Below are 113,051 nucleotides of genomic sequence, written 5' to 3'. Positions count from 1 at the left end.
CGCCGCCCCCGCCTACAGCCTCGCCGCGACGCTCGCGTTCATCGTCGCCTTCGTCGGATTCCAGGCGCCGTCGATCGTCGTGCTCGCATTCGTCCCGATCCTGTTCGTCTCCTTCGGCTACGCCGCCCTCAACCGCCAGGAGCCGGACTGCGGAACCATCTTCACCTGGGCCACCCGCGTCCTCGGACCGCGCGTCGGCTTCATGGGCGGCTGGGCCATCATCACCTCGTTCACCCTCGTGATGGCCAGCCTGGCCCAGGTCGCCGGCCAGTACGTGTTCATCCTCTTCGGCGCGAAAGGCATCGGGTCCGACCCGTCCAGCCCCTGGGTCCTCCTGGTAGGACTCGGCTGGATCGCCCTCATGACGGCGGTCTGCTACCGCGGCATCGAGGTGGCCGCCGCCGTCCAACGCGCCCTGCTCTTCCTCGAGTTCGCCATGCTCGCGGCCTTCTCGGTGGTCGCCCTCGTACGCGTCTACACCGGGAACGCCGGCGCCGGCGCACGGCATCCGCACTGGTCCTGGCTCAACCCGTTCGAGATCTCCTCACCGAGCGCATTCGTCAGCGGCCTCGTCCTCATGTTGTTCATCTACTGGGGCTGGGAGACCGCGCTCACCGTCAACGAAGAGACCACCGACCGGCACCGGACACCCGGCGTCGCCGCCGTCTCCTCCACGGTCATGCTGCTCGTCCTCTACCTCGTCGCCACCGTGGCGACCCTGGCCTTCGCCGGCATCGGCACGACCGGCGCGGGGCTCGGCAACCCCGACAACTTCGGTGACGTCTTCTCCGCCATCGGCAAGGCCGTCTTCGGCGACAGCGGCCTCGGCTCCTTCCTGTGGCATCTACTCGTCCTGATGGTGCTGTCCTCCGCCGCCGCGTCCACCGAGACGACCGTGCTCTCCCTGGGGCGCACGCTCCTGGCCATGGGCGGCCGCGGAGCCGCGCCGCGCATCTTCGCCAAGGTCCACCCGCGCTACTCGATCCCGCAGTTCAGCACCATCGCCACCGGAGCCGCCGGAGCGGTCTGCTACGTCGTCATGAACTTCCTGAGCCACGGCCAGGTCATCGGCGACGCCGTCTCCTCCTGCGGGCTCATGATCGCGTTCTACTACGGCCTCACGGGTCTCACCTCGGCCTGGGCCCACCGCACCGAGTGGCGACACAGCGCCGCCGACTTCTGGCTGCGCCTCACCCTGCCCGCGATCGGCGGCCTGACCCTTGTCGCGGCCGGGCTGTGGAGCCTGAAGAACGACTGGGACCCGGCGAACAGCTACACGTCCTGGACCCTCCCCTTCGCGCCCCACTGGCGCATCGGCGGAGTCTTCGTCATCGGAGTCGGGACGCTCCTCCTCGGCTACCTGCTGATGCTGGCGTACGGGCGCATCGCACCACGGTTCTTCACCGGCACACCCCAGGAGACCGAGGCCGTCGCCGGACAACGGCCCCCGCACGAGCGCATCCCTCAGTGAACGTCACAGCCCCTCAGTAACCCTCCCACCACGGAGTTCGCCATGCCCTACCCCGTACGCGACGCGCTCGGCCTGTCCGCCGAGCAGCACGACTTCATCCGGCTCGCCCGCGACTTCGCCGCCGCCGAGATCCGTCCCCGCGCCCGCGCCGTGGACGACGCCCAGACCGAGTCGCCGCTGGACCTGTGGGACAAGGCCGCCAGGACGGGCCTGGCCGCTTTCATGATCCCCGCGGAGTTCGGCGGCGGCGGAGTGACCGACATGGTCACCCAGGTGCTCGTCCAGCAGGAGCTGTGCCACGGCGACATCGGCATCGGGAACCTGCTGACCTCCAGCGGCTTCTTCGCCGATCCCGTCCTCGAACTCGGCACACAGGCGCAGAAGGAGCGGTGGCTGCGGCCGCTCACCACCGACACACCCCCGTTGACCGCGCTCGCCGTCACCGAACCCGACCACGGCTCGGACGCCGCCGGCATCCGCACCCGCGGGGTGCGCGACGGCGATCACTACGTGCTCAGCGGCCAGAAGGCGTGGATCTCCAACGCCCCCTACGCACAGCGGTTCGTCGTGTTCGCCACGGTCGACCCGTCGCTCCGCGCGCGCGGCGTGACCGCGTTCGTCGTCGACCGGGACACGCCCGGACTGACCGTGGGCAGGCCGATGCGCAAGATGGGGCAGCGCGCCATCGTCAACGCCGAGGTGTTCCTCGACGACGTACGCGTCCCCGCCGCAGACCGGCTCGGCGCCGAGGGCCAGGGATTCTCCGGGCTGATGCGCACCTTCGACGCCTCCCGGATCCTGATCGGCGCGTCCTGCGCGGGCCTGTGCCGGGCCGCTCTCGACCTGGCCGTGGAGTACGCCCAGGAACGCGTGCAGTTCGGCGTGCCCATCATCGAGCACCAGGCGGTCGCGTTCCGGCTCGCCGACATGGCGACCCGCGCCGACACCGCCCATCTGGTGACGATGCGCGCGGCACGCCTCTTCGACCAGGGCGAGAAGGTCACCGCCGAGTCGGCGATGGCGAAGCTGACCGGCTCGGAGAACGCCATGTTCAACACGTGGGCCGCCGTGCAGACACTGGGCGGCTGGGGCTACTCGCAGGAGTTTCTCGCCGAGAAGTGGATGCGGGACGCGAAGCTGGAGGAGATCGAGGAAGGCACCTCCGACATCCAGCGGCTGGTCATCTCCCGGGCGCTCGCGAAGTCATGACCACTCTCGACGTCTTCCGCGCCCCGGAGTCGGTCGCCGTCGTCGGCGCCACCGACAACCCGGCCAAGTGGGGCCACTGGCTCGCCCGGGGCGCCGTCGCGGGCGCGCACCGGCGCCGCGTGCACCTCGTCAACACGCGTGGCGGCCAGGTCCTCGACCACCCCGCCCTCCCTGACCTCGACGCGCTGCCCGAGGTTCCCGATCTCGTCGCCTTTGCCGTACCTGCCGCCGCCCTGGCCGGCGGTGTCTCCCAAGCCGTCGCGCTCGGTGTGCCCGGGCTGCTCGCGATCACCGCGGGCGTCGAGGACGAGGCCGCGATCGGTGATGTCATCGCCGCGAGCGGGACCCGGCTGCTCGGGCCGAACTGCCTCGGTCTCTACGACGCGTCGAGCGAACTGGCACTGGCCTGGGGCCGGTTCACGCCCGGCAGCCTCGCGATCGTGTCGCAGAGCGGACAGCTGGGCCTGGAGATCGCAGGGATGGCCGCGAGCGCCGGCATCGGTGTCTCCAGATTCGTCTCCGTCGGCAGTCAGCTCGACGTGAGCGCCGCCGAACTGCTCGCCGACCTGGCCCACCACGAAGCCACCCGCATCGTCGCCGTCTATCTGGAGAGCTTCGGCGACGGCGAGCGGCTTCTGGACGCCCTGGACCACCTGCGTGAGGCGGGCAAGCCGGTGCTCCTTCTGACGGTCGGCGCCAGCAGGGCCGCACAGCAGGCGGCCCGTTCGCACACCGGATCCATGACGTCGGGCATCGACGTCGTGGACGCCGCCTGCCGCACGGTCGGCGCAGTCCGCGTCGACACACCGGCCCAACTCGTGGACACAGCACAGCTGTTGAGCAGATGCGCGCCGGTTCGGGGGCGTCGGGTCGCGATCGTGGCCGACAGCGGCGGACAGGGGGCCCTCGCCGCGGACACCGCGTCGCGGCTCGGTCTGACCGTCGCCGAGTTCCCCCCGGCGGTCCAGGAGCGCCTCGCGGACCGGCTGCCGCCGCACGCAGCGGTCGCCAACCCTGTCGACCTCGCCGGCGCGGGCGAGGACGACATCTCCACGTACGCGTCGACACCGGCGGTCCTCGCCGACAGCTCGGTCACCGACGCCGTCGTACTCAGTGGCTACTTCGGCAGCTACGGTCGCGACATCCCCGAGCACCAGGCGGCCGAGTCGCAGGTCGCACGGGCCATCGGCTCCCTGGCAGCCGAGCGGGCGATTCCGGTCGTGGTCCACTCGATGGCTGAACACACCGAAACAGTGCAGGAGTTGCACGCGGCCGGGGTGCCGACCTTCGCCGACGTCGAGGCGGCGCTACGGGCGGTGGCGACGGCGCACCGCTTCACTCAGACACCCCGACCGCGCGCAGGCCGTGGGCCCGCGCGTGAGCGTCAAGTGCTTCCAGGCAGTGGGTATCTGGCCGCCCGACGGCTGCTGGCCGGCGCGGGAGTGCCGTTCCCGCCCGCGGTCGGGATTGCGCCGGGTGCGCCGGATCCTGGCGGCGCGATGCGGTCACTCTCGGCTCCGGTCGTACTCAAGGCCGACTGGCTGGAACACAAGACGGAGCACCGCGGTGTCGCGACCGGGCTGGTCGATACCGCCGCGCTCGGCGCCGCCTACGACGACATGGTGGCGCGGCTCGGGTCCCACGGGTACGTGGTCGAGGAGATGGACCGGCGCACCGACGTGGTAGAAGTGATCGTCGCCGCGCGACGCGACCCGTCGTTCGGTCCCGTCGTCGTGGTCGGCGCCGGCGGAGTCCAGGCCGAGCTCAGTCAGGACCTCGCGCTCGAACTCGCCCCCTGCTCCCACGACACCGCGCGCGAGGTGATCCGCCGGCTCCGGTCCTGGCCGCTGCTGGCCGGCTGGCGCGGCAAACGGCCGGTCGATGTCGACGCGCTGGCGGCGGTCGTCGTCGCGGTCTCCGAGCTGATCGCCGACCGTGGCGACATCGGCGAGATCGAGCTCAACCCGGTCCGCGTCTCACCGGACGGAGCCCTCGCGGTCGACGCCCTCGTCATAGCGGTACCGACGCCCGACGGCCCTTCCACTGCCTGACCGGGTTCCGGCCGGCGACCACCGGCCGGAACCCGGTGTTCACAAACTCGACCGTGTAGAGGTCTAGCCGCAGACCATTGAATGTCGGCACTCTTGCGCCCGTTGTGTCAGAACGTACGCGTGAGACAAGGGTGAACCGATGACACCGATCAGCCGCAGGGGTTTTGTCGCGCTGGGCGCCGGGATCGCGGCCGGCGCCGCGCTGCCCGCCACCAGAGCGGACGCAGCCACCACGGGCACCGTCAAGGACGTCAAGCACGTGGTGATCCTCATGCAGGAGAACCGCAGTTTCGACCACTACTTCGGCCGCCTCAAGGGCGTCCGCGGGTTCGGCGACCGCAGCGGCATCACGCTCTCCGGCGGGCAGCCCGTCTTCAACCAGCCGAACGGGCTGGGCCGCCAGTACCCATGGAAACTCAGCTCCACCCCGGCCGCGGGCGGCGTGGACGGCGAGACGCTCGCCCAGTGCAACGGCGACCTGCCGCACAGCTGGTCCTCTCAGCACTCCGCGTGGAACAAGGGCCGGCTCGACCACTGGGTCGCCGGCGTCGGCAACGTGCGCAGCCTCGGCTACCTGGACCGCGGCGACATACCGTTCCACTACGCGCTGGCCGACAACTACACCGTCTGCGACGCCTACTTCAGCTCCACCCTCAGCGCGACCGGGCCCAACCGCACCTACCTGTGGAGCGGCAAGGTCGACAGCTCCAGCCACGACGGCGGCGACGAGTCGGGGCTGACCTGGGAGACGTACGCCGAGGCGCTCCAGCGGGCCGGTGTCAGCTGGAAGGTCTACCAGAATGCCAATGACAACTACGGCGACAACGGCCTCGCCTACTTCTCGAAGATCGCCGGCGCCGAGCCCGGCGACCCGCTGCACGACCGCGGCATGGCCTCCGTCCCCGCGGTGACCGGTTCCACGCCCGACGACATCGCCGCCGCGATCAAGGCGGACGCGCTGGCCGGCAAGCTCCCCCAGGTCTCCTGGGTCGTCGCCAACCAGGCGTTCTCCGAGCACCCCTACGCCCCGCCCGGCGACGGAGCCCACTTCGTGGACCTCGTCCACCGCGCCCTGGCCGCGTCCCCCGAGGTGTTCGACTCCACCGTCCTCTTCCTCAACTACGACGAGAACGACGGCTTCTTCGACCACGTGCCCCCGCCGTCACCTCCCGCCGACACCGCCGGCGAGTTCCTCGACGGAACCCCCTTCGGCCTCGGCTTCCGTGTCCCGATGGTCGTCATGTCCCCCTGGACCAAGGGCGGTTGGGTCTCCTCGGAGGTCTTCGACCACACATCCGTCCTGCGGTTCATGGAGACCTGGACGACCGCCCTCGGCACCCCGGCGACCTGCCCCAACATCAGCGCGTGGCGCCGCAAGGTCACCGGCGACCTGACCGGCGTGTTCGACTTCACCCGGCCCGTGTACGGAATGCCGTCCGGCCTGCCCGCCACCAAGGTCATCGGGTACGACACCTGCGGCCCCCTGCCCAACCCCGCGCCGCAGACGAACGCCCTGCCCACCCAGGAACCCGGAACCCGCCCCGCGCGCGCCCTCCCGTACCAGCCGAACGGCAACCTCGACCACTTCGAGTTCGGCGCCGCCGGCAAGATCCTCGCGTGGTTCTCCATGGCGAACCAGGGCTCCCCCGCGCGCAGCGCCGCCCACCTCTCCATCCACCCGAACGCCTACCGCGACACGACGCCGTGGCAGTACACAGTCGACGCCGGCGGCACGGCCACGGACTTCTTCAACATCGGCACGGGCTCCGGGGCGGGCGCGTACGACATCACGATGGCAGGGCCGAACCGCTTCCTGCGCCGCTTCACGGGCGATGCCACGAAGGTGGGCAAGGCGCTCGAGGTCGCCGCCCGGTACGCCGTGGAGTCCGGCACCGGCAAGATGGCCATCTGGTTCAGGATGACCAACTCGGGCTCCGTGTCGGCCCAGTTCACCATCACGTCGAACAACTACCGCACGGACGGGCCGTGGAACTACACGGTCCCCGCCGGCGGCTCGACGGAGGACTTCTTCAACGCCGTGGCGAACCAGAACGGCTGGTACGACTTCACGATCACATCCAGCACGGACACGACGTGGTCCCGCCGCTACACGGGCCACATCGAGACCGGCGCGGCGTCCGTCAGCGGCTGATTCCCCGGGCGCGCCCGCCGCGTGCGATCCGGCGGGTCGGCCTGTCGGTCGGAGGGTCGGTCGGAGGGTCGGTCGGTCGGTCAACGGTCGGCCGGGAGCGGCCGGACCGGCCGACCCGGCACCGGGCCCTTGACCGGCCGACCGGTCGCCGGTTGAGACCGAACCGACGACGGTCAGTTCGCTGTCGCGGCCGAACGTCCGCGCCGAGGGGGCCCCGGCGCAGACGGACCGGGCGTCCGCCCCACCTCGACGACGATCTGGGGACCGCACCCGGCCTCGACCTGCTGACCGGTGCCGGCGCGGACCAGGACAACGGCGTCGAAGCCGCCCACGCCTACCGGCGCATGCTCGGTCACCCGAACCGTCGCCCCCCGGGAGCGCTCGGAGATCCGCGACCAGTGGGAGCAGCAGGCCCGGAAGGCGGCCGGTGACAGGGCGTGCGACACGTACGACACGGCGTACCACCGCTCCCTGACGGACGACGCCGAACACGGGCTCGCGCACGCGCTCCAGGGGCGCGCCGGTCCCTGAACCCCGCCTCACGAGACAGAGCCCGTCTCCCCGGATCGTAGGACCATTTGTGTACCCCGGCCCGCCGACACGTCCGCACGCTCGAACGGTGGCACGGTCCGCCATACGCTCACGCAGTGTTCAACGTGCCCGCTCTGGTCAAACGCCTGGTGATCGGCCGCGCCATGCGCAGCGAGGAACTGGGCGAGACCCTGCTGCCCAAGCGCCTCGCCCTGCCGATCTTCGCCTCCGACCCGCTCTCGTCGGTGGCCTACGCGACCCAGGAGATCCTGCTCGTCCTCACCCTGGGCGGACTCGCGTATCTGCACTTCACGCCATGGATCGCCGCGGCCGTGGTGGCGCTGATGGCGGTGGTCGTGCTCTCGTACCGGCAGGTCGTGTACGCGTATCCGAGCGGCGGTGGCTCCTACGAGGTCGCGTCCACCAACCTGGGGTCCTCGGCCGGTCTCGTGGTCGCTGCCTCGCTGCTGGTCGACTACGTGATGACGGTGGCGGTGTCCGTCGCCTCCGGCGTGGACAACATCATCTCGGCGCTCCCGGCACTGAACGACTACCGCGTCCTGCTGGCCGTCGGTTTCGTCGCCCTCCTCACCGCGATCAATCTGCGGGGCGTCCGCGAGTCGGGCAAGGCCTTCGCGGCACCCACATACCTCTTCATCGGCGGCGTACTGATCATGGTGATCACCGGCCTGATCCGGTATGCCCTGGGGGACGCGCCGGTCTCCGAGACCGCCGCGTACGGCATCACGCCCCAGAAGTCCGACACACATCTCGCGGGCCTGGCCCTGGTGATGCTCGTGCTGCGCGCCTTCTCCTCGGGGTGTACGGCACTGACCGGCGTGGAGGCGATCTCCAACGGCGTACCGGCCTTCCGCAAGCCCAAATCCAGGAACGCCGCAGCCACTTTGGCGGCCATGGGCCTCATCGCCGTCGTCATGTTCGTCGGTGTGACGACGCTCGCGCTGATCAGCAAGGTGCACATCACGGACGACGCGTGCCGATTGACGGGCCTCGACGGGGACTGCGGGAGCTACACGCAGCGCACGGTCATCGCGCAGGTGGCGGCCGCCGTGTTCGGCGGTGAGCACAGCGTCGGGTTCTTCTTCATCCAGGCCGCCACGGCTCTCGTCCTGATCCTGGCCGCGAACACCGCTTTCAACGGCTTCCCGATGCTGGCCTCGATCCTCGCCAAGGACCGTTTCCTGCCGCACCAGTTGCACAACCGGGGCGACCGGCTGGCGTTCTCCAACGGCATCCTCGCGCTGGCCGTCGTCGCCGCCGCGCTGCTCTGGGGCTTCAAGGCCAACGTCACCAGCCTCATCCACCTCTACATCCTGGGTGTGTTCACCTCGTTCACCCTGTCCCAGCTGGGCATGGTGCGGCACTGGAACCAGGAGCTGGCGACCGAGCACGACCCCGCGGTCCGCCGCCGTCACCACTCCGCCCGCGTCATCAACACCCTCGGCGCGTGCGTCACCGGCCTCGTCCTGCTGATCGTGCTCGTCACCAAGTTCACCGAGGGCGCCTGGCTGGCCGTTCTCGCCGCTACGGTGCTGTGGCTGATGATGCGCGGCATCCGCCGCCACTACGACACGACGTCCGAGGAGCTGGCCGTCGAGGACCCGCACGCCGAACTCGTGTCCCCCTCAAGGGTCTTGGCCATCGTCCTGGTCTCCAGACTCCACAAGCCCACGATGCGCGCCCTGGCATACGCGCGAGCCTCCCACCCCGACCGGCTGGAGGCGCTGACCGTGTCCGTCGACCGCGACGAGGTCTCCGCCCTGCGCGAGAGCTGGGACGACTACGGCATCGACGTACCGCTGAAGGTCATCGACTCCCCGTACCGCGAGGTGACGAGGCCCGTCGTCGAGTACGTGCGCGCCATCCGCCGGGACAGCCCCCGCGACATCGTCGCCGTCTTCATCCCGGAGTACGTGGTCGGCCACTGGTGGGAGAACCTGCTCCACAACCAGTCGGCACTCTGGCTCAAAAGCCGTCTTCTGTTCACGCCCGGGGTGATGGTGACGAGCGTTCCCTGGCAGCTCACCTCGTCCGCGCACGCCAACCACCCGGCCCGCCGGGCGCCCGGTTCCGTGCGCCGGGGCGAACCTCAGCGCCGGGCCGGTGCGGGCCGGTCGCGCGGCACCGGGCACGGCTGACGAACCGGGTACGACATCGATTCTGTGTCGCGCGGCGCCCCAGGGACTACATCCCGCCAAAACTGACGCAAACGAGCGTTGGGTCGGCACGAATGAGCGGGTAAGCAGGGGTCATGTACCTTCTGCCGATGAAATTTGGCCCACTCAACGCAAAAATCGACGTGCTGATAGTCGCTCTGGTCCTTTTCGCCGTCGTCTTCCTCTGGTTCAAGCGCTTCCTGCCCCGCATCAACGAGGTGCTGGCGGAGCGCGCCGACCGTACCGAAGGCGCCCTGGAACGCGCCGAGGCGATCCGGGCGGAGGCCTCCGCCGAGCACGCCGGCGCCCAGGCCCTGCTCGCCGAGGCCCGTCGTGACGCCGCCAGGGTCACGCAGGCGGCGCGCGAGGAAGGTGCGGCGCTGATAGCCGCCGCCCGCGAGGACGGACTGCGCGAACGCGAGGCGCTCCTCGCCGACGGCCAGGCCCTGATCGAGGCCGAACGGGCCGCGGCGGAGGCCGAACTGCGCCTCACCGTCCCCGAACTGGCCGCCGAACTGGCGAGCCGCATCATCGGGGAGCCCGTTTCGGCGGCAGCTCCCACGAACCCCTGAAACGCACGCCGCACGGGGCCACAACGCACCAGGGCCCGGATCCATTGGATCCGGGCCCTGGTCGGCAGTAGCGGGGACAGGATTTGAACCTGCGACCTCTGGGTTATGAGCCCAGCGAGCTACCGAGCTGCTCCACCCCGCGTCGGTAGACACCACCGTACGCCATCGGAGCAGCTACTCCTGACCACCTCCTGCCGGGACGGCAGGAACCGCTGCGGTCGGGGGCTACGCGCCGCTCGCCTTGAGCATGTCCTCACGCTCGACGATCTTCACGCGCTCACGGCCCTCGGGCTCGCCCAGCGCCTTCTCCGCGGCGTCCAGCCGGTACCAGCCGTCCCACGTCGTGTAGCGCACGTTCCGCTCGTCGAGGAAGGCGTCCACGGCCTCCGGGTCGGGCGCGGAGGGCGTGCTCAGACGGCCGTTCTCGCGGTCGTCCAGGAGGCTGGCGACCGTCTCGTTGGCGTCGCCCTTGGTGTGGCCGATCAGACCCACGGGACCGCGCCGGATCCAGCCGGTGACGTACGTCGACTGCAGGTGCTCGCCCGACTCCTCGATCACCCGGCCGCCCTTGTCCGGAACGGTGCCCGACGCCAAGTCCCAAGGCAGCTTGGGAAGTTCGTCGGACAGGTAACCCACGGCGCGGTAGACGCCCTGGACGTCCCAGTCCTTGAACTCGCCGGTTCCCTTGACGTTGCCGGTGCCGTCGAGGGCGGTCCGCTCGGTGCGCAGACCGGTCACTTCGCCGTTCTCGCCGAGGATCTCGGTCGGGGACTCGAAGAAGTGCAGGAACAGCTTGTGCGGCCGGGTACCGACGTCGCGGATGGCCCAGTTCTCGAGCGTCTTGGCGACCATGTCGGCCTGCTTGTTGCCGCGCCGCGTCGCGATCGAGCCGTCGTCGTAGTCGATGTCCTCGGGGTCGACGATGACCTCGATGTTCGGGGAGTGGTCGAGCTCCCGCAGCTCCATCGGGCTGAACTTCGCCTGCGCCGGACCGCGGCGGCCGAAGACGTGGACCTCCAGGGCCTTGTTCGCCTTGAGGCCGTCGTAGACGTTCGCCGGGATCTCGGTCGGCAGCAGCTCGTCCGCGGTCTTGGCCAGGATGCGGGCCACGTCGAGCGCGACATTGCCGACGCCCAGGACCGCGACCTTCTCCGCTTCGAGCGACCAGGTCCGCGGCACATCGGGGTGACCGTCGTACCAGGACACGAAGTCGGCGGCGCCGTACGAGCCGTCGAGGTCGATGCCCGGTATGTCGAGCGCGCGGTCGGCCGTCGCGCCCGTGGAGAAGATCACGGCGTCGTAGAACGAGCGCAGGTCGTCCAGGCTGATGTCGCCCGGGTAGTCGACGTTGCCGAAGAGACGGATCTGCGGCTTGTCGAGGACCTGGTGCAGGGCCGTGATGATGCCCTTGATCCGCGGATGGTCCGGCGCGACGCCGTACCGGATCAGACCGAACGGGGCCGGCATCCGCTCGAAGAGGTCGATGGACACACCAGGGTCTTCGGCCACCGCGGATTTCAGCAGCGCGTCAGCGGCGTAGATACCGGCAGGGCCGGCTCCCACAACGGCTACCCGCAGAGGGCGAGGCATGATCAGGTTCCCTTCGTGGCATGGGCACTCAACGGGAATCCTAAACTAAGGCAAACCTTAGTTAGTAGTCGGGCTGGGTCTATGACCCCATAAGGCGGCCTTATGGGTTCCTGCGGGTGGGCCTTATGGTCAGCCTCGGCCCTGCGCAGCCCGGGAGGCGGGACCGCCCGAAGCAGCGCAGGTGGGACGCGGGACCCGTCGCCGGGTGGCTGGCGGTGGACCGGCCGAGGCGCCGACGGGACGCGCGGCGAACCCGGCAGCGACTCCTCGGACGCCAAGAAGGAAGAGGCCGCGGCTCACGCGGGCGCGTACCCGAAGGAGCACACCGTCGACAGAGAATAGGGCGTGCCCCGCCCGGTCCAGTGCCCCTCCGTCAGATGACGCCGCGCCACCGCCGCCCCCGGCCGCCCGGCCCGGGATTCCGTTCCCGCAGAGCGCGGCTCGACGACGCGGACCGGTTCGTGACGACCACGGCGGACTTCTTGGGGTAGGCGGAGAGGCGCGTCCGGGACTTCCGTGATCCTGCGGCCTACGAACGCGTGACGCGAACGCACCCCTCCGCAGGTCAGTGGTCGGAGTAGCTGAAGTCGCCGACGGTCCAGGCGCTCACGTCCTGGATCGCGACGCGGTACATGCCGCCCGTTTCGGGGATGCCGACGGTGCCCTGAAGGATCCGGGCCACGTGGAAGTGCAGATGAGTGGGGGCGAGGCCGTCATCGGTCTCGCCCCGCAGCTGTTCATCGGGCTTCTCGTCGGCGGTGAAGATCTCCGAGAAGGAACCGAGGTGGTCCGAGTCCGTCAGGACCTCCGAGACGCGCTGCCTCCACACGGCCTCGGGGGCGAGGCGTCCGGTGATCACAGCACCACTGGTCACCACAGTCAGGGACATCTGATTGCTCTGCTCGGACTCCACCATGCCGGCGATATCGACGAGCAGTTCGTCAGGGTTCGACATGAGAGCGGATTCTAACGGCAGACACCTCCGGGGAGGGCCCCGACGCCCCAACTTCCCCAGGGGCACAGCCCCAGCGGTTCGGGCGCGCCCGCTCCGCCTCACGCGCTCCGGCTCGCCGGCGCACGCCTCACGGCCGGGGCCACGGCCGGCCGCCCAGGCGCTCGATGTCCATGTTGAAGCGCCTCAGGTAGGTGGTGAAGGCCGCGATGTCCTCGTCCGCCCAGTCGGTCATGACGCGGTCCAGGCTGCCCACGATGTGATCGCGTTCCTCGTCGAGGACGCGCGCGCCCTTGTCCGTGATGCGGAACTTGCGGGCCATGCCGCCCTCGGGATCGGGGATGCGCTCCACCAGTCCGGCGCGCATCGCGGCGGCGGTCTGCCGGTTCAGGGTGGAGGCGTCGAGCCCGAACGCGTCGCTGAGCTCGCCGATGGACATGGGCCCCTGCACCCGAATGCGGCTCAGCAGGATGTAGGCGCTGCGCTCAAGGGTGCCGTTCTCGGGGCGCCCGCCTTTGTGGTGGACGAGTCCGTGTCGGCTGAGCAGCATCTGCTCGTATTCGAGCTCGTACGTGGGCCTGGCCATGCGTCCGCTGCCTCCTGCTGTCGTTCCGCGGCGTCGCACCGCGCGTTCGTGACACCCCCGCCCCCATCGTCGCACAGCCGAATGTAGCCACCACACAATGTGCCCCATGCATTCGATGTGTACGATGCACATCGGTACATCGATCCGCACAGGCATTCCACACGGGGCATTCCGCACGCCACCCCGACGGACATACCGACCGGCCATGCGACCGGCCTCGCCGCCGGCGCCCCACAGAAGACCCGAATCCCGCAGACACGCAAGGAGCCCCTTGATGGACGCCCCCCAGCCGACGGCACGCGCCGGCGGCGTGGTCGCCACTCTGGCTTTCGCCGGCACCACAGCCGCGATCATGCAGACCCTGGTCACCCCGCTCATCGCGGAGCTGCCCAAGATCCTTCACACCACGTCGTCGAACGCCGCCTGGGTCATCACCGTGACCCTGCTGGTGGGAGCCGTGTGCGTGCCGGTCACCGGACGTCTCGGCGACCTGCTCGGCAAGCGCCGCATGCTGCTCGCGTGCTCGGTGCCGCTCGTGGCGGGCTCCGTGGTGTGCGCACTGTCGTCCTCCGTCGTGCCGATGATCGTCGGACGCGGCCTGCAAGGCATGGGGATGGGCATGGTGCCGCTGGGCATCGCCCTCCTGCGGGACGTGGTGGCGAAGGAGAAGCTCAGCTCCTCGATCGCCCTGGTCAGCGCGTCCATGGGCATCGGCGGCGGCCTCGGCCTGCCCATCGCCGCCGCAGTGGCCCAGTACGCCGACTGGCGGGTGCTGTTCTGGGGTTCGGCCGTCCTTGCCGTGCTGATCGCCGCCCTGATCTGGTTCCTCATTCCGGACGTCCCGGCGAGCGCCAAGGGTCAGCGCTTCGACACACCCGGCGCGCTCGGCCTCGGTGTCGGCCTGGTCTGCCTCCTCCTCGCGGTCTCCAAGGGCGCCGAATGGGGCTGGGGCTCGGCGACGACGCTCGCGCTCTTCGCCGCGGCCGTCCTCGTCCTGCTGGCCTGGGGCCGGTGGGAGACACGCACCCGGGACCCGCTGGTCGACCTGCGCACGACCGCCCGGCCCCGCGTGCTGTTCACGAACGTCGCCTCGATCTTCGTCGGCTTCGGCATGTACGCGAGCATGCTCGTGATCCCGCAGCTGCTGCAGTTCCCCGAGGCGACCGGCTACGGCCTGGGTCAGTCGATGCTCGCGGCGGGCCTGTGGATGGCGCCCGGCGGCATCATGATGATGATCGTCTCCCCGCTCGGCGGGAAGCTCACCGACGCCCGGGGCCCGAAGTTCACGCTCATCTGCGGTGTCCTGGTGATCGCCGCCGGATACGGTCTGTCGCTCGCGCTGATGGGCTCCGGCCCGGGTCTCATGGTGGTCTGCATGGTCATCAACAGCGGCGTCGGACTCGCCTACGGCGCCATGCCCGCGCTCATCATGAGTTCGGTGCCGCTCTCCGAGACCGCCGCCGCCAACGGCTTCAACACGCTGATGCGCTCCCTCGGCACCTCGGTCGGCGCCGCAGTGATCGGCGTGATCCTCTCCCAGATGACGACCACCATGGGCGGCTACAGCTTCAGCTCCGAGGCCGGTTTCCGTACGGCTCTGATGGTCGGCGGAGGCGTCGCGCTCGTCGCCGCGCTGATCGCCGCGGTCATCCCGGCCGTACGCGCCACCCCTGTCGAAACGGGCACCGAAGCGGCTGCCGCACCGACCGAGGTCAAGGCGTAGGCAGGGCTCCAGAAACTGGACTTGCGGGTCCAATTTCATCGGAGCACAGTCGGCCTCACGGTCCGGACGAACGGACCGCCGGGCCGGTTCGGGCGGTGTTCCCGACCGGCTCGGCACGCGGGAGAACCGAGACTGAGGAGAGCCGGCCATGGGTGGACGTCTGCAGGACAAGACCGCACTCGTCACGGGGTCAACCAGCAACATCGGAAAGGCGATCGCCGAGGCGTTCGCCGCCGAGGGGGCCCACGTCGTCGTATCGGGGCGCAATCGGGCACGCGGCGCGCACGTCGTCGAGGGCATCCGCGCGGCCGGAGGGCGGGCCGACTTCGTCGAGGCCGACCTCGACGGCAGCGCGGACGCCTCCCGCCGCCTCGCGGAGCAGGCCCGTGAGGCGCTGGGCGGGCGCCTCGACGTGCTGGTGAACAACGCGGGCATCTACCCGCCCGGGAGCACCACCACGACGGACGAGAAGACCTTCGACCACGTCTACGCGGTGAATGTGAAGGCACCCTTCTTCCTGACGGCGGATGTCGCCCCGCAGATGGCACGCGACGGTGGCGGAGTCATCGTCAATCTCGGCTCCTGGATCGCCCGCCTCGGCGTCCCGGTGGGGTCGCTCTACAGCTCCACCAAGGGAGCCATGGAGACGCTCACGCGCGCGTGGTCGGCGGAGTTCGGCCCGCAGGGGGTGCGGGTGAACGCGATCTCGCCCGGTGTGATCGTCCCCCGCGCGGCCGAGGGCGGCGAGCCGCATCCGGGCGAAATCATGATGAAGGGCACGCCGTTCGGCACGATCGGCACTCCCGAGGCCATCGCGCACGCCGCGGTCTGGCTGGCCTCGGACGAGTCGGCGTTCGTCCACGGTACGGTCGTGGACGTCGACGGCGGCCGCGCCGGCGCCGCCGTGATCGCCGCGTAGCACCGGCCGGCACCTGTTCCTGGCGGAACCGTCGCGTCCGCGGATCGTCAATGGCCTAGCGTGGCCCCACAGTTCGAGTGGGCGCCACGCTCGCTCGTTGTCCACCCCCGGCGATTGAGACGTGATCACGGCATGCCCCTCCGCCCCCACACCCCCCACCCCGTGCCCTCCCAGGGCGAACGCGCCCTGCAGGCCCACCTGGGTACGAGCGAGCGCGCCGATGACTTCTACGACCGTCAGGTCCAGCCCCGTCTGACGCCGGCGATGAATGAGTTCATCGCCCGGCAGACCATGGTGTTCCTGTCCACGGCAGACGCACGTGGTCACTGCGACGCGAGTTTCCGCGCCGGGCCGCCCGGGTTCGTCGCCGTCCTCGACGACCTCCACCTGGCCTACCCGGAGTACCGGGGCAACGGAGTGATGGCCAGCGCGGGCAACATCACCGAGAACCCCCACATGGGTCTGCTCTTCATCGACTTCACCCATGACCACATAGGGCTGCATGTGAACGGATCGGCCCAACTGGTCAGCGATCGTGAGCTACGCGCCATCTGCCCCACCCTGCCCAGGGATTCCGCCCCGGGACGGCAGGCCGAGATGTGGATACACATCACCGTGCAGGAGGCGTACGTCCACTGCTCCAAGCACATTCCCCACCTGGAACCCGCACACCAGCCGAACCGAAGGGCCCCCGGACGCCCCAAGGACGGCGACTACTTCACCGAGCAGATGTCCCACGCCTACCTGGGACAGGGATAGGTCAGGTTTCGGCCGGTCCACGCCGCTTCCCCCGACGGGGGGCATAACCGGAGCGGACGAGGGCACACGCTCTGCACGTGACCGACACGAAAGGCAGGGACATGACGGCAAGTTCGGTGCACGCTCATGACGATGCGCGAACGCAGGCCACGACGACGCACGACGCCGACGCGACCGTCGGCGCGGCTGGGCTTCCGTGGGTCGAAGACGCCGGCAAGGTCGCGCCCAAGGACGCACGGGATCTCTCCAAGGTGTTCTTCGAGCAGCTCCAGGTACTCGAAGAGGGCACCGAGGACTACCAGTACGCCCGTAACACGCTGATCGAGATGAACCTCTCCCTCGTCCACTTCGCGGCGTCCCGCTTCCGCCACCGTGGCAGTGGTGAGATGGAGGACATCGTGCAGGTCGGGACCATCGGCCTGATCAAGGCGATCGACCGGTTCGACCTGTCGCGCGAGGTCCAGTTCACCTCCTTCGCCGTCCCGTACATCGTCGGCGAGATCAAGCGCTTCTTCCGCGACACCAGCTGGGCCGTCCATGTGCCGCGCCGCCTCCAGGAGTTGCGCGTCGACCTGGCCAAGGGCAAGGACGAGCTGTCCACCGTCCTGGACCACGAACCGACTCCCAAGGAGCTCGCCGAACACCTGGAGCTCAGCGAGGACGAGGTCATCGAGGGCCTCGTCGCCTCGAACGGCTACACCGCGGGGTCCATCGACATGCCGAGTGATCCCGGCGAGCACCCGACCGACGCCTCCAGGACGTTCGCCGACGTGCTCGGCGAGCCGGATCCGGCCATGGAGACGGTGGAGGACCTCCACACGCTGGCACCGCTCCTGGAACAGCTCGACGGCCGTGAGCGCCGCATCCTCGAGATGCGGTTCGGCCAGGAGATGACCCAGTCGGAGATCGGCGCCGAGATCGGCGTGTCCCAGATGCACGTCTCCCGGCTCCTGAACCGCACCCTCACCAAGCTCAGAACAGGCATGTTCGCCTGACACGGAGGGGCTCCACGATGATCCAGGTCGCGGATATCCGTGAGTGGCGCTCCTACGACGTCGTCGACCCGGACGGCCGCAGGATCGGCGCGCTCGAGGCGGTCTACGTGAACACCCGGACAGACGAGCCGGCCATGGCCACCGTCCTGATCGGCCTCCCCACGCGGCACAGGCTGGTCTTCGTACCGCTGGACGGCACGGTCGTCGGGCCGACCTACGTCAAGGTCGACTACGCGAAGGCGCTGGTCAAGGAGTGCCCGTCGATCGGCACGGACGACGTGCTGCCCGCCGAGGACGAGGAACCTCTGTTCCGGCACTACGGACTGCCGTACGAGCCCGGGACGAAGGGGGAGCGGCAGCTCGCCCGTCGCTGACGCGCGCCGCCCCACACCCATCCGTTGGGCCTGCGGCTACGGATTCGTCATGATGGCCTCGCAGCGCCGGGCCGCGTGGCCGGGTCACGACGAAGGGGAGACAGCGTGCTCGTATGGGACGACGATCCGCGATCGGCACTCGTGGCACCCGTGACCGTCGGACCGCCGCGGGCCGCGGTGCTCCTCCTGCACGGCGGCAGCTCCGAAGGGACGGAAGCGGTGCCGTGGCTGAGTCTCGCGGGTGCGCGCATGCGTCCGTTCGCCCGGGCCGTCGAGCGGGCGTGCGAGGGCCAGGGGCTGTTGGTGGGGAGCGTCCGCTATCGCTGCCGGGGCTGGAACGGTGAGCGCGAGGATCCGCTGAGGGACGCGCTGCGGGCGCTCGACGAACTGGCCGTACGCGCCGGGGACGTGCCGACCGTGCTGGTCGGTCATTCCATGGGCGGACGTGCGGCGCTGCGCGCCGGCGGGCACCGGCTCGTCCACGGCGTGGTGGGACTCGCTCCATGGTGTCCGGAGAGTGAGCCGGTGACACAGTTGCGCGGCCGGCGCGTGGTGCTGCTCCACGGCGACCGGGACCGCACGACGGATCCCGCGGCCTCCGTCGACTACGCCGACCGGGCCTCCGCCGCGGGCGCCGAGGCCTGCACGCTGCTGATGCCGGGCGGCGACCACGCGATGCTGCGGCAGGCCGGTTCCTGGCACCGCCAGACCGGCCGGATCGTGAGCGGCCTGCTCGGGTTCGCGCCGCTCCCCACCGACGTCGCCGACCGTCTGGCCCTCAACGGCCTTACGCCGTAGGTGTTCTCCCACGCATGACGTGACAGGTGCGCCTCCGGGCGCTCCGCCGAACGGGCGACAGCGAATCCTTTCGGCTTCTGTCGCCGGCGTGACGGGAGGGCCCATGGGCGAAGCTGCCATGGACCTCCCCCGAGCACCGAATGATGAGGCTGTCCATGCGCCGTCGCTCCACCGTTGCCGCTTCCCTCGCCGCGTTCGCTCTCGCGCTGGCCCTTCCGGCCTCCGCCCAGGCCGCCACCGGGGACTTCTCGTACAAGTTCGTCGGGCTCAACGGCCGACCGCAGTCGGTCACCCTTCACGAGCTGCCGACCCGTCAGTGCGTCACCCTCCCCGAGGTCGCGGACCCGAGCTCCTCCGAACCGGCGTTCGCCCCGCACAACGACACGGACGAGTGGGCCCTGGTCTTCACCGGGCCCGACTGCGAGGGCGACTCCTGGACACTGCGTCCGCACGGCAGGCCGACCACCGACGCCCTCAAGCTCCGCTCGGTGTTCCTCACCACCCCGGTACAGGACTGACCGACCGTACGGCGGCGAGGGGCGCCCCGGCCCCTCTCCCTGCTGGTCCACGCGGACTTCCTCAGCACCAGTTCGGGCTCGAAGATCAGGGACGTTCGAAACACGACCTGGTCGCGCACAAGAACCTGACGATCCGCACCATGCTCCGCGCCGCCGGACCCAAGCCCGCCCCTGACAAGCCAGGCAGCTTCCTGCCTAACGGGGCCGCAGCGAAGAGTGGACTCAACCGCTCGATCTTGGATGTCGGATGGGGGTGTTCCTGACGATCCTGGCCGCCGAGGTTGAAAGCGCCGGACGGGAAGTGATCGCCGTGGACCCCCGTAACACCTCCCGGCGGTGTCCCGCATGCGGGCACACCACCAAGGGGAACCGGCCCACGCAGGGAAAGTTCCGCTGCGTCTCGTGCGGCCACACAGCGCACACGCCGACACGGTGGACGCCCTGAACGTTCTACGAGCCGGGCTGGTCCGTCAGACGCCCAACCGGCATAGCGAGAAACCCCTCGTTCACGAGAGGCGCTCTTCGAGTCCGAGTGTTGCGGCAGTGACGCGAGACTTCAAGGGACGGTCAACGTCGCTTCGTTTAAAGGGTGTTGGCCCTTGGAGGCCGGCTGGGTGGGTCGACTCGAGCCCCAACAGCCTCACGCCCGCCACTAATTTCAATGATTCTGGATTTAAGTCTTGACGCACCGTTCACACAGATGAAGCATTCGACCGCAAGAGAGCGCTCCCACCCCCCTCATTCGTTCATTTACTGAACCAGGAGAGTCGCCCTATGCTCACGCCCCCCACGAACCCCTCGACCACGTCCAGTTCATCCACAGCCGGTGCCGTCGCCCCCTCGCGCCGGACCGTTCTCGGCGTCATGGCGGCGACCGCGGCCACCGTTCCCGGCCTCCTCGCACTCGGATCCCCCGCCTCCGCGGCACCCGCCGCCGACCCGCTGCCCGGCGGCGGTGACCTGGGCCCCAACGTGATCGTGTTCGACCCCTCCACCTCTGGCATCCAGGCCAAACTGGACGAGATCTTCAAGCAGCAGGAGTCCGCACAGTTCGGCTCCGGCCGCTACGCGTTCCTGTTCAAGCCAGGCACCTACAGCGGCCTCAACGCCCAACTCGGCTTCTACACCTCGATCGCCGGTCTCGGCCTCTCACCCGACGACACCTCGATCAACGGCGATGTCACGGTCGACGCCGGCTGGTTCAACGGCAACGCCACCCAGAACTTCTGGCGCTCCGCCGAGAACCTCGCCCTCACCCCCGTCAACGGCACCAACCGGTGGGCCGTCGCCCAGGCCGCGCCGTTCCGTCGCATGCACGTCAGAGGCGGCCTCAACCTCGCCCCCGACGGCTACGGGTGGGCCAGCGGCGGCTACATCGCCGACAGCCGCATCGACGGCACCGTCGCGCCGTACTCGCAGCAGCAGTGGTACACCCGCGACAGTTCCGTCGGCGGCTGGACCAACGCCGTCTGGAACATGGTGTTCTCCGGCGTCGAGGGCGCCCCCGCCCAGAGCTTCCCGGACCCGCCGTACACCACGCTCGACACCACGCCGGTGTCCCGCGAGAAGCCCTTCCTGTACCTCGACGGCGCCGACTACAAGGTCTTCCTGCCCGAGAAGCGCACCGACGCGCGCGGCACGACCTGGGGCGGCGGCACACCCCGGGGCACCTCGCTCGCGCTCACCCAGTTCTACGTGGCGAAGCCCGGTGTCACCGCCGCCACCCTCAACGCGGCGCTCGACCAGGGCCTCAACGTCCTTCTCACGCCCGGGATCTACCACCTCGACGCGGCGATAGAGGTGAAGCGCGCCAACGCCGTGGTCCTCGGCCTCGGTTACGCCACCCTCATCCCTGACAACGGTGTCACGGCGGTGAAGGTCGCCGACGTCGACGGGGTGCGCCTCGCCGGGTTCCTGATCGACGCGGGCGCGGTCAACTCGCAGACGCTGCTGGAAGTCGGGCCCTCCGGAGCGTCCGCCGACCACTCGGCCAACCCCGTCACCGTCCAGGACGTCTTCGTGCGGATCGGCGGCGCGGGCCCCGGCAAGGCAACCACCAGCATCGTCGTCAACAGCCGGCACACGATCATCGACCACACCTGGGTCTGGCGCGCCGACCACGGTGACGGCGTCGGCTGGGAGACCAACCGCGCCGACTACGGCGTGCGCGTCAACGGCGACGACGTGCTGGCCACCGGCCTGTTCGTCGAGCACTTCAACAAGTACGACGTGTACTGGGCCGGCCAGCGCGGCCGCACGATCTTCTTCCAGAACGAGAAGGCGTACGACGCCCCGAACCAGGCCGCCGTCCAGGACGGCAACGTCAAGGGTTTCGCCGCGTACAAGGTCGCCGACTCCGTGACCACGCACGAGGGCTGGGGACTCGGCAGCTACTGCAACTACACGTCGGACAACACCATCCGCCAGGACCACGGCTTCGCCGCGCCCAACACGTCGGGGGTGAAGTTCCACGACCTGCTCGTCGTGTCCCTGGGTGGCCAGGGCCAGTACGAGCACGTCATCAACGACATCGGCGCTGCCACGTCCGGCACGTCCACCGTGCCCTCGACCGTGGTCGCGTACCCCTGACCTCACCCGTGAGGGGCGACGGACCGCGGCCCGTCGCCCTTCACCGGCGTCAGCCGATCTCCACCCGGATCGAGTGGTAGCCGCTCGCACCGTCCGGTAGGGGGTCGGCGTGCTTCGCCGTCTGCGTCCGGCCGGTGCCGTCGGTCGCGCGGACGGTGAGGCGGTGTCCTCCGGAGGTCGCCTGCCACGGGTAGGACCACTGGCGCCAGGTGTCGCGGGTGTCCTTGGCCGCGAGGGTCGCCTGCTCCCACGGCCCGTCGTCGACGCGGACCTCAACCTTCTCGATCCCGCGGTGCTGCGCCCAGGCCACGCCCGCGACCATGACCGTGCCGGCCTTGCGGCTCACGGAGGGCTTGGGGGTGTCGATGCGGGACTCCGTCTTGACGGGCGCCTGCTGGGCCCAGTCCCGCTTCACCCAGTACGCGTCGTAGTCGGCGAAGGTGGTGAGCTCGATGTCCTCGATCCACTTGCAGGCCGACACGTAGCCGTACAGGCCGGGGACGAGCATGCGCACGGGAAAGCCGTGCGCGAACGGCAGGGGCTGACCGTTCATCCCCAGCGCCAGCATCGAGTCGCGCCCGTCCATGATGTCCTCGACGGGGCTGCCGATCGTCATGCCGTCGACGGAGCGCGCGACCAGCTGGTCCGCGGGGCCGCCCTTCGACGGGGGCCTGACGCCGCTCTCGGCGAGCACGTCCGCGAGACGTACGCCGATCCAGCGGGCGTTGCCGATCAGCGGGCCGCCGACCTCGTTCGACACGCAGGTGAGGGTGAGGGCGCGTTCGATGAGCGGCCTTCGCAGCAGGTCGTCGAAGGTCAGGGTGACGGGGCGGGTGACGCCCTTGCCGTGGATCCGCAGCCGCCATTTCATGGCGTCCACCATCGGCACCACCAGAGCGGTGTCGACCCGGTAGAAGTCCTTGTTCGACGTGGTGAACGCGCCGATGCCGGGGATCGCCAACTGGGCGTTCGCCGGGGTGGGTTTACCCGGAGACGCCGGAGCGGGCAGTCTGACGCCGTTGCGTGAGGACACGGCGTTCACGTCCTGCGTGCCGCGCGAGGACCGGGCCAGCAGCCCGGCTCCGGTCGAGACGGCGGCGGCGGCCGTCGCGAGCGTGATGAACCCGCGCCGGTCCCATCCGGGGTCGGTGCTGCGCTCGGGTGGCTCCTCGGTCGGTGTGGAGCGCGCGCGTCCGCTCAGCGCGTACAGGAGCCAGGCACCCACCAGCGCGCCGACCACCGACGGCACGGCGTCGGCGATGCCCGTCGAGTCGGGGCGCGTGGTGGCCGCCAGCGCGCCGATCACGCCGAACAGCAGGACGCCGGCCGAGCCGACGCGGCGGTGGCGGACCGCGACGAGGCCCAGAACCACCGCGAGAAGGGCCAGCACGGCGACGATGCCGAGCTGCAGAACGAGCTTGTCGTTCGTTGCGAAGTTCCGGATCGCCCACTCCTTGAGGGCGGTCGGTGTGCGGTCGACGGCCGCGCCCCCGACGGCCACCACGGGGCTCGCCTGGGGACGGACGACGGCCGCCGCCAGCTCGGCGGCGGCCAGGGCCGCGTATCCGGCCAGCAGTCCGCTCAGCGCTCCGAGGCCATCGCGCCGTCGCGCACCGCGCCGCCCCCGGGAATTCCGGTCCTCGCCCGCTCCAGAAATGGGGAAACCTTCCTCGCGGCATGCCGCCGCACCCTCGAGCTTCGTCAGCCCGACCATGCTGAAGGCGATCCCGCACGCATTCAAGCGGACATGCGCGAGCGTACAGGCGCAAAAGCCGCGGGAGCGCGTCAGGCCGCGTTGCCCCTGAGTCCCCTCCCCTGCCGGTGCCTGCCGACGATGTCCGCGTACCGGTGGCCGCTGCCCTTGATGGTGCGGCGCTGCGTCTTGTAGTCGACGTGGACGAGACCGAAGCGCTTGTCGTAGCCGTAGGCCCACTCGAAGTTGTCGAGGAGGGACCAGGCGTAGTACCCGGCGAGCGGTGCTCCCTTGCGGGCGGCGGAGGCGCAGGCAGCGAGGTGGTCTTCCAGGTACTCGATGCGCCCGGGGTCGTCGACGGATCCGTCGGGCCGTACGACGTCGGGGAAGGCGGAGCCGTTCTCGGTGACGTAGAGCTTGCGGGCGCCGTACTCGTGGGTGAGGCGCAGGAGCAGGGTCTCGATGCCGCTCGCGTCGATCTCCCAGTCCATGCCGGTGCGCGGGACGCCGAGGCGGCGCACCTCGCGGGCGTACGGGGCGGGGCCCGTGGGGTCGTCGGCGACGACGGCCGGCATGTAGTAGTTCAGGCCGAGCCAGTCGAGCGGGGCGGCGATCGTCTCCAAGTCCCCTGCCTGCTCGGGCAGTTCGACGCCGTAGACGTCGCGCATGTCGGCGGGGAAGCCGCGGCCGTGGACGGGGTCGAGCCACCAGCGGTTGGTGTGGCCGTCCATGCGGTGGGCCGCCGCGAGGTCCTCGGGCCGGTCGGTGGCCGCCTGGACGGTGGAGAGGTTGTTGACGATGCCGATGCGCGCGTCGGGTGCCGCGGCGCGGATCGCCCGGGTGGCGAGGCCGTGGCCGAGCAGCAGGTGGTACGAGGCGCGGACGGCGGCGGTCAGGTCGGTGAGACCGGGGGCCATGCGGCCTTCGAGGTGGCCGATCCAGGCCGAGCACAGGGGTTCGTTGAGGGTGGCCCACTGGGTGACGCGGTCGCCGAGGCGTTCGGCGACGACGGTGGCGTAGTCGGCGAAGTGGTGCGCCGTGTCCCGTTCGGGCCAGCCGCCGCGGTCCTGGAGGGTCTGCGGGAGGTCCCAGTGGTAGAGGGTGACGGACGGCTCGATGCCGGCTTCGAGCAGGCCGTCGATCAACTGGTCGTAGAAGTCGAGGCCCTTGGCGTTGACCGGGCCGTCGCCGCCGGGCACGATCCGCGGCCAGGCGAGCGAGAGCCGGTAGGCGTTGGTGCCGAGCTGCTTCATCAGCGCGATGTCATCGCGCCAGCGGTGGTAGTGGTCGCAGGCGACGTCCCCGTGGTCGTCGCCTGCCACCTTGCCCGGGGTGTGCGAGAACGTGTCCCAGATGGAGGGGGCACGGCCGTCCTCGGCGACGGCTCCCTCGATCTGGTAGGCGGAGGTGGCCGTGCCCCAGGCGAAGTCCTTCGGGAGAGCGGCGAAGTCGATGGGCTTGGACACTGACGTCCTTTCGGGCGAGGGGTCGGCGGCACGGTCCGGTGTACTGCTCACTTCACGGCCCCGGCGGTCAGGCCGGCGACGAGGTAGCGCTGGAGCAGCAGGAATCCGGCGACCACGGGGATGCTCACGACGAGTGAGGCGGCCATGATCTGGTTCCAGTACACGTCGTTCTGGGTGGAGTAGTTCTGGAGGCCGACGGCCAGGGTGCGGGTGGCGTCGGTCGTCAGGACGGACGCGAAGAGGACTTCTCCCCAGGCGGTCATGAAGGCGTACACGGCGACCGCGACGATGCCGGGGATCGCGGCGGGGACGACGACACGGAACAGTGCCTTGAGGGGTCCGCAGCCGTCCACCATCGCGGCCTCGTCGAGGTCCTTGGGGACGGACTCGAAGTACCCGATGAGCATCCAGATCGAGAAGGGCAGGGAGAACGTGAGGTAGGTGAGGATCAGTCCGCCGCGTGAGCCGAACAGGGCGATCCCGGTGGACTGGCCGATGTTGACGTAGATGAGGAACAGCGGCAGCAGGAAGAGGATGCCGGGGAACATCTGGGTCGACAGGACCGTCACGGTGAAGACGCGCTTGCCGCGGAACTGGTAGCGGCTGACCGCGTACGCGGCGAAGACGGCGATCACGACGGAGCAGACCGTCGCGGCGCCGGCCACGATCAGCGAGTTCCAGAAGTACTTCGCCAGCGGGACGGTCTTCCAGATGTCGAAGTAGGGCTGGATGGTGAGCCCGCTGGGCATCCAGTGGAACTTGCCCGACACGTCCTCCAGCGGCTTGAGCGAGCTGGAGATCATGACGTAGACGGGCAGCAGGACGAAGCCCGTGAGCAGGATCAGGAAGATCCGGCGGGACCAGATGAAGGAGCGCGGGGACGCCATCGGCGAGCGCGGAGCGCCGCGGGGGACGGTGGGGCTAGCCACGGGAGACCTTCCTCCCTCGTGAGGTGAGCACCAGGTAGATCCCCGTCACCAGGAGCAGGAACAGGAGCAGGAGTACGGACATGGCCGCGCCGGTGCCGAAGTTCCAGGTGGCGAAGGACGACTGGTAGATGTGCACGGAGATGAGATCGGCCGCCTCGGGCGCCGCCCGCCCGAACAGCACGAACGGTGTGTTGAAGTCGTTGAACGTCCACAGGAACAGGACGAGTACGAGCACCTGGTTGACCGGGCGCAGCGAGGGAATGGTGATGCGCCGGATCTGCTGCCAGATGCCGGCGCCGTCCATGGCGGCGGCCTCGTAGAGCTCCTTGGGGATGTTCTGGAGCCCGGCCATCACGATCAGGAAGGCGAACGGCCAGCCCTTCCACACCGAGACGGTCAGCAGCGCGAAGAAGCTGTTGTCGCCGATGAGCCAGAAGGGATGCCCGTCGGCGAGTCCGAGCTGGTCGTGGAGTACGTGGTTGACCAGGCCGTTGTCCCTTTGGAACATGAACGCCCAGGTGATCACTGCCGCGTAGACGGGCAGCGCGTACGGCACCAGGAACAGGGTCCGCAGGAAGCCGCGGCCGGTGAACGTCTCCTGCATGAAGACGGCCGCCGCCGTGCCGAGGAGCCAGCACAGGCCGACCGACATGAGCGTGAAGACGCAGGTGATCCAGAACGAGTGGAGCAGGGCCTTGCCGACGGGTTCGTTGAAGTCGACGGCCACGTCGAAGTTGTGGAGGCCGGCCCAGGGAGCTTCCCCCCAGTCCCGCAGGTAGAGCTGGGTCAGCTCCTTGAACGCCATGAAGAACCCGATGGCGATCGGCAGCAGGTGGACGAGGATCTCGAGCAGCAGCGCGGGGAGCAGCAGCAGGTACGGCAGTCCCAGGCGGCGGATGCGCCCGGGGCGGCGCGGCTTGCGCGTCGCCCCGGGGGTGTCCTCACGCACCGCCGGATCCCCCTTCGGGGAGTTCACGATGGTGGTCATGGGCACATCGCTCACTGACTGTCCATCTGCTGCTGCGCCTTGGTCAGCTCGGCCTTGACGTCAGCCGTGGAGGGCCGCTTGCCGCTCGCCGACTGGGCGAAGAGGTTCTTGACGGCGGTACCGACCGAGGTCTCGAACTGGGACTCGTTGGACACCTGGGGCAGCGCGGTGGCGCTGGTCGCGAGGGTCTCGCGCAGCACCTTGAGCTCCGGCCGGTCGAAGGCCGGGTCGCTCTGGGCGGCCTTGACCGGCGGGATGGAGCCGTAGGTCTTGCAGAGCAGCTTCTGCTCGGCGTCGCTGGTCATGAACTTCACGAACTTCAGCGATCCGTCGATGTTCTTGGTGTTCTTGAAGACGGCGAGGTTGATGCCCGCCACCATCGAGTTCGTGGCCTTGCCCGCGCCGGGCGCACCCGACTGGACCGGCACCGGGGCGACGCCCCACTCGTCGTCCTGCATGCCCTGCGACTTGAACGTGGTGGCGGCGGCCTGCCACAGGACCATGGCGGTCTTGCCCTTGGAGAAGTCGCTGAGGGACTGGTTCTTCGCGTACTCGGCGTTGCCGGGCGCGATGATCTTGTTCGTGGCCATCATGTCGACGTACTGCTTGACGGCCGCGACCGCGGCGTCGTTGGTGAAGTCGGCCTTGCCGTCCGCGGTGAAGAAGTCGCCGCCGTGCTGCTTGGCGAGAACGAACACCTGGTGGATGTTGTTGGACAGGTTGGAGCCCTCGGCGCCGAGTCCCCACTTGCCGCCCTTGGATATCTTCGCGCCGTCCGCGGTGAGTTCGTCCCAGGTCTTCGGCGCTTCGGTGATGCCGGCTTCCTTGAACATCGCCTTGTTGTAGTAGAGCGCGTAGGCCATCGAGTAGAGCGGTACGGCGGCCGGGTCCTTGCCCTGCGCGCCCGTCGAGCCGAGCGCCGACTCGACGAAGCGGTCCTTGCCGCCGACCTTGTCGAAGTTCTTCTGGTCCCACGGGAGGAGGGCGCCGGTCGCCTGGAGCGAGGACGACCAGGTGTTGCCGATGTTGAGGACGTCGGGGCCCTCACCCGAGGTGGTCGCCGTGAGGATGCGGGTGAGCAGGTCCGACCAGGGGACGACCTCCAGCTTGACCTTGATGCCGGTCTGCTTCTCGAACTTGTCGAGTTCGGGCTGGAGGATCTTCTTGTCGGCCTCGACGTTCGGCCCCTGGTTGGACGCCCAGTAGGTCAGGGTCTTGGGCGACTCGTTCGATCCCTCACTGGATGAACCCCCGCCGCAGGCGGTCGCCGCGGCCAGCAGGGAGACGACGACCGCGCTACTGGCGAGTGCTCGAATTCTTTGCATGGCTCCAGGTGTCCCTTCCTCAGGAGCGTCCAAGCCGGGGCGCGGGTCTGCAGGCCGAAGCGCTCGGCGTTCAGTTCCTGAAGTCACCCACGACTTAATTTAGGCTGTGAGTTAAACCGCGCGGAAAGGTCGCGTCAAGGGTTTCTGCAGGGGTACCTTGCGTCTGTCGCAGGTCAGGGAGGAGCCCAGATGGATCGGCGGAGCAGACGCACGGTGAGTGACCTGCGCAGAGCCAACCGCGCGGTGATACTGCAACAGTTGTATTTCGACGGCCCGACGAGCCGCCAGGCACTCGGCCCTCTCACGGGTCTGAGTTCAGGATCCGTCAGCAACGTCGTGGGCGAACTCGCCGCCGACGGGCTTGTGGAAGAGGCCGGCAGCCTGGACTCCGACGGCGGCCGGCCGCGCATCCTGCTCCGCGTCAGCCCGCGCAGCGGCAACCTGATCGGCATCGACGTCGGCGAGACCCGCGTCCGCGTGGAGGTCTTCGACGTGACCCTCACCGAACTCGCCCGCGCCGACATCCCGTTGACGGGCGACGGGTACGACGTCGCCGTCATCGTGGAACACATCCGCAGCGGCATCGAGCGGGTACTCGCCGAGGCCGGCGTGCCGGCGGACGACCTTCTCGGGATCGGGATAGGCGTTCCCGGCGTCGTCGAGCGGGTGCCCGAGTCCGGGGCCGTGGTCCACTGCCAGACCATCGGCTGGGACGCGGTCCCCCTGGAGGCCCTGCTGCGAGCGTCCTCCCAGCTCCCGTCCGCAGTGCCGTACTTCATCGACAACGGCGCGAAGACGCTCGGGCAGGCGGAGATGTGGTTCGGCGCCGGACGCGGGGCGCGCAGCGCCGCGATCGTCCTCTTCGGCACCGGGGTCGGCGCCTGCCTCTTCGCGGACGGCAAGGGGCGGGCCCTGGAGTGGGGCCACCTGACGGTCCAGGCCGGCGGGCGGACGTGCCGCTGCGGGGCGCCGGGCTGCCTGGAGGCGTACGCGGGGGCCGAGTCCGTACTGGAGCGGTGGCGCGAGGCGGGTGGACAGCCGCCCCGGCACGTCGACGAGGAGACCCAGCTGACGGCGCTGCTCGCCGCCGCGTGCCCGACGGACGGGTCGGATCCCGACCCGGTGGCCTACGAGGTGATGGCGAAGACGGCCGAATACCTGGGCGCCGGGCTGTCCGACCTGATCAACCTCTTCCAGCCGGAGCGCATCCTGATCGGCGGCTGGGCAGGGCTCCAGTTCGGCTCCCGTTTCCTCGACGACGTCCGGAAGCACACCACGAAGTACGCCCTGTCCTACCCGGCCGGAAAGGCCACCATCGCGCTGGGCAAGCTGGGCCCCGACGCGGTCACGGTCGGTGCGGCGACCCTTCCCCTGGAGGACTTCTTCGCCCGCGGCGGCCGCCGCGACACCCCGGCCCAGGAACCGACACCGCCCGCCTGGCGCACGGCGCTTGAGGGCCGCGTGCTCGGGTGACCCGCGCCCGGCTCCGTCACGTGGCGGCCGACCGGTGCGCGAGGTCTTCCAGCAGCGCCACCGCCTCTTGCGCCCGCCCGTGCGGGACGAACAGGTGGTCGTGGTGGAACCCCGCCACGACGTTGCAGCTCAGGCCCGCGGTGGCGAGCTCCTGGGCGACGGCCGCGGTCAGACCCACGGCCTCCAGCGCCGAGTGGACGCGCAGGGTGATCCACCCCGCCACGTAGTCGTGGGCGAGACCCGCCGCGTCGGCCTCCTCCAGCGGGACCACCAGCGTCAGGGCCTCCCGCTCGGCGACGGTCACCACGGGCGTGACGCCGGGCTGGATCGCACCGTCGACGGTGGTGAAGACGTAGCGCCCGGGATTCAGCTCCGGCCGCATGCCGCTCAGCAGTGCCCGCAGGTCTCTCTCGCCACTCATGATCACCAGAGTAGGCGGCGCGCACGATCGCGCACGCCGCACGGCCGCGGACGCCCGCATCCCTAGCATCTTCTCGCCTGCTGATGCGGCTCACCTTCGCCGCCGACACCGGGTGGCCCGCCGCGTAGCTCTCCGAACGGGAGGCGTACACAGGTCAATGACGCGGGAGGCCCAGGGCCGGCCCCACCGCGGCGAAGTCAGCCCGCCGGTGGGTCCGGCAGGGGCCGGTTGGGCGCCATGGCCCAGCGCACCAACGAAGTGACGCCGCGGCCGAGCGGACGGACGGCCACGGTGTCGACCAACGGAAGTCGCGGCAGACGCAGTTCCGCCGCCGCCCAACTGGGCAGCAGGGATACGGCGTTCGCGGCGAGAACCCCGTACGGAAGCCGGGCGACCAGCGGCACCGGTGGGTCGAGGAGGAGGAAGCGGGCGGCGCCGCGCGCTTCCGGTGTCGCACGCAGCTCACGCCGGTACGCCGTGAACCGCTCGGCGAGCTCCTTCCGGTTCGTGGGCGGGTCCAGGACCCCCAGCGCGGTGGCCACGCGCGCCGCGTCGGCGACGTACCCGTCGTACTCGTCGCCCGTCAGCGGGTGGGCACCGTACCGCTGATGAGCGCGCAGGAAGCTGTCGACCTCCGCGATGTGGACCCAGCCGAGCAGATGCGGGTCCCCCGCGTGGTAGGCCGCGCCGTCAGCGGTCACCCCGCGCACCCGGGCGTGGACAGCCCGCACCCGGTCGCAGGCCTCTTGGGCACCTTCGGCGGGGCCGTATGTCGTCATCGCCAGGAAGGTGCTCGTGCGCTGGAGCCTGCCCCAGGGATCGCCGCGGAAGCCCGAGTGGGCGGACACGGCGGCCATGGCGAGGGGGTGGAGCGACTGGAGCAGCAGGGCCGAGATCCCGCCGATGAACATGGACGCGTCCCCGTGCACCGTGCGGATGGGGCGGTCCGGGCCGAACCAGCGCGGTCCGGGGGTCTGGTGGATACGGACGCGGTTCTTCGGCCCCTCGGGGCCCGCGACACGGGCGAAGAGGTTCTTTCCCAGCCGCTCCCGCACTCCGCGGCCGTCCGGTCCGGTCAGTCTCATGGTGACGTGACGTCCCTTCGGATGCGCGTATCCAGCCTACTTTGTCCGGTTGGGGCAGGCCGGGGGTGTCCGTCCGGGCCACCCGGGGAGACTTCGCGGCGGTGGTGCGGCCAGGATGGGGCCAGGATGCAGCATTCCGGCGGCCAGGAGGAACGACCTTGAGCGCAACGATCCGCACCGTGTCCTATCCCACCGGCGGGGAGCACAAGTCTCTCGACATCCACAACTCACCCCAGGCCGAGGGTCCTTGTGTCCTTCTGTGGCACGGCATCGGGACCGACGAGCGCGACGTGATGGTCCCGCTGGCCCAGGACATCGCCGAACTGGGCCTCACCGTCCTCGTCCCCGACTGGCGTTCGGACACCTCCGACGAGGGCCGCGCGCATCTCACCGATTCGCTGCGGTTCGCCCGCGACTTCGCCGGGGACTCCCGGCAGCTGGTCGTCGCCGGCTGGTCGGCGGGTGCGGGCGCCGCACTGGGGGTGGCCCTGGACCCGGAACTGCTCGACGGCCGGCCACCCGCCGCGGTCGTCGGCATCGCTGGCGGCTACCGGCGCCCGGCGCGCACCACGGGAGCCGTGCCCCTCCAGGCGCTCGGGCGCGCCACGGCACGTGTGCCCGTACGCCTGGTGCACGGCACGGACGACGCCTCCGTCTCCGTCGACTCCTCGCGGGAACTGCGCGAGGCTCTGCGCGCGCACGGCTGGGACTGCGCACTCAGCGAACAGGCCACTGATCACGCCGGGGTGCTCGGCTGCGTGTACGACCCGGCGGCGGACCGCTGCGTTGCCGGTGCCTCCGTGCGCGCCTTCGGCCTGGCGACGGCCCAGGTGGTGGCGGCCGTCGCCCGGTCGGTATAGCCGGGGGATCCGGCGGCCGTCAGGCACCACTCCCCTATGAGGACACCGTCACTGGTCGCGGCGCAGCAGGTCCTCGTACGTCTCGCGGCGGACCACGGCGCGGGCCTCGCCGTCGTGGCAGAAGACGACCGGTGGGCGGCGGGCGCCGTTGTAGTTGTTGGAGATCGAGTAGCAGTACGCGCCGGTGACCGGTACCGCGATCAGGTCGCCGACGGCCGGGGCCCGCAGCGGCACGTCACGGATGAGGGTGTCGCCCGACTCGCAGTGGCGGCCGACCAGGTCGCAGGGTTCGCCGCCGCCGACGCGGGAGGTGACGGTCGCCTCGAAGCGCTGGCCGTACAGCATCGGTTCGAGGTTGTCGCCCATGCCGCCGTCGACGGCGACGAGGGCGCGGGGTCGGCCCCGCTTGACGGTCACGGCGCGGTAGAGGGTGAGCGCCGACTCGGCAACCAGGGAACGGCCGGGCTCGATGATCAGCCGGGCGTTCGCGGGGAGGTGGGCGCGGGCGGCGTCGGTCAGGGTTCGCACGTACTCGTCGACCGTCGGCGCCTGGTCCGCGTACGTGTAGCGGACGCCCAGGCCGCCGCCCAGGTCGTACACGGCGTGCTCACCCAGCTCGCCGAGAGAGGCGATGGCCTCGACGGCGCGGGCGAACGGGGCGGTGTCGAGGAGCTGCGAGCCGACGTGGACGTGCACGCCGTCGAGGCGCAGCCGGTCACTGGCGCGCAGCCGCGCCGCGGCCCGCACGGCGTCGTGCACGGAGAGTCCGAACTTGGAGCCGGCGTGGCCGGTCGCCATCGCCTCGTGGGTGTCGGCCTCGACGTCCGGGATGACACGGATCAGCACGCGCTGCTCGTCCGTGACGATCTTCTCCAGGCGGTCGATGTCGTCGAAGTTGTCGATGACGATCGTGCCGGCTCCGGCGCCGACCGCCATGGCGAGTTCCTCGTCGGTCTTGGCGTTGCCGTGGACGACGAGCCGGGCCGGGTCGGCGCCCGCGGCGAGTGCGGCCACGAGTTCCCCGCCGCCGGCGACGTCCACGCCGAGTCCCTCCTCGACCATCACCCGGACGACGGCAGTGCACGGGAAGGACTTCGAGGCGAAGACGACTTGTCCGTTCGGCCAATGGCGGCTCAGTGCGTCCACGTACTCGCGCGCCCGGGCCCTGAGAGCGCCCTCGTCGACGATGACGGCCGGGGTGCCGAAGCGCTCGGCGAGGTCGTCGAGGCGGCATCCGCCGACGACGATCTCGCCGTCCGGGGCGAGATATGTCCCCTTCGGGAAGAGTCCGGCGATATCTGAGGTGGCGGTCGTGGCGCTCATGGGCGATGGCTCCTGTCCCTGGTCGATGGGCCTATCCTGACGGCTTCCCCCGTCGCCTTCACCGGCGTCCCGCCCCAGGAATCGAGGCCCCCGTTGTCTGATCGGACAATCCCCGACGGCCGGGCCGCGGGTTCCCTGCGCTTCCTGGTCGGCTCCACCGGCCCCCTCCGCGTACTCGCAGCGCCCGGCGGCCTCGACGTCCCCGTGCGCGGCACGGTCATCCACGACCCGGGCGACCCGCTGCCCGCGGCCCCCTCGGCACTGCTGCTGCTCGTCGGCGCGGACGTGGCCGATCCGCGTACGGGCACCGTGCTGCGCCGCGCGGCGGCGGAGGGTTATGCGGGGGTGGTCGTCAAGTGCCGTGGCCAGGAGGCGGATCGGCTGACGGCCGAGGCCGAGCGGTGCTCCCTGGCGGTGCTCGCCGCCGGCGACGCGGTGCCGTGGCGGTACGTGGACGCGGAGATCGGCTGCGCGCTCGCGGCGTACGGAGTGGGTGACCTGTCCCCGTCGGCCCCCGCCGGGACCGAGGAGCTGTTCTCTCTGGCCGACGCGGTGGCCGCCGTCGTGGGCGGCTCGGTCGCGGTCGAGGACCTGGACCAGCATGTCGTCGCCTACTCGAACGTCCCCGGTCAGCGCATCGACAGTCTGCGCGAACGCGGCATCCTGGAGCGGCGGGTTCCTGACGACCCCGGCCAGCGGCAGCAGTACCGCGACGTACTGGCGGCCGACGGCGTGGTCCGGTTCCCCCGGGCCCGCGACGAGCTGGCGCGTGCGGCGGTCGCGGTGCGGGCGGGGACGCTGCCGCTGGGGACGTTGTGGGCGATCGAGCCGGAGGGCGGCCTGTCGGAACAGGCCGCGTCGGCGTTGCGGGACGCGGCGCGGCTGGCGGCCCCGCACCTGCTGCGCGCGCTGAACGCGACGGAGACCGAGCAGCGCATGCGCCGGGACACGCTGCGCGCGCTCCTGGAGGGGTACGGGCCGCCGGCCGACGAGGCCGCGTCGCGGCTCGGGCTCGGCCAGGGGGAGAAGGTGAGCCTGGCCGCGTTCGCCCCGGACGAGGGCAGCGCCCTCATCGCCCACCTGGAGTCGTCCCTGGTCCGGTACTGCGCGGCGCATCTCCCGACGGCGACGGTGACGGCCTCGGCCCGTGCGGTGTACGTGCTGCTGACCTCGCCCTCACCCGCCGCCGCGCGGAGGTTCGCGGACGGCGCGCTGGGAGCCGTACGGGCTGCCCTCGGTACGCCGGTGCGGGCCGTGGTGACGCGGGCGTACCCGGATCTGCTGCGGGCCGGTGCGCTGCGGCGCGAGGCGGACGACATCCTCCGGGCCACCGAAGGCGGCCGGGCGGGCGCGCCCACGGCCACCGCCGAGGACGTCCGCCATGTCGTCCTGCTGAACCGCCTCGCCGACGAGCTGCGTCGGGAGCCGTGGCTGCGGATGCCCGGAGTCGCCGCGCTGCTGGCGCACGACGCGGAGCAGGGCACCGACTACGCCGCGACGGTCACGGCCTGGCTGGACGCGACCGGCGACGTCGCGAGCGCCGCGGCCGGTCTGCGGGTGCATCCCAACACCCTGCGCTACCGGCTGCGGCGCGTACGTGAACTCTTCGGCCTGGACCTCGACGACCGCGAGGTGCGGCTCGCCGCCTGGCTCGAACTCAGGCTCACTAATTTGAATGAAAATCCTCAGTGATCGTAGAGTAGTTTTCATGGGGCTTCTTCGACTCTCAAAGGCCGCTAAGTGTCTTGGAGTTCACCCCGTGAGGCTTCGTCTTTGGGCTGACTCGGGGAAGATTCCTGTGACTTGGGTAGGCCGTGAGCGTAGGTTCTCCTCGATCGACGTCGAGGCGATGAAGGTCTCGACGGGCGGAGAGCGTGTACGCCTGGAGGGCCTGTACGTGCGTGTCTCCGGTTCCAGTGGACATAGCCAGTGAGCCGGAAGGTACCGCTCGCCGACGGTGAGACCTCCCGCACCGCGTGTGCCCGCGCCCTTGTGCGCACAGGCGTGGACGAGAAGACCGGCGAACTGCTGTCCCCGTCCGTGCTGGCCGAACGCATCGGCTGGTGTGCCGACTTGACGGCGGGCCTGGTCTCCACGCTGCTCGGCGAGCACTGGAACGCCACCGATGTTGATGTTCTCGCCTCTGGTGAGGACGCGGGGGGCCGGAAGCTGCCCTCGAACGCGTGGATGGCTTTGCGACGTCTCGGCTGGACCGTCGCTCCGGCCGAGGGCGTGAAGGTCAACGACCGGATCGTGCGCATGGCCCAGGAACAGGCCGGGCGTGTTTTGCGCTCGGCGAAGTGGCGCGCTGACCTGACCGCCGGGGTGATCGCGACCTGGCCGGACGACCCGGAAAAGCGCACTCCAGCAGAGTGGGACGCCGTACGCGACGCCGTGCCAGGCGGCCGGCACTTGCCTTCCAGCATCATCAAGGGCCGTACCCGGCAGATCACCAAGTACAGGCAGGCCAACGGTCGCCTACCAGTTGATGTGTTCGAGGCCGAAGGCGCGCCCGGGGCGGCGCGGATGCTTCTGCTGTCGGCGTGCGATGGGCAGCAGGCCGTCGTCTCACGCGGCGAGAGCGATCCGCAGCGGGCTTTGCTGCGGATGCAGTTGCCCACCCGACCCGATCCGCAGGCGTATGCGGACTGGACGTGGGTGGAGTGCACCATCTCGCTGCCCCCGACTGTTCCCGCCTCGGCGGTGTTGCACCTTCCCACCCTGCGCATCGCGGGCGGGAAGGTGCGTGCTGATGCGGCCTACACCCACGCCGTGCCCAAGGCTCGGCGCACCGGGCACACGGTCGCGCTCGGCGTGGACTGGGGCCTGAACACCCTCCTGTCCGCTGGTGCGGCCCGTGTCCACGACGATGGGCGTATCACCGCCCTCGGGCATGGCGCCCAGTTCCGGACCGCCGGAGTGCTGGCCAAGCAGCACCGGCTGCGCCGTCTGTCCGAGCACCTGCACACCAAGGCCGACCACTACCAGCGGCTCATCGGCGAGAGTGAACAGCACCCGCTGGCCGACAGGCACCAGGCGCTGCGCGACGAGATCCGCTTCGTGTCCGCACGCCGCTCGAACCTGAACGACGCCCTGGCGTGGGCTGCCGCACGGTGGACCGTCGACCAGGCCATCGCCGCCGGGGCGAGCGTGATCTACGTTGAAGACCTGCGCTCGATGGAAGCCAAGGGCATGGGCCGCACCATGAACACGCGCCTCTCCCAAGCCGTCCGCGGGCAGATCACCGACCACATGCGACACCTTGCCGCGGAGGCCGGCATCGCCGTGGTCACCGTCCCAGCCCGCAACACCTCCAAACACTGCCCGCGGTGCCTCACCCCACTCAGGCACCGCAAAGCCCCCGACCGGCCCACCGCTGCGGGCTGGAAGTGGGCCATCTGCCCCAACCAGTCCTGTGGCTGGCAAGGAGACCGCGACCAGGGCGCCTGGCGCCGCATCGCAGCACGCGGCCTGGCCCACCAGTCCAAGACCGTCATCGACAAATCCAGCAAAACCATGGTGATCCGCACGGTAGTCGACAAGCTCGAAACCAAAGCAGTGGTCACCCCGACCACCCAGACCAGCCGGAAAGACCGGTCGAAGACCGGACCCACCCGGCGCCACACCTCACGCCCCGCGCCCAGGCGACGCAGGGCACCCTCCCCTGCAGCCCGCCCGTGCGGTCCTGCCGGCAAGCGTCCGGAGGGACACGCACCAACGGACCGGACCCGGCTGCCCCGAGCAGCCCACCGGCACCAGGACGTGACGACGACCAGCACACCCACCACTGGCCACCGGCCAAGAGGGGCAGCACTGGGCGCGGGATTCCATCTCCACGCCCATGCCACCCCACCACGATGGGAAGCGATCCCGGAAACTCAATCCGACTCAGGATCGCTTAGCTGATCAGAGACGCTTGCGCAGCGGTAGTCGAGACGTCGGCCTCCGCGTGCCCGGGTGCGGCGGCCCGCTCGCGCAGGGCGGAGTGGCGACGGCCGAACACCAGGTAGAGCGCCGCCGCGAGCACCAGCCACCCACCGAAGAGCGCCCACGTGATGCCCGGCAGCAGCCACGCGAGGTAGAGGCAGGACGCCGCGGACACGATCGGCACGACGGGATACAGGGGCACCCTGTAGGGCCGCGGCGCGTCGGGGGCGATGCGGCGCAGGACGACCACGGCCGCCGCCACGGCCACGAACGCGACGAGGGTTCCCATGCTGGTCAGGTCGGCGAGGTACTGGAGCGGCACGAACGCGGCCAGCGCTCCGACGCCGGCGCCCACGATCCATGTGTTGCCGACCGGCGTGTGCCGCTTGCGGTCGACACGGCGGAAGATCTCGGGGACGAGCCCGTCGCGGGCCATCGAGAAGAGGATGCGCGTCTGCCCGTACAGGGTCACCAGCACCACGCTGAAGATCGACACCACGGCACCGGCCGACAGGAGCACGACGGGCCAGCCCGCGCCCGTCACGTCGCGCAGGATCTCGGCGAGGACCGCCTCGCCCGCGTCGGCCTGCGCACCGAACCGGCCGGCGGGCTGCGCGCCGACCGCCGCGAGGGACACCAGGATGTACAGCACCGTGACCGCGCCGAGTGTCAGGAGCAGGGCGAGCGGGATGGTGCGCCGCGGATTGCGGACCTCCTCGCTCGCGGTGGCCACGGTGTCGAAGCCGACGTAGGAGAAGAAGACGGCGGAGGCGGCAACCCCGATGCCGGACGCTCCGTGCGGCGCGAAGTCGGCGAAGTGGCCGGCCCGGAACGCGGTGAACGCCACGGCGACGAACAGCACGAGGACGCTCAGCTTGACGCACACCATCACGGCGTTGAGGCGTGCGGACTCGCGCGTGCCGCGGGCCAGCAGCAGGGAGCAGAGCAGCACCACGACGAGCGCCGGGATGTTCACCACTCCCCCGGCCCCGGGCGGCTGGCTGATCGCGTCGGGCAGCGTGAACCCGAAGAGCGCGTCGGTGAGTTCGTTGAGGTACTGCCCCCAGCTCACGGCCACGGTGGACACCGCGACGCCGTACTCGAGGATGAGACACCAGGCGACCAGATACGCAGCTCCCTCACCGAGCGAGGCGTAGGTGTACGAGTACGTACTGCCCGCCACCGGGATCGCGCCGGCCAGCTCGACGTAACAGAGCGCCGCGAGTCCCGCGACCACCGCCGCGACGACGAAGGAGAGCACCACGCCCGGTCCCGCCTTGGGGACCGCGGTGCCGAGCACGAAGAAGATGCCGGTGCCCACGACGGAGCTGATCCCGAGCAGGGTCAGCTGCGTCAGCCCCATACTGCGCCGCAGACCGCCCGGCTCCGAGGCCTCGCTCTCCGCCTCGCCGATCATGCTCTCCAGCGGCTTACGGCGGCACAGTTGGCGGGCCGTCACGCGCATGCGTCCTCCTGGATGTCCCACGCCCCGCGGTGGATCGCGAGGCGCTGCGGGGGATGCTGCGGCACCCGGACCACGCGCTCAACGTCGGATCGGTACAAGAGCGGCAGGACCCTTTGGCCAATGCGACAGGTGCGCGCACTTTGCGCTGTATCGCCCGAATCACCGATGGCGGCGCAGGCGAATGCGCAGGTGAAGACGCCTTCTCCGATAGGCAGTTGATGTCCGCCTTTGTGCGGTGATTACGGCGTTCGGGTGCTCTGCCGGACAGGACGCAACCAACCGGTGGCCCGGCGGCCTCCTGATCGACACAGACCGACACAGTCCGACCGTCGTGAGGAAGTGCCATGAACTCTGCTGCCACCGTCCTGCCGACCCCCGACCTGGACGCGGGCGCCGACTTCCTGCTCCCGCTGCCCGACCCGGCGCAGCGCCTGGACCTCGCTCCGCCGGCCCACCCGTGCCTGACCTCCCGTGACCGGCACCGCCTCAGCCTGAACGCCACGCTCACCACCGCCGGGATCCCGCCCCACCCCGATGACATGGAGGCCATCGACGCGCTCAGCGGCCTCGACGGCACCGTCGCGCTCGCCGTCCAGAGGTGGCTCATGTCCCGCCCCGCCGCCCTGCTCGGGTGACGTGAGGTACCGGCCCTGCCCCCGCCGCGGACGCGTCACAGCGGCTGGTCCGTCCGCACCTGCATCGGCCGCAGCCCGACGGCCTCGTAGAACGGCCGTGCCGCGGCGTTGAACTCCCGTACGCCCGCGACCAGGCGCCGGCATCCGGCTCGGCGTCCCACGTCACGGACGGCGTCCACCAACGCCGCACCGACCCCGCTCCGAACTCCGGCGGGGTCCACGGCCAGATGCTCCATGGAGACCACCGCGGCGGGCAGGGTGAGCACGGATGCCTCCCGTCTCTCGACGCGGCACAACGTCCAGCCCGCCACTTCGCCGTCGTCCGACTCGGCGACCAGGAGGGTCGCGGCCTCGTCCCTCAACCAGCCCCGGAATCGCTCCGCCGCCCCTGCCCCGACGGCTCGGCGACGAACTGGTCCGGCCGGTGTCGCGCGTGCAGCCGCAGAACCATGCCGCTCGGGCGGATCACAGCGTCGATGTCACCGGGGGAAGCCTCACGGATCGTCGTCACCACTCCATGGTCGTGAGAACCTCCCACGGCCACCAGCCGAATTCCGGCCCGGCCGGCTCGGGGCACGTCGCGACGCCCCCGCGCCGGCTGAGCGGGGGCGTCGCGACGTCGACGTATCAACGCCTCAGGCTCGACTCGGCGACGCGGGCGGCGATGGCGTTCACCTCGTTCTGCGGCAGCCCCGCCTCGCACACGATGGTCACCACGCGACCGTCGTCCAGCGTGGCCCGCCGCACCCCGACACCCAACGGCACGGACGGTTCCCGCCGCGTCTCCACTTCAAGTTCCTGCTCGGGCATGCGCGCTCCAACCCTCGACGAGAGGCCACGGTAAGCACAGCCGCGAACGCGGATCACGCCAGCCACACAGGCGCATCACACAAACGAGCCCTCACGTTCCACGCAGACGGAGCACCCCGCCCACCGGCCGTCAGGACGCCCGGCGCACCCCCGCGAAGACGGTGGTGGCCGAGAGCACGAACGCGTCGGGGCGCCGAAGGATGCCCTCCGGTGCCGTGTCGTCGAGCAGGACGTCGAGCGTCTTGCGGTCGTCGGCGTCCAGGGACTCGCTCATCACATCGCGCAGCCGGGTCAGTTGGTTGTGCAGAAACGTGCGGGCCGTCTCACCCAGGGGCGCCCGCAGGTCGAGCAGGTACGTGAAGCCGCCGACGTCCGTGAGTCCTGCCTCGCCGAGCATCGCGGGCCAGTCCTCGACCGTGCTGGTGCTGCCCGGCAGCTCGGAGCGCATCCGCTCGAACCAGTACTCCTGCAGAGCGTCGAGCCGCGCCTGGAAACCCGGCTTGCCGATACCGATGTCGCGGGGGAGGCAGCGCATCGGCAGCCCGCCCTCGGCGACCGCGAGCATGCCGCCGGGCCGCAGCGCGGCGGTGAGCGCGTCCAGCACCCCCTGCTGATCGCCGATGTGGTGCACGGCCTTGCTGCTCCAGATCAGATCGGCCTGGCCGAGACCGCCGCCGGCGTGCCCGTCGCCGCCGTCCAGGTCGCCGGGCAGCTCCGCGTGCCGGATCGACACCCTGTCGCCGACTCCGAGCCGCCCGGCTCGGGCCAGAGCGCGGTCCAGGAGTGCGGGCGCGCCGTCCACCGCGACGACTTCGGCGTCCGGGAAGGCCTCGGCGAGGGCACAGGTCATCACGCCGGGGCCGCTGCCGATGTCGAGGATGCGGAGGACCTCCTTGTCCGGGCCGAGCAGTTCAGCGAGCCGGGCCGCCGTCTGCCGCAGGACCGGGAGGTGCAGATCGCCGTTGTTCTCCAGCGTGTCGGACATGGCCTCCCAGTCGATCTCGGTGCTGTCGGAACCGTGGTCATGCCCGTGGCGGTGGCCATGCCCGTTCTCGTGTCCGTGGCTCTGCGCGGGATTGCTGTGTGTGCTCATGGCCAGGAGCGTGCACCCGTCGCTCGTGAACGGCAATCTGTGTTGCCATTTCCGGGACAGCCGGGTGAGATGCCCACATGGACGATGTGGATGACGTGGAGGACACGGACCGCATGGACGGCATGGCCGACAAGGACGACGCGGAGGAACCGGCTCCCTATCAAGCCGTCCTCGACGAGGTGGCCCCGCGGCTGAGACGGCTGCGCGACCGGCGCGGGCTCACCCTGGCGGCGCTCTCGGAGGTCACCGGCATCTCCAAGAGCACGCTTTCCCGTCTCGAGTCCGGACAGCGCCGCCCGAGCCTCGAACTGCTGCTGCCGCTGGCCGGTGCGTACGGGGTGCCCCTGGACGAGCTGGTCGGCGCTCCCGAGGTGGGGGATCCCCGGGTCCGGCTGACGCCACGCCCGATGCCGAGCGGCGGCACGTTCGTCCCCCTGACGCGGTCGCCCGGCCCTCTTCAGGCGTACAAGATGGTCATCGCCGACCGCGGCTGCGAGCCGGATCTCCGTACGCACGAGGGCTACGAGTGGCTGTATGTGCTGGACGGCCGGCTGCGGCTCGTGCTCGCCGAGCACGATCTGGTCCTCGGCCCGGGCGAGGCCGCCGAGTTCGACACCCGGGTCCCCCACTGGTTCAGCAGCGCGGACGGCCGGCCCGTCGAACTCCTCAGCCTGTTCGGGCGGCAGGGGGAACGGATGCACGTCCGCGCCAAGCCCCACCGGTGAGCCGCCTCCCCCAGGAGTGCCCGGCGCCGGGCACGGCTAAGGTTCCGATGTGTCGTCGTACAGCATTGGCCAGGCCGCGCGCCTGCTCGGGGTGAGTGGGGAGACCGTGCGCCGGTGGGCCGACAGCGGCCGGCTGACCATGGGACGGGACGGGACGGGGAACCGTGTGATCGACGGTGTCGGTCTCGCGCGGTTCGCCAAGAGCCGGGCCGCGGAAGCCGATCGGGGCGTGGCAGAGGCGCCGCGCACGTCGGTGCGCAACTCGTTCACCGGGATCGTGACGGCGCTGAAGGCCGACGACGTCGTGGCGCAGGTGGAGATCCAGGCCGGGCCGCACCGGATGGTGTCGATGGTGACGCGCGAGGCCGTCGAGGAGTTGGGCCTGGCCGTCGGGGTCACCGTCACCGCTCGCGTGAAGTCGACGAGTGTGCACATCGACCGTTCCTAGCCGGGGTCTCGCGGCTCAGCAGCGCGGCCCAGAGGTCGGCGCGGTCGTAGAGCCGGGAGAGGTCACGGCCGGTGAAGTGCTCGATGCGCTGGATCCGGTAGTGGACGGTGTTGACGTGCAGGTGCAGCACCTCCGCCGTACGCGCCCATGAGCCGTCGCAGGCGAGGAAGGTCTCCAGGGTCTGCAGCAGCGCGGACGCGGACGCGTTGGTCTCGTCGAGCAAGGGGCCCAGCACGGTGCGGCTGAACGCGGCGCGCACCTCGACGGGTACGCCGGTGAGCAGTGTTTCCAGGCCGGTGAGCGAGGCCGCGTCGGTGAGCCGCGAGGCGCCGGGCGTGGTGGTGCGGGCCGAGGTCAGGGCGTAACGGGCCTCGGACAGCGCGCCGTTGAGGTCCCCGGGCGCGGCGGCCGGGGAGGCGACGCCCGCGTGCAGCGGGTCGGACGGCTCGCCGGCCGCGAGCAACGGCCATACGTCGGCCAGCGCTTCGCTCACGGCGTCCGCCCCTGCGATGACGGCGAACGCGGTGCCGTCAGGGAGCCGGCCCGCGGCGGCGCCGGTGTGGGGGACATGAGCGGCCGCCTCGGTCAGCGCGCCCTGCGCCGAGACCTCACGCCCGGAGCCGACTTCGGCGACGACCACGCGGTACGGGCCCTCGTCGGGGATTCCGCAGGCGCGCAGCGCGGATTCGAGGACGGCCTTGTCGGTGTCGGGCGCGGTGAGCAGCGTGCCGAGTGCGCGCACCGCGCGGTCCTCGTCGGCCCGGCGGCAGGCACGGATCTCCTGGCAGCGGCCGAGGACCTCCGCGATCTCGTGCAGCATGCGCGGTGGGGCGTCGTCGGCGTCGGGCAGGTGCAGATGCCAGCGCTCGTAGGGCGAGACCGTCTCGGCGTCGGCCTGGACGGGCACGGTGACGGACGCCCGGCCGAACGCCGGGCCGGCTTTGATTCCCGAGGAGTTGTGGCTGTTTCTCTGTGCGGGGGCCGTGCCTGTCGCGATCAGGGCGGCGGCGTCCCTCGTCGGGAGATCTGCCGAGGCGGCGGTGGCGGCCACGGTGCGTCCCGTGGGTGTGAGGACGTAGGCGACCGGCCGGTCGAGGTGGGCGAACGCGGCGTCGACGATCGCGGCCGGGTCCGCCTCCTTTGCCAGGAGCCGGCTCAGCGTGGTGCGCACGTTCTCGGGCAGGGCGCGGTGGCGGCTGAGTTCGCCCCACTGCTGGAGGTACACCGTGTCCGTGATGGCGCGGAACATGATGTGCGCCGGGACCGCCGCGACGGGGAGTCCGTGGCGGCGGCACGCTTCGACGAGGTCGTCCGGGACGGCGCCGTGCGTCTCCTCCCCCGCGAGGAGCACGGCCGCGCCGGCGGTACGCAGCGCGGAGACGAACCGGTCCGCCTTGGCCCGCCCGCTCCGCTGCGTCCACCACACCAGGCCGCTGAGCACGACCTCGGCCGGCCGCACGAAGCGGGCCGGGTCCTCGAGGTCGGTGACGGTCACGCCGCTGATCTCCTGCCGCAGGTGCGGTTCGTCGGCCCAGAGCAGGCGCAGGCCGAGTGACTCGTCCCTCAGGAGATGTTCGATGTGCATGTGCTCTGACTCCCTGTGTACCCGGGGACGCAGGAAAGCGGCACCCCGTTTCTCACATTCACCAGGCGAGTGCGAGTCATCGCATCGTAAATGCCAGAGTGCGGGAGCGAAATGACCCTCGTTTGAACATCCAAGGAACCGCCCCTGGGAGGTGGAGATTCCGTGCCGCGAACCAGTTGTCCGGACTGCGGTGCGTGCAGCCGACGTCCGCGCCGAGCACACAGGCACGCCCCGCCCGGTCCCTCCTGTCGCGGAGGACCTCCGGATGAAATGTCGGCGGCTCCGCGCCTGAAATGCCGTCGGGCTGGTCAGCCGTGCCTGATCCAGTTCCACTTCAGGAAGACCGTGATCACGGGTCCGAACAGCATGGCGAGCAGCCACAGACCTACGCTCGCAGGCGAGTAGATGTAGTACTGCCACGTGGTGGGAAGGGCCGACGGCGCCAGGAACAGCACCGTCAGAGCAACCCAGGTCACCGCCACCACAATGATCATTCGTGCAGCTGTCACATCGCCCTCCCCCTCAGCGAGCGCTCAGCTTAATCACAGGGCGCAGGCCCTCTCACCGTCGCCTACAGGAGCCGCTCCACATGTCGAAGCAGCGCTTCCAGTGCCGCGCTCGGCCGGCGGGCGGAGGCCGTGGCGACATGGAGGTCGAAGCGCAGCGGTGCGTCCAGCAGGTTCAGTACGCGCACTCCCGCCTCGTCGGGCGGCGCCGCGAACTCGGGCAGGAAAGCGATGCCCAGGCGATGGCGGACGAAGGCGGAGGCCGCGCTGATGTCGGTCACTTCGAGAGCGACACGGCGCTCGATGCCGGTGGTGGCGAAGGCCCGGTCGATCAGATCCCGGTTGCCGTAGCCGACGGGGAAGTCGATGAACTGCTCGTCGGCGAGATCGGCCAGGCAGACGGCGTCGCGCGCCGCGAGACGGTGGCCCGCCGGGACGACCAGGACCATCGGCACCGAGGCCACCTGCCGCAGCGTCAGCCCCGCCGGAGGCTTCCCGGGGGCGCCGGGCAGGGAGAGGATCGCGAGGTCGAGACGCCCGGCGAGCAGGCTCCGGGCGAGTCCCGCGGACCCGCTCGGTGACACTCGCAGGCGCAGCGCCACGTCCGGATGCTCGGTGTGGAAGGACTCGAGCAGGCTGGGCAGGTCCAGCAGCCGGACCGCGGTGAGGTATCCGATGTGCAGGGTGCCGCGCACGACTCCCCGGCTGGCCCGTACGGCGTCGAGCGCTCCCCGGGCGGCGTCGAGAGTGGCCAGCGCCTCGGGGAGCAGCGCCGCGCCCGCGCCCGTCAGCTCGACCCGCTGCGGGGAACGGTCGAACAGTGCGGCCCCCACCTCGCGCTCCAGGTCACGGATGGTGGCCGAGACGCCGGACTGCACGACGTGCAGGCGCCGGGCCGCTCCGGTGAAGCTCAGCTCCTCGGCGACCGCGACGAAGTATTCGAGGTGGCGCAGTTCCATGGGTCCATCATCACTGCTTCTGATGATGACCAGCAAAGAAGATCGTTGGACGTAATGCCCCTGGGACCGCACCCTGGTCGTCGGCGCACCAGCGCAAGGCGCCGATGACCGTCAGCAAAAGAGGGGGAAGCTCGTGTCCGCTCCCAGTGCCCCGCCCATCCCGCCGCCTGTGGCCTCGTCTCCTTCGTCGGCCGCCCTTCGGCGGCCGGGGAACGGCACTCCTGTGGGGCGCCGGCGACGGCCGGCCGTGGGCCATGGTGTCGGCTTCTGGTTCGCGGCTGTGGCCTTCACCGTTCTCATGGCGTTCGGCACGGAACCCACGCCGCTGTGGCCGATGTACCAGGCCCGTGACGGGTTCGGCACGACGACCGTCACGGTGGCGTTCGCGATGATGATCGTCGGCGCCACCGCCGGGTTCCTCACTCTCGGCCACCTCTCGGACCGGCTGGGGCGGCGCCGCATCGTCGTCCCTGCGCTGGCCGTCGCGATCGTCGCCGCGCTGGTCTACCTGATGTGGCCCGAGCTGCCCGGCCTGCTCGTCGGCCGGTTCCTCAACGGCGTCGGCGTGGGCCTCATGGCCTCCACGGCCACCATGTATCTGCATGACCTGTACCAGCAGGAGCACCCGGACCGCCCCGGCTCCGCCGTGCCCGGTGTGGTGGCCGCCGCGGCCAACCTCGGCGGTCTCGCGCTCGGCCCGCTGACGGCCGGGCTCATCGCGCAGTGGGCACCGCATCCGCTGACGACCACTCAGGCCGCGTTCGCGGTCGCACTGTCGGTCAGCCTGGTCCTGGTGCTGGCCACGCCGGAGACGGTGGACCGCACGGCCCGCGCCGGAGCCGGCGACGACCGGCCGCCGCGCTTCGCGCTCCGCCACGGAACGGGAGCCGCCTTCGCCGCGGCCTCGGCCCTCGGCACGTTCGCGTTCGCCCTGCTCGGCGTCATCAGCGCCTTGGGCGCCATCGTGATCCGTACGAAGCTGGGCATCGACTCGCACATCGTGGGCGGCCTCGCCCCGACGCTGATGTTCGCCGCCTCGGCCCTCGGCCAGCTCGCCCTGGGGGCGCTGCCGTCGCGCCGGCTCGCGGCGACGGGCGCGGTGGTGTTCCCGCTCGGTCTCGGCCTGGTCGCGCTGTCTCTCTACTTCCCCACGCTGCCGCTCTTCCTGGTCGCCGTGTCGGTGGCCGGGGCGGGCGCCGGGCTGCTGTTCAAGAGCGGCATCGGGTGGGCCGGCGCCCTCGCGGTGCCCGCGTCACGGGCGGGCGTTCTCGCCGTCTTCTTCACGATCGCCTACCTGGGTATGGGACTGCCGGCGATCCTGCTCAGCGTGATCATCCGGCACACGAGCGTCGAGGCGACGATGACGGGGTTCGCCGTCGCCCTGTCCGTCGGCGCGGTCGCGGCGGTACGCGTCGCGATGCGCCTGACGGAACGCAGGCTCGGCGCCGCACGCCAGGGATGATGCCACTCCCCCGTCGGCGGGGATGAGCCTCAGGGACGGTCGCCCGCCGGGAGGGCGAGCGGCCCGTCCTCGCCGAAGGCCAGGGTGTTGAAGCGGTCACCCATGCGCCGGTGGGTGGCGGCGTCCGGATGAAGCTGGTCGGGCAGCGGCAGCTCGGCGAAGTCCGCCTCGCCGTAGAGGTCGCGGCCGTCGAGGTAGTACAGGTGCGGATCCTCCGCGGCCCTCTGCTTCACGACGCGGGCCAGCTCGTCCCGGATGACGTTGAGCGTCAGCTTTCCCGCGGCCCGCTCCTCCGGGTCACCGACGGCCGTGAACTGGAGCCTGCCCGCACTGAGGTTGCTGAAGTCCGGGGCGCTGGGGCCCGGAGTGTCCTCGTGGATGGCGCAGTAGATCGGCGACACGACGAGCAGCGGTGCGGTCGGGTGTCCCTCACGGATCGTGTCGAGGAAGCCGTGCACCGCCGGAGTGAACGCGCGCAGGCGCATCAGGTCGGCATTGACGATGTTGATGCCGATCTTGACGCTGATCAGGTCCGCGAGGGCGTCCCGCAGGGCACGCGCGGTGAACGGGTCGAGCAGGGCACTGCCGCCCAGACCGAGGTTCATCAGCTCCACGCCGGCGAGGGAGGCGGCCAGTGCCGGCCAGGTCGTGCTGGGGCTCGCGGCGTCCGAACCGTGGCTGATCGAACTGCCGTGATGCAGCCACACCTTGCGCCCGCTGTCCGGCGCGGACTCGACCGGGGCGTCAGTACGCAGGACGACCAGCTCGGTGATCTCGTTGTACGGCAGCCAGATCTCGATGTCCTTGATGCGGTCCGGCAACCCGGTGAACCGCACGGTACCGACGGGGCCGGGCCGGGTCTCCCTGGTGCCGGTGGTCATGTCCACCATCTGCACGTTGCCGCCGGTGACACCGGCCTGCGCGGCCAGACGGCCGTCGACCAGCAGGTCGTACACGCCGTCGGGACGGGACGGAGCGCCCTTGAAGGCCATCTTGGTGCGGAGCGCGTCCACCTCGATGACGGTGGCCCGGGTACGGAACACCAGCCGTACGCCGGAGGGCTGGGCCTCCGCCATGGCCAGTTGTGCGTCGGGGCACTGTGCTCGGGCCCGTGCGGGCAGCCGGTGCGGGAGCACGCCGCGCTCGGTGCGCTCCACCTCGTACGCGCCACGCACGAGGTCCTCGGTGACGGGAGTGGTGGTCCAGTTGTCGTTCATGTGCATTGCCTCAACCTGTTGATCAATATGCCTGAGTGGCTGGAATCGTTCCGCCGTCGCCGACGCGTCCGCGGTCGGCGCGGGGCCGCGGTCAGGGTGTGGGCCAGTTCCGCAGCGTGGCGTCGAGGGAGTCGAGGATCCGCGACCAGCTCTCCTGCGAGTCGGGTGCGCTGTGGCTGAACCCTCCCTGCATCTCCAGGCTCACGTAGCCGTGGAAGACGCTGCCCAGGAGCCGGACCGCGTGGGTCTGGTCCGGTTCGGTGAGGTCGTATCCCCGCAGGATCGCGCGCGTCATCTGCGCATGCCGGACGCCGGCGCTGGCGGCCGCCGTCTGCGGGTCGAGCCGCAGCTGGGCCGCCGCGTAGCGACCGGGGTGTTCCCTGGCGTAGTCGCGGTAGACGTTCGCGAAGGCGGCGAGGGCGTCCTTGCCCGCACGCCCGGCGAGCGCCGCCGCTCCCCGGTCGGCGAGTTCCTCCAGGGCGAGCAGCGCGATCCCGGTCTTGAGTTCCTGGGAGTTCCTCAGGTGCGAGTACAGGCTCGCGACCTTGACGTCGAACTGTCTCGCGAGCGCCGAGACGGTCACCTTGTCGAACCCGACCTCGTCGGCCAGCTCGGCGCCCGCCCGGATCAGGCGTTCCCTGGTCAGCCCCACTCGCACCATTGCGTTCACCCCAATCAACGATAGCGATTATGCAGTTGCCTAATATCTTTAGGCAAATTCGTGTACACCTTAGGGTACGCGGGTGGGGAAGAGGGCCGCCCGCAGCCCGGATCGCCGCAGCGGCGCGCCGCCCGGCCGATCGGGGGCGGGAGTGGTGGCATGGGCCACGTCATTAACGGTCGCGCCCTTGGGTAGGCGGCCGGATGATCGTCTGGGTGGGTCCGCTCATCCAGGCAGGACCGAAGAACAGCGACACCTGGGAGGTAGCAATGTCCTCGAAGCGACGCCGCAAGAAGAAGGCCCGCCGCAAGCACGCCGCGAACCACGGCAAGCGCCCCCAGTCCTGAGGGCCCTCGCCGGATGGGTCAGGGGCGGCGCCGGACGGCGCCGCCCCTGACCCGTTTCGCTCACACCCCTCCGGCATTCGTGTCACCCGCGCGAGCGCTGACCGGGATCGCCTCCATGGCGACCTAGGATCCGCTGCGTGGCACACACCTTCGACGAACTCGTAGAGAGACAGCAGGCCGCGAACGCGGCACATCACGAGGTCCTGCGACTGCGGGACGGCTACGGACCGCCCGGGCTCGAGCCTCGGAGCGAGTCCCAGACCCAGACGTACGAGACGGCCTGGCGGGCGTGGCGCGACCTGGCCCGCGATGTCCAGGAGGCCGTCACCGAGTACGCCAAGGCCCAGGGCCTCGCCAGGAACGACGTCGAGGCGGAGGTGAAGGCGAAGGCGGGTGACGGCTCAGGCGCATAGCGCTCTCACGTGGCGAAGACCTGCGAGTCGTCGGCGAACGCCTTGAACTCCAGAGCGTTGCCCGCCGGGTCGAGCAGGAACATCGTCCACTGTTCGCCGGGCTCGCCCGCGAAGCGGACGTAGGGCTCGATGACGAACTTCGTGTCCGCGGCGCGGAGCCGCTCGGCGAGTTCCTGGAACGCGGGGATCGCGAGGATCAGGCCGAAGTGCGGTACGGGCACGTCGTGTCCGTCGACAGGGTTGTGGACGTGCTGGGCGCGGGTGGGCGCGAGGTGGGTGACGAACTGGTGGCCGTGGAGATTCCAGTCCACCCATGTGTCGGCGCTGCGGCCCTGCTCAAGGCCGAGCACCTCACCGTAGAAGTGCCGGGCGGCGGCCAGGTCGTCCACGGGCATGGCCAGGTGGAACCGCGGGATCGGCGAGTCGAGTTCGGTCATGAGGGGCCGGTCTCCTTTCGGGAGACTGTTCGGGGGACTGCGGGGTGACGGAGCGCCGGTCACGCTTGCCACGTCGGACGACGTGGGCCTACCCGTGGGCGGCATCGAGGTCACGCCGTCGAGGCCGTGATCGGTACCGGCGCCGGATCTTGGCGCGTTTTCGCCGCCCACCGCGCCACCGGCCCCAGCGCGTACGACGCCGCCAGGATCAGACCGCCGAGCAGCAGCCATCCGGTCGCGCCCATCCCCAGCAGCAGCGCGGTGAGCAGCAACGGGCCCAGCGTGCGGGCGACGGTGACGCCCGTACCGAAGAAGCCCTGGTACTCGCCGATGCGTCCGGCCGGGGCGAGATCGAAGCCGAGCTGCCAGGATCCGGCCGACTGGAGCATCTCGGCGGCGACCAGGAGCACCGACCCGCCGACCAGGGCGGCGGCCGCCGCCCAGACCGAGCCGGCGGCCGAGGCGGCGAAGACACCGCAGGCCAGCAGCATGAGCACGCCCGACCGGCGGATGGCGCGGGCCGCCGTGGAGAGGCCCGAGACCGAGCGGGCCGTGCGGACCTGGAAGAGCATCACGGCGCCGGTGTTGAGGATGAAGAGCGCGGAGACGAGCCATGTGGGGGCGTGGGTGCGCTCGTTGATCCACAGCGGGAGCCCGAGGCTGAGCAGCGGCATCCGCAGGAGAAGGACGGTGTTGAGGAGCGTCACGGCGGCGTAGGGCCGGTCCCTCAGCACTTCGAGCTTCGCTCCCCGGACGGCCGGTGCCGGCGCGACGGCCGGGAGCCGCAGCAGGACGAGCGCACAGAGGACGAAACTCAGGGCATCGATCGCGAAGACCGTGAGATACGCCGACCTCGTCCCGGCGGACAGTGCGAGGCCGCCGAGCGCCGCGCCCACCGCCAGACCCGCGTTGAGGGTCGACTGCAGATGGGCGAGCGCGCCCGTGCGGTCCTCCTTGGCCACGAGACCGGCGAGCAGCGCCTGACGGGCGGCCGCGAGTCCCGACTGCGCGCTCGCGTAGAGACAGGCGGCCACGAGGAAGGGGAAGAAATCGCGTACGGCCAGGAACGAGGCGACCGCGGCGCCGGTCGCGAGGGCGAGCAGCACCGCCGTTCCGCGCGGGCCCCGGCGGTCCGCGATCCTGCCGAGCGGCACCCCGACGACCGAGCCGACCGCCCAGGCGACGGTGAGGCCGAGGCCGATCCTGGCGGGCGCGAGGCCGACGACGTGAGTGAAGTAGAGCGCCGAGGTGACGTAGTAGGCGCCGTCGCCGAGCGAGTTGCTCAACTGGGCCAGGGCGAGGGTGCGTTGAGGGCCGGCGGGCGGCAGCAGGTTCGGCATGCCATGGACGGTACGCGCACAGCGGCCCACCCTTGTGGGGCAATTCATGGCCTTGCGCTTGGGCCATTTGACGGGCGCACCGCCTGGCCGGAAACCGTCGGAGAGTCGACCGTCGTAGACTCGAACACATGTCCGAACTGCCGCCCGACCTGCCACGGCTCCGCACGCTGGAGACATGGCTCGTGCTGTCCCTGGACAGGGTGCGCCGCAAGATCGCGGAGGCGGAGCGGCAGGAAGCCGAGAAGCAGCGCGGCGAACGGGACCGGCCGCCGGCCCCCGACTGGCTGATCGAGATGGGGCTCGGCGGACGCGCGCCTGTGTACGTGCACGTCGGCGGCTGCCACATGGCGGGCAAACGGTCACGAGGCGTCACGGACGACCAGGCGCGCCGCGCACTGTGGGAACAGGTGCCGCCCTGTCCGCACTGCCACCCCGACGGGGTGCTCGGAGTGCTGGACTGACCCGGTGGCGGGCGTCCGTCAGCGTGCCGTCGCCGAGGCCGCCTCCGGGTGATCCGCCGCCCAGGACGCGAGAATGCGCAGCCCGTCATGGCTGGGCGTGCCGACCTCGGCAGTCCAGACCACGAGCTGCTGGTCGGGGTCGGTGCTCGCGGTCAGGGTGTCCCGGTCGAGCGTGAGGTCACCGGCGACGGGGTGGTGGAGCACCTTGGTCCCGACCCGCAGCGTGGCGACGTTGTGTGCGGCCCACCACCGGCGGAAGTCCGCGTCCTGCACCGACAGTTCACCGACCAGAGCCGTCAGCCGCGGATCGTCGGGATACTTGGCGGCTTCCATGCGCAGCTGGGCAACGCTGGTACGCGCGACCGTCTCCCAGTCCGCGTACAAGGCCCTCATGGCCGGGTCGGTGAAAATGATCCGGACGTAATTGCGCTGCCTTTCCGGGATCCGGCCGAAATCCGTGACCAGTGCGGCAGCGAGCGAATTCCACGCGAGAACGTCCATACGCCGGCCCATCACGATGGCCGGGGTGGCATTCAGGTCGTCCAGAAGGCGCTGCAATTGCGGCTGGACCTTCTGCCGCGTGCGCTTCCAGGACCGACCGGGGCTCTTCCCCGCCAGCCCGAAGAGGCAGTCGTGCCGATCGTCGTCCAGGTGCAGGACGCGCGCCAGCGTGCCGAGGACGGGCGCCGACGCCTGTATGCGCCCCTGCTCCAGGCGGGTGTAGTAGTCGGTGCTGATCGAGGCCAGCTGCGCGACCTCTTCCCTGCGCAGTCCCGCCACACGCCGCGGCCCACCGCTTTCGGGCAGCCCCACCGTGCGGGGGCTGAGCTCTGCGCGCCGGGCCTTGAGGAACTCGCCCAGTTCATTGCGGTGTGCGTCGCGGGTCATGACCATCAGTCTCGCACCGGCCGCGCGCCGGGTGAGGGGGAGAGTTTCCTCCCAGGATGTTTCCGTCCCAGGAAGGAACTCATTCGATTCACCCGGCTGGTCCGACGTCCGCTCGAGGGATCGCTCCGCCGGCCGGGATTACCCCGTCGCATTTCAGACGGGATTACCGGGTCGCATTTCAGACCCGCGAAACGGGCCGCCCCACTTGGAGGGGCATCTCCCGTGCGGACACGGGCCGTTGAGCCCAGCGCACGGCCAAGGGGGCCGCCAGTCCGGTGACGGTGAACAGGGCGCCGACGACGTACCAGCCGGGCCGGCCCCACGTGATGCACAGCGCGATCAGCAGGCTGGGGCCGAGCGCGTCCGCCAGGCCCGCGCCCAGACCGAACACGCCGAGGTACTGGCCGGTGGCCCGCTCGGGGGCGAGGGCGAAGGACACCTCGAACCCCGCGGCGGAGTGCCACAGTTCGCCGACCGTGTGGACGACCACCGCGGCCATGAGGAGCGTCACGGCGGCCCATGCCGGGACGCCCGCGGACAGCGAGATCAGCGAACAGGAGACGAGGAAGACCACGCCTGCCCGCCGGTACGCGCCACCACCCGCCGCCGGGGAGTCGATGGCGCGACTGGCCCGTACCTGAAGGGCGATGACGATGACGGTGTTGACGAGCATCGTGCCCGAGATGAGCCAGCGCGGTGCGCTCGTGGCGACGACCAGCCACAGCGGAATGGCCACCGTGAGCACCTTGAACTGGATCGCCATGATGCCGTCCAGCGCCGTGAGGAGGAGGTAGGGCCGGTCCCGCAGCGCGACCCAGCGGGGGCCGGCGGCCATGGGTTCCGGAGCGACCGGAGGCAGGAGGAGCAGGATGGCCGCGGAGGCGCCGAAGGCGATCGCGTTGCCGATGACCAGGAGTTGGTACGCGGTGTGGGTGCCCACCTGGAGGGCCCAGCCCGCCAGCAGCGCGCCGAGGGAGATGCCGATGTTGGTGACGGCCCGGAGGTAGGCGCGGTACTCCTGCGGCCGGTCCCCGCCGAAGTGCCTGATGAGCGGGCTGCGCGCGGCCCGTCCCGCCGCTTGCGCCCCGGTCGCGGCACAGACGGCCAGGACGAACGGCCAGAAGCTGCCCACCAGGGAGAAACTTGCCGTCGCCAGCGCCTGCACGAGGATGGTCGCCGCGTAGACGCCGCGCGCTCCGCGCCTGTCCGCGAGGTGGCCCGCGGCTATGCCCGTGGCGAGCGAGGCGAAGCCGGCGACACCGAGTCCGAGTCCCACCTGCGTCGCGGGGAGACGGACGTCCTGGGTGAAGTACAGGACGCCGGCGGTCAGATAGAGGCCGCTGCCGACCGTGTTGGCGAAGTTCGATGCGGCGATGACGCGCCGGGGTCCCGCTTCGGGCATCAGCTGGGGCATGACGGGCATGGCGTGGCTCCGCGTCCTGGGCAGGCAGTAAGGACCGGAACAGCTTGTTGCAACTTACTTGCAATAGCAAGAGGATTGCGCAATGCCGTCGACGAAGAACCACTGGGGGAGCCCGCACGCACAATCTCCACCGCGGGGCCCGCTCACACAGAGCGAGCCCCGCCCGGCCGGGGGGGGTGGGCCGAGCGGGGCTCTGTCTCTATCTTCCAGCAAAAACGCCTGACCACCGGATGCACGCGCCCAGCATTCGGATGACCCTGCACTGATGAACGCCGCGAGTTGTGGGCGTCGCGCCGATAGTCGTGCAGCGTCCCTTGCCCGGTGAGTTCCGTGTACGCGTCGAGCGCCTTCTCGGGCCAGGAACCGGCATAGGTGTAACCCGCGCCCGAGGGGCCCGCGATCAGCAGGTCGTTTCCGGTGGCGGTCTCCTGGTAGTACGCCAGAAGCCCGGGTCCGATGTCGGCGAGCACGGGGCTGACCGTCCAGTTGACGGGGACGGCGCCGCGCTTCGGGTCGCCCCAGATGTCACGCATGTGGGCGTGCGCTGATCCCCGCCGGCCCTCGCGGTGACCGAGGGGCGTCTTGTCATGACCCTGGACAGCGCACCTGAGTGCGTGCTGTCATGCCAACTGCCCGCTCCTTCCAACGTTGTACAAACGCAGGCGACGAGCCGCCCCCCTTCCTCAGTCAAGGAGGATTCGTGCGCACCAAACGACTCAGAGGCCGACTGGCCATGCTGCTGGCCGCGGGACTGGGCCTCGCGGCACTCACCGTGTCACCGTCGGCGACAGCGGCCGACGACCCGGTCGAACCCCACGGCCTGAAGGGCGAGTACTACACCCAGTCCGCCTCGGGAGCCTTCGACTTCCACGAACTCAAGGCCACCGGCTTCGACCCGAAACTCGACTTCGACACCCTCGAGCCGCGGCTGCGGACGGCCACCGGCCAGGCCGACGACGCCAGTGTGCGCTGGACGGGCAAGGTCGTACCGGAGAAGACCGGCGCGACAACGTTTTCCATCACCGGCGACAACGGCTTCCGGCTCTGGGTCGACGGCAAGCTGGCCATCGACCACTGGGTCGACGACTGGGACAAGGAACAGACCTCCCAGCCCGTCGAGTTGACGGCCGGCAAGCCGTACGACATCAAGGTCGAGTACTTCGAGCACTTCGGCGGCTCGAACCTCCATCTGCGCTGGACCGAGCCGGGCGAGACCAAGGAGGCGATTCCCTCCTCCGCCTTCCGGCTGCCCGACGGCTGGGACTACGACGGGGCGATATCCACGACCGTCCTCAAGGACGGCCGTACCCTCAAGCTCGACTTCGCGCAGTCCCTCGCGGCCCCGCCGGCCGGCCTCGCGGATCACCTCCAGGCCGTGATCGGCGGCGCCCAGTGGCCGCTCTCCACGATCAAGGCCGACCCGGCCGACCCCCGCACCCTGCTCGTCGGGCTCAAGGAGCCGGTCGTGGGCAAGAAGGGCGGCGGCGCGTCCGGCCAGGCCGACGTCACGTACGACGGCAAGGGCGGGCTGACCAGCACCGGCGACAAGGCCGTCGGCCAGTTCTGGAGCAGCGGCCCGAACGACTCCGAGTACGAGCTGCGCACCAAGTGGGCCGACGAGGTGGGGCCGAAGAACGCCCACCCCGAGTACCCGCGCCCGCAGCTCACGCGGGACGCCTGGCAGAACCTCAACGGCGAGTGGCAGTTCGCCGCGGCGAAGTCCAGTGACAAGCCGCCGGTCGGCAAGCAGCTCGGCGAGAAGATCCTCGTGCCCTACCCGGTCGAGTCGCAGCTCTCCGGCATCGAGCGCCACGAGGACCGCATGTGGTATCGCCGCACCTTCACGGTTCCCGCGGGCTGGAAGGTCGGTGACGGCAAGCGCCTCCAGCTGAACTTCGGCGCCGTCGACTGGCAGTCCGAGGTGTACGTCAACGGAACCAAGGTCGCCGAACACAAGGGCGGCTACGACAAGTTCAGCGCCGACGTCACGGACGCGCTGAAGCCGGGGCGCACCCAGGAGCTGATCGTCGGCGTCTACGACCCGACGGACGCGCAGGGCGGCGAGAACCCGCCGGTCGGCAAGCAGCGCCTCGACCCGAGCGGCATCTGGTACACCCCCTCCTCCGGCATCTGGCAGACCGTGTGGATGGAGCCGGTCGCGGCCGATCACGCCGCCGACCTCAAGATCACCCCGGACGTCGCTGCGGGCAAGGCCACCGTCGAGGCCAAGGGCGTTCGGGACGGAGTGCCGGTCACGGCGACGGCGTACGACGGCAAGCGCAGGGTCGCCACGGCGAGCGGGGTCACCGGCGCGCCGCTGACCCTGAAGATCGACAAGGCGCATCTGTGGTCGCCCGACGACCCGTTCCTCTACAACCTCAAGGTGAACGTCGGCAAGGACAGCGTCGGCAGCTACTTCGGGATGCGCTCCATCTCCGTGGAGAAGGTGAACGGCACGCCGCGCACCCTCCTCAACGGCAAGCCCGTCTTCATGATGGCCACGCTCGACCAGGGCTTCTGGCCCGACGGACTGCACACCGCACCGACGGACGAGGCGCTGGCCTACGACCTGAAGATGCACAAGCAGATGGGCTTCAACTCGGTCCGCAAGCACATCAAGGTCGAGCCCGACCGCTGGTTCTACTGGGCGGACAAGCTGGGTCTGATGGTGTGGCAGGACATGCCGGCCATGAGCGCGGCGCCGGACGCGGCCGCGCGCGCCGAGTACGAGCGCGAGATGAAGACGATGATCGACCAGCACAGCAGCCACCCCTCGGTGGTCATGTGGGTCACCTTCAACGAGGGCTGGGGCCAGTACGACGTGGGCCGCATCGCCGAGCAGGCCAAGGCCTGGGACCCGACGCGGCTGGTCAACAACATGTCGGGCCTCAACCTCGGGGCGGACGGCGGGACCGGCGACATCATGGACGAGCACGGCTACCCGAGCCCGGCCCTGCCGCCGCACCCCGACGGCAAGCGCGCTCTGGTCAGCGGCGAGTACGGCGGACTCGGCCTCGCGGTGCCCGGTCACGCCTGGGCGGTGCAGCAGTCGTACGTGGACGTCGACCCGGCGAAGTACACGGACGACTACCTCGCGCGGCTCGCCGAGGTGCACAAGCTGGCCTGCCAGGGCAGCAACGGCGCCGTGTACACGCAGATCTCGGACGTCGAGGGTGAGCTCAACGGCCTGGTGACGTACGACCGCAAGATCGTCAAGCCGGATGTGAAGCGGGTGAAGGCGGCGCAGGACGCGCTGATCCGCGACGCTTCGCAGGCGACCGTGGCCGGCTGTTCCGGCAGCTGAGCACGGTCTGACATGTGACCGGTCCCCCTTCCGCGCTCCGTCGGGCGGAAGGGGGACCGGGGCGCGGCTCGCCCTTCTTGCGCGAGCGCGGCCCTTCGCATCCCCACCCCTCGTACCTCGTACCCCCCCCCGAACAGGAGCACCCGCATGCCTGTCAGCAGACGCGCTCTTCTCGGTGCCGGCGCCCTGGGCCTGGGCGCCGCGGCCCTCGGTGGCCCGTTCGCCACGTCCGCGGCGGCGGCTTCACGCCCGTCGGCCGGCACGCTGCTCCCGGACGCGTTCCGGAAACTGCCCTCCGGCAGTGTCACCGCCCGTGGCTGGCTCGCCGGACAGCTGAAACTCCAGCTCGACGGGCTGTGCGGCCGGTACGAGGACCTCTCCCACTTCCTGGACTTCGACAACACCGGCTGGGTGCACCCCGAGCGCGGCGCATGGGAGGAACTGCCGTACTGGCTGCGCGGCTACGTACCGCTCGCCGTCGCCACCGGTGACGAGCACGCCCTGGCCCGTTCGCGCGAGTGGATCGACGCCATCCTCGCCACGCAGGAGAGCGACGGCTTCTTCGGCCCGCGCGCGCTGCGCACCTCGCTCAACGGCGGTCCGGACTTCTGGCCGTTCCTGCCGCTGCTGATGGCGTTGCGGACCTACGAGGAGTACGCGCGCGACCGGCGCGTCGTCCCGTTCGTCACACGCTTCCTGCGTTTCATGAACGCCCAGGGAGCCGGAGCCTTCAACTCCAGCTGGGTTTCGTACCGTTGGGGCGACGGACTCGACATCGTGGTGTGGCTGTACCGCCGTACCGGGGAGAAGTTCCTCCTCGATCTGGCGGGCAAGATGCACACCCTCGGGGCGGACTGGACGGGCGGCACGCCCTCGCGCCACAACGTGAACATCGCCCAGGGATTCCGTGAGCCGGCCCAGTACGCACAGCTCACCGGCTCGGCCGAGCTGACCCGGGCCACCTACCGCGGTTACGACGCCGTGATGGGTGCGTACGGCCAGTTCCCCGGCGGCGGCATGGCGGGCGACGAGAACTACCGGCCCGGCTTCGGCGACCCCCGTCAGGGCTTCGAGACCTGCGGGATCGTCGAGTTCATGGCCAGCCATGAACTGCTCACACGCATCACCGGTGACCCGGTGTGGGCGGACCGCTGCGAGGAACTCGCGTTCAACATGCTGCCCGCCGCACTCGACCCGCAGGGCAAGTCCCTGCACTACGTCACCAGCGCCAACAGCGTCGACCTGGACAACACCCCGAAGACACAAGGGCAGTTCCAGAACGGCTTCGCCATGCAGTCCTTGCAGCCCGGCGTCGACCAGTACCGCTGCTGCCCGCACAACTACGGCATGGGCTGGCCCTACTTCACCGAGGAGCTGTGGCTCGCGACGCCCGGCGACGGGCTCGCCGCCGCCATGTACGCCCCCTGCACGGTCCGTACGCGGGTCGCCGGCGGCACCTGGGTGACCATCGTCGAGGAGACCGGCTACCCCTTCACCGAGACCGTCGAGTTCAGGCTCTCCACCCCGAAGCCGGTGCGTTTCCCTCTCCGGCTGCGTATCCCGGGGTGGTGCCGCGGGCCCGAGCTCCGCGTCAACGGCAAGCGTCTGGCGGCCGAGGACGGGCCTGTCTGGGCCGAGGTGGAGCGGACCTGGCACGACGGGGACGTGGTGACGCTGCGCCTGCCGCAGCACACTTCCGTACGCCAGTGGCCCGACCACCACGACGCCGTCAGCGTCGACCACGGACCGCTCACCTACTCCCTGAAGATCGGCGAGCAGTACGAGCGCTACGCGGGCGACGACACGTTCCCCCACTACGAGGTGCACGCGACCTCCGCCTGGAACTACGGCCTGTCGCCCGACGCCGGGCTCTCGTTCCGGCGCGACGACGGGCCGGTCGGGGACAACCCGTTCACCCACGGAACGACTCCGGTGCACATCACCGCGCGCGCCCGTCGCATCGAGGAGTGGGTCGCGGACGACGAGCACGTCGTCGCGCCCCTGCAGAGCGGACCGGCCCGCAGCGACGCGCCCGTCGAGACCGTGACACTCGTCCCGATGGGCGCGGCCCGGCTGCGGATCACGGCGTTTCCCCAGGCCTCGCCCGACGGCAGGGCATGGACGCCGGAGCCCGCGTTCCGGCGCATCGCCAACAAGCACAGCGGGAAGGTTCTCGCGGTCGACGGCATGTCGACGGAGAACAGCGCCCGCGTCGTACAGTTCGCCAACTCCGGTACGGGCGACCACGCGTGGCAGCTCGTCGACAAGGGCGACGGCTGGCATCTGATCCGTAACGGCCAGAGCGGAAAGGTCCTCGGGGTCGACGGGATGTCCACGGCGGACAGCGCACACGTCGTCCAGTACGAGGACAACGGCACCGCCGACCATCTGTGGGCGCTCGTCGACAGCGGGGACGGGTGGTACCGGATCCGCAACAAGAACAGCGGCAAGGTCCTCGGCGTGGACGGGATGTCGACGGCGGACAGCGCGCAGGTCGTCCAGTTCGACGACAACGGGACGGACGACCACTTGTGGCGGCTGCTCTGACGTCGTGACCGATCGTGGCGCGCCAGGGGTATCCCGGCGCGCCACGGCGTCGGTGCGCCGGGGACCGTGTGCCGGGGTCCGTGTGCCGGTACTCCTGTGTGTCAGGGGTCGGCATGCCCGGGCCTGTCGGGAACCGGTGTGCCGGCGTCCCCCGTGTCAGGGGTCGGCGTGCCGGGGTCCCGTGCATCGGGAGTCCTGCGCGTAGGGCGTGCTGTGCGTCGTGCGTCCGGTGCGTCGGGCGTCCGGTGTGCCCGGGTCCGCTTCCGCTGCTGGTCCGGCTGCCGGTGCCGGGTAGGTCCGCTCCTCTTGCCACTCTTCGCCATGCGGACGTATAACGTTGCAAGCCCGGCTCCAGAGCCTTTGCGCCGGGGCCATGGCTCCGGCGCCGTGCGGGCACGCAACGGTCCCGGTGCCCGGCAGGCCACCGGAAGGAATGTTGTGCGGGTCAGCCTCAAGGACGTCGCCGCGCGTGCGGGCGTGTCGATCAAGACCGTCTCGAATGTGGTGAACAACTACCAGCACGTCACACCCGCGATGCGCGAGCGGGTGCAGCAGGCCATCGACGAGCTCGGCTACCGGCCCAACCTCACCGCGCGGCACCTGCGTCAGGGGCGGACGGGCATCATCGCCCTCGCCCTTCCCGAGCTGGGCAACCCGTACTTCGCCGAGCTCGCGGCCGCGGTGATCGACGCCGCCGCCCTGCACGACTACATCGTGCTCCTGGACCACACGGGCGGCCGGCGCGAACAGGAGGTCCTGGTCAGCCAGGGTTTCCGCGCCCGCGTCATCGACGGCCTGATCCTCAGCCCCATCGAGCTGGAGGCGGAGGACCTCCGTGAGCGCACGGAGAACGTGCCTCTGGTCCTGCTCGGCGAGCGCCACTACGACCTGCCCTACGACCACATCGCGGTGGACAACGTCGCGGCGGCCCGTACCGCCGTGCGCCATCTCATCGATCTGGGGCGTCGCGAGGTGGCGTTCATCGGTGCGCGCCGCGGCCACAGCCAACCCGCCCATCTGCGTCTTCAGGGGTGGCGCGAGGAGCTTCTCTCGGCAGGCCTGTCCGTGGACGACGGGCTGATCGCGACGACCGAAGGGTGGGGGCACGCGGACGGCGCGGCGGCGATGACCCGGATCCTGGAGACGGGGCGCCGGCCCGACGCCGTGTTCGCGTACAACGACCCCATCGCCATCGGAGCGATGCGGGTGCTGTCGGAACGCGGCATGCGCGTACCCGAGGACGTCGCCGTGGTCGGCTTCGACGACGTCGTCGAGGGGCACTTCGGGGCGGTCACGCTCACCTCCGTGTCGCCGGACAAGGAGGCCATCGCGCGGATGGCGGTGGAGTCGGTCCTCGCCCGGCTCAGCGGCCAGGCGCCCGAACCCCGCCGTGTCTGGGCGGACTACCGGCTCATCGCGCGCGAGAGCACGCTGGGGCGGAGCACGTAGGCAGGGCGGAGCACGCAGGCAGGGCGGCGGGAGCGCGTGCCCGTTCCGCCGGCAGGGGGACTTCCCGCCGGAATTCCCGACCGGGCATCCGCCGGTGACCGACGGATATCGAAAGACCTGAGCAGATACCTGTACCGGCCCCTTACAACGTTGTAATGTCCAGGCGTCCGCAGCTGCCGGTCTCCGGCTCCGTCGGCGCCCCGCCGGCATCGCCCGCGTCCGGCGCCGGACAGAGCCCGGCCCTCACCCCCGCGAGGAGCCCATGTCTTTCGCCGTCCCCTTCCCGGCACCCTTCGGCGCCACCCCCTCGGGCCTCCCGGTCGAACGCTGGACCCTGCGCAGTGCGAGCGGAGTCGAGGCCGCCGTGCTGACGTACGGCGCCGTACTGCACTCCCTGCGCGTCCCCGGCCCCGAACGCCGGCCGCCCGCCGAGGTCGTCCTGAGCCTCCCCGACGTGAAGCACTACGCCACCCACGGCGCGTATCTCGGCGCCGTGGTGGGGCGGTTCGCCAACCGCATCGCCGCGGGCACGTTCACGCTGGACGGAACGCGGCACCACATCCCCGGCAACGACCGGGGCAACTCGCTGCACGGCGGAGCAGACGGGTTCGACCGCCGGTTGTGGCGTGCCGAGCCGTGCGAACGGCCGGACGGCGCCGCGAGTGTGCGGCTGAGCCTGGACAGTCCGCACGGCGACCAGGGCTTTCCCGGTTCGCTCCAGGTGTCCGTCACGTACACCCTCGCGTCCGACGGATCCCTGACGCTCGACTACCACGCCGTCACCGACCGCCCCACGCCCGTCAATCTGACGCACCACGCCTACTTCAACCTCTCCGGCAACCCGGACCGAGGAGTACTCGACCACCTGCTGACGGTGGACGCCGCCGCGTATCTGCCCATCGACGCGACGGGCCTCCCGCTCCCCGGGGCACCGGCACCGGTGGCCGGCTCACCGTTCGACTTCACCCGGGCGCGGCGGATCGGCGCACGGATCGCCGACACCGACGAGCAGTTGGCGCGAGCCGGCGGCTACGACCACTGCTGGGTGCTCGACGACCGCGACCGTCCCTGCGGTGAGGGGCGGGCGGCCCTGCGCCGTGCGGCCCGCCTGGAGGACCCCGGCAGCGGGCGCGTGCTCGAGGTGCACACCAGCGAGCCGGGCCTCCAGGTCTACGCCGGACAGCAACTCGACGGCGGCTTCGGCGACTTGCTGGGCCGCAGGCTGGGCGCCCACTCGGGCCTGTGCCTGGAGACGCAGCACTTCCCCGACTCCCCCAACCGTCCCGACTATCCGAGCACCGTCCTGCGCCCGGACCAGGCCCTGCGCAGCCGGACCGTACTCGGCTTCCCGCACCTCACAGCGGTCGCACGTTGACCGCGGTCGGGCGGCCCGCCCGAATCACAGGGCGGTCACGTCCCGCACAAGGGCTTTACACCCTCCTTTCAACGATGTAAAAACTCCTGCGGGCGGACCAGTCGAAGCTCTCGCCTCGTCGAGCCGCATACTCGCCGCCCTCGCTGCTCCCTGCCAACTCTCCGTCGCCGCGCCACCCGGATCGGGGTCACCATGAAGCACTTCGCCCACCGCCGTCACCTCACCGCCCGCCCTGTGATCGTGGCCCTGGCCGCCGCCATGGCCCTCACCGCCTCCGGCTGCGCCAAGTCCGAGGACGACGCCGCGAACAAGTCCGACTCCTCCGCGTCGGCAGCCGACGCGGGCCAGAAGGTCGTCACGCCGAAGCCCGGCAGCAAGGGCTGCACGATCGACGCGTACGGCGGCAAGAAGCTCGACCTCAAGAACGCCACGGTCGGCTTCTCCCAGTCCGAGAAGGAGGCCAACCCCTTCCGGATCGCGGAGACGGCCTCGATCAAGGCCGAGGCGAGCAAGCGCGGCCTGAAGCTGCTCACCGCCAACGCCCAGTCTCAGTTCTCCAAGCAGATCAGCGATGTGCAGGACCTTCTCGCCAAGGGCGCCGACCTGCTGGTGATCGCCCCGCTCAACTCGGACGGCTGGGAGCCGGTGCTGAAGGCCGCCGCGGCCAAGAAGGTGCCCATCGTCACCATCGACCGCAAGATCAACGCCACGGCGTGCAAGGACTACGTCAGCTTCATCGCGTCGGACTTCGTCGACCAGGGCAAGCGCGCCGCCGACCAGATGATCGAGGCGACCGGCGGCAAGGGCGAGGTCGCGATCCTGCTCGGCGCCGCGGGCAACAACGTCACCACCGAGCGCACCAAGGGCTTCAAGGACCGCATCAAGGAGAAGGCCCCGGACCTCAAGGTCGTGTTCCAGCAGACCGGCGACTTCGCCCGCGAGAAGGGCCAGCAGGTCACCGAGCAGCTGATCCAGTCCAAGCCCGGCATCAAGGGGATCTACGCCGAGAACGACGAGATGGGCCTCGGAGCGGTCGCCGCGCTCAAGGGCGCCGGCAAGAAGGCCGGTGACGTGAAGATCGTGACGGTCGACGGGACGCGCAACGCGGTCCAGGGCATCGTCGACGGCTGGATCAGCGGTGTCATCGAGTCCAACCCGCGCTTCGGCCCGCTCGCCTTCCAGACCCTCGACACGTTCACCCAGGGCAAGGAAGTCCCCCAGGACGTCATCATCCAGGACGGGGCCTACGACGCGAAGAACGCCAAGTCGGACATCGGCAAGGCTTTCTGACACGGCTTCAGACGGGCGGGGTGGGTGGGGTTCCGGCCCGCCCCCGCCCCTGATCCGTACGTGCTCCCCTCCCCTCTCCTCTCCTAGCCCTCACCCCACTCTGGAGGCACAGGTGGCTCCCTCCGCCGAAGTCCTCACCGTCCGCGGACTCAGCAAGTCGTTCCCCGGTGTCCGAGCCCTGGACGGTGTGGACCTCACGCTGCACGCCGGTGAGGTCCACGCCCTGATCGGCGAGAACGGTGCCGGCAAGTCGACGCTCATCAAGGTGCTCACCGGTGTGTACCGGCCCGACGCGGGAGACATCACCTTCCAGGGCAGCCCGGTCTCCTTCGCCACACCGCTGGAGGCCCAGCACGCGGGCATCTCCACGATCTACCAAGAGGTCAACCTCATCCCGCTGTTGAGCGTGGCCCGCAACCTCTTCCTGGGGCGCGAGCCGCGCAACCGGTTCGGGCTGCTCGACTTCGGCCGCATGCACCGCGAGGCCGAGAAGACGCTGCGCGCGTACGGGGTGTGGGTGGACGTCCGGCAGCCGCTGCGGACACTGGGCGTCGGCGCCCAGCAGATGGTGGCCCTGGCCCGGGCCGTCGCCACCGACGCGCGTGTCGTCATCATGGACGAGCCGACCTCCTCCCTCGAACCGCGTGAGGTGGAGACCCTGTTCGAGGTGATCCGCCGGCTGCGTGCCGACGGGATCGCCGTCATCTACGTCAGCCACCGGCTCGACGAGCTGTACGCGATGTGCGACACGGTGACGGTGCTGCGGGACGGCTGCCGCGTGCACACCGGACCGCTCGCCGATCTGGACCGGCTCACCCTGGTGTCCACGATGCTGGGGCGTGACCTGGGTGAGGTCCGCAGTGAGGGCCTGACCAAATTCACCGGCGACCACCATGCCGCCGGCTCTGAACCCGTGCTCAGCGCAAGCGATCTGACCGTTCCTCATAAGCTGCACGGCGTCTCGCTGGACATCCGTCCCGGCGAGGTCGTCGGTCTGGGAGGGCTGCTGGGGTCGGGGCGCACGGAGACCGCGAAGGCGATCTCCGGCGCCCTGGCGTCGAAGGCGGGCAGCGTCACGGTGGCCGGCGTCCCGCTGCGCGCGGGATCCACGCCCGCCGCCATCCGCGCCGGCATCAGCCTGCTGCCCGAGGACCGCAAGAGCGAGGGCATCGTCCCCGGGCTCTCCGTCCGCGAGAACATCGCCCTGGCCGCGCTGCCGAGGCTCTCCCGCTTCGGTCTGGTCTCCGAGGCCCAGGTCGACAAGATCGTGGACACCTTCGTCAAGAGGCTCCGCATCAAGGCCTCTTCCCCGTACCAGAAGGTCGGTGAGCTGTCCGGAGGCAATCAGCAGAAGGTGCTGCTGGCCCGATGGCTGGCCATGAACCCGAAGGTGCTGCTCCTGGACGAGCCCACGCGCGGTATCGACGTGGGCGCCAAGGCCGAGGTGCAGAAACTGGTCGACGAACTGGCCGAGGACGGCCTCGGTGTCCTGCTCATCTCCTCCGACCTGGAGGAACTCATCGAAGGGTCCGACCGCGTGGTCGTGCTGAAGGACGGCGCGGTCGTCGGCGAACTGACCGGCGACGACGTCACGGAGGACAAGCTGATGCAGACCATCGCGGCGGGCAGCCCCGCCCCCGGCGCCGCCGGGGAGGTGACCCGCCATGGCTGAGGCCGCGATACGGCCGGCCGCCCTCGACCGCGCCCGCGTCCTGCAGTGGATGCAGACGTACGGCGTGTACGCGGGCGTGGCCGTGCTGCTCGTCGTCAATGTCGCCGTGACCCCGCACTTCCTGTCCGCCGAGAACTTCCGGACCCAGGCCGTGCAGGTCGCGCCCGTGATCATCGTCGCGCTCGGCATGGCCCTGGCCATCGGCACCGAGGGCATCGACCTGTCCGTGGGCGCCGTCATGGCGCTCGCGGCCTCGGTCACGGCCCTCTATCTGGGGTACGGGCTCGTGCCGGCCCTGCTCACGGTGGCCGTGTTCGCCGCCGTGGTGGGCCTGGCCAACGGAGCGCTGGTCGCCTGGGTCGGCGTCCAGCCGATCGTGGCCACGCTCGCCCTCATGGTCGGCGGCCGCGGCATCGCCCTGGTGCTGCTGCCGCAGCTCAAGGACCTCCACAACCCTGCGCTCGCTTCGCTCGGTTCGGGTGACGTCCTCGGCGTCCCGTACCTCATCGTCATCGCCGCCGCGCTCGCGCTGCTGGTGGCCTTCGTCATCCGGCGCACCACCTTCGGGCGGCAGTTGCTCGCCATCGGCGACAACCGGGCGGCGGCGAAGCTCGCGGGGCTGCCGGTGCGCCGGGTCCTGATGCTCGTCTATGTGGCATGCGCGCTCCTCGCCGCTGTCGCGGGTGTGCTCGCGACCGCGCGGCTCCAGGCCAGCGACCCCACGTCGCTGGGCAATCTGATGGAGCTGTCCGCGATCACCGCGGTGGTGGTCGGCGGCACCCCCCTGAGCGGCGGCAGGGTCAACATCGCCGGAACGGTGGCGGGCGCCGTCCTCATCCAACTGCTCACCGCCACCCTCATCAAGCACGATCTGCCGCCCTCGTGGACGCAGATCGCCCAGGCCATCGTGATCGTGCTGGCGGTGTACGCGGCGCGCGGACGGGGGAAGCGATGACGGCGACCAGGACAGAAACGGAAGAGGCCGTGGCCCGTACGGAGAAGGAGCTTGCCGACGGCGCCGAGTCCGTCGGCAGCAGCCGCTCCGAGCGGCTGAGCGCGCTGGTCCAGCAGCACGGCGCGCTGGCGGTCCTCGTGATCGTGTCGGCGGTGGCGTCACTGAGCTTCGACTCGTTCGCCACCGGGGACAACTTGTCCAACATGGCGACGAGTTCGGCGTTCCTGGCGGTCGTCGCGCTCGGCATGACCTTCGTCATCATCACCGGCGGCATCGACCTGTCCGTCGGTTCGCTCTTCGCTCTGGGCGGCGTTCTGGCCGCGTGGGGTTCGCAGTACGGCACCCTGGTGGCACTCCTGCTGCCGATGGCGGTCTGCGGTCTCATCGGTGTGGTCAACGGCCTGCTGATCGCCCGCTCGCGGCTCGCTCCCTTCATCGTCACGCTGGCCGCGATGCTGGGCGCGCGCGGCCTGATGCTGTCCCTGACCGACGAGGGCGCCAACACCTATCTCGTCGCCAAGGGTTCGTTCCTCGCGGAGCTCGGTCAGGGCACGACCCTCGGCCTGGGCAACCCCGTGTGGATCACCCTGCTCCTGTTCGTGGCGGGCGCGGTGGTCCTGCGCCGCAGCCGCTTCGGCCAGCACGTCTACGCGGTCGGTGGCAACGAGGACGCGGCCGCTCTGATGGGTGCTCCCGTGGCCCGCACCAAGATCATTGTCTATACGCTCTCCGGCGTCCTCGCGGGCCTGGCCGGCGCGCTCAACGCCGCCTGGCTGGCCTCCGGCGTCACGATCCTCGGCAACGGCATGGAGCTGGAGGCCATCTCCGCGGTCGTCATCGGCGGCACGCTGCTGACCGGCGGCCTCGGCTACGTCAGCGGCTCCCTGGTCGGGGTGCTGCTTCTGAAGGTGATCCAGAACGTCATCAACCAGATCGGCTCCCTCGACTCCTCCTACCAGCAGGTCGTCAGCGGCGCGTTCCTGGCGGTCGTGGTCATCGCGCAGACGTGGCTCGGCCGCAGGCGGCAGTTGTTGTGACCGAGGGACACCGTGCCCTTACCCCGAGGTGCCCAGTGGGCGGGCCCGGGCGATCAGGAGGGCCACGTCGTCGTGGTCGTCCTGATCGCGCAGTGCGACCAGGAGGTGGTCGCAGACCTCGTCCAGGGATCCCTGCGGGTCGGAGAGCAGATCGAGCAGGGTGTTGATGCGGGTGTCTATGGCGTCGGAGCGCGTCTCGATCAACCCGTCGGTGTAGAGCACGAGTTGGTCGCCGCACTCCATCTTCACGGTCGTCTCCTGGAAGGCGATGTCGCCCACGCCGAGGGGTGTTCCGGAGGGCAGGTCGAGAAGTTCGGGGTGCCCGCCCGGTCTGACCAGGATGGGCGGCAGGTGGCCCGCGACGGCGATCCGGGCCTCGCCGCGGTGCGGGTCGTACACGGTGTAGATGCAGGTGGCGAAGGCGGGATCGAGTTCGGCGGCGGTGTGGTCGAGGTGGCGGAGCACTTCGGCCGGTGCGAGGTCGAGGTCGGCCAATGTGCGGGTGGCGGTGCGTAGTTGGCCCATGGTGGCGGCGGCGTTGATGCCGCTGCCCATGACATCGCCGATGACGAGGGCGGTCTTGTCCCCGGCCACCGGGATGGTGTCGAACCAGTCGCCGCCGATCTCGCTGGCCGACTGGGCGGGCTGGTAGCGGTAGGCGATCTCCAGACCGGGCCTGCGCGGCGGCCTGGGCGGGAGCAGGTGGCGCTGGAGGGTGAGAGCGGTGCGGCGTTCGCTCTGGTACGAGCGGGCGTTGTCGATGGCGACGGCCGCGCGGGCGGCCAGTTCGCCGGCCAGGACGACATCGTCCTCGTCGAACGGCAACTCGTTCCTCGCGCGTCCCAGGTCGAGCGCGCCCAGCACTTCACCGCGCGCGATGAGCGGCACGGCCAGATAGGAGTGAAGTCCCGCGCGGGACAGGACCCGGGCGGACTCCGGATCGGGCGCGATGCGCTGCAGGTCCGCTTCGCTCACATGCTTCACCAGCACGGGGCGCCCTGTGGTCACGCACTGGGTGATGTACCGGTCGGCCTCGTAGCTGGCGATCTGCCCGGGGGTGTCGGCGGCGTGGAGGGCGTTGGTGGAGTAGGCCGCGGTCACCGCCAGCGCCCGGAACAGAGCCGGCCCTCCGGCGGCCGGTGTGGCCTGGCGCCGGCCCTGGAGCACGGCGTCGAGTATGTCGACCGCCGCCACGTCGGCCAGCTCGGAGACGACCACCGACGCCAGTTCGTGCGCGGTCTGCTCGACGTCCAGCGTGGTGCCCACGGTCGTCGACGCGTCGGCGATGACGGCCAGACGCCGGCGGGCCCGGGCGGCTTCCTGCGAGGCCCGGTGCTGTTCGCTCACGTCCACCACGGAGATCGCCAGGCCGAGTACGCGGCCCGCCGGGTCGTCCAGCCGGTAGTAGGACACCGACCAGGCGTGTTCCACGTCGGCGGCGCCGCCAGGGCGGCCGACGGTGAATTCGTTGAGGACCGGGGTGCCCGTGGCCAGGACCTGACGCATCGTGGACGTGATGGCTTCCGTGTCCAGGAACGGAAGGGCCTCGCCGACGCCGCGGCCGATGTGCTGCTCGGCGGGCAGGGCGTTGATACGTTCCAGCGCGGGGTTGACCATCACGTAGCGAAGATTCGTGTCCAGGACCGCGAGCCCGATGGGCGACTGGGCCACGAGTTGCACGGACAGCGCGAGGTCCCGCTCGACGCGGCGCAGGAGCGCACGGTCGCTGGCGATGCCCAGAGCGTAGACGTCCCCGAGCTCGTCGTGGAGCCGCATGTTGCGGAACTCCACCAGGCGGGTGCTGCCGTCCTTGTGGCGTACGGGGAAGACGCCTGCCCAGCTCCGGCCGCTCTCCATGACCTCGGCGAACAGGCCGAGGACGAGGTCGACGTTCTCCGGGGCGACCAGAAGCTGCGCGGCACGCTGCCCGAGCGCCTCCTCGGCGGTGAACCCGAACAGTTCCTCGGCCTGGGGGCTCCACAGGCTGATCCGGCCCTGGGCGTCGACCATCACCGCGGCAACCGCCAGGGCGTCCAGAAGGCCGCCGGGCTCGGATACCGTGCCCGCCGTCAGGCTCGACCGCGACGAACCGATCGCATCCATCCAGACACCTCCCCAGAATCGCCGGGGTCCGAGGGACGGCTGAAGAAGATCAGCCCGGTTCGGGATGTCATCGACTCCATCGAGGACGAGTATTTTGTCAGCCGGAGCCCCGGCGTGTGGTGCGGTCCAGATTCTCGGCCATGCTGCCTCCAGACTCCCCACGGCATTTTATGCCCCTTTCCCGGGGAAGGTCATATGCGCTTCCTCCGCTGCTGGTGGGCCGCGCCCGCGCAGGGCCGGTGGGTCTATCGGGCGCCGGTCATCGCCAGGCCGTCGACCGCCGCGGGGGACAGTTGCGACTCCCGCAAGCCGGACAGGGGCATCCAGGTGACGGCGCTCGTGGAGTCGTCCGCCTTGGTCACCACGAGTGGGCCCGGCTTGACGTCGACGCGGTAGAAGAGCCCCACCAGATGCCAGTCGATGCCGAGCCGGTGAGCGGTGTACGACCGCGCGTCGACCAGCCGGGCGTCCAGGAGTTCCAGGCCCGTCTCCTCGTACAGTTCGCGCCCCAGCGTCTCGTGCGGCTGTTCCCCCGGGTCGATCCCTCCACCGGGCAGGTGCCACAGGCCGGGCTCGAAGACCGGTGAGCTTTCCGCGAGTTGGGTCAGCAGCAACTGCTCCCCCATGACAGCGATCGCATACGCCGAGACCCGCGAACGCATCTGACCTCCTACGTTGCACCACTCAGGACATCACCGTCCCCGATGACGGCCGATGCAGGGGAACAACCTATCGATCACACGCCCCGCGCGGTCAGGAATCACGCCGAACCCACAGAGCCCGCACAGCGCGTCAACGTGACACGCCGATCAACCACGTGCGGGTGCCGTGTCCGGTCATGGCAGAACATGGCACATCCGGGCTCGTTGAGATACCCGAGGACGTCCTCGGGTTCCTGTCGTGGCGACGGCAACCGGTGCACACCCTGAGGGCGGGTCTCCATCACGGCCCCCTCCGCGCCCTCACCGGGTACGGAGGGGGCCTTCCTTTCGTCCCGCCTTCGGGGCCGGCCCCGAAGGCATCAGCCGATCGGTTGACCCCGCTGTCGTCCGTAGGGGTCCGTAGCCGCAGACGGCAGGCCGACCGTCGAGGGCGTGACGCGGCCGGAGAATGGACTCCGGAACGGAGATCGGAGGCGCCCCCGTTCCTTCCCTATGGACTTGGAGCACCGAGATGCACGACCGCGACCGCCGACTCCTGGAGGCCGCCCGGCGCGGTGACGCCGACGAGGTACGCGCAGCCCTCGACGCCGGGGCCTCGGTGGAGACCTGCGACGAGGAACTGCGCTCCCCGCTGCTCCTCGCCGCTCTCAACGATCAGGTCCAGGCCGCACGGGTCCTGGTCTCGGCCGGAGCGGACCCGGACGCCCAGGACCGGCGGCACGACAGCCCGTGGCTCGTCACCGGCGTGACCGGCAGCGTCGCGATGATGCGCGTCCTCCTCCCGGCGGGCCCGGATGTCACTCTGCGTAACCGCTATGGCGGCGTCTCGGTGATCCCCGCCAGCGAGCGCGGCCACGTCGCGTACGTGAGGGCGGTGCTCCGGGAGACGGACATCGACGTCGACCACGTCAACGATCTCGGATGGACCGCGCTCCTGGAAGCCGTGATCCTCGGCGACGGAGGCCGCGCGCACCAGGAGATCGTGGAGCTGCTGCTCGCGGCGGGCGCCCGCCCGGACCTCGCGGACGCGGACGGCGTCACGGCCCTGGAACACGCGGAACGCCGTGGCTTCGACGCGCTCGCCGCGCTGCTCAGGGCGGCGGCATGACGGCCCGTGCGCGCGGTGTGCTCGGGGCGATGGCCGTCGTCGTCCTCGCGGCGGGGTGCACGGCGACCGGCACCGCCGACTCCACCGCGGCCCCGCCTCCGGCCGCCACCGTCACGCCCTCGGCGCCGGCACCCGCGCGGACCGCTCAAGGCACCCTGCTGGTGGCCGACTTCGGCAGCGACACGGTCACGTTCGTGGACCCGCGGCGCGGCCCACTCGACTCGGTGAAGGTGGGCACGGCACCGTACGGGCTCGTCGTCGGCGAGGACGGCCGGGCCTGGGTGGCGACGGCCGAAGGGGTGGCCGTCGTCGACACCGAGACGCGCGAGAACGTCGGCCGCATCCCGTACGCGACGGAAACCGGCCCCGCCACGACGGGCGAGTACCGCGGCGGCGGCATGGGCATCGCCCTCGCGCCCGACGGAAAGCATGTCTACGTGGGTGTCAACGTCCCGGACGAGAAAGGGGTGTTGGAGGTCGTCGACACAGCGACTCGAAAGGTCACGGACACTGTCCCGGTCGGCCGTCGCCCCTTCGATGTCGACGTCTCGCGGGACGGCGGCGAGGTGTACGCCACCGGCCACGACTCGTTCGACGTGACCGCCGTACGCGCCGACACGCTCACCGCGCGCCGTTTCGAGGTCGCGCCGTACGGCACGGAGGGCGGACTCGGCTCGTGGCTGAAGCCGCACTACGCCGCCGTGCGCGACGACGGGAAGCTCCTGCTGCCCTTCGAGGGCGAGAAGCTGGCCGTGCTCGACCCGCGCACCGGCAAGGTCGCCGTCGAGCCGATGACCGCCGACACGCACCAGCACGGCGCCCGGCTCACCCCCGACGGGACCCTGCTCGCCGTCGGCACGGGACCGATCGGCGCCGGGGACGACGACGCCTCGCTGACGATCCGTACCGCCGACGGGAAGGAGCGCGTCGTCCCCCTCGACGGCCCGCACGAGGACGTCGCCGCGTCGCGCGACGGCCGCACCGCCTATGTCACCGGGGGCTTCACCCGGGACGGGTTCTGGGACGGGATCACCGTCGTGGACCTGAGGAGCGGGGACACCCATCGGCTGCCCGCAGGCCATCGGCCGCTGGGCATCGCCGTACTGTGACCGGGCCCCGCCTCATGCGCGTCCGCCCGTGACTCAGATGCGTGACTCAGATGCGGACCGGCAGCGCGATCGGGTAGGTGCCGTCGCCCGCGAACCCGACGCGCTCGACGGCGTCCCGGTCGACGGCCAGCTCGAGGCTGTCGCGCCGCAGGAACAGCTCGTCGAGGATCACCTCGGTCTGGAGGTTGGCGAGCGCGGCGCCGATGCAGCGGTGCGCGCCGTGCCCGTACGCGATGTGCCCGGCCCCGCGCGCCGCCTCCCGTGCGAGGTCGAGCCGCGTGGCGTCGTCGAAGGTTCCCGGGTCGCGGTTGGCGGCGAGCAGACCGCTCGTCACGCCCTCCCCCTGGCGTACCAGGACGCCGCCGAGCTGCACGTCCTCGGTGGCGTACAGGGTGGCGCCGACCCGCACCGCGGACACGTGACGGAGCAACTCCTGTACGGCGCGCGGCAGTAGGTCGCGTTCCGCCCGCAGCCGGGCCGCCTCCTGGGGGTGGTCGAGGAGGGTGAGGACCGCGTCGGTGATGAAGAAGGCGGGCGGTGCGATCCCCGTGTTGATCAGCAGGAAGACGAGCGCGGTCATCTCCTGGCGTGTGAGGCGCTGCCCCTCGGCCGCCGCCGCGCTGGAGCGCAGCAGATCGGAGACCAGGTCCTCCCTGGGCGCCGGGCCACGGAGGTCGAGCAGTTCGCCGATGTACTCGGCGAGGTGGTCGATGCCGGGCAGAAAGCGGTCCGGCTCACCGGACTCGTAGTCCCTGATCCAGCCGCTCACCTTCGGCCGGTCGGCCGCGTCGACGCCGATGATCTCGCAGATGACGTCCGTCATGACCGGGTAGGCGAAGGCGCTCAGGAGGTCGAACTGGTCGCCCTTCGCGGCGAGTTCACCGGTCACGTCCTGGACGATGCGCTCGATGCGCGGACGCAGCGCGGCGATCCGGCGCGGGGCGAAGGCCCGCATCACGTGCGTGCGCAGGCGGGTGTGCTCGGGCCCGTCGACCATCACGAGGATCTCCAGGTACTGCCGGTACGCCGGCGGCAGCCCCGCGTCGTCGAGCAGTTCCGCGCCCACACCTGCGCCCCGCGCACCAGGAACCCTCACCAGGTCCCGCACGAAACGGGTGTCGCCGAGCGCCGCCTTCACCACGTCGTAGCGCGTGGCCAGCCACACAGGGGTCGTGGTCCCCGGGAGCGTCACCCGCACCAGCGGTACGCCGTGGCCGTGCGACGCCTCGTCGATCTGGGCATGGGTCAGTTCCATCGGTGCGGCGGCCGGATCGGTCATGTCCTCACTCCGTTTCGCGAGCACGTGTCCCCTGACGTGATCTCGGTCGTCAGCATCCAAGAGAACATGGGTACGAGTGGGTGGCGTGACCAGTTCGTGATGCGAGGGTGAGCCTCGCTCAGCGGGCGGAACCGCCTCCGGAGAGCCGCTCGACGGCCCGGGACGCACTCGCCGCCTTCCGCCGGGCGGCCTTCTGTTCGCGCGCGGCGTCCCGGACCCGTACGGCCGCCTCGTCCGCCGCCTCGGCAGCGGTGCGCCGCTCCTCCTCGGCCTCGCCGAGCCGATCCGTCAGGAGTGCGACGCGTTCGTCCGCCGCGGAACGGCGGGCGGTGGCCTGCTCGTGCTCCTCCTCGGCCCGGCGGACGTCGTCGTCGCGGCGGCTCGCCTCGGCCGCGGCCTCGGTGGTCGCCTTCATCGCGTCCTTGAGACGGGCGCGGCGCTTTTCCTCGGCGGCATCGGGGGCCTTCTCCCTTGCGGGAGCCGGGGTGGGCTCCTCGGGCTCTGCGTCCTTCTTCGACACCTGCGCCAACGGCGACGTACCGGGGAAGTCCGTGGACACGGCGGGGACCTTCGTGAGCCTGCCGGTGGCCCACCGCTCGGCGACCTCCGGGTCGGCCAGCACCGCCCGGAGGATCTGTTCGACCTCGTGCAGAACGCTCGGGCTCACCGGCTGGCCGGCCTGCCGGGCGAGGCCACCCGCCTGTCGCGCGAGGCCCGCGATCACTGCGTGCTGCTGGTGACTGAGGGTCCGGAACTGCCCCGGGTCGAGGGTACGGTGCGCTTCCCGCAGCGCCTCCGCGAGCTCGAGGAGCTGCCCCGCCTCCTCCTTCTGCCGCGCCAGCAGGTTCGACACCCAGGCGGCGAGAGTCGGCTTGTGGAAGGCGGCGATCCGGCGTGCGGCGGCCGCGTCACCGGCGCGTTTCGCCTCGACGACCTGCGCGTTGCGGGCGGCCGTGAACTGGACGGGCGGCAGGCGGTAGAGATCCTCGGCGACATCATCTGCGTCCACATGTCCACTCTGCCCTGCGGTCGGCGCAGGCGGCCGAGACGCGCCGGTCGCCGTGGTTCACCCGCCACCGCGCCGTCACACCGTGCGCCGGTGCTTCGTCGACTGCTTCGTCTTCGACGATGCGCTCGTCGGCCCGTGGTCAGTCATCCGCAGACGACGCACGGCCGGCGAGGCGGTCGCCCGCCTCCGTGCGCCGGTAGACCACGCGTCGCCCCACTCTCGTACCGACGACCATGTCCGCATCGCGCAGGACGGCCAGGTGGCCGCCGACGGTGCCCAGCGACTGGCCCAGGTGCGCGGCGAGTTCGCTGCTGGTGGCCGGGCGTGCGAGTTCGTGGAGGAGGGCGGCGCGGCCGCTGCCGATCAGCCGGTCGAGAGCCTGCGGCGCTCGCGCCCGCCCGGTCCGCTCGGCCGTACCGCGGGCCGGGTACACCAGGGCGTACCGGTCGGGAGGCGCCTCGGCCAGCCAGGTGCCGCTGGTCACGCAGACGGGCACGAACAGCATGCCGCCCTCTCCGACGACGCGGTCAGGACCTGGCTGGTCACTGAAGCGGATCGCGTCGGCGCCGACCCAGGCACTGCGCCGGTTCATGTGCTGAAGGGCTCTGGGCCAGCCGTACGCGGCGAGCAGCCCCGCCCGGTAGGTGACGTCCCGCTCCAGCAGGGCCCGGCGGCGCGGCCAGTCCGGCGACACATGCGCCGTCCACACCTGCCGGAAGAGTTCGGCGGTCCGGGGTCCCCACCCGTGCCCGGTCAGCCACTCCAGATCGTGCCGCTTCCAGCTGCGGGCCACCGCCGCGTCGAGGTCCGCGCGTATGGCGTCGTCACGGGCCGCGGCGACGGCCTTGAGTTCGTCGGCGAGCGTGGTGCGCATGCCGCCGGACGGCGGGCGGCTCACGTACCCGGGGAGGTACTTGGTCGAGCAGATCAGCTCGACGAGGCCTCTGGCGAACGGGTCCGCGTCGAGCGCGGCGTGGAAGGCGTCGTGATGGTGGGTGTACCAGGGGGTGAGCCACGGGTCCGAGCAGGGTTTCATGAGGACGCTCATCGACCCCAGCGTCTCGGCGCTCGGCGACAGCGCGAACCGGGACTGTGACAGGGCCATCGGACTCAACCGCAGCAGCACCATCTTTCGCCTCCCGCCGAAACGTTAGCGTGCGCGCCCACGCCTCCCCACACTCGGGCCGGTGCATTCCTCACTCCTGCGACAGGCCCCGTTCCGCTCGTTCTTCGCCGGACGTCTGGTGTCCCTGCTCGGCAGCTCGATGGCTCCGCTGGCGCTTGCCTTCGCCGTTCTCGACGCCTCAGGCAGCGGTCAGGACCTCGGCGTCGTGCTCGCCGCCCACATGCTGCCGCTGCTGGCGTTCCTGCTCGTGGGCGGCGCCGTCGCCGACCGGTTCCCGCGCCGGACCGTCCTGGTGACCGCCCATCTGGGGGCCGCGTTCACGCAGGGCGCCGTCGCCGCGCTCCTGCTGACCGGGCACTACTCGCTGCCGCTGGTGGCCACCATCGAGTTCCTCAACGGCGCGCTCGCCGCCTTCACGACCCCTGCGCTGCGTGGCGTCGTCCCTCAGCTCGTCGCCAAGTCCCTTCTGCAGCAGGCGAATTCACTGCTCGGTTCGGCCCGCAACGCCTCGAAGATCCTCGGCCCGAGCCTGTCGGGCGTGCTGGTCGTGGCGGTCGGGAGCGGGCCCGCCATCGCGTTCGACGCGCTCACGTATCTCGTCGCGGCCGGATTCCTCGCACGGCTCCCCCTCGCGGGCGCTTCGGAGGCATCACCGCGAAGCACGGTGTCGGCCGACATCCGCGAGGGTTGGACCGCGTTCCGTGCGATCCGGTGGGTGTGGGTCGGCACCCTGTCCTTCTGCCTGCTGAACCTCGTCCAGACCGGTACGTGGCAGATCCTCGGCCCCCAGCTCACCCGGCGGCTCAGCGGGGAGACGACCTGGGGTTTCGTCCTGAGTGTGCGCGGTGTCGGCATGCTGGCGTCGAGTGTGCTGATGTACCGGCTGACGGTGCGGCACCTGCTGCGGTTCGGGCAGCTGGCCGGGGTGCTGGGCGCGCTGCCCCTGATCGCGCTGGGGGCGCGGGTGCAGGCCCCGTGGCTGATCACGGCGGCGTTCGTCGCGGGGCTCGGTTCCTCCGTCACCGCGGTCGCGTGGGACACCTCGCTCCAGGAGCACGTCCCCGCACATGTGCTGTCGCGCGTCTCGTCGTACGACGACCTGCTGTCGTACGTCGCGATTCCGGTCGGGCAGCTCTGCGTGGGACCGCTGGCCGAGGCGTTCGGCGCGTTCCGGGTGACCGCGGTCGCCGGCGTCGTCTCCGCCGCGGCCACGCTGATACCCCTGGCCTCCAAAGCCGTACGCCGACTGCCCCACGCCCGGCCCGACACCTCCGCACGCGCCGCGGACTCCTGCCCGGCCACCTGATGGCCCGCCGGATCACCGGCGGTCTGGGCCAGGTCCAGGGCCAGGCCGGAAGCACGAAGCCGGCGTTGGTCGTGGCCGCCCCCGGACCGTTCAGACACCCCGTTCGTGAGCCGTCGACGGTGGTGCTCCGTCGGGGTGTGCGTGGACCTGATCCGTCATCGGGTGGCCGTCGAGGAGCGGGCGGGGCAGATGGCGGGTGGGTACGCGTTCGATGACGAGGAGCGCGATGTCGTCGTCGAGCTGCCCGCCGGTGTGGGAGAACAGATCGCGGTGAATGTGGCGCAGCAGGGAGTCGGGGCCGCCGCCGGGAAGGGACGGGAAGGACGCGACCCGTTCGGCGAGCGGATAGAAGGCGCCGGTGGACGAGCGGGCCTCGATGACTCCGTCGGTGTACAGGACGAGGAAGTCACCTGCCGTGAAGGTGAGGTGGTCGCTTCGGGGCGGGGGGACGGGCAGGTCACCCATGCCCAGGGGTGGCGCGCAGTCACGCGGCACCAGCTCCGTGACCTTGCGTTCGCGCACCAGCAGTGGCGTACCCGGGCGACGTCGCCGCTCTGTCGCACGGACGGCTCACCGGCGCCCTCCGCACCCCCTGTGACCTGCGCGGATAACGCACGCACCGGGCACATCACTCCCCCGGCGCGGTGCGCCACCCAGGCGTTCACCACCCACCCGGAGAGCACGGGCCGACACCCACCACACAAAAGGGAAGCAAAACTGCTCAGCTCAAACTGGACAGGCAAAACTGTCGAATCTACGGTGGGGACATGAGCAAGCACGCCGAGACCCCGCCGCACACCCGCCAGGGGCTGACCCGCCCATGAGCAACCCCGACATACCCGCTCGGGCGGCCGACGGACCGGCGACAGAGTCCGAACCCGGCGAGCACGACGCCCCCGCACTTCAGTTCGACCGCAGGCTGATCCCGCCGATGGTCATCGGTTCGGTCCTGAACCCGATCAACTCCACGATCATCGCCGTCGCCCTCGTCCCCATCGGGGTGGCGTTCGGCGCCCCTCCCTCGCAGACCGCGTGGCTCGTCTCGGCGCTCTACCTGGCCACCGCTCTCGGGCAGCCCGTCGTCGGACGGCTCATCGACCTCTTCGGACCGCGCCGCCTCTTCCTGGTCAGCGCGTCCCTGGTCGGCATCGCGGGCGTCGCCGGCACGCTGGCCCCCAACCTGGGCTTCCTGATCGCCGCACGCGTACTGCTCGGCTTCGGCACCTGCGCCGGTTACCCCGCCTCGATGTCCCTGCTGCGCAGCGAGGCGGAACGGACCGGTCGCGACAGCCCCGGCGCCATCCTCACCACCCTCGCGGTGTCCGGCCAGACGATCGCCGTCATCGGGCCCTCCCTCGGCGGGCTCCTCATCGACGTGGGCGGCTGGCGCGCCACGTCCGCCCTCAACATCCCCCTCGCGGCCGCCGCCCTGATCCTCGGCGCACGCCGGCTGCCGGTGCAGGCCCGCCCGCGCCGCACCGGCGGCAGGAGCATCGCGTCCGAACTCGACCTCCCGGGAATGACGCTGTTCGCCGCGCTGCTGTTCTCGCTCCTGCTGTTCCTGATGAACCTGCACGCCGACACGTGGTACCTGCTCGCCGTCGCCGCCGCGGCGGCCGTGGCCTTCGCGGTACGCGAACTGCGCACCCCCGTACCGTTCATCGACCTCAGAGTGCTCGCCGGCAACACCCCGCTGCTCGCCACCTACGCCCGGGCCCTGGTCGCCTACGTGGTCTCGTACGCCTTCCTCTACGGCTTCACGCAGTGGGCCGAGGAGGGCCGTGGGCTCTCGCCCTCCCAGGCCGGCCTCGTCCAACTGCCGATCTTCCTCACCGGCATCGCCGTCTCCACCCTCACCGGCCGCCACCAGGCCATCCGCGTCAAGCTGCTCATCGGAGCCGTTTTCCAACTCGCCGCCTGCACCTTGCTGTTGAGGCTCGGCGGCACGAGCCCGATCTGGCTGCTCCTCGCCGTCGCCCTGATCTTCGGCGTGCCGCAGGGACTCAACAGCCTCGCCCTGCAGAACTCGGTGTACTACCAGGCCGACCCGGAGCGCATCGGCACCTCGTCCGGGCTGCTCCGCACGTTCGTCTACCTCGGCTCGATGGTCGCCTCCGCCGCCTCCGCGACCGCGTTCGGGCAGCACGCCGACACCGGCGGGATGCACCAGCTCGCATGGTTCATGCTCGGCGCCGGCGCGCTCTTCCTGCTCCTGACGGTGTTCGACCGGGGCCTGCGCCGCGTAGCCGCCCCGCGCTCCCCCGCCTGACCCGGGAGGTCGGCTACCGTGCTTTCGATGACCACTACAGCGATCGGCACGGACTTCAACACCCCTATCGACGAACGCTACTTCGAGGACTACGTTCCCGGGTCCAGCTATGTGTTCGGGAGCGTCACGGTGACCGAGGAGGAGATCCTCCGGTTCGCGGGCGAGTTCGATCCGCAGGACATCCACACGGATCCCGCGGCCGCGGAGCAGGGCCCCTTCAAAGGTCTGATCGCGAGCGGCTGGCACACCGCCTCCCTGATGATGCGCATGTACGCCGACCACTATGTGAGCAAGGTCGCGAGCCTCGCCTCGCCCGGCGTCGACGAGTTGCGCTGGACCCGCCCCGTGCGGCCCGGTGACAGCCTGTCGATCCGTACGACGGTGGTCTCCGCACGTCCCTCGCAGTCCAAGCCGGACCGCGGGATCGTGCACACCGACATCGAGGTGTTCAACCAGCACGGCGAAACCGTGCTCACACTGTCCGCGATGAACTTCCTGCGGCTCCGGACGAGGTGACGGGCGGCCCCGGACCCGACATGGCTGCCGAGACCCGAACGGGCAGCACCCTTCCCGCATGCGGAGAGGGCCGGTGCACACACCACCGGCCTTTCCAGGGCGCGTCCATGTCGCCTGCCCTCACCCGGGCCCTCCCGCCTCAGCTCACAGCCCGCGCCGCCACGGTCACAGCCTCGCCCGTACGGGAGACCCCCGCCCTCACCGCACGCCCCGAAGTCACCTTCTTCGCGGGTGGGCCGCCCGCACCCCAACCCCTCGGCATCGAGCGCCCGTGCCGGACCTCGGAGGCCATCGGACGGCACGTCGTCGTCGCTGCGGCGGTGACGCGGACCGTCGGTCACGGACGGTCCGCGAGACCCTCCGGCGTCGGCTCCGCGCCGATGTCCGGGTGGGGACGGGGTGCGAAGACCGTGAACCGGGCGCCCTCGGGGTCGAGCAGGGTCACGGAGTCGCCCGTCCTGTCCGCGTGCCGGCCCATGATCGCTCCGCCGTGCTCCACGGCGGCCCGGGCACACACCGTGGCATCCCGGACCGTGAAGCGGACCTGCCAGTGCGGCCGCACCCGCGGGTCGGGGGCCGACCCCGGTGCCCCGCCGCCGAGTGCGGCCACCGGCTGTCCGGCACAGACGAGGACGACCTCCTCGTCCTCGTAGCGCACGTCGCAGCAGCCCGGGCTCGTCCACCCGAGGACCTCCCCGTAGAAGATCGCGGCGTCGAACGCGTCGCGCGTGACGAGGTGCAGCCACAAGGGAGCCTCCCGGCGCCACGCGCCGAAGTTGCGGACGAGCGCGCCCGCCCAGATCCCGAAGACGGCGCCGGCGCGGTCGGACACGAGGGCCGCCCGCCCGGTGGGGAAGCCGATCGGACCGACGCCGACCGTGCCGCCGCGCTCCTGTACGCGGCCGGCCGTCTCGTCCGCGTCGGCCACCGCGAAGTAGGGCGTCCACGCGACGGGAACCTGCAGAGCCGGAGCGACCGCCCCGATCCCCGCCACGGCCCGCCCCTGCGCGAGCGCCACCACGAACCGCTCACCCAGCGTGCCCGCACGGAACGTCCAGCCCAGGACAGCGCCGTAGAACGACTGCGCGGCCGACAGATCACGCGCCGCGAGACTCACCCAGCAGGGAGAGCCGAGGACCGCGTGGTGCGACGTGGCGTCGTCCGTTCCGGTCCTGGAGATCAGCTTGCTGCTCATGAAAGGCCGCCCCCTTTCGCCCGGGGGGCTCGGTCAGGGCCCTGACGGCGACCGGGTACCCGTAACGCCGCGACCGACACACCACGTCCTGGAGGAACACCGTCCGCCGAGCTCCGATGACCCGCCGTGACGCGGAGCCCCCCGAGTCGCATCCGGGCACGTGCGGTCGGAGAATCGTAGTGCGGTCGCATGTCGATACTTCGGACCGGAGGCACTTACCTGCGAGCGGCGTACCGCTCCTCATGGATGCCGGCGCCCGTTCCCGCGGCCCGCGCCGGCACACCGTTGAGGAGCGAATCCCGATGCTCACTGACATCACTGCGGTCGGCACCCACCGCCGTCGGGCGTCGCGCGTCCACGACGACTCCCCCGACACGACGGCGGCGTTCGCGCGCGTGGCCGGTCTCGCCGAGGGACCCGAGCGGGATCTCCTGTGCGAGGAGCTCGTCGAGGCGTGGCTGCCCATGGCACACCGCATCGCCCGCCGCTATCGCAACAAGGGCGAGAGCACGGAGGACCTGGAGCAGGTCGCGGCCATGGGACTGGTCAAGGCGATCAACCACTACCAGCCCGAGCGCGGCCCCTTCCAGTGCTACGCCGTGCCCACCATCACCGGCGAACTCCGCCGGCACTTCCGCGACCGGATGTGGGACGTGCACGTACCCCGCCGCGTGCAGGACCTGCGCAACAAGGTCCGCGCGGCCCGCCGCGACCTCACCGAGCGCCCCGGCAGCCCCGAGCCCGGCATCGGCGCCATCGCCGCGTACACGGGGCTGACCGAGGCGGAGGTCCGGGACGGGCTCAAGGCGATCGAGAGCTACAGCGCGCTCTCCCTCGACGCGGAACTCTCCCCGTCCGGTCATGACGGACAGAGCCTCGCCGACGCGCTCGGCGCACCCGACGCCGCGTACGACCTCATCACCGACCGCGAGGCCGCCAAGACGGGGCTGCGCCACCTCCCCGAGCGCGAGCGCGCCATTCTCTACCTGCGTTTCTTCGAGGGCATGACGCAGGCCCGCATCGCCGAGAAGTTCGGCATCTCGCAGATGCACGTCTCCCGCCTCATCCATCTCAGCTGTGAACGGGTACGCGCCGAGGCGGGGCGGGACTACGGGGCGGCCGACGGCCTGCCGGCCGCCTGATACCTGGCGCTTTGTCCGTCCAGGGGGAGGACACTGGGATCAGGGGTTGCACTCCGCCCCCTGCCTCGGCTCCCGGCGGGAGCAAGGGTGGCAGCCGGCGGGGAGCGGCCGCCGCCGGGATGTCTTGGGCGACGGCCGTGGGGCGCGAGGACGCAGCGTTTCCCCTCCGCGACGTCCTCGCGTCCGCCTCCCCCACTCGACGAGCGCCTCACCGGCATCGCGGTCACCATGTTTTAGGGGGTCGCGGGGGAAGGAGGCCTTGACCGTGGCGCCGACACCCGAACTGCCCGGACGGGGCGAGTCGTACTGGATGCACACGAGCGGCACGACTGCCTACCCACCGCTCACCGAGGACGTCGAGGTCGACGTCGTGGTGGTCGGTGGTGGAATCGCCGGGCTCAGCACCGCGTGGGAACTGACACGCGCCGGCCGGACCGTCGCCGTACTCGAGGCCGACCGCATCGCCGCCGGAGTCACCGGCTACACCACGGCCAAGGTGTCCGCGCTGCACACCCTCGTGTACGACCGCCTGCGCCGTACGCACGGCGAGGAGGCCGCCCGGCTGTACGCGATGTCGCAGCAGGGCGCGGTGGAGCGCGTGGCCGAGATCTGCGCCGGGGTGGCGATCGACTGCGACCTGGAGCGCGTCCCGGCCTTCACCTACTCGGTCCGCCAGGAAGGCACGGACGTACTGCGCGCCGAGGCCGAGGCCGCTCGCGAGGCCGGGCTCCCGGCGCGGTACACCGAGGACACGGGCCTGCCCTTCGCCGTCGCGGGGGCGGTGCGGGTGGACGACCAGGCGCAGTTCCACCCCCGCAAGTATCTGCTGGCCCTCGCCGAGGACCTGGTCGCGCAGGGCTGCGTGATCTTCGAGCGGTCCCGCGTGACCGAGATGCTCGGCGGCATCCCGTGCACGGTGACCACCGAGGCGCAGCACACGGTGACCGCGGGGGCCGTCGTCGTCGCCACCCATTTCCCGATCTTCGACCGCGCGTTCCTGTTCGCCCGCCTCCAGCCGCGCCGGGAACTCGTCGTGGCCGCCCCGCTCGCCACCGACCCGGGCCCGCCCGGCATGTTCATCACCGAGGACGAGGGCAGGCGTTCGGTGCGCACCGCTCCGTACGGCGCGGACGGGCAGCGGCTGCTCATCGTGACCGGGGAGAGCTTCACCCCGGGTACGGGCGACGCGGCGGCGTCCTTCGCACGGCTCGACTCGTGGATGCGCGAGCACTTCGCCGTCGAGGACACCGCGTACCACTGGGCAGCCCAGGACAACGACTCCGGCGACGGGATCCCGATGATCGGGCCCCTGCACCCCGGGGCCCGGCACACGTATGTGGCGACGGGCTTCGGCGGGTGGGGCATGAGCAGCGGCGTCCTGGCCGGGCAGCTGCTGAGCGGGCTGATCACCGGCGACGAGGTTCCCTGGGCCGAGCTGTACGACCCCCGCCGCCTGTGGAGCGCGATGCGGGAGGCGCCCGCGCTGCTGCGTCAACAGGCCGATGTCGCACGGCACTTCGTCCGCGACCGGCTGCACACCGCCCACGTCGACTCCGTCACCGAGATCCCGCCGGGATCGGGCGCGGTGGTGCGTGTGGACGGGCACCGGTGCGCCGTTCACCGCGCCGAGGACGGCACGGTCCACGCCGTCTCGGCGCGCTGTACGCATCTGGGCTGCATCGTGGCGTTCAACGCGGCGGAGACGACGTGGGAGTGCCCCTGTCACGGTTCGCGCTTCGCCACGGACGGGTCGGTCCTTCAGGGACCGGCCATGTGGCCCCTCGCGCCGGTGGAGCTGCCGGGTACGTCGCCCGCACCGGATGACGGGGAAGGAGGCGCCACGACGAGTGGGCCCTGACAGTCGCGACCGACTGCACCGCTTCCCGTAGAGACCGTTCCTTGAGAGACCGAGAGACCGAGAGACACGGAGAACGACGTGAACGGCACATCAGCTTCGACAGCCTTCCCCGCGGAGGCCTCCTCGTCCCGGGACCTGGTGGAGGTCATGCTCGGCGACTGCTCCGCGCCGGACGCCGACGCGGTCTTCCACTTCCTGGGCGACCACTTCGACTCCGACCGCGGCGAAGCCGTCCCCCACGGCAACGAGGGGCCGCGCCCCGCCGCGTGGACGGGCCACTTCCTCGTGGAGCACTCCCCCGCCGATGTCACCGGCACCGTGCTCGCCGGAACGGTCACGGCGGATCTCCAGGGCTGCCCGGTGGCGGTGGAACGCCTCTGCCGGACCCTGGACGCGGCGTTCGCCGTCGAGAAGGTCGGCAAGGTCGCCGGCGACCAGGAGGTCGAGGTCCAGCTCCACCTGAACAATCCGTGACCCTGCGCACCCCCGGGTCACGCGGAGCGGCGGAGAAGGACGGGTCGGCGGTCCGGGACCCTTGCCGCACGCAGCCCGGAGGAAGCCGAGGACGTGGAGCGGCGCCATGCCGGGACGGGCCATGAGGCGCACGTCCACCGGGAGCTGCGGGGCCCGCGGTTCGACGCGCACGGACACGGAGATGAATGCGGCACCGAGGGCGAGGCTCCGGCCGTGAGGGGGCGGGGCATGCCGCACATCCGCCGGTTCGCCCAGGCGATCTCCGGCGCGGCCGGGGACCAGGCGGTGTCGGACGGCGCGCCGACGATGGGCTGGACCGGTCCGACCTGACCGCGGACCCCAGCGGCGCACGCGCTGCATGGCTTCCCGGCGCCGCTGACCCGCCCGCGCGACCGTCAGCTCATGCCATGGGGGCGCCCAGGTTCAACCAGGGCCTTTCGGTCGGAGCGTGCCGGGACGCGATCACGCCCTTTCGTTCGGATCGCGCTGGGCCGCGATCAGTTCGGTGAGTGTCCCGGCAGGCACGCCCAGTTCGCGCTCCGCGGTGATGACGGCCATGGCCGTCACCGCCGGGGGGCGGTTGGTCAGCTCCGTGTTGGCGTGGGCGCCGAGGCCGTCCAGGACCACGAGGATCTGGATGGCGGTCACCTCAGGGTCCTCGGTGCTGAGAACTCCGGTCGCCACGCCGTCGCGGATGAGCTGGGTCAGGCGTTCGCGCCACTGGGCCTCCTGGTGGCCCACGCGGTCGCGCAGCCTGTCGCGGTAGCGGCTCAGATGCCTGGCGTTCAGCCACAGGCGGCTCATGCCGTCGAAGCGCTCCCCGGTGGTCAGGCGGAAGAAGCGGGCCAGGTCCTCCAGCGTCTCGCCCTCGGGCCGATCCACGGGAATCAGTTCGTCCAGCTCGGCCGTCGCCGCCACGCCGAAGGCCTCGGCGACGAGGTCCTCCGCGACCGGGAAGTAGTGGCTGATCAGGCCGGGGCGCACCGCGAGTTCGTCGGCGACCCGGCGCATCGTGATGCATTCGAGGCCCTCCGAGAGGGCGATCGCCGCCGCCGCGGCCACGATCTCGGCACGGCGGGCCTCCGGATTCTTCCGCACCCGTTTCGGCCGGGTGCTTGACGGCACCCCCTGCTCACTATTGGATTCGTGGCCAATAGACAAGTCGGCTCCCGTGCTCGCCTGTTCGGAGGACTGCATGGCTTCCACGATCCCAGACCCCTCGGCACAAGCTGCCGCACCCCCTGCCGACCAGGCCGGACGCGTGGAGGCGCACGGCATCGACTTCATCCCCGACGCCGAACGGCACGGCCACGCCCGCGAGCTGTTCGCCGTGTGGGCGGCGCCCAACGTGAGCTACCTCAGCCTCGTGGTCGGCGGCGCCCTCATCCTGATGGGCCTGGGCCTCTGGCAGGCGCTGGGCGTGATCGCGGCGGGCAACCTGTGCTGGGTGCTGGTCGGCCTTGTCGCCGTGAGCGGTCCCGCGGCCGGCACCCCGAGCCAGGTGATCACGCGTGCGATGTTCGGCATTCGGGGCAACCGGGCGAACATCGCCCTGACCGGCTGGTTCGTGTCCGTCTGCTATCTGGCCCTCAGCTGGGCCGCGGCCTCGCTCTCCGCGTTCAGCCTCGTCGACAAGGCCGGCATCGCACTCACGACGGGCGTCAAGGTCGTCGTCATCGTGGTGCTCGCCGCGGCGACGCTCGCCATCAGCGTCTACGGCCACGCGACCATCGTGAAGCTCTATCTTCCGTTCACCCTGGCCCTGACCGCGGTCTTCGTCGTCCTGGCGGGCTATGTGCTCGGCCACGTCGACTGGGGATACGCGCCCCGACACCCGCTCCACGGCACGGAGTTGTGGGCCGTGGTGATAGGCGGCATCACACTCGTCGCCTCCGCGCCGCTCTCGTACAGCAACAGCGCCGACTTCGCCCGCTACCTGCCCCGTACCGCCTCGCCGTGGGCGATCGCCGGCTGGACCACTCTCGGCGCGTACGTGCCCGGCGTCCTGTTCACCTCGCTCGGCGCCCTGGCAGGAACCGCACTCGACATGTCCGACCCGCAGACCGCTCTCGAGACCATCCTGCCGGGATGGTTCAGGCCCGCCTTCCTCCTGGCCGTCATCCTCGGCGCGATCTGCAACAACGCCATGACCGCCTACAGTTCCGGCCTCGCCCTGCAGTCGATAGGGGTCAGGATCCGCAGGTCCCGCAGCGTCGCCCTCGACGGAGCCCTGGGTGTGGCACTGACGCTGTACGCGCTGCTCGTCTCCAACTTCCTCGACACCGTGAGCAACATGCTCGAACTCATGGTGGCGCTGATGGGCCCGAGCATCGCGATCTACGCCACCGACATCCTGTGGCGCCGTAACCGCTACGACGGCAGGGACCTGACCGACGAGTCCCGGGGCAGCGCGTTCTGGTACACGGGTGGCGTCAACTGGGCCGGCGTGACCGCCCTGGTGGTCGCCACCGCCATCGCGTCCCAGTGCGTCAACACACAGATGTACACCGGCCCCATCGCCCGCGCGGCGGGCGGCACGGACCTCTCCCTGCCGGCCGGGATCCTGGTCTCCGCGGCCGTGTACATCGCCATGATGCGCGTGCACCGGCCCACGGAGGCCCGGCGCGGGTGACCCGGCACCCCACCTCCGGGTGACGTCTTGGGCCCGGCGCCGCCAACTCCCGCGCCGGGCCCATCGTTTCACCTCATCGGAGCACACGCCGACGCCGCGCGCTCGCCACCAGTTCATCGACCGTGGCCAGCTTGACCCGCGGCCGGCCGGCCTCGCGCCCCCGCGCGGCCTCGGCCCGTTCGATCGCCATCAGGCCCTTCGCGTCGAGAACGCGCCGGTTGCGGCGCCTGGCAAGCCGGTGGAAGGCCTTGGGCGCGTGCGGTGGCGTCGGCAACACGCCGGAGACGGCGTCGGCCAGCAACGTGGCGACCGTCTCGGCCGCGCAGGTGCGGTTGGCGCCGATGCCACCGCTCGGGCCGCGCTTGATCCACCCCACGACATACGTTCCGGGCATGCCGGTGACGCGCCCGCCCTCGTGCGGAACGGTGCCGGTGACCTCGTCGAAGGGAAGGCCGGACAGCGGTCCTCCGCGGTAGCCGATCGCACGCAGCACCATGCCCGCCGCGATCACCCGCTCCCCCGACGCCCCTGCGGTGCGCACGGCGTGGACCTGTTCCGATCCGAGCAGCTCCACGGGCGAGCTGTGAAAACGCAGGACGATGCGCCGCCCGGGCGGCGGCGCCACGTCCGCGTCGAAGGCGCCGCGGGGAACACCCTTCAGGACGGCGGCCTTGTCGTTCGCACCGGCCGCGTCGACGGCCGTGCCGGTACGGGGATCGTGGTCGTCCACGAACAGGTGCAGGCCCGGCACGTGCTTCAGCGCGAGCAGTTCCGGCGTGGTGTACGCGGCGTCCTCGGGGCCACGGCGGCCGAGCAGGACCACTTCGCGCACGGAGCTCTCGCGCAGCGCCTTCAGGGCGTGGTCGGCGATGTCGGTGCGGGCGAGGGTGTCCGGGTCGGCGAGCAGGATCCGGGCGACGTCGAGCGCGACGTTGCCGTTGCCGACGACCACGACACGTTCGGCACGGAGGTCGATCGCGTCGTGTGCCACGTCCGGATGTGCGTTGTACCAGGCGACGAAGGTGCGTGCCGAGATGCTGCCGGCGAGGTCCTCGCCCGGGACGGACAGGCGGCGGTCAGTGGCGGCACCGACGGCGTAGACGACCGCGTCGTGGTGCTCGGCGAGCTCCTGCGGGGTGACGTCGTCGCCCACTTCGAGACCGAGATGCATACGCACCCGGTGATGCGTGTGGAACCTGGCGAAGGTCTCGCCGACCTTCTTGGTGGCCGGGTGGTCCGGCGCCACGCCGTAGCGCACGAGGCCGCCGGCCACCGGCAGCCGGTCGATGAGGGTCACCTCGGCGTTGGTGTGCAGCAGCAGATCCTGCACGGCGTACATCCCGGCCGGTCCGGTGCCGACGACGGCGATCCTGAGCGGCGCGAGGTCGGACGGCAGGACACGCGGGAACGAAGGGCTGCCCCAGGCATGGAAGTTGGGGCCGTCCTCGACCGCGTCCGCACCCGAATCGGTGTGCCGGTCCCTGTCGTCGAAGTACGCGGCGTTGATCGCGGCGTACTCCTTCTGCGCCGGGGACAGCGTGTCCACCGGGAAGATCGCGTCGACCGGGCAGGCGTCGGCGCACGCGCCGCAGTCGATGCAGGACACCGGGTCGATGTGCAGCATCTCCGTGCTGCCGAACGCCCGCTCCTCGGGGGTGGGGTGGATGCAGTTGACCGGGCACACGGCGACACACGTCGCGTCGCTGCAGCAGGTCTGGGTGATGGCGTACGTCATGTCGTCAACTCACGTCGGCTCAGATGAGGTTGGCACGCTTGTAGAACGCCAGCGCCGGCTTGGTGAGCAGCCGTGCGGAGGCCAGGAACTCCATGAGGCCCGAGCAGCTCGCGCGCATCATGGACTTGTGGTGCTCGTTGGCCCCGGCCTCGGCCACGGCGCGCCGCACGTCCAGCCCGGCGCTCTCGTAGACCTGCTTGCGGACCATGCTCGTCACGATGAAGTAGGACGCGGTCGCGACCACGAAGGCGTTGATGTGCCGGCGGATCCGGCCCGCACCCGCGAGACGCCTGCGCGTCTGGTCGCGGGCGAACTTCATGTGCCGCGACTCCTCGACGACATGGATGTTGTTGATCGTGCGGACGAACGGCACGACCCGCTCGTCGCGCATCCAGTCGCGCTGCATGACGTCGAGGACTTCCTCGGCCACCAGGATCGCGGCGTACGCCGCCTCGCCGAAGGCGAGTGTCTTGAAGACGCGGCCCAGTTCGATGACGAACCGGTGCGGCCGGTAGGCCGGTGCCCCCAGCTTCTCGGCGCCACGGGCGAACATGATCGAGTGGCGGCACTCCTCGGCGACCTCGGTGAGCGCCCACTGGAAGTCGGCCTTGGTCGGGTCCTTGGCGTACATGTCCCGCAGCACCATCTGCTGAAGGATCATCTCGAACCAGATGCCGGTGCTGGCCACCGACGCGGCTTCCTGCCGGGTCAGCTCCTTGCGCTGGCCCTCGGTCAGTTCCGCCCAGTACGCGGTGCCGTAGAGCGTGCTCCACTCCGGGCTGGCGCCGTGGAAGTCCCTGTCCAGCGGCGTCTCCCAGTCCACCTCGGTCGCCGGGTCGTACGCCAGCACGGCGGCCGACTCCAGCAGTCGCTGCGAGACACCGCGCTCGTCGGGGAGTGCGTGCGATTCCGGCCGAACAGTGCTGCTTGCCATGCTGCGGCTCCTTGGATCAGACGTGTGCGTTCCCTGTCGTTGCGCTGCTGCGTCCGTCGCCGTCCGTGAGTGCGCCCGGCGGTACGCGGGGCTGATCGCGGAGGCCACCGTGCGGGCACACGCACGGGGCCACGGACCGTCGCCCCGTCGCGGCCCGCCGGCGGGGCACCGCCTGCCGACTCCGCGGGCTGCGCGAAGGCACCAGGTCAGCACAGGTGGACGGAGGCTCCGCAGAGGCCACCCGCCCGCTTGTTAGACGGACCGTATAACAAGGGGGGCGCGTTGGCCTACCCCTCGGTAAGTAACGTGCGGCAGACCCTGTCACGCCTCCGCCGACGCTCCGTGCGGTCAGGCCTGCCGGTAGCCGCGGTCCCTGACCAGGCCCTGCGCGAGGCGGGCGAACGCGCGCGCGGCCGCACTCTCGTAGGCGCTCTCCCTGCGCAGGAGCACGGCGGTGCGGGTGGGCAGCGGCGGGTCGAGAGGGACGGGCCGAAGATGCGGGTGATCGTCGGCGATGGCATCGGGGAGCACGGTGGCCAGCAGTGACGAGCGGCGCACGATCTCGGTGAGCGCCAGGATGCTGTTGGCCTCGACGGCGACCGTCGGATCGACGCGATGCGCCGCGAGATAGTCGTCGATGTGACCCCGGGTCGCGAAATCTCCACTGAGCAAGGCGAGTTGACGGTCGGCGAGCGCGCGTACGGGCAGCGGCCGGTCACCCCGGACCTCATCGCCGTCGGCGCTCACGACGAGGCTCAGGTGTTCGGTGAACAGCGCCGCGGCGGCGATACCCGCCTGTTGCGCCCCCTCGAAGGCGATCCCGAGGTCGAGTTCGTCGGCGAGCAGGCCGGCCTCGATGTGATCCTGCGTCATTTCCTTTACGTCGACCGTGATTCCGGGGTGGCGGCCGCGGAGCGTGTCCACGAGCGGGCCGACGAGGTAGACGGTGAACGTGGGCGTCACGGCGAGCCGGAGATGGCCCCGCGAGAGGTCCGCGACGTCGAGCACGGCGCGGTCGGCGGCCGCCAGGTCCCTGAGTACGCGCTTCGCGTAGTACACGTAGGCCTCGCCGGCGTCGGTGGGGCGCACCGTGCGGCCGCTGCGGTCCAGCAGCTGGGCGCCGACGACGCGCTCCATCTGTTTGATCTGCTGCGACAGCGTCGGCTGGGAGATGTGCAGCTCCTCGGCCGCACGCGTGAAGTTGCCGTGCTCGGTCACCGCGATCAGATAGCGGAGATGACGAAGTTCGGGGCCCATGATCCGACTGTAGACCAAGCCATAGATGTCATCGATAGGAGTCATGGCCGTTGCGTCTTGGACGCTATAGCCGCTGGTCATGCATGGTGGATCTCGTCAGCCCGACGGGCCGGCAGTCATCGAAGGGAGTGACCCATGCATGATCTCTCGGACGGTCTCGCACGCTTTCGCCGCGACGTCTTTCCCGCGAAGGCGGGGCTCTTCGCCCACCTGGCCACGACCCACCGCCCGACGACGCTCTTCATCGGCTGCTCGGACGCCCGCGTGGTCCCCGAACTGATCACACAGAGCGAACCCGGCGAGCTGTTCGTCGTCCGCACCGCGGGCAACCTGGTCCCGGCCTACGCCTCGGACCCCGACGGCGTCGCGGCGAGCATCGAGTACGCCGTCGCCGTGCTGAACGTGAGCGACATCGTCGTGTGCGGTCACTCCGCCTGCGGGGCGATGACCGCGCTGGCCGAGGGGCACGACCTCAGCGCCGCGCCGGTCGTCTCCGGCTGGCTGCGGCACGCGGACGCCGCGCTGGCCCGGGCCGCCGCGGTCCCGGAAGCGCCGGGTCCCGGCAGGGTGGCCGCCCTGGTGCGGGCGAACGTGTCCGCGCAACTGCAGAACCTGGCCACCCACCCCTGTGTGGCCCGCGCTCTGGCCGAAGGGACGCTCACGCTGCACGGCTGGGTGTTCGACATCGCCACCGGAGCAGTCCATCCGGTCGACGCCGCCGCGATCGCGGCCTGACCGCACCGCCCAGAACCGAGAAACACCGATCCTGAAAGAGGAACTCTTCATGCCGCACGCCCAGTTCGACCCCACCGCCCGCGAGACCCTCGCCGTCGCCGCCGTCGACGCCAAGACCCGCAAGGACCTGACCTGGCAGCAGATCGCCGACGTCGCCGGGCTGTCGCCGGCCTTCGTCACCGCGGCCGTGCTCGGCCAGCACGCCCTTCCGCAGACGTCCGCCGAGGCCGTCGCGGAACTCCTCGGTCTCGACGAGGACGCCGCCCTGCTGCTCCAGACGATCCCGACGCGCGGTTCGATCCCCGGCGGCATTCCGACCGACCCGACCATCTACCGCTTCTACGAGATGCTCCAGGTCTACGGCACCACCCTCAAGGCCCTCGTCCACGAGCAGTTCGGCGACGGCATCATCAGCGCGATCAACTTCAAGCTCGACGTGAAGAAGGTCGCCGACCCCGAGGGCGGCGAGCGCGCCGTCATCACCCTCGACGGCAAGTACCTGCCGACGAAGCCTTTCTGATCCTCCGTCAGGCCAGACATCACAGCCGGTCACGCACCACAGCCGGTCACGCAATTCCCCGGAGGACCCCCATGGACTTCGCCCAGCGCACCATCGACCTCGCCCGCCGGAACGTCGAAGAGGGCGGACGCCCCTTCGCCACCGTCATCGTCAAGGACGGCGAGATCCTCGCCGAGAGCCCCAACAGGGTCGCCCAGACCTCCGACCCCACCGCGCACGCGGAAATCCTCGCCGTCCGCGACGCCTGCCGCAAGCTCGGCACCGAGCACCTGGTCGGCGCCACCATCTACGTACTCGCCCACCCCTGCCCGATGTGCCTGGGTTCGCTGTACTACTGCTCCCCCGACGAGGTCGTCTTCCTCACCACCCGCGACGCGTACGAGCCGCACTACGTCGACGACCGCAAGTACTTCGAACTCGATTCCTTCTACGGCGAGTTCGCCAAGGACTACACCGAGCGGCGCCTGCCCATGCGCCACGAGCCGCGGGACAGCGCCGTCGACGTGTACCGGCTGTGGCAGGAGCGCAACGGCGGCAGGCGCCGCGTGCCCGGGGCGCCGAGGGCCTGAGGCACTCTCGCGACCGCTCAGCCCAGGATGCCGCTGCCGGCCTGCGCGGGGATCGCGATCCCCGTGAGCCCCCGTGGCACAGTCGCCCCCGGCAGGCCGCTACGGCTCCCCCGGTCGATGTCGGTGATCAGATCCCGCAACGCGGCGCAGCCGTGCGGTGCCGGCAGCCGGCTGTCCAGGGCGGCGAGCGCGCGGTGCGCACGCAGACGGGCCCTGCCGGTGCGGCCGTCGCTGTGGTCGACGAACGCCTGGGCGTACCGGGCGACGAGGCAGGCCCAGGCGTCACCGCGGATGCCGGGCTGGCTCAGGGCGCGGCGGGCGCTCAGCCGCGCCGCCCGCGGCGTGTGCTCCGCCTGCGTCACGGCGAGAGCGGCCAGGCTCACCGCGGGCGGCAGACCGCCGGACACGTGCGGCGGGATCGTGCTCGCCGCCTCCTGGAACTGCTCGGTGGCCCGTTCCAGGTCGCCCTCATGGAGCGCCAGCATGCCCTGGACATGCGCGATCCGCCCGATGGTCGCGTCGTCCCCGGCCAGGACCGCGGCCGGCCACGCGTGCTGGAGCAGCTCGCTCGCCCCGTGCGGGTCGCCGTACGCCGTGAGCCAGGCCGAGAGGCACAGGCCGCGCGCGATCAGGAGGGTGTCCGAGCGGCACATCGGGAGCAGCCGCAGCAGATGGCGACGCCCATCGTCGGCGGCGTCGTAGACCGCCCACCAGAACCACAGGTTCAGTACGGACTCCAGGGCGGCCGCCGCGAGTTCGGGCTGGCGGGGCGCGTACTCCAGCATCGCCCTGAGCCCTTCGGCCTCGTCCAGGACGAGTCGTACGGCCTGCGGTTGACTGCCGAGGCTCCACAGGTTCTCGGCGAGGGCGGCCACACGGTGGAAGTGGATCGCGCGGCGTTCGGCGGCGACCTCGAACTCCCTTGCCTCACGCAGCCGTTCGCCGCCGAAGTCGTGGGCGGCGGGGGCCATGCGGTAGCGGGGTTCGCGGATGCCGCCGGGGTCGCGTACCGGAGTCAGGACGCCGACCGCGGCGAGCCGGGTCAGGCAGGCCGGCACCCGGGCCTGGGCGAGTCCGCCGCCGGCGCAGACGAACGCCGCCGTCGACTCGTCGAATTCCCCGGCCAGGATGCTGGCGCGGGCCCACACGATCCGCTCATCGCGGTCGCACAGCACGTAGGCCGCGGCGACGGCGTCCCGCAGCGAGCGATGCCGGGGAGCCTCCATGTCCGGTGCGCTCAGCCAGCACTGGTGTTCCTTGAGCCGTTCCGCGACCTCCCCCACGCTGCTTCTGGCGGCCTGCTCCGCGGCCAGCTCGAGCGCGAGCGGAAGGCCGCCCACGTACCGGCAGATGTCCGCCACCGCGCTCAGGTCCGAATCGTCTGCGTCGAACGAGGCGTCCGCCCGCTCCAGGCATCGGTCGAGGAAACGGTCCAGGAACAGCTCCACGGCAGGCGCGGTCCCGTGTCCGTCCGCGGGCTCGGCGCCGAGCGGCGCCAGGCGCAGCACGGCCTCGCCGCCCAGGCCGAGGGGCCGGCGCGCGGTCACCAGGACGCGCAGCGACGGCACGAACTCCAGCAGTGTCTGCACCAGCCCCACGCACTCGGCATGGACCGGATCGACGTCGTCGAGGAAGAGCAGCACGTCAGCGGCGCGCAAGCGATCGGCGAGAGCACCGACACCGGCCGCTCCCCGCCGCCCTCGGATCCCGGCCGCCGCCTCCATGACGGCGGCGGTCATCGAGGCGGGCGAGCCCGGCCCGGCGCCGGCCCCGGCGTCCCGCCCGCCCTCCGGCCAGCGGACGACGACGATGCGCGGCCCGGCCCCCTGCGCGCCGACGCCGCCGACCACCGGCCGCCCCTCGCCCACGCCGAGCACGCGCCGCCCCGCTCCGTGCGCCGCGACATCCGCGACCGCCTCCGCCGCGAGCCGGCTCTTGCCCACGCCGACCTCGCCGGCCACCGTCACCAGTCGATGGTTCTCCAGGAGCGCGCACAGGTCCTGCGACTCCCGCTCCCGGCCCACCAGCGGACCGGGCATCTGTCCGCGCTTCTCCGCCGACGGCGCGCTGTCGCCGGCCTTGCGTGTCCACACGTCCGCCATGCTCCGCACATTCCTGCCCCTCGTCCGTCGGTCGCCGCCGCCGTCCGTAGCCCGTGCCCAGTCCGTGCAGAACCGTCACTGCACTGACCTCACGGCAACCCCAACGCCTGAGCGGCCCCAGGGTGTCGTCGCCGGGCGACGGTCCACCCTTCGCGCGGAACAGTCGAACGCGCGCCCGACTCCACGGAGGGGCGGAGGACCACCCGAAGTGAGCAGTTTTGGAGAAGCGCCCGTCATGGGCCCCGCCTAGCCTGAACTCCGTGGACAGCGCCCCTCAGGGCAGCCCTCCCGCCGTCCTCGAACCGGACGACGACCACACCCACGACCTTCAGGAGTGATCATGACCACCTCTTCCACCCAGGGGATCAAGACCGTGCTGCACCCCGTCTCCGACCTGGCGAAGGCCAAGGCGGTGTACGTCGCCCTGCTCGGCACCGAGCCGACGGCCGACGCGCCCTACTACGTCGGCTTCGACGTCGCGGGCCAGCACATCGGGCTCGTGCCCGGTGGCGGGGGCATGACCTCGCCGGTGACCTACTGGCACGTGCCGGACATCGAGGCGAAGCTCGCCGAGGTCACGGCCGCGGGTGCCGTCGTGAAGGAGGCCGCGCACGACGTCGGCGGCGGCCGCCTCGTCGCCACCTTCACCGACGCCGACGGCAACGTCCTCGGGCTGCTCCAGGACAGCTGACGGACGGCCCGGCCGACCGGGTCCCGGGCAGAAGAGAAACAGCATCAGGCGGACCGCTCGGACCTGGTTAGATCGAGCCGGGCGACGCCGACGGGGCCCGCGAGGGCGGTCCCGCGCAAGAGATGGAGACACGATGAGCATGGCCGAGGGGACGCAGGCGCAGTCACCTGCGCTGCACGCTGCCGACAGCCACGACCTGATCCGCGTGCACGGTGCGCGCGTGAACAACCTCAAGGACGTCAGCGTCGAGCTCCCGAAGCGCCGGCTGACGGTGTTCACCGGTGTCTCCGGCTCGGGCAAGAGTTCGCTGGTCTTCGGCACGATCGCCGCGGAGTCGCAGCGGATGATCAACGAGACCTACAGCACGTTCGTCCAGGGCTTCATGCCGACGCTGGCCAGGCCCGAGGTCGACGTGCTCGACGGTCTGACGACCGCGATCATCGTCGGCCAGGAGCGGATGGGCGGCGACGCCCGCTCCACGGTCGGCACGGCCACCGACGCCAACGCGATGCTGCGCATCCTCTTCAGCCGGCTCGGCAAGCCGCACATCGGCTCGGCCAAGGCGTTCTCCTTCAACGTCGCCTCGATCAGCGGCGCGGGCGCGGTCACCGTCGAGCGCGGCGGCGAGAAGGTGAAGGAGCGACGCAGCTTCAGCATCGTCGGCGGCATGTGTCCGCGCTGCGAGGGCCGGGGCTCGGTCACGGACTTCGACCTGACGGCGCTGTACGACGACAGCAAGTCACTCAGCGAGGGCGCGCTCACCGTCCCCGGCTACAGCGTCGACGGCTGGTACGGCCGGATCTTCCGCGGCTGCGGCTTCTTCGACCCGGACAAGCCGATCCGCAAGTTCACCAAGAAGGAACTGCACGACCTGCTCCACAAGGCGCCGACCAAGATCAAGGTCGACGGCGTCAACCTGACGTACGAGGGTCTGATCCCGAAGATCCAGAAGTCGATGCTGTCCAAGGACATCGACTCGCTTCAGCCGCACATCCGCGCCTTCGTGGAGCGGGCGATGACGTTCACGTCCTGCCCCGACTGCGGCGGTACGCGGCTGAGCGAGGCGGCCCGGTCGTCGAAGATCAAGAAGATCAGCATCGCCGACGCCTGTTCGATGCAGATCAGCGACCTCGCCGAGTGGGTGCGGGCCCTGAAGGAGCCTTCGGTGGCGCCGCTGCTGAAGGCGCTCGGGGACACCCTCGACTCGTTCGTGGAGATCGGGCTCGGCTACCTCGGCCTCGACCGCCCGGCGGGCACGCTCTCGGGCGGTGAGGCGCAGCGCGTCAAGATGATCCGCCACCTCGGGTCGTCCCTGACGGATGTCACGTACGTCTTCGACGAGCCGACGATCGGGCTGCACCCGCACGACATCCAGCGCATGAACGACCTGCTGCTGCGGCTGCGGGACAAGGGCAACACGGTGCTGGTCGTCGAGCACAAGCCGGAGGCGATCGCGATCGCCGATCACGTCGTCGACCTCGGCCCGCGGGCGGGCACCGAGGGCGGCGAGGTGGTGTTCGAGGGCTCGGTCGAGGGGCTGCGGGCCAGTGACACGCTCACCGGGCAGCATCTGGACGACCGCGCGACGCTGAAGCCCGCGGTGCGCACGCCGACGGGGAAGCTGGGGGTGCGCGGCGCGGGCACCAACAACCTCCAGGACGTCGACGTCGACATCCCGCTCGGCGTACTGACCGTCGTCACCGGCGTCGCGGGCTCGGGCAAGAGCTCGCTGATCCACGGCTCCGTGTCCGGGCAGGAAGGCGTGGTCACGGTCGACCAGGCCGCGATCCGCGGCTCGCGGCGCAGCAACCCGGCGACGTACACCGGGCTGCTCGACCCGATCCGCAAGGCGTTCGCCAAGGCCAACGGCGTGAAGCCGGCGCTGTTCAGCGCGAACTCCGAGGGTGCCTGCCCCACCTGCAACGGCGCGGGCGTCATCTACACCGACCTGGCGATGATGGCCGGCGTCGCCTCCACCTGTGACGAGTGCGAGGGGAAGCGGTTCCAGGCGTCGGTTCTCGACTACCACTTCGGCGGGCGCGACATCAGCGAGGTACTCGCGATGTCGGTGGCGGAGGCCGAGGAGTTCTTCGGCGCCGGGGAGGCACGCACGCCGGCCGCGCAGAAGATCCTTCAGCGGATGGCCGACGTCGGACTCGGCTACCTCACGCTGGGACAGCCGCTCACCACGCTGTCCGGCGGCGAGCGGCAGCGGCTCAAGCTGGCGACGCACATGGCCGAGAAGGGCGGGGTCTACGTCCTCGACGAGCCGACGACCGGCCTCCACCTCGCCGACGTCGAGCAACTGCTCGGCCTGCTCGACCGGCTCGTCGACTCCGGCAAGTCCGTGATCGTCATCGAGCACCACCAGGCGGTCATGGCCCACGCCGACTGGATCATCGACCTCGGTCCCGGCGCCGGTCACGACGGCGGACGGATCGTCTTCGAGGGCACACCCGCCGAACTCGTCGCGGACCGCTCCACCCTGACCGGTGAGCATCTCGCGGCGTACGTGGGCGGCTGATCGGGAGGCGAGGGCGGACACCCTCCGGGCCGGGCGCGCGTCGGTGGCGCGCATGCGACCCGCTCGTCACGGGGTGAGGCTCCCGGGCGGACGCGGCCGTGCTCGGCGTCGCCCTCGCCGGTGAACCGACCGTCGAAAGGGCGCTGCCCGCTACGACACGGAACGTTGGCCACGCGGCCGGCCCGTCGCCCGGCGGGCCGGACGGGCCGGCAGCTGACGCACCCCCAGGCCATCGCCCTGCGCGGCACCGCACTTCGCCCGGCCCCGTCACGCGTGAGCGTCCGCGCGATCCTGCGCCATGCGGACGGCACACCACCTGAGCTGCCGAGTTGCCGTGAGCCTCACGGAGCGTAGTCGTCCGGCGCGCGGCTTCGGTGCCGCCGTTCTACGTTGGTCGAGCAAGACCCGTACAAGACAAAGGAGTCGTAATGGCTGACAAGGGCGGCATGGACAAGGTCAAGGGCAAGGCCAAGGAGATGACCGGTAAGGTCACCGGCGATCGCCGCAAGGAGGCCTCGGGCCGCGCCGACCAGGCGAAGGGCGAGGCCAAGAAGGCCATGGGAGAAGCCCACGACCGCGCCCGAGGAGTCCAGGACTCCATCCGTCGCGACGGCTCCTGACTCGAGCCTCGAAGAAGCCCCCGCGCGTGCTGCGCGGGGGCTTCCCCCTGCCGTCACACGGTGCGGGCCAGCCGGAACCCGAGGTCGTCGATGGCGAACGTCGGGTGGCTGCGCCGACGCACGGAGGCCCCGCAGCCACGCTCCGACTCGGCCCAGCCACCACCGCGGAAGATGCGGTACGCGCCGTAGACCTCCTCGTCGTAAAGGTCCCAGCACCACTCCCAGACGTTGCCGAGCATGTCGTGCAACCCCCACGCGTTGGGCGCCTTTCCGCCGACGTCGCGGACTCCGCCCCCGGAGTTGTCCGCGTACCAGGCGATGTCGTCGATCGCCCCGTACCGGTACCCCTCGGTTCCCGCCTTGCACGCGTACTGCCACTCGGCCTCCGTCGGCAGGCGGTAGCCGTCGGCGTTCCAGTCGCATGTCACCTCGCCGCCGTCCGCGTCGCGGGTGTAGACCGGGTTCAGACCGGAACGCGCCGAGATGGCGTTGCACATGTCGATCGCGTCGAGCCAACTGACGTTCGTCACCGGCGAGTCACCGCTCGTGGCGGGAGCGGGGTCGGCTCCGGTGGCGGAGCGCAGGAGATCGGCCGTGACGGGGTGGCGGCCGAGCAGGAAGGGGGCGATGTCCGTCGTCCAGCGCGTGCCGCGCCGGTCGTCCCGTAGATCGACGGTGCCACTGGGGACGCGCACCATCCCGTTGACGATGGTGTCGACGGTGGCGTCGGTCGCGGGGTGCACCTCGTGAAGCCTCTCCATAGGGATCACAGGTAGAAGTTGCGCTGCCAGCGGTGCCCCGCCAGCACGGCGAGTCGGTCGGCGGTCAGCGGCCGTCCGTCGCTCAGCGCCGTGTTGCGCTCGACGTTGCGCACGGAGCGCATGCCGGGGATGACCGTGGAGACGGCGGGCGAACTCAGCACGAAGCGCAGCGCGTTCTCGGCGATCTCGTCGGGCGCGATGCCGAGGTCGGCGACGATGGCGGCGACCTTCCGCTCCACCTGCGCCGGCCGGTCGTCGCGGAAGTAGCGGGCACGGAAGTCGCCTTCGGGGAAGGTCGCTCCTGCGGTGATCCGGCCCGTGAGCCCGCCCTCGTCCAGCGCCACGCGGACGATGACACCGACGCCGTGTTCTTCGCACGCGGGCAGCAACGCGTCGGCGGGTGCCTGGTCGAAGATGTTGTAGATGACCTGCACGGTGTCGACGGCGCCGCTGCGTACGAGGGCGAGTGCGTTGTCCGGCTGGTGATCGTTGACGGAAACGCCGAAGAGGCGGATCTTCCCCTCCTTCTTCAGCTCTTCGACCGTCTGCAGCCAGTCGCCCCGGCCCACCCACTCGTCGCTCCAGACGTGGAACTGCACCACGTCGAAGTGGTCGAGGCCACTGACCCGCAGACTGGTCTCCACGCTCTCGCGTATGTGGGCGCCGGGGAACGCCTCGGCGGGGTCGATGCCGTCGGGCGCGGGCCAGATCCTGTTCATCGGCGGCACCTTGGTCGCCACCAGCACATCGTCGCCTGCCCGTTCGCGCACGACCCGGCCCACGATCCGCTCGCTCTCGCCGTAGCCGCGGGCGGTGTCGATGAAGTTCACCCCGAGGTCGACGGCCCGGTGCAGGGCGCGTACGGACTCGTCCTCGGTGGCGCCCACCCACCCGGACGCGCCGATGCCCCAGGCGCCGTAGCCGATCTCGGACACGGACATCCCGCTGCGGCCCAGCTCGCGGTAGCGCACTCTCAACCTCCACGTCGCGTTCTTCGCCCGGGCCGCATCGAAGCCGGCGCCCGGAAGCCTCCCGACGATCCATACCCTCTTCTGGGGCCGCGCGTCCCCCGATATGGACACTTTGCCTACGCCGGAAAGGTCACCGGTAGACTCGTTGGCTGATTCCTCCGGTGCCGGGGGCGTCGCCAGCCAAAGAAAGAGGGAAGTCTCGACGTGTGGGCCGCACAGCACGAAGCTCCGATCTACAGTCGGCTCATCCAGGAACGAGGCGACATCCCCGCCCAGGTCCGTGCCGCAGCCGAACAGACCCTGCGGGATCTGGAACGGGTGATGCCGGCGCCGCTGCCGCGCGCCATGCCGACGCAGCAGACGCACTCGCCCGCGCTCAACAGCGGCGGGCCGGGCTCGCTCTAGCGCATCAGGAAGCCGGCGGCACCGGGAAGGTTTCCCGAGCCGCCGGCTTCCGTCCTGTCCGGTTCGCGATCAGTTCTTCGCGGCCAATTCCTTGAGCGCGATGTTGAGTTCGAGGACGTTGACACGGGGCTCGCCCACGAAGCCGAGGATGCGGCTGCTGGTGTGGTCCCTGACGAGCTTGTCCACCTGGCTGACGGACAGTCCGTTCCGCTCCGCGACACGGTGGACCTGGAGGTCCGCGTACGCCGGGGAGATGTCCGGGTCGAGGCCGGAGCCGGAGGAGGTGACCGCGTCGGCGGGTACGTCCGCCTTCCTCACCTTGTAGGTGGCCGTGGAGTTGTCCTTGATGACGGCCTTCTGTGCGGCCTCGACCTGGTCGATGAGGTCCTTGTTGTCGCCGGACAGGTTGGTGGCTCCGGACAGGATCAGCTTGTACTGGGTGTTGACGCTGTTGGTGCCCAGGCCGTTGGAGGGGCGCGGCTGGAACCATTTGAGGTCGGGTTCCGCGGTCTCCTGACCCTTCTTGAGCGGCAGGTCGTAGCGCTGGCCGATGAGAGACGAGCCGACGACCTTGCCCTCGGACTTGATCTCGGAGCCGTTGGCCTTGTTGTGGAAGAGGGCCTGGGCGACCCCCGTGACAGCGAGCGGGTAGATGACCCCGCAGACCAGTGTCAGCACGAGGAGGGCACGCAGCCCGGCCCCGAGCAACCGGGCGGTGTTCTTAACCGAGTTGTTCATAGCCGATCAGCCGATCCCGGGGATGAGTGAGATGAGGAGGTCGATGAGCTTGATGCCGATGAACGGCGCGATCAGACCGCCGAGGCCGTAGATCCCGAGGTTGCGTCGCAGCATCCGGTCCGCGCTCATCGGCCGGTACCGGACGCCCTTCAGGGCGAGGGGTACGAGCGCGATGATGATGAGCGCGTTGAAGACGACCGCGGACAGGATCGCGGAGTCGGGCGAGGACAACTGCATGATGTTGAGCTTGTCCAGGCCCGGGTAGACCGCCGCGAACAGCGCCGGGATGATCGCGAAGTACTTCGCGACGTCGTTGGCGATGGAGAACGTCGTCAACGCGCCCCGGGTGATGAGGAGTTGCTTGCCGATCTCGACGATCTCGATGAGCTTGGTCGGGTTGGAGTCGAGGTCGACCATGTTGCCGGCCTCCTTCGCGGCCGACGTACCCGTGTTCATGGCCACGCCGACATCAGCCTGCGCGAGCGCGGGGGCGTCGTTCGTGCCGTCGCCGGTCATCGCGACCAGCTTTCCGCCCGCCTGCTCCCGCTTGATGAGAGCCATCTTGTCCTCGGGAGTCGCCTCCGCGAGGAAGTCGTCGACGCCCGCCTCCTCGGCGATCGCCTTCGCCGTCAGCGGGTTGTCGCCGGTGATCATGACGGTCTTGATGCCCATGCGGCGCAGCTCGGCGAACCGCTCCCGCATGCCGTCCTTGACGACGTCCTTGAGGTGGATGACACCGAGCACCCGCGCGCCGTCGACGTCCTCGACCGCCACGAGCAGCGGCGTGCCACCCGCCTCCGAGATGGAGTCGGTGAGGGTGTCGGCGTCCGGGGCGACCTGGCCGCCGCGCTCCTTCACCCAGGCGATGACCGAACCGGCCGCGCCCTTACGGGTCTTGCGCCCGTCGACGTCCACTCCCGACATGCGGGTCTGGGCGGTGAAGGCGATCCATTCGGCGCCGGCCAGCTCGCCCTGGTGGCGTTCACGCAGCCCGTACTTCTCCTTCGCGAGAACCACGATGGAACGGCCCTCGGGGGTCTCGTCGGCCAGCGAGGACAACTGCGCGGCGTCGGCGAGTGCGGCCGCGGTGACGCCCCTGACGGGCACGAACTCGGCGGCCTGCCGGTTGCCGAGCGTGATGGTGCCGGTCTTGTCGAGGAGCAGGGTCGACACGTCGCCCGCGGCCTCGACCGCCCGGCCGGACATGGCGAGGACGTTGCGCTGGACCAGGCGGTCCATGCCCGCGATGCCGATCGCCGAGAGCAGTGCGCCGATCGTCGTCGGGATGAGGCAGACGAGGAGGGCCACCAGGACGACCATGGTGAGGTGCTTGCCCGCGTAGTCCGCGAACGGCGGCAGGGTCACCACGGCGAGCAGGAACACGATGGTGAGGGACGCGAGAAGGATGTTCAACGCGATCTCGTTGGGCGTCTTCTGGCGGGCCGCGCCCTCGACCAGGGCGATCATCCGGTCGATGAACGTCTCGCCGGGCTTCGTCGTGATCTTGATGACGATGCGGTCGGAGAGGACCTTCGTGCCGCCCGTGACCGCGCTGCGGTCACCGCCCGACTCCCGGATGACGGGGGCCGATTCACCGGTGATGGCCGACTCGTCCACGGAGGCGACGCCTTCGACGACGTCACCGTCGCCGGGGATGATGTCGCCCGCCTCGCAGACGACGAGGTCGCCGATGCGCAGCTCGGTGCCCGGCACCTGCTCCTCCGTGGAACCGGCCAGACGCCGGGCGACGGTGTCGGTCTTGGCCTTGCGCAACGTGTCCGCCTGCGCCTTGCCGCGGCCCTCGGCCACCGCCTCCGCCAGGTTCGCGAAGATCACGGTGAGCCACAGCCAGGCGCTGATCGTCCAGCCGAACCAGTCGGACGGGTCCTTGAAGGAGAACACGGTCGTCAGGACCGAGCCGACGAGCACCACGAACATCACGGGCGACTTGACCATGACGCGCGGATCGAGCTTGCGGCAGGCGTCCGGCAGCGACCTCAGGAGCTGCTTCGGGTCGAACAGCCCGCCGCCGACCCGGCCTTCCTGTGTGTGCCCGGAGGGCACGTCGCTGTGCGGCGCCCGCGTGGGAGTGGCTGTGGACATGGCGTCCTGTGACCTCTTCGAGTCGTGCTTGCTGGTTCCGGTGGTCATGACGCCAGACCTTCCGCGAGCGGGCCGAGGGCCAGAGCGGGGAAGTACGTCAGGCCGGTGATGATCAGAATCGTGCCGACAAGCAGCCCGGTGAACAGCGGCTTCTCGGTGCGCAGGGTGCCGGCCGTGGCAGGGATGGGCTGCTGCTCGGCGAGCGAGCCTGCGAGGGCGAGGACGAACACCATCGGCAGGAAGCGGCCCAGCAGCATCGCGAGCCCGATCGTGGTGTTGAACCACTGCGTGTCCGCGCTCAGACCGGCGAACGCCGAACCGTTGTTGTTCGCACCCGACGTGAACGCGTACAAGATCTCGGAGAACCCGTGCGCACCGGAGTTGAGCATCGAGTTCGGCGGGGTCGGCAGCGCCATCGAGATCGCCGTGAAGACGAGCACGAGCGCCGGGGTGATGAGGATGTAGCAGGCCGCGAACTTGATCTCGCGGGTACCGATCTTCTTGCCCAGGTACTCGGGCGTACGGCCGACCATCAGACCCGCGATGAACACCGCGATGATCGCCATGATCAGCATGCCGTAAAGCCCCGAACCGGTGCCACCCGGAGCGATCTCACCCAGCTGCATGCCCAGCATCGTGATGCCGCCGCCGAACCCCGTGAACGAGGAGTGGAACGAATCCACCGCCCCGGTCGAGGTGAGGGTGGTGGCCACCGCGAAGATCGACGAACCGCCGACCCCGAAGCGGTTCTCCTTGCCCTCCATCGCGCCGCCCGCGATATCGAACGCCGGGCCGCCGTGGTGGAACTCCGTCCACATCATCAAAGCCGTGAACCCGATCCAGATCGTCGCCATCGTGGCGAGGATCGCGTAGCCCTGCTTCAGGGAACCGACCATGCGGCCGAAGGTGCGCGTGAGAGCGAACGGGATGACGAGGATCAGGAAGATCTCGAAGAGGTTCGTGAACCCGTTGGGGTTCTCGAAGGGGTGGGCGCTGTTGGCGTTGAAGTAGCCGCCGCCGTTGGTGCCCAGCTCCTTGATGGCCTCCTGCGAGGCGACCGCGCCGCCGTTCCACTGCTGCGAGCCGCCCATGAACTGACCCACGGAATGGATCCCGGAGAAGTTCTGGATCGCGCCGCACGCCACGAGGACGATCGCGCCGACCACGGAGATCGGGATCAGGACGCGGATCGTGCCGCGCACCAGGTCCGACCAGAAGTTGCCGAGCTCACCCGTGCGGGAGCGCGCGAAGCCGCGCACCAGCGCCACCGCGACGGCGATGCCGACGGCCGCGGAGACGAAGTTCTGTACCGCCAGGCCGGCCGTCTGGACGACGTGGCCCATGGCCTGCTCGCCGTAGTACGACTGCCAGTTGGTGTTCGCGACGAACGACGCGGCCGTGTTGAACGCCTGGTCCGGATCGATCGACGTGAAGCCCAGCGAGCCCGGCAGGCTGCCCTGGAGACGCTGCAACAGGTACAGGAAGAGGACGCTGACCGCGGAGAAGGCCAGCACGCCGCGCAGATAGGCGGGCCAGCGCATCTCCGTGTCCGGGTTGGCACCGATGCCCTTGTAGATCCACTTCTCGACGCGCAGGTGCTTGTCGGAGGAGTAGACCCGGGCCATGTAGTCGCCCAGGGGGCGGTAGGCCAGGGCGAGCGCCGCTATCAGGGCGAGGAGCTGGAGCACACCAGCGAGTACGGGGCTCATATCGGTGCTCAGAACCTCTCCGGGTAGATGAGGGCGAGGAGCAGATAGCCAAGGAGGGCGACGGCCACGATCAGGCCGACGATGTTTTCGGCGGTCACAGCTTCGTCACCCCCTTGGCGACGAGAGCCACCAGCGCGAACACCGCGATCGTGGTGACGACGAAGGCCACGTCGGCCATCGTGAGCTCCTGAATGGGGTTCGGAATTGAACGGACTCTTAGAGGAAACCCCCGTTCAGGACCGGAAGCGCCCGCCCTTGACACCTCCCATACGGCGGGGTGCGCGGCCTTGACGCATCCCATACGCCTCTTCACGCCAAGGTGACGTGGACCACCCTGGCGTGCCCGCGTTCCCGCAGATCAGGAGGACCTGGACCGCCTCGCGGAGGCGCCCCGGAGCTTGTGCCAGTCCGGGGCCAGGACCGACCAGACCTCCTCGTCGTGCCGGACACCCCGGTACAGGTAGCTCTCCCGCAGCACCGCGTCACGGGTCATGCCCAGGCGCCGGGCCACGTTGAGGCTCGCGGTGTTGCCGGCCCCCGCCACCCATTCGACTCGGTGTATGCCTCGCACGTCGAAGGCCCAGTCGAGCAGGACACGGATCGCGCGCGTGACGATGCCCCGGCCGACCGTCGTCGCCTCCAGCCAGCAGCCGACCTCACAGTTCCCGGCCACGGCGTCGAAGAGCCGGAACATCACCCCGCCGACGAGCGTGCCGTCGGCCCAGATGCCGTAGAGACGACCGGCGTCGGCGGCGGTCTTGTCCGCGTAGCGCCGGAGGAAGGCCGTGGCGGACACCAAGTCCGTCACATGGTCGGGGAGTTCGACGAACCGGCCGATGTGCTCGCGGCCCCGGTCCATGTGGGCGAGGAACTCCTCGGCGTTCCACGGCTCCAGGGGCCGCAGCTCGACTCCGTCGTCACCCAGCGGTATCGCGAACATCCTGCTCCTTCGGTACGGGTCGCTGCCGCGCGGCAGCCTAGGCCGAAACCTCTCCACACCAGGGACCATTTTTGGTCTAGACCTTGACAGGTCCAGACCAAGTTCGCTTGAGTGGCCGGCACCCCCCATGGCGGCGCCGGGCCCCCCAACTCGCGCCGCGCCGAAGGAGCGTTGGCATGATCAAACGCGTCACGAGTCTTGTCGCCACCCTGGCCGCGGTCGGCGCCGTGGTCGTCATCGGCCCGGCCACCACGGCATCGGCGGCCGAGTGCGCCGCACCCTGGAACTCCTCGTCCGTCTACACGGGCGGCGGGTCGGCCTCCTACAACGGGCACAACTGGAACGCCAAGTGGTGGACCCAGAACGAGACCCCGGGCACCTCCGACGTCTGGGCGGACCAGGGCGCCTGCGGCGGTGGCGAGACGGACCCGGGTGACCCCGCGCCGTCCGGCTTCGTCGTCAGCGAGGCCCAGTTCAACCAGATGTTCCCGAACCGGAATCCGTTCTACACCTACAGCGGACTGACCGCCGCGCTCAGCGCCTACCCCGGCTTCGCCAACACCGGCAGCGACACGGTCAAGCGCCAGGAGGCCGCAGCGTTCCTGGCCAATGTCAGCCATGAGACCGGCGGCCTCGTGTACATCGTCGAGCAGAACACCGCCAACTACCCCCACTACTGCGACAGCAGCCAGTCCTACGGCTGCCCGGCCGGCACCGCCGCGTACTACGGCCGCGGCCCGATCCAGCTCAGCTGGAACTTCAACTACAAGGCCGCGGGCGACGCACTCGGCATCGACCTCCTCCACAACCCGTACCTCGTGGAGCAGGACGCGGCCGTGGCCTGGAAGACGGGCCTTTGGTACTGGAACACGCAGAGCGGCCCCGGCACCATGACGCCGCACAACGCCATGGTGAACGGCGCCGGCTTCGGCGAGACGATCCGCTCCATCAACGGCAGCCTGGAGTGCAACGGCGGCAATCCCGGCCAGGTCCAGAGCCGCATCGACCGGTACAAGGCGTTCGTCCAGATCCTGGGCACCACACCGGGCGACAACTTGAGCTGCTGACACGCCACCGCGTGTGACGCGAGCCGCCGCCGGGCGGGCCTTGAATTCACCAGGTCCGCCCGGCGGTCTCGCCCTGGGGCGCGGGGCACACCAGGTGACCGCGAGGATTGACGGGCCCGGCAGCGGAGACGAGCCAGGGCCTTGCTTTGGGATCAGGCCGCGAGCCCGGCAAGCTCCGAGAGAAGAGCCCTAGCCGGGCTCGCTGTTGAGCAGCCCGTCGACGGCCCTTCGGAGCCGGGCGCGGCGGGTCTCGGGGCTGAGGGCCTGGAGCAGCGGCAGGATCGCCTGGTAGCGCCCGGACCTGTCGAGCGCGTCGAACGCCTTCCTGGCCTCGGGTTCCGCGTCGAGCGCCGCGGCGAGGTCGGCTGGCACCGTCGCCGTCTTCTGCGACGCGTACGCCGCCACCCACCGCCCGTCCTGCTGCGCCCTGCGCACCTCGGCGAGACCGGGCTCACGCATCCGGCCGGCGGCGGTCAGCATCGCGACCTTGTCGACGTTCACCCGGGACCACAGGCTCCTGGCCCGGCGCGGGACGTACCGCTGGAGGTAGTACCGCTCGTCGAGGGAGCACCGCCGGCCGGAGATCCAGCCCCAGCACAGCCCGATGTCCACCAGCTCGCCGTCGGTGACGGACGGGATGCCGGACCTCTTCTTGGCGACCTTGACCCACACGCCTTCCTGCCGCGTGTGGTGCTCGCCGAGCCAGCTCTCGAACGCCTCGCCATCCGGGAACGTGATGATCTCCACCCCGTCGGCCCCGTACACCCCACCCGTCCCGTCCATGGGGCGCAGCGTACCGCCGCCGCGACGACCATCAGTCCGAAATGTACAATTTAATGGCGTTCAACATATGGGTGGTCCCGTTCGCGAGGTGGCGCCATGCAGTCGTGTGTGTCGAGGCATCGCAAGGCCGCGCTGCTCCCGGTGAGCGCCGCCGTCGCCTGCGTGACCGCTGTCGCGGGAGTCCCCGCGTTCGCGGACGACGGGGGCGACGCGTCGAAGCTGAGCGCGCAGCAGCTCGCCGACGACGCGAAGAAGGAACTGCTGGACGCGAAGTCCCTCCATGTACTCCTGAAGAACAACTCCACGGGACCCGCCGACGCCCGGTCCCCCGCAGTCCTCGATCTGGCCCTGGACCAGGACGGCAACTGCGCCGGATCACTGACGATGGGCACGGGTGGCGCCAAGGGCGGCACCGTCCAACTCATCAAACGCGGCGACGAGTTGTGGATGAAGCCCGACACCACGTTCTGGAAGACCCAGGTCGACGGCGAGACAGGCGAGCTCGCGGCCCAGGTCTTCAACGGGCGTTATGTACACGGCAGCGCGGACGACGGAATGCTCAGGAGTCTGGGGGACACATGCGACTTGAACGCGTTCCAGGCCCAGTTGAACGGCGGACCCTCGAGCGCGCCCCCCGAGAAGCTGACCAAGGGCAAGGAGAGCAAGGTGGACGGCACGGACGTCGTGCCGGTGAGCGGCAGGAACGACGGCAGTGAAGTCGTCCTGTTCATCACCTCGAAGAATCCGCATCGACTCGTCCGTGCCACCGAGAAGACGGGCGATGTGAACACGACGATGACACTCACGGACTACAACCGGCCGGTGCCGTCCGCGACTCCGTCGAAGGACGAGTCCGTGGACGTGTCCGAGCTCGAGAACCTCTCCCCGAAGGCCACCCCTCCGCAGACCGCCGCACCGAACCGGGTCGCTGGGTGAGCCGCCCCATGCAGAAAGGCAGTTGAGCCGCACGGCCTCGCGCATGACGTCACGTGCCCTCAGCCACGGCTGGTCGGCGGTCAGTTGCCGATGTCGCCGAACCGGTCGTGGTCGGCGAGGACTTCGTCGATCACACGGTGGTTGTACGCGGTGCGCTCCGGGTCGGTGCCGAGGGACTCCGACATGACCAGCAGGGACTTCCACAGAGACCAGCCGCGGGCTCGGGCCCAGGTGCCGGCGTCCTGGGCGACCGTGCGGCGGAAGGCCTCGCGGCTGTCTCCGGAGAACATGCCCCAGGCGATCACCAGGTCGCAGGCGGGGTCGCCGACGCCCGACGTACCGAAGTCGATGACGGCCGTGAGTGCGCCCTCGGCGACGAGCAGGTTGCCGGTGGCGATGTCTCCGTGGAACCACACCGGCGTCCCCTGCCACCGCGCCGCGAGCGCGGCCTCCCACACAGCGGCCGCCCGGCGCGTGTCGACATGGCCCTCAAGCGCCGTGAGGCAGCGACGGGTCTCGTCGTCGTAGTGGGTGAGCGACGCGCCCCGGTACCAGCTGTGCTTTCCGGCCGACGGTCCCCCGGTGGTGTCGCAGCGTTGCAGCGCGAGGACGAACTCGGCCACCGAGACCGCGAACTGCGCCATGTCGTCGATAGGGCCGCGCTCCGCCGCCTCTCCGTGCAGCCAGCCGCGCACGGACCACGGGAAGGGGTATCCCTCGCCGGGCCGGCCCTGGGCCAGGACGGGCGGGACGGCTACAGGCAGTGAGGGCGCGAGCCGCGGCAGCCACTCGTTCTCCTTGGCGACCGCGGGAACGTAGCCCTCGCCGGTGGGCAGGCGGGCCGTCATCGCGTCACCCAGGCGGTACGTCCTGTTGTCCCAGCCGTCGGCCTCCACCGGTGTCACAGGGAGGCCGCTCCACTGGGGGAACTGCGCGGCGATCAACCGCTCCACGAGTGCGGCGGTGATTCCGGCGCGGCCGTCGGAAGGACTCGGAGTCGAAGCCATTCAGGGATCATCACGCCCGGAAGTCGTACGGGCAACGGAATATCCGTGCCCGCGGCGCCGTCGCGACTACGGCCTGCGACGTGGCTTCCCGCGCTTGGCGCCGCCCTTGGGACCGCCCTTTGCGGCGCCCTTCGGCCCGGGCTTGGTCCCGCCCTTGGCGCCGCCGCCGCGCGGGTTCTTCCCGGCGCCCGGCTTCTGCCGCGCCGCTCCGCTCTTGTCGGTACGCGCGGCCTTGGGCTGCGGCGGGGTCGCCGTGCGGCCGCGTGAGCTGTTGACGGTCCGCCCGCGGACGATGCCGATGAACTCCTCCACCAGGTCGGTGGTCTCGTCCTCCGGCCACGACAGCGCGACCTGGGACTCTGGGGCGTCGGTAACCGGCCGGTAGGTGAGGTCCTTGCGGTGGTGCAGGCGGGCGAGCGACTGCGGTACCACCAGCACGCCGATTCCGGCGGCCACCAGCTCGACGGCGTCCGCCGTCGTCTCCGGGCGCTCGAACGCGGGCTCACCGGGAAGCCGCTCCCAGACGAGGGTGTCGTCGAGGGGGTGCAGCACGGTCTCGTCGGCCAGATCATCCACGGACACCTCGTCGACGGCGGCCACGACGTGATCCTTGGGGATCACCACCACCGTCGTCTCGGTGTAGAGGGGGATCGCGCTGAGCACGGTCCGGTCCACCGGCAGTCGCACGAGGCCGGCGTCCGCCCCACGGTCCCGCAATACGTCGGATGCCTCGCCGGCGGGCGTAGCGAGGAGGGTCAGCGGAACGCCGGGCAGCCGTTCGTTCCAGATCCGCACCCACTTGGTGGGTGTCACTCCCGGGACATACGCGAGCCGGAACGAAGGGGATGTATCCGAGCCTGTCACTCCGCCAGGTTACCGGTCGTGGTCGGAGGTATCGCACACAGTCGATACCCTTGACACCATGACGTCGCACCAGACCACCCAGACCATGAAGCCCGCGACCGCGGCCAAGAAGCTGGGTGTGTACCTCGAGGCCACCCCCGCCGAGTTCCAGGAGGGTGTCGTCTCGCGCAGCGAGCTCAACGCGCTGCAGGCCGATCCGCCCGAGTGGCTCCAGGAACTGCGGAGCAACGGCCCGCACCCCCGGCCCGTCGTCGCGTCCAAGCTCGGTGTCTCGATCTCGGGTCTCGCCCGTGGCGGGATCACCGAGGCGCTCACCACGGAGCAGATCGAGGCGCTGAAGACCGAGAGCCCCGAGTGGCTCCAGCAGGAGCGTGCCACCCAGGCCGCGGTGCGCAAGGAAGCCGTCCGCATCAAGGAGCGGAACGCTCAGCGCGCCGAGCAGTCCGGCGACCAGCGTTCCTGACCGCCTCTCCTGACCGATCTCCCCGGCTCCACCTCCGTCCTGTCACGGGACGAACTCGACCTCGTCGGCGCGGCCCGCGGTGCGTCGTGCCGATGGCTCGGTCATGGCGTCCACCGCCTCGGGCGGGAGCGGGAGGGCCCTGTCCAGCCGTTGCATCAGCGGGGACAGGTCGGCGCAGGTCCGGTGTCCGCAAGCGGGCAGGCGCCAGCTCCGGCGCCGGCCACGCAGATGCGACCAGAAATCCTCCCGGGACGGGTCGTTCTCGCCGCTGTGGCTCGCGTTGCTCATCAGCAGGAAGGGCCGCGGTCGAGGCCCGTGGTGGCGGCAGGCCCGTCGAGGCTCCCGTCCAGGTCGGCGCTCGCCATGATGCGGTGATCCGCCGCCGTGCTCTCCGCCGCCGTGTCCCCGCCGAGCGAGTGCCCGGACATGCCGGTCCCCGGCGCAGGTCGAGCGCACCGCACAGGCCGTGGGGCAGCGGGTAGCCCTCGGCATCGCGCTTCTCCCCGCGCTCAGGCCCGCCGACGCGGCAGCTGACAGCTGACGGAGCAGCGGGCCGCTTCGGGCGCACCCCCGTTCGACTCAGGCCCCCTCGGGGCGGTCCACCGTCTCCGCGCCGTCGAGCGGGCTGCGCTCCAGGAAGGCCGCCGCCGCGGGGACGGCCGTGCGCAGGCGCAGCAGTCCGGCGGCGGTCAGGGTGCGGCACACCGAGTCCTCCTCGGCCATGACGCGCTGGCCCAGGCGAGCGTGGAAGTCGGCGGGGGTGAGGGCCGCGCCGGGCCCCGCTGACCAGGTACGGCCCGCGGGTGTGGGCCGCGAGCTGTGGGCGCACACGGCCAGGCGCCCCGACTCCACGTACCAGAGGACCACGG

General features: G+C 70.6%; 104 protein-coding genes, 1 tRNA gene and 2 pseudogenes (2 of these 107 only partly in view). 56 read left to right on the top strand and 51 right to left on the bottom strand.

Going from position 1 to position 113,051, the window contains the following annotated elements; all coding sequences use genetic code 11:
* From OHO83_RS41300 to OHO83_RS41270, 7 genes are all read left to right on the top strand, one after another.
* Positions 1-1,471, top strand: the 3' portion of a protein-coding gene (locus OHO83_RS41300) for an APC family permease (RefSeq protein ID WP_266666449.1). It extends 113 nt beyond the left edge of the window; 1,471 of the gene's 1,584 nt are visible here — the last part of the coding sequence; its start codon lies beyond the left edge, outside the window; it ends in the stop codon at positions 1,469-1,471.
* A 42-nt stretch (positions 1,472-1,513) separates the two neighbouring features.
* Positions 1,514-2,680 carry an acyl-CoA dehydrogenase family protein gene (locus tag OHO83_RS41295; protein WP_266666451.1) on the top strand — a complete coding sequence of 389 codons (1,167 nt, stop codon included), beginning with the start codon at positions 1,514-1,516 and terminating at the stop codon, positions 2,678-2,680.
* Entirely contained in the window at positions 2,677-4,731 is a 2,055-nt protein-coding gene (locus OHO83_RS41290; RefSeq protein ID WP_330280629.1) for an acetate--CoA ligase family protein, read from the top strand. Before OHO83_RS41295 ends, OHO83_RS41290 begins: the two co-directional genes overlap by 4 nt.
* A 139-nt stretch (positions 4,732-4,870) precedes the next feature.
* Entirely contained in the window at positions 4,871-6,883 is a 2,013-nt protein-coding gene (locus OHO83_RS41285; protein WP_266666455.1) for a phosphocholine-specific phospholipase C, read from the top strand.
* Positions 6,884-7,174: 291 nt separating this feature from the next.
* Entirely contained in the window at positions 7,175-7,414 is a 240-nt protein-coding gene (locus OHO83_RS41280; RefSeq protein ID WP_266666457.1) for a hypothetical protein, read from the top strand.
* A gap of 164 nt (positions 7,415-7,578) precedes the next feature.
* Positions 7,579-9,573, top strand: coding sequence for an APC family permease (locus OHO83_RS41275; RefSeq protein ID WP_405638426.1), 1,995 nt, complete (start codon positions 7,579-7,581; stop codon positions 9,571-9,573).
* Positions 9,574-9,701: 128 nt separating this feature from the next.
* Positions 9,702-10,163: a F0F1 ATP synthase subunit B family protein gene (locus OHO83_RS41270; protein WP_266666461.1), complete on the top strand. Its 462-nt coding sequence runs from the start codon at positions 9,702-9,704 to the stop codon at positions 10,161-10,163.
* A 68-nt stretch (positions 10,164-10,231) separates the two neighbouring features.
* On the opposite strand, the gene OHO83_RS41265 is transcribed toward OHO83_RS41270, so the two are convergent.
* From OHO83_RS41265 to OHO83_RS41250, 4 genes are all read right to left on the bottom strand, one after another.
* Positions 10,232-10,305: transfer RNA gene (locus tag OHO83_RS41265), tRNA-Met, on the bottom strand.
* 83 nt (positions 10,306-10,388) lie between these two features.
* Complete coding sequence (locus OHO83_RS41260; protein ID WP_266666463.1) at positions 10,389-11,753, bottom strand: FAD-dependent oxidoreductase; 1,365 nt, start codon at positions 11,751-11,753, stop codon at positions 10,389-10,391.
* Between the two features lie 565 nt (positions 11,754-12,318).
* Entirely contained in the window at positions 12,319-12,708 is a 390-nt protein-coding gene (locus OHO83_RS41255; protein WP_266666465.1) for a hypothetical protein, read from the bottom strand.
* A 127-nt stretch (positions 12,709-12,835) separates the two neighbouring features.
* A complete protein-coding gene (locus OHO83_RS41250; protein WP_227292924.1) occupies positions 12,836-13,291 on the bottom strand; it encodes a MarR family winged helix-turn-helix transcriptional regulator in 456 nt (151 codons plus the stop codon).
* Between the two features lie 274 nt (positions 13,292-13,565).
* On the opposite strand from OHO83_RS41250, the gene OHO83_RS41245 reads away from it, so the two are divergent.
* The 9 genes and pseudogenes from OHO83_RS41245 (at position 13,566) to OHO83_RS41205 (ending at position 21,966) form a co-directional block, all read left to right on the top strand.
* Positions 13,566-15,014 carry an MFS transporter gene (locus tag OHO83_RS41245; protein WP_266666470.1) on the top strand — a complete coding sequence of 483 codons (1,449 nt, stop codon included), beginning with the start codon at positions 13,566-13,568 and terminating at the stop codon, positions 15,012-15,014.
* Between the two features lie 148 nt (positions 15,015-15,162).
* Positions 15,163-15,933 carry an SDR family NAD(P)-dependent oxidoreductase gene (locus tag OHO83_RS41240; RefSeq protein WP_266666472.1) on the top strand — a complete coding sequence of 257 codons (771 nt, stop codon included), beginning with the start codon at positions 15,163-15,165 and terminating at the stop codon, positions 15,931-15,933.
* Positions 15,934-16,065: 132 nt separating this feature from the next.
* Positions 16,066-16,692, top strand: coding sequence for a pyridoxamine 5'-phosphate oxidase family protein (locus tag OHO83_RS41235; RefSeq protein ID WP_266666474.1), 627 nt, complete (start codon positions 16,066-16,068; stop codon positions 16,690-16,692).
* A 101-nt stretch (positions 16,693-16,793) separates the two neighbouring features.
* Positions 16,794-17,687, top strand: a complete 894-nt coding sequence (locus OHO83_RS41230; protein WP_405638424.1) for an RNA polymerase sigma factor SigF — start codon at positions 16,794-16,796, stop codon at positions 17,685-17,687.
* 17 nt (positions 17,688-17,704) lie between these two features.
* Positions 17,705-18,061, top strand: a complete 357-nt coding sequence (locus OHO83_RS41225) for a PRC-barrel domain-containing protein (RefSeq protein WP_266666478.1) — start codon at positions 17,705-17,707, stop codon at positions 18,059-18,061.
* A 105-nt stretch (positions 18,062-18,166) separates the two neighbouring features.
* Positions 18,167-18,859: an alpha/beta hydrolase gene (locus OHO83_RS41220; RefSeq protein ID WP_266666480.1), complete on the top strand. Its 693-nt coding sequence runs from the start codon at positions 18,167-18,169 to the stop codon at positions 18,857-18,859.
* A 155-nt stretch (positions 18,860-19,014) separates the two neighbouring features.
* A complete protein-coding gene (locus tag OHO83_RS41215) occupies positions 19,015-19,377 on the top strand; it encodes a hypothetical protein (RefSeq protein ID WP_266666482.1) in 363 nt (120 codons plus the stop codon).
* A gap of 101 nt (positions 19,378-19,478) precedes the next feature.
* Positions 19,479-19,845: pseudogene (locus OHO83_RS47135) on the top strand (zinc ribbon domain-containing protein); the annotation flags it as partial.
* Positions 19,846-20,151: 306 nt separating this feature from the next.
* Positions 20,152-21,966 (top strand): coagulation factor 5/8 type domain-containing protein, encoded by a 1,815-nt coding sequence (locus OHO83_RS41205; protein ID WP_266666484.1) that lies wholly within the window; start codon positions 20,152-20,154, stop codon positions 21,964-21,966.
* Between the two features lie 49 nt (positions 21,967-22,015).
* Here OHO83_RS41205 and OHO83_RS41200 read toward each other — a convergent pair whose 3' ends face one another.
* From OHO83_RS41200 to OHO83_RS41180, 5 genes are all read right to left on the bottom strand, one after another.
* Positions 22,016-23,680: a sulfite oxidase gene (locus OHO83_RS41200; protein ID WP_330280628.1), complete on the bottom strand. Its 1,665-nt coding sequence runs from the start codon at positions 23,678-23,680 to the stop codon at positions 22,016-22,018.
* Positions 23,681-23,751: 71 nt separating this feature from the next.
* Positions 23,752-25,125, bottom strand: a complete 1,374-nt coding sequence (locus tag OHO83_RS41195; protein ID WP_266666488.1) for a GH1 family beta-glucosidase — start codon at positions 25,123-25,125, stop codon at positions 23,752-23,754.
* 47 nt (positions 25,126-25,172) lie between these two features.
* Positions 25,173-26,012 carry a carbohydrate ABC transporter permease gene (locus OHO83_RS41190; RefSeq protein ID WP_330280835.1) on the bottom strand — a complete coding sequence of 280 codons (840 nt, stop codon included), beginning with the start codon at positions 26,010-26,012 and terminating at the stop codon, positions 25,173-25,175.
* 34 nt (positions 26,013-26,046) lie between these two features.
* Positions 26,047-27,042, bottom strand: a complete 996-nt coding sequence (locus OHO83_RS41185; protein ID WP_266666490.1) for a carbohydrate ABC transporter permease — start codon at positions 27,040-27,042, stop codon at positions 26,047-26,049.
* A gap of 11 nt (positions 27,043-27,053) precedes the next feature.
* Entirely contained in the window at positions 27,054-28,367 is a 1,314-nt protein-coding gene (locus tag OHO83_RS41180; protein ID WP_266666492.1) for an ABC transporter substrate-binding protein, read from the bottom strand.
* 189 nt (positions 28,368-28,556) lie between these two features.
* On the opposite strand from OHO83_RS41180, the gene OHO83_RS41175 reads away from it, so the two are divergent.
* On the top strand, positions 28,557-29,840 hold the full coding sequence (locus OHO83_RS41175; RefSeq protein WP_266666494.1) for an ROK family transcriptional regulator: 1,284 nt from the start codon (positions 28,557-28,559) through the stop codon (positions 29,838-29,840).
* Between the two features lie 16 nt (positions 29,841-29,856).
* On the opposite strand, the gene OHO83_RS41170 is transcribed toward OHO83_RS41175, so the two are convergent.
* Together OHO83_RS41170 and OHO83_RS41165 are read right to left on the bottom strand one after the other, a co-directional pair.
* Complete coding sequence (locus OHO83_RS41170; protein WP_330280627.1) at positions 29,857-30,261, bottom strand: ACT domain-containing protein; 405 nt, start codon at positions 30,259-30,261, stop codon at positions 29,857-29,859.
* Positions 30,262-30,458: 197 nt separating this feature from the next.
* Positions 30,459-31,346 carry an oxygenase MpaB family protein gene (locus OHO83_RS41165; protein ID WP_266666498.1) on the bottom strand — a complete coding sequence of 296 codons (888 nt, stop codon included), beginning with the start codon at positions 31,344-31,346 and terminating at the stop codon, positions 30,459-30,461.
* 158 nt (positions 31,347-31,504) lie between these two features.
* On the opposite strand from OHO83_RS41165, the gene OHO83_RS41160 reads away from it, so the two are divergent.
* Positions 31,505-32,206 (top strand): alpha/beta hydrolase, encoded by a 702-nt coding sequence (locus OHO83_RS41160; RefSeq protein ID WP_266666499.1) that lies wholly within the window; start codon positions 31,505-31,507, stop codon positions 32,204-32,206.
* Positions 32,207-32,254: 48 nt separating this feature from the next.
* Here the strand turns inward: OHO83_RS41160 and lysA are convergent, their stop codons facing one another.
* Positions 32,255-33,529 carry a diaminopimelate decarboxylase gene (gene lysA, locus OHO83_RS41155; RefSeq protein WP_266666501.1) on the bottom strand — a complete coding sequence of 425 codons (1,275 nt, stop codon included), beginning with the start codon at positions 33,527-33,529 and terminating at the stop codon, positions 32,255-32,257.
* 93 nt (positions 33,530-33,622) lie between these two features.
* Here lysA and OHO83_RS41150 point away from each other — a divergent pair, with 93 nt between their 5' ends.
* From OHO83_RS41150 to OHO83_RS41145, 3 genes are all read left to right on the top strand, one after another.
* Positions 33,623-35,221: a PucR family transcriptional regulator gene (locus OHO83_RS41150; RefSeq protein WP_266666503.1), complete on the top strand. Its 1,599-nt coding sequence runs from the start codon at positions 33,623-33,625 to the stop codon at positions 35,219-35,221.
* Positions 35,205-35,462: a helix-turn-helix domain-containing protein gene (locus OHO83_RS47130; protein WP_389562398.1), complete on the top strand. Its 258-nt coding sequence runs from the start codon at positions 35,205-35,207 to the stop codon at positions 35,460-35,462. The genes OHO83_RS41150 and OHO83_RS47130 overlap by 17 nt, the downstream gene beginning before the upstream one ends.
* A 71-nt stretch (positions 35,463-35,533) precedes the next feature.
* Positions 35,534-37,435, top strand: a complete 1,902-nt coding sequence (locus OHO83_RS41145; protein WP_266666505.1) for a zinc ribbon domain-containing protein — start codon at positions 35,534-35,536, stop codon at positions 37,433-37,435.
* Here the strand turns inward: OHO83_RS41145 and OHO83_RS41140 are convergent.
* Positions 37,428-38,921 carry an APC family permease gene (locus OHO83_RS41140; RefSeq protein WP_266666507.1) on the bottom strand — a complete coding sequence of 498 codons (1,494 nt, stop codon included), beginning with the start codon at positions 38,919-38,921 and terminating at the stop codon, positions 37,428-37,430. The genes OHO83_RS41145 and OHO83_RS41140 overlap by 8 nt on opposite strands.
* 344 nt (positions 38,922-39,265) lie before the next feature.
* On the opposite strand from OHO83_RS41140, the gene OHO83_RS41135 reads away from it, so the two are divergent.
* On the top strand, positions 39,266-39,556 hold the full coding sequence (locus tag OHO83_RS41135) for a hypothetical protein (RefSeq protein WP_266666509.1): 291 nt from the start codon (positions 39,266-39,268) through the stop codon (positions 39,554-39,556).
* A 35-nt stretch (positions 39,557-39,591) separates the two neighbouring features.
* Here OHO83_RS41135 and OHO83_RS41130 read toward each other — a convergent pair.
* The 3 genes and pseudogenes from OHO83_RS41130 to OHO83_RS41120 all read right to left on the bottom strand — a co-directional run.
* Positions 39,592-39,927, bottom strand: a pseudogene (locus OHO83_RS41130) (GNAT family N-acetyltransferase); the annotation flags it as partial.
* A gap of 256 nt (positions 39,928-40,183) precedes the next feature.
* Positions 40,184-40,366, bottom strand: coding sequence for a hypothetical protein (locus tag OHO83_RS41125; protein WP_133305482.1), 183 nt, complete (start codon positions 40,364-40,366; stop codon positions 40,184-40,186).
* 130 nt (positions 40,367-40,496) lie between these two features.
* Positions 40,497-41,459 carry a class I SAM-dependent methyltransferase gene (locus OHO83_RS41120; protein WP_266666511.1) on the bottom strand — a complete coding sequence of 321 codons (963 nt, stop codon included), beginning with the start codon at positions 41,457-41,459 and terminating at the stop codon, positions 40,497-40,499.
* Between the two features lie 122 nt (positions 41,460-41,581).
* On the opposite strand from OHO83_RS41120, the gene OHO83_RS41115 reads away from it, so the two are divergent.
* Together OHO83_RS41115 and OHO83_RS41110 are read left to right on the top strand one after the other, a co-directional pair.
* A complete protein-coding gene (locus OHO83_RS41115) occupies positions 41,582-42,184 on the top strand; it encodes a helix-turn-helix domain-containing protein (RefSeq protein WP_266676082.1) in 603 nt (200 codons plus the stop codon).
* A gap of 49 nt (positions 42,185-42,233) precedes the next feature.
* Entirely contained in the window at positions 42,234-42,632 is a 399-nt protein-coding gene (locus OHO83_RS41110; RefSeq protein ID WP_266666513.1) for a TOBE domain-containing protein, read from the top strand.
* Here the strand turns inward: OHO83_RS41110 and OHO83_RS41105 are convergent.
* The 3 genes from OHO83_RS41105 to OHO83_RS41095 form a co-directional block, all read right to left on the bottom strand.
* Positions 42,586-44,217 carry a PucR family transcriptional regulator gene (locus OHO83_RS41105; protein WP_266666515.1) on the bottom strand — a complete coding sequence of 544 codons (1,632 nt, stop codon included), beginning with the start codon at positions 44,215-44,217 and terminating at the stop codon, positions 42,586-42,588. The genes OHO83_RS41110 and OHO83_RS41105 overlap by 47 nt on opposite strands.
* Positions 44,218-44,525: 308 nt before the next feature.
* Entirely contained in the window at positions 44,526-44,726 is a 201-nt protein-coding gene (locus OHO83_RS41100; protein ID WP_266666517.1) for a hypothetical protein, read from the bottom strand.
* A gap of 62 nt (positions 44,727-44,788) precedes the next feature.
* Positions 44,789-45,682, bottom strand: coding sequence for a LysR family transcriptional regulator (locus OHO83_RS41095; RefSeq protein ID WP_329436764.1), 894 nt, complete (start codon positions 45,680-45,682; stop codon positions 44,789-44,791).
* A gap of 280 nt (positions 45,683-45,962) precedes the next feature.
* On the opposite strand from OHO83_RS41095, the gene OHO83_RS41090 reads away from it, so the two are divergent.
* Positions 45,963-47,144, top strand: coding sequence for an MFS transporter (locus OHO83_RS41090; protein WP_266666519.1), 1,182 nt, complete (start codon positions 45,963-45,965; stop codon positions 47,142-47,144).
* A 29-nt stretch (positions 47,145-47,173) separates the two neighbouring features.
* On the opposite strand, the gene OHO83_RS41085 is transcribed toward OHO83_RS41090, so the two are convergent.
* Positions 47,174-48,367 carry a GDSL-type esterase/lipase family protein gene (locus OHO83_RS41085; RefSeq protein WP_266666521.1) on the bottom strand — a complete coding sequence of 398 codons (1,194 nt, stop codon included), beginning with the start codon at positions 48,365-48,367 and terminating at the stop codon, positions 47,174-47,176.
* Positions 48,368-48,452: 85 nt separating this feature from the next.
* On the bottom strand, positions 48,453-49,022 hold the full coding sequence (locus OHO83_RS41080) for a TetR/AcrR family transcriptional regulator (protein ID WP_266676086.1): 570 nt from the start codon (positions 49,020-49,022) through the stop codon (positions 48,453-48,455).
* Between the two features lie 203 nt (positions 49,023-49,225).
* Here OHO83_RS41080 and OHO83_RS41075 point away from each other — a divergent pair, with 203 nt between their 5' ends.
* Positions 49,226-49,369 (top strand): 50S ribosomal protein bL37, encoded by a 144-nt coding sequence (locus OHO83_RS41075; RefSeq protein ID WP_159032477.1) that lies wholly within the window; start codon positions 49,226-49,228, stop codon positions 49,367-49,369.
* Between the two features lie 137 nt (positions 49,370-49,506).
* Positions 49,507-49,782 carry a hypothetical protein gene (locus tag OHO83_RS41070; RefSeq protein WP_266666523.1) on the top strand — a complete coding sequence of 92 codons (276 nt, stop codon included), beginning with the start codon at positions 49,507-49,509 and terminating at the stop codon, positions 49,780-49,782.
* A gap of 5 nt (positions 49,783-49,787) precedes the next feature.
* Here OHO83_RS41070 and OHO83_RS41065 read toward each other — a convergent pair whose 3' ends face one another.
* Complete coding sequence (locus OHO83_RS41065) at positions 49,788-50,219, bottom strand: VOC family protein (protein WP_266666525.1); 432 nt, start codon at positions 50,217-50,219, stop codon at positions 49,788-49,790.
* Between the two features lie 110 nt (positions 50,220-50,329).
* On the bottom strand, positions 50,330-51,559 hold the full coding sequence (locus OHO83_RS41060; RefSeq protein ID WP_330280626.1) for an MFS transporter: 1,230 nt from the start codon (positions 51,557-51,559) through the stop codon (positions 50,330-50,332).
* A gap of 128 nt (positions 51,560-51,687) precedes the next feature.
* On the opposite strand from OHO83_RS41060, the gene OHO83_RS41055 reads away from it, so the two are divergent.
* Positions 51,688-52,020, top strand: a complete 333-nt coding sequence (locus OHO83_RS41055; RefSeq protein WP_266666529.1) for a DUF6233 domain-containing protein — start codon at positions 51,688-51,690, stop codon at positions 52,018-52,020.
* An 18-nt stretch (positions 52,021-52,038) separates the two neighbouring features.
* Here the strand turns inward: OHO83_RS41055 and OHO83_RS41050 are convergent, their stop codons facing one another.
* The 3 genes from OHO83_RS41050 to OHO83_RS41040 form a co-directional block, all read right to left on the bottom strand.
* Positions 52,039-52,908, bottom strand: coding sequence for a helix-turn-helix domain-containing protein (locus OHO83_RS41050; RefSeq protein WP_266666530.1), 870 nt, complete (start codon positions 52,906-52,908; stop codon positions 52,039-52,041).
* 178 nt (positions 52,909-53,086) lie between these two features.
* A complete protein-coding gene (locus OHO83_RS41045) occupies positions 53,087-54,331 on the bottom strand; it encodes an MFS transporter (protein WP_323186827.1) in 1,245 nt (414 codons plus the stop codon).
* Between the two features lie 143 nt (positions 54,332-54,474).
* Positions 54,475-54,864 carry a hypothetical protein gene (locus OHO83_RS41040; protein ID WP_266666532.1) on the bottom strand — a complete coding sequence of 130 codons (390 nt, stop codon included), beginning with the start codon at positions 54,862-54,864 and terminating at the stop codon, positions 54,475-54,477.
* A 167-nt stretch (positions 54,865-55,031) separates the two neighbouring features.
* On the opposite strand from OHO83_RS41040, the gene OHO83_RS41035 reads away from it, so the two are divergent.
* The 8 genes from OHO83_RS41035 (at position 55,032) to OHO83_RS41000 (ending at position 67,960) form a co-directional block, all read left to right on the top strand.
* A complete protein-coding gene (locus OHO83_RS41035) occupies positions 55,032-57,635 on the top strand; it encodes a PA14 domain-containing protein (protein ID WP_266666534.1) in 2,604 nt (867 codons plus the stop codon).
* Between the two features lie 147 nt (positions 57,636-57,782).
* On the top strand, positions 57,783-60,182 hold the full coding sequence (locus OHO83_RS41030; RefSeq protein ID WP_266666536.1) for a beta-L-arabinofuranosidase domain-containing protein: 2,400 nt from the start codon (positions 57,783-57,785) through the stop codon (positions 60,180-60,182).
* A 438-nt stretch (positions 60,183-60,620) separates the two neighbouring features.
* Positions 60,621-61,631, top strand: a complete 1,011-nt coding sequence (locus OHO83_RS41025; protein WP_266666538.1) for a LacI family DNA-binding transcriptional regulator — start codon at positions 60,621-60,623, stop codon at positions 61,629-61,631.
* Positions 61,632-61,893: 262 nt separating this feature from the next.
* A complete protein-coding gene (locus OHO83_RS41020) occupies positions 61,894-63,006 on the top strand; it encodes an aldose epimerase family protein (protein WP_266666540.1) in 1,113 nt (370 codons plus the stop codon).
* 192 nt (positions 63,007-63,198) lie between these two features.
* Positions 63,199-64,296, top strand: a complete 1,098-nt coding sequence (locus OHO83_RS41015; protein ID WP_326714660.1) for an ABC transporter substrate-binding protein — start codon at positions 63,199-63,201, stop codon at positions 64,294-64,296.
* 112 nt (positions 64,297-64,408) lie between these two features.
* Positions 64,409-65,968 (top strand): sugar ABC transporter ATP-binding protein, encoded by a 1,560-nt coding sequence (locus OHO83_RS41010; RefSeq protein ID WP_266666544.1) that lies wholly within the window; start codon positions 64,409-64,411, stop codon positions 65,966-65,968.
* Positions 65,961-66,923 (top strand): ABC transporter permease, encoded by a 963-nt coding sequence (locus OHO83_RS41005; RefSeq protein WP_266666546.1) that lies wholly within the window; start codon positions 65,961-65,963, stop codon positions 66,921-66,923. Before OHO83_RS41010 ends, OHO83_RS41005 begins: the two co-directional genes overlap by 8 nt.
* Positions 66,920-67,960 (top strand): ABC transporter permease, encoded by a 1,041-nt coding sequence (locus OHO83_RS41000; RefSeq protein WP_266666548.1) that lies wholly within the window; start codon positions 66,920-66,922, stop codon positions 67,958-67,960. The genes OHO83_RS41005 and OHO83_RS41000 overlap by 4 nt, the downstream gene beginning before the upstream one ends.
* Positions 67,961-67,978: 18 nt before the next feature.
* Here OHO83_RS41000 and OHO83_RS40995 read toward each other — a convergent pair whose 3' ends face one another.
* Positions 67,979-70,063, bottom strand: a complete 2,085-nt coding sequence (locus OHO83_RS40995; protein WP_266666550.1) for a SpoIIE family protein phosphatase — start codon at positions 70,061-70,063, stop codon at positions 67,979-67,981.
* A gap of 245 nt (positions 70,064-70,308) precedes the next feature.
* Positions 70,309-70,725, bottom strand: a complete 417-nt coding sequence (locus OHO83_RS40990) for an NUDIX hydrolase (RefSeq protein WP_266666552.1) — start codon at positions 70,723-70,725, stop codon at positions 70,309-70,311.
* A 511-nt stretch (positions 70,726-71,236) separates the two neighbouring features.
* Here OHO83_RS40990 and OHO83_RS40985 point away from each other — a divergent pair.
* Together OHO83_RS40985 and OHO83_RS40980 are read left to right on the top strand one after the other, a co-directional pair.
* On the top strand, positions 71,237-71,833 hold the full coding sequence (locus tag OHO83_RS40985; protein WP_266666554.1) for an ankyrin repeat domain-containing protein: 597 nt from the start codon (positions 71,237-71,239) through the stop codon (positions 71,831-71,833).
* Positions 71,830-72,942: a YncE family protein gene (locus OHO83_RS40980; protein WP_266666556.1), complete on the top strand. Its 1,113-nt coding sequence runs from the start codon at positions 71,830-71,832 to the stop codon at positions 72,940-72,942. Before OHO83_RS40985 ends, OHO83_RS40980 begins: the two co-directional genes overlap by 4 nt.
* Before the next feature lie 46 nt (positions 72,943-72,988).
* Here OHO83_RS40980 and OHO83_RS40975 read toward each other — a convergent pair whose 3' ends face one another.
* The 3 genes from OHO83_RS40975 to OHO83_RS40965 form a co-directional block, all read right to left on the bottom strand.
* Positions 72,989-74,221 (bottom strand): cytochrome P450, encoded by a 1,233-nt coding sequence (locus OHO83_RS40975; protein ID WP_266666559.1) that lies wholly within the window; start codon positions 74,219-74,221, stop codon positions 72,989-72,991.
* A 118-nt stretch (positions 74,222-74,339) separates the two neighbouring features.
* Entirely contained in the window at positions 74,340-75,230 is an 891-nt protein-coding gene (locus OHO83_RS40970) for a hypothetical protein (RefSeq protein ID WP_330280625.1), read from the bottom strand.
* Positions 75,231-75,369: 139 nt separating this feature from the next.
* Positions 75,370-76,359: a helix-turn-helix domain-containing protein gene (locus OHO83_RS40965; protein WP_266666564.1), complete on the bottom strand. Its 990-nt coding sequence runs from the start codon at positions 76,357-76,359 to the stop codon at positions 75,370-75,372.
* Between the two features lie 58 nt (positions 76,360-76,417).
* On the opposite strand from OHO83_RS40965, the gene OHO83_RS40960 reads away from it, so the two are divergent.
* Positions 76,418-77,662, top strand: coding sequence for an MFS transporter (locus OHO83_RS40960; RefSeq protein WP_330280624.1), 1,245 nt, complete (start codon positions 76,418-76,420; stop codon positions 77,660-77,662).
* A 90-nt stretch (positions 77,663-77,752) separates the two neighbouring features.
* Here OHO83_RS40960 and OHO83_RS40955 read toward each other — a convergent pair whose 3' ends face one another.
* Positions 77,753-78,184: a PP2C family protein-serine/threonine phosphatase gene (locus OHO83_RS40955; RefSeq protein WP_266666568.1), complete on the bottom strand. Its 432-nt coding sequence runs from the start codon at positions 78,182-78,184 to the stop codon at positions 77,753-77,755.
* Positions 78,185-78,593: 409 nt separating this feature from the next.
* On the opposite strand from OHO83_RS40955, the gene OHO83_RS40950 reads away from it, so the two are divergent.
* Positions 78,594-79,931, top strand: coding sequence for an MFS transporter (locus tag OHO83_RS40950; protein ID WP_266676090.1), 1,338 nt, complete (start codon positions 78,594-78,596; stop codon positions 79,929-79,931).
* A 27-nt stretch (positions 79,932-79,958) separates the two neighbouring features.
* Entirely contained in the window at positions 79,959-80,447 is a 489-nt protein-coding gene (locus OHO83_RS40945; RefSeq protein WP_266666570.1) for a MaoC family dehydratase, read from the top strand.
* Between the two features lie 337 nt (positions 80,448-80,784).
* On the opposite strand, the gene OHO83_RS40935 is transcribed toward OHO83_RS40945, so the two are convergent.
* On the bottom strand, positions 80,785-81,642 hold the full coding sequence (locus tag OHO83_RS40935; protein WP_266666572.1) for a VOC family protein: 858 nt from the start codon (positions 81,640-81,642) through the stop codon (positions 80,785-80,787).
* Positions 81,643-81,944: 302 nt separating this feature from the next.
* Between OHO83_RS40935 and OHO83_RS40930 the strand changes: the two genes are divergently transcribed.
* The 4 genes from OHO83_RS40930 (at position 81,945) to OHO83_RS40915 (ending at position 85,446) form a co-directional block, all read left to right on the top strand.
* On the top strand, positions 81,945-82,784 hold the full coding sequence (locus OHO83_RS40930; protein ID WP_266666575.1) for a SigB/SigF/SigG family RNA polymerase sigma factor: 840 nt from the start codon (positions 81,945-81,947) through the stop codon (positions 82,782-82,784).
* Positions 82,785-83,094: 310 nt separating this feature from the next.
* Entirely contained in the window at positions 83,095-84,642 is a 1,548-nt protein-coding gene (locus OHO83_RS40925; RefSeq protein WP_266676092.1) for an FAD-dependent oxidoreductase, read from the top strand.
* 78 nt (positions 84,643-84,720) lie between these two features.
* Entirely contained in the window at positions 84,721-85,116 is a 396-nt protein-coding gene (locus OHO83_RS40920) for a hypothetical protein (protein WP_266666577.1), read from the top strand.
* Positions 85,117-85,209: 93 nt separating this feature from the next.
* Positions 85,210-85,446 carry a hypothetical protein gene (locus tag OHO83_RS40915; RefSeq protein ID WP_266666579.1) on the top strand — a complete coding sequence of 79 codons (237 nt, stop codon included), beginning with the start codon at positions 85,210-85,212 and terminating at the stop codon, positions 85,444-85,446.
* A 132-nt stretch (positions 85,447-85,578) separates the two neighbouring features.
* Here OHO83_RS40915 and OHO83_RS40910 read toward each other — a convergent pair whose 3' ends face one another.
* Positions 85,579-86,241 carry a TetR/AcrR family transcriptional regulator gene (locus tag OHO83_RS40910; protein WP_266666581.1) on the bottom strand — a complete coding sequence of 221 codons (663 nt, stop codon included), beginning with the start codon at positions 86,239-86,241 and terminating at the stop codon, positions 85,579-85,581.
* Between the two features lie 70 nt (positions 86,242-86,311).
* Between OHO83_RS40910 and OHO83_RS40905 the strand changes: the two genes are divergently transcribed.
* Complete coding sequence (locus tag OHO83_RS40905) at positions 86,312-87,748, top strand: purine-cytosine permease family protein (protein WP_266666583.1); 1,437 nt, start codon at positions 86,312-86,314, stop codon at positions 87,746-87,748.
* 73 nt (positions 87,749-87,821) lie between these two features.
* Here the strand turns inward: OHO83_RS40905 and OHO83_RS40900 are convergent, their stop codons facing one another.
* The 3 genes from OHO83_RS40900 to cynR all read right to left on the bottom strand — a co-directional run bounded on the left by OHO83_RS40900 (position 87,822) and on the right by cynR (position 91,674).
* Positions 87,822-89,483, bottom strand: coding sequence for an FAD-dependent oxidoreductase (locus tag OHO83_RS40900; protein WP_266666585.1), 1,662 nt, complete (start codon positions 89,481-89,483; stop codon positions 87,822-87,824).
* Between the two features lie 19 nt (positions 89,484-89,502).
* Positions 89,503-90,417, bottom strand: coding sequence for an AurF N-oxygenase family protein (locus OHO83_RS40895; RefSeq protein WP_266666587.1), 915 nt, complete (start codon positions 90,415-90,417; stop codon positions 89,503-89,505).
* A gap of 348 nt (positions 90,418-90,765) precedes the next feature.
* The gene (cynR, locus tag OHO83_RS40890) at positions 90,766-91,674 is read right to left on the bottom strand and encodes a transcriptional regulator CynR (protein ID WP_266666589.1); all 909 of its coding nucleotides are present in this window, start codon (positions 91,672-91,674) and stop codon (positions 90,766-90,768) included.
* 135 nt (positions 91,675-91,809) lie between these two features.
* Between cynR and OHO83_RS40885 the strand changes: the two genes are divergently transcribed.
* The 3 genes from OHO83_RS40885 to OHO83_RS40875 all read left to right on the top strand — a co-directional run bounded on the left by OHO83_RS40885 (position 91,810) and on the right by OHO83_RS40875 (position 93,498).
* Complete coding sequence (locus OHO83_RS40885; RefSeq protein ID WP_266666591.1) at positions 91,810-92,409, top strand: carbonic anhydrase; 600 nt, start codon at positions 91,810-91,812, stop codon at positions 92,407-92,409.
* Positions 92,410-92,458: 49 nt separating this feature from the next.
* Positions 92,459-92,929, top strand: a complete 471-nt coding sequence (gene cynS, locus OHO83_RS40880; protein ID WP_266568612.1) for a cyanase — start codon at positions 92,459-92,461, stop codon at positions 92,927-92,929.
* A 71-nt stretch (positions 92,930-93,000) separates the two neighbouring features.
* Positions 93,001-93,498, top strand: coding sequence for a nucleoside deaminase (locus OHO83_RS40875; RefSeq protein WP_266666592.1), 498 nt, complete (start codon positions 93,001-93,003; stop codon positions 93,496-93,498).
* 17 nt (positions 93,499-93,515) lie between these two features.
* Here OHO83_RS40875 and OHO83_RS40870 read toward each other — a convergent pair whose 3' ends face one another.
* Positions 93,516-95,600: an ATP-binding protein gene (locus OHO83_RS40870; protein ID WP_266666593.1), complete on the bottom strand. Its 2,085-nt coding sequence runs from the start codon at positions 95,598-95,600 to the stop codon at positions 93,516-93,518.
* 340 nt (positions 95,601-95,940) lie between these two features.
* Here OHO83_RS40870 and OHO83_RS40865 point away from each other — a divergent pair, with 340 nt between their 5' ends.
* From OHO83_RS40865 to OHO83_RS40855, 3 genes are all read left to right on the top strand, one after another.
* Positions 95,941-96,291 carry a VOC family protein gene (locus OHO83_RS40865; protein ID WP_266666595.1) on the top strand — a complete coding sequence of 117 codons (351 nt, stop codon included), beginning with the start codon at positions 95,941-95,943 and terminating at the stop codon, positions 96,289-96,291.
* A gap of 133 nt (positions 96,292-96,424) precedes the next feature.
* On the top strand, positions 96,425-98,815 hold the full coding sequence (locus tag OHO83_RS40860) for an excinuclease ABC subunit UvrA (RefSeq protein WP_266666597.1): 2,391 nt from the start codon (positions 96,425-96,427) through the stop codon (positions 98,813-98,815).
* Positions 98,816-99,243: 428 nt separating this feature from the next.
* Complete coding sequence (locus OHO83_RS40855; protein WP_266666599.1) at positions 99,244-99,435, top strand: CsbD family protein; 192 nt, start codon at positions 99,244-99,246, stop codon at positions 99,433-99,435.
* Between the two features lie 53 nt (positions 99,436-99,488).
* Here OHO83_RS40855 and OHO83_RS40850 read toward each other — a convergent pair whose 3' ends face one another.
* Positions 99,489-100,133, bottom strand: a complete 645-nt coding sequence (locus OHO83_RS40850; RefSeq protein ID WP_266676094.1) for a formylglycine-generating enzyme family protein — start codon at positions 100,131-100,133, stop codon at positions 99,489-99,491.
* 68 nt (positions 100,134-100,201) lie between these two features.
* On the bottom strand, positions 100,202-101,167 hold the full coding sequence (locus tag OHO83_RS40845; protein ID WP_266666601.1) for an aldo/keto reductase: 966 nt from the start codon (positions 101,165-101,167) through the stop codon (positions 100,202-100,204).
* 204 nt (positions 101,168-101,371) lie between these two features.
* Between OHO83_RS40845 and OHO83_RS40840 the strand changes: the two genes are divergently transcribed.
* On the top strand, positions 101,372-101,572 hold the full coding sequence (locus OHO83_RS40840) for a hypothetical protein (RefSeq protein ID WP_266666603.1): 201 nt from the start codon (positions 101,372-101,374) through the stop codon (positions 101,570-101,572).
* A gap of 69 nt (positions 101,573-101,641) precedes the next feature.
* On the opposite strand, the gene OHO83_RS40835 is transcribed toward OHO83_RS40840, so the two are convergent.
* The 5 genes from OHO83_RS40835 to OHO83_RS40815 all read right to left on the bottom strand — a co-directional run bounded on the left by OHO83_RS40835 (position 101,642) and on the right by OHO83_RS40815 (position 107,062).
* Entirely contained in the window at positions 101,642-102,310 is a 669-nt protein-coding gene (locus OHO83_RS40835; protein WP_266666605.1) for a potassium-transporting ATPase subunit C, read from the bottom strand.
* A gap of 6 nt (positions 102,311-102,316) precedes the next feature.
* Positions 102,317-104,413: a potassium-transporting ATPase subunit KdpB gene (kdpB, locus tag OHO83_RS40830; RefSeq protein WP_443066108.1), complete on the bottom strand. Its 2,097-nt coding sequence runs from the start codon at positions 104,411-104,413 to the stop codon at positions 102,317-102,319.
* Between the two features lie 44 nt (positions 104,414-104,457).
* On the bottom strand, positions 104,458-106,122 hold the full coding sequence (gene kdpA / locus OHO83_RS40825) for a potassium-transporting ATPase subunit KdpA (protein WP_330280622.1): 1,665 nt from the start codon (positions 106,120-106,122) through the stop codon (positions 104,458-104,460).
* 8 nt (positions 106,123-106,130) lie between these two features.
* Positions 106,131-106,220: a K(+)-transporting ATPase subunit F gene (gene kdpF / locus OHO83_RS40820; RefSeq protein WP_330280621.1), complete on the bottom strand. Its 90-nt coding sequence runs from the start codon at positions 106,218-106,220 to the stop codon at positions 106,131-106,133.
* A 260-nt stretch (positions 106,221-106,480) separates the two neighbouring features.
* Entirely contained in the window at positions 106,481-107,062 is a 582-nt protein-coding gene (locus OHO83_RS40815) for a GNAT family N-acetyltransferase (protein ID WP_266666609.1), read from the bottom strand.
* A 176-nt stretch (positions 107,063-107,238) separates the two neighbouring features.
* Here OHO83_RS40815 and OHO83_RS40810 point away from each other — a divergent pair, with 176 nt between their 5' ends.
* Positions 107,239-108,129, top strand: coding sequence for a glycoside hydrolase family 19 protein (locus tag OHO83_RS40810; RefSeq protein WP_266666610.1), 891 nt, complete (start codon positions 107,239-107,241; stop codon positions 108,127-108,129).
* Positions 108,130-108,318: 189 nt separating this feature from the next.
* On the opposite strand, the gene OHO83_RS40805 is transcribed toward OHO83_RS40810, so the two are convergent.
* A complete protein-coding gene (locus tag OHO83_RS40805) occupies positions 108,319-108,912 on the bottom strand; it encodes a YdeI/OmpD-associated family protein (RefSeq protein WP_266666612.1) in 594 nt (197 codons plus the stop codon).
* A gap of 96 nt (positions 108,913-109,008) precedes the next feature.
* Between OHO83_RS40805 and OHO83_RS40800 the strand changes: the two genes are divergently transcribed.
* Complete coding sequence (locus OHO83_RS40800; RefSeq protein ID WP_266666614.1) at positions 109,009-109,848, top strand: hypothetical protein; 840 nt, start codon at positions 109,009-109,011, stop codon at positions 109,846-109,848.
* An 80-nt stretch (positions 109,849-109,928) separates the two neighbouring features.
* On the opposite strand, the gene OHO83_RS40795 is transcribed toward OHO83_RS40800, so the two are convergent.
* Entirely contained in the window at positions 109,929-110,855 is a 927-nt protein-coding gene (locus tag OHO83_RS40795; protein WP_266666616.1) for an aminoglycoside phosphotransferase family protein, read from the bottom strand.
* A gap of 66 nt (positions 110,856-110,921) precedes the next feature.
* Entirely contained in the window at positions 110,922-111,719 is a 798-nt protein-coding gene (locus tag OHO83_RS40790; protein ID WP_329436720.1) for a LysR family substrate-binding domain-containing protein, read from the bottom strand.
* 58 nt (positions 111,720-111,777) lie between these two features.
* On the opposite strand from OHO83_RS40790, the gene OHO83_RS40785 reads away from it, so the two are divergent.
* Entirely contained in the window at positions 111,778-112,182 is a 405-nt protein-coding gene (locus OHO83_RS40785) for a DUF5997 family protein (RefSeq protein WP_266666618.1), read from the top strand.
* A gap of 42 nt (positions 112,183-112,224) precedes the next feature.
* On the opposite strand, the gene OHO83_RS40780 is transcribed toward OHO83_RS40785, so the two are convergent.
* The 3 genes from OHO83_RS40780 to glsA all read right to left on the bottom strand — a co-directional run.
* Positions 112,225-112,470 carry a hypothetical protein gene (locus OHO83_RS40780; protein WP_266666619.1) on the bottom strand — a complete coding sequence of 82 codons (246 nt, stop codon included), beginning with the start codon at positions 112,468-112,470 and terminating at the stop codon, positions 112,225-112,227.
* On the bottom strand, positions 112,470-112,610 hold the full coding sequence (locus OHO83_RS40775) for a hypothetical protein (protein WP_266666620.1): 141 nt from the start codon (positions 112,608-112,610) through the stop codon (positions 112,470-112,472). The genes OHO83_RS40780 and OHO83_RS40775 overlap by 1 nt, the downstream gene beginning before the upstream one ends.
* Positions 112,611-112,761: 151 nt before the next feature.
* Positions 112,762-113,051, bottom strand: the 3' portion of a protein-coding gene (gene glsA / locus OHO83_RS40770) for a glutaminase A (RefSeq protein ID WP_266666622.1). It continues 1,495 nt past the right edge of the window; only the last 290 of its 1,785 coding nucleotides appear in the window; its start codon lies beyond the right edge, outside the window; the stop codon is at positions 112,762-112,764.

This window comes from Streptomyces sp. NBC_00569 (assembly GCF_036345255.1).
Lineage (GTDB): Bacteria > Actinomycetota > Actinomycetes > Streptomycetales > Streptomycetaceae > Streptomyces.
This window is presented reverse-complemented; position numbering and strand designations above follow the sequence as displayed.

Coding starts and splice junctions, on each gene's coding strand:
- OHO83_RS41295 (WP_266666451.1), top strand. CDS start 1,514: ATGCCCTACCCCGTACGCGACGCGCTCGGCCTGTCCGCCGAGCAGCAC.
- OHO83_RS41290 (WP_330280629.1), top strand. CDS start 2,677: ATGACCACTCTCGACGTCTTCCGCGCCCCGGAGTCGGTCGCCGTCGTC.
- OHO83_RS41285 (WP_266666455.1), top strand. CDS start 4,871: ATGACACCGATCAGCCGCAGGGGTTTTGTCGCGCTGGGCGCCGGGATC.
- OHO83_RS41275 (WP_405638426.1), top strand. CDS start 7,579: ATGCGCAGCGAGGAACTGGGCGAGACCCTGCTGCCCAAGCGCCTCGCC.
- OHO83_RS41270 (WP_266666461.1), top strand. CDS start 9,702: ATGAAATTTGGCCCACTCAACGCAAAAATCGACGTGCTGATAGTCGCT.
- OHO83_RS41260 (WP_266666463.1), bottom strand. CDS start 11,753: ATGCCTCGCCCTCTGCGGGTAGCCGTTGTGGGAGCCGGCCCTGCCGGT.
- OHO83_RS41255 (WP_266666465.1), bottom strand. CDS start 12,708: ATGTCGAACCCTGACGAACTGCTCGTCGATATCGCCGGCATGGTGGAG.
- OHO83_RS41250 (WP_227292924.1), bottom strand. CDS start 13,291: ATGGCCAGGCCCACGTACGAGCTCGAATACGAGCAGATGCTGCTCAGC.
- OHO83_RS41245 (WP_266666470.1), top strand. CDS start 13,566: ATGGACGCCCCCCAGCCGACGGCACGCGCCGGCGGCGTGGTCGCCACT.
- OHO83_RS41240 (WP_266666472.1), top strand. CDS start 15,163: ATGGGTGGACGTCTGCAGGACAAGACCGCACTCGTCACGGGGTCAACC.
- OHO83_RS41235 (WP_266666474.1), top strand. CDS start 16,066: ATGCCCCTCCGCCCCCACACCCCCCACCCCGTGCCCTCCCAGGGCGAA.
- OHO83_RS41230 (WP_405638424.1), top strand. CDS start 16,794: ATGACGGCAAGTTCGGTGCACGCTCATGACGATGCGCGAACGCAGGCC.
- OHO83_RS41225 (WP_266666478.1), top strand. CDS start 17,705: ATGATCCAGGTCGCGGATATCCGTGAGTGGCGCTCCTACGACGTCGTC.
- OHO83_RS41215 (WP_266666482.1), top strand. CDS start 19,015: ATGCGCCGTCGCTCCACCGTTGCCGCTTCCCTCGCCGCGTTCGCTCTC.
- OHO83_RS41205 (WP_266666484.1), top strand. CDS start 20,152: ATGCTCACGCCCCCCACGAACCCCTCGACCACGTCCAGTTCATCCACA.
- OHO83_RS41200 (WP_330280628.1), bottom strand. CDS start 23,680: ATGGTCGGGCTGACGAAGCTCGAGGGTGCGGCGGCATGCCGCGAGGAA.
- OHO83_RS41190 (WP_330280835.1), bottom strand. CDS start 26,012: ATGGCGTCCCCGCGCTCCTTCATCTGGTCCCGCCGGATCTTCCTGATC.
- OHO83_RS41185 (WP_266666490.1), bottom strand. CDS start 27,042: ATGACCACCATCGTGAACTCCCCGAAGGGGGATCCGGCGGTGCGTGAG.
- OHO83_RS41180 (WP_266666492.1), bottom strand. CDS start 28,367: ATGCAAAGAATTCGAGCACTCGCCAGTAGCGCGGTCGTCGTCTCCCTG.
- OHO83_RS41175 (WP_266666494.1), top strand. CDS start 28,557: ATGGATCGGCGGAGCAGACGCACGGTGAGTGACCTGCGCAGAGCCAAC.
- OHO83_RS41170 (WP_330280627.1), bottom strand. CDS start 30,261: ATGAGTGGCGAGAGAGACCTGCGGGCACTGCTGAGCGGCATGCGGCCG.
- OHO83_RS41165 (WP_266666498.1), bottom strand. CDS start 31,346: ATGAGACTGACCGGACCGGACGGCCGCGGAGTGCGGGAGCGGCTGGGA.
- lysA (WP_266666501.1), bottom strand. CDS start 33,529: ATGAGCGCCACGACCGCCACCTCAGATATCGCCGGACTCTTCCCGAAG.
- OHO83_RS47130 (WP_389562398.1), top strand. CDS start 35,205: ATGAAAATCCTCAGTGATCGTAGAGTAGTTTTCATGGGGCTTCTTCGA.
- OHO83_RS41140 (WP_266666507.1), bottom strand. CDS start 38,921: ATGCGCGTGACGGCCCGCCAACTGTGCCGCCGTAAGCCGCTGGAGAGC.
- OHO83_RS41135 (WP_266666509.1), top strand. CDS start 39,266: ATGAACTCTGCTGCCACCGTCCTGCCGACCCCCGACCTGGACGCGGGC.
- OHO83_RS41125 (WP_133305482.1), bottom strand. CDS start 40,366: ATGCCCGAGCAGGAACTTGAAGTGGAGACGCGGCGGGAACCGTCCGTG.
- OHO83_RS41120 (WP_266666511.1), bottom strand. CDS start 41,459: ATGAGCACACACAGCAATCCCGCGCAGAGCCACGGACACGAGAACGGG.
- OHO83_RS41115 (WP_266676082.1), top strand. CDS start 41,582: ATGGCCGACAAGGACGACGCGGAGGAACCGGCTCCCTATCAAGCCGTC.
- OHO83_RS41105 (WP_266666515.1), bottom strand. CDS start 44,217: ATGCACATCGAACATCTCCTGAGGGACGAGTCACTCGGCCTGCGCCTG.
- OHO83_RS41095 (WP_329436764.1), bottom strand. CDS start 45,682: ATGGAACTGCGCCACCTCGAATACTTCGTCGCGGTCGCCGAGGAGCTG.
- OHO83_RS41085 (WP_266666521.1), bottom strand. CDS start 48,367: ATGCACATGAACGACAACTGGACCACCACTCCCGTCACCGAGGACCTC.
- OHO83_RS41080 (WP_266676086.1), bottom strand. CDS start 49,022: ATGGTGCGAGTGGGGCTGACCAGGGAACGCCTGATCCGGGCGGGCGCC.
- OHO83_RS41075 (WP_159032477.1), top strand. CDS start 49,226: ATGATCGTCTGGGTGGGTCCGCTCATCCAGGCAGGACCGAAGAACAGC.
- OHO83_RS41065 (WP_266666525.1), bottom strand. CDS start 50,219: ATGACCGAACTCGACTCGCCGATCCCGCGGTTCCACCTGGCCATGCCC.
- OHO83_RS41060 (WP_330280626.1), bottom strand. CDS start 51,559: ATGCCGAACCTGCTGCCGCCCGCCGGCCCTCAACGCACCCTCGCCCTG.
- OHO83_RS41055 (WP_266666529.1), top strand. CDS start 51,688: ATGTCCGAACTGCCGCCCGACCTGCCACGGCTCCGCACGCTGGAGACA.
- OHO83_RS41050 (WP_266666530.1), bottom strand. CDS start 52,908: ATGACCCGCGACGCACACCGCAATGAACTGGGCGAGTTCCTCAAGGCC.
- OHO83_RS41045 (WP_323186827.1), bottom strand. CDS start 54,331: ATGCCCGTCATGCCCCAGCTGATGCCCGAAGCGGGACCCCGGCGCGTC.
- OHO83_RS41040 (WP_266666532.1), bottom strand. CDS start 54,864: ATGCGTGACATCTGGGGCGACCCGAAGCGCGGCGCCGTCCCCGTCAAC.
- OHO83_RS41030 (WP_266666536.1), top strand. CDS start 57,783: ATGCCTGTCAGCAGACGCGCTCTTCTCGGTGCCGGCGCCCTGGGCCTG.
- OHO83_RS41020 (WP_266666540.1), top strand. CDS start 61,894: ATGTCTTTCGCCGTCCCCTTCCCGGCACCCTTCGGCGCCACCCCCTCG.
- OHO83_RS41015 (WP_326714660.1), top strand. CDS start 63,199: ATGAAGCACTTCGCCCACCGCCGTCACCTCACCGCCCGCCCTGTGATC.
- OHO83_RS41005 (WP_266666546.1), top strand. CDS start 65,961: ATGGCTGAGGCCGCGATACGGCCGGCCGCCCTCGACCGCGCCCGCGTC.
- OHO83_RS41000 (WP_266666548.1), top strand. CDS start 66,920: ATGACGGCGACCAGGACAGAAACGGAAGAGGCCGTGGCCCGTACGGAG.
- OHO83_RS40995 (WP_266666550.1), bottom strand. CDS start 70,063: ATGGATGCGATCGGTTCGTCGCGGTCGAGCCTGACGGCGGGCACGGTA.
- OHO83_RS40990 (WP_266666552.1), bottom strand. CDS start 70,725: ATGCGTTCGCGGGTCTCGGCGTATGCGATCGCTGTCATGGGGGAGCAG.
- OHO83_RS40985 (WP_266666554.1), top strand. CDS start 71,237: ATGCACGACCGCGACCGCCGACTCCTGGAGGCCGCCCGGCGCGGTGAC.
- OHO83_RS40980 (WP_266666556.1), top strand. CDS start 71,830: ATGACGGCCCGTGCGCGCGGTGTGCTCGGGGCGATGGCCGTCGTCGTC.
- OHO83_RS40975 (WP_266666559.1), bottom strand. CDS start 74,221: ATGACCGATCCGGCCGCCGCACCGATGGAACTGACCCATGCCCAGATC.
- OHO83_RS40965 (WP_266666564.1), bottom strand. CDS start 76,359: ATGGTGCTGCTGCGGTTGAGTCCGATGGCCCTGTCACAGTCCCGGTTC.
- OHO83_RS40950 (WP_266676090.1), top strand. CDS start 78,594: ATGGTCATCGGTTCGGTCCTGAACCCGATCAACTCCACGATCATCGCC.
- OHO83_RS40945 (WP_266666570.1), top strand. CDS start 79,959: ATGACCACTACAGCGATCGGCACGGACTTCAACACCCCTATCGACGAA.
- OHO83_RS40935 (WP_266666572.1), bottom strand. CDS start 81,642: ATGAGCAGCAAGCTGATCTCCAGGACCGGAACGGACGACGCCACGTCG.
- OHO83_RS40930 (WP_266666575.1), top strand. CDS start 81,945: ATGCTCACTGACATCACTGCGGTCGGCACCCACCGCCGTCGGGCGTCG.
- OHO83_RS40925 (WP_266676092.1), top strand. CDS start 83,095: ATGCACACGAGCGGCACGACTGCCTACCCACCGCTCACCGAGGACGTC.
- OHO83_RS40905 (WP_266666583.1), top strand. CDS start 86,312: ATGGCTTCCACGATCCCAGACCCCTCGGCACAAGCTGCCGCACCCCCT.
- OHO83_RS40900 (WP_266666585.1), bottom strand. CDS start 89,483: ATGACGTACGCCATCACCCAGACCTGCTGCAGCGACGCGACGTGTGTC.
- OHO83_RS40895 (WP_266666587.1), bottom strand. CDS start 90,417: ATGGCAAGCAGCACTGTTCGGCCGGAATCGCACGCACTCCCCGACGAG.
- cynR (WP_266666589.1), bottom strand. CDS start 91,674: ATGGGCCCCGAACTTCGTCATCTCCGCTATCTGATCGCGGTGACCGAG.
- OHO83_RS40885 (WP_266666591.1), top strand. CDS start 91,810: ATGCATGATCTCTCGGACGGTCTCGCACGCTTTCGCCGCGACGTCTTT.
- cynS (WP_266568612.1), top strand. CDS start 92,459: ATGCCGCACGCCCAGTTCGACCCCACCGCCCGCGAGACCCTCGCCGTC.
- OHO83_RS40875 (WP_266666592.1), top strand. CDS start 93,001: ATGGACTTCGCCCAGCGCACCATCGACCTCGCCCGCCGGAACGTCGAA.
- OHO83_RS40870 (WP_266666593.1), bottom strand. CDS start 95,600: ATGGCGGACGTGTGGACACGCAAGGCCGGCGACAGCGCGCCGTCGGCG.
- OHO83_RS40865 (WP_266666595.1), top strand. CDS start 95,941: ATGACCACCTCTTCCACCCAGGGGATCAAGACCGTGCTGCACCCCGTC.
- OHO83_RS40860 (WP_266666597.1), top strand. CDS start 96,425: ATGAGCATGGCCGAGGGGACGCAGGCGCAGTCACCTGCGCTGCACGCT.
- OHO83_RS40855 (WP_266666599.1), top strand. CDS start 99,244: ATGGCTGACAAGGGCGGCATGGACAAGGTCAAGGGCAAGGCCAAGGAG.
- OHO83_RS40850 (WP_266676094.1), bottom strand. CDS start 100,133: ATGGTGCGCGTCCCCAGTGGCACCGTCGATCTACGGGACGACCGGCGC.
- OHO83_RS40835 (WP_266666605.1), bottom strand. CDS start 102,310: ATGAACAACTCGGTTAAGAACACCGCCCGGTTGCTCGGGGCCGGGCTG.
- kdpB (WP_443066108.1), bottom strand. CDS start 104,413: ATGTCCACAGCCACTCCCACGCGGGCGCCGCACAGCGACGTGCCCTCC.
- kdpA (WP_330280622.1), bottom strand. CDS start 106,122: ATGAGCCCCGTACTCGCTGGTGTGCTCCAGCTCCTCGCCCTGATAGCG.
- OHO83_RS40815 (WP_266666609.1), bottom strand. CDS start 107,062: ATGTTCGCGATACCGCTGGGTGACGACGGAGTCGAGCTGCGGCCCCTG.
- OHO83_RS40810 (WP_266666610.1), top strand. CDS start 107,239: ATGATCAAACGCGTCACGAGTCTTGTCGCCACCCTGGCCGCGGTCGGC.
- OHO83_RS40805 (WP_266666612.1), bottom strand. CDS start 108,912: ATGGACGGGACGGGTGGGGTGTACGGGGCCGACGGGGTGGAGATCATC.
- OHO83_RS40800 (WP_266666614.1), top strand. CDS start 109,009: ATGCAGTCGTGTGTGTCGAGGCATCGCAAGGCCGCGCTGCTCCCGGTG.
- OHO83_RS40795 (WP_266666616.1), bottom strand. CDS start 110,855: ATGGCTTCGACTCCGAGTCCTTCCGACGGCCGCGCCGGAATCACCGCC.
- OHO83_RS40785 (WP_266666618.1), top strand. CDS start 111,778: ATGACGTCGCACCAGACCACCCAGACCATGAAGCCCGCGACCGCGGCC.
- OHO83_RS40780 (WP_266666619.1), bottom strand. CDS start 112,470: ATGAGCAACGCGAGCCACAGCGGCGAGAACGACCCGTCCCGGGAGGAT.
- OHO83_RS40775 (WP_266666620.1), bottom strand. CDS start 112,610: ATGTCCGGGCACTCGCTCGGCGGGGACACGGCGGCGGAGAGCACGGCG.